General features: G+C 71.9%; 114 protein-coding genes and 1 pseudogene (2 of these 115 running past the window's edge). 46 read left to right on the plus strand and 69 right to left on the minus strand.

Annotated elements, in window-relative coordinates; translation table 11 throughout:
• On the plus strand, positions 1–193 hold the 3' portion of the coding sequence (locus IO40_RS0101205) for an Lrp/AsnC family transcriptional regulator (protein WP_030406628.1). It extends 317 nt beyond the left edge of the window; the window shows 193 of its 510 coding nt (coding positions 318–510); its start codon lies beyond the left edge, outside the window; it ends in the stop codon at positions 191–193.
• 115 nt (positions 194–308) lie between these two features.
• On the opposite strand, the gene IO40_RS0101210 is transcribed toward IO40_RS0101205, so the two are convergent.
• Positions 309–914: a TetR/AcrR family transcriptional regulator gene (locus IO40_RS0101210; RefSeq protein ID WP_016472001.1), complete on the minus strand. Its 606-nt coding sequence runs from the start codon at positions 912–914 to the stop codon at positions 309–311.
• 159 nt (positions 915–1,073) lie between these two features.
• Between IO40_RS0101210 and paaN the strand changes: the two genes are divergently transcribed.
• A complete protein-coding gene (paaN, locus tag IO40_RS0101215; RefSeq protein WP_016472000.1) occupies positions 1,074–2,777 on the plus strand; it encodes a phenylacetic acid degradation protein PaaN in 1,704 nt (567 codons plus the stop codon).
• A gap of 149 nt (positions 2,778–2,926) precedes the next feature.
• Here paaN and IO40_RS0101220 read toward each other — a convergent pair whose 3' ends face one another.
• Positions 2,927–4,672: a Stk1 family PASTA domain-containing Ser/Thr kinase gene (locus tag IO40_RS0101220; protein WP_016471999.1), complete on the minus strand. Its 1,746-nt coding sequence runs from the start codon at positions 4,670–4,672 to the stop codon at positions 2,927–2,929.
• 1,216 nt (positions 4,673–5,888) lie between these two features.
• Here IO40_RS0101220 and IO40_RS0101225 point away from each other — a divergent pair.
• Positions 5,889–7,523, plus strand: a complete 1,635-nt coding sequence (locus tag IO40_RS0101225) for a protein kinase domain-containing protein (RefSeq protein ID WP_016471997.1) — start codon at positions 5,889–5,891, stop codon at positions 7,521–7,523.
• 319 nt (positions 7,524–7,842) lie between these two features.
• The gene (locus IO40_RS0101230) at positions 7,843–8,874 is read left to right on the plus strand and encodes a phosphotransferase (RefSeq protein ID WP_016471996.1); all 1,032 of its coding nucleotides are present in this window, start codon (positions 7,843–7,845) and stop codon (positions 8,872–8,874) included.
• 376 nt (positions 8,875–9,250) lie between these two features.
• Here IO40_RS0101230 and IO40_RS0101235 read toward each other — a convergent pair whose 3' ends face one another.
• Entirely contained in the window at positions 9,251–9,931 is a 681-nt protein-coding gene (locus IO40_RS0101235) for a response regulator (RefSeq protein ID WP_031026925.1), read from the minus strand.
• Between the two features lie 395 nt (positions 9,932–10,326).
• Between IO40_RS0101235 and pdhA the strand changes: the two genes are divergently transcribed.
• The 5 genes from pdhA to IO40_RS0101260 all read left to right on the plus strand — a co-directional run bounded on the left by pdhA (position 10,327) and on the right by IO40_RS0101260 (position 16,639).
• Positions 10,327–11,826: a pyruvate dehydrogenase (acetyl-transferring) E1 component subunit alpha gene (gene pdhA / locus IO40_RS0101240; RefSeq protein WP_031026923.1), complete on the plus strand. Its 1,500-nt coding sequence runs from the start codon at positions 10,327–10,329 to the stop codon at positions 11,824–11,826.
• A gap of 2 nt (positions 11,827–11,828) precedes the next feature.
• Complete coding sequence (locus IO40_RS0101245) at positions 11,829–12,809, plus strand: alpha-ketoacid dehydrogenase subunit beta (RefSeq protein WP_016471993.1); 981 nt, start codon at positions 11,829–11,831, stop codon at positions 12,807–12,809.
• Positions 12,810–12,823: 14 nt separating this feature from the next.
• Positions 12,824–14,344: a dihydrolipoamide acetyltransferase family protein gene (locus IO40_RS0101250; protein WP_030406622.1), complete on the plus strand. Its 1,521-nt coding sequence runs from the start codon at positions 12,824–12,826 to the stop codon at positions 14,342–14,344.
• Between the two features lie 247 nt (positions 14,345–14,591).
• Positions 14,592–15,326, plus strand: a complete 735-nt coding sequence (locus tag IO40_RS0101255) for a GntR family transcriptional regulator (RefSeq protein WP_041968375.1) — start codon at positions 14,592–14,594, stop codon at positions 15,324–15,326.
• Positions 15,327–15,385: 59 nt separating this feature from the next.
• Positions 15,386–16,639: an MFS transporter gene (locus tag IO40_RS0101260; RefSeq protein WP_041968388.1), complete on the plus strand. Its 1,254-nt coding sequence runs from the start codon at positions 15,386–15,388 to the stop codon at positions 16,637–16,639.
• Positions 16,640–16,723: 84 nt separating this feature from the next.
• On the opposite strand, the gene IO40_RS0101265 is transcribed toward IO40_RS0101260, so the two are convergent.
• Positions 16,724–17,557 carry a maleylpyruvate isomerase family mycothiol-dependent enzyme gene (locus IO40_RS0101265; RefSeq protein WP_030406620.1) on the minus strand — a complete coding sequence of 278 codons (834 nt, stop codon included), beginning with the start codon at positions 17,555–17,557 and terminating at the stop codon, positions 16,724–16,726.
• 154 nt (positions 17,558–17,711) lie between these two features.
• Between IO40_RS0101265 and IO40_RS0101270 the strand changes: the two genes are divergently transcribed.
• Together IO40_RS0101270 and IO40_RS0101275 are read left to right on the plus strand one after the other, a co-directional pair.
• Complete coding sequence (locus IO40_RS0101270) at positions 17,712–18,500, plus strand: carbon-nitrogen family hydrolase (RefSeq protein WP_030406619.1); 789 nt, start codon at positions 17,712–17,714, stop codon at positions 18,498–18,500.
• 98 nt (positions 18,501–18,598) lie between these two features.
• A complete protein-coding gene (locus tag IO40_RS0101275; RefSeq protein ID WP_016471987.1) occupies positions 18,599–20,464 on the plus strand; it encodes a thioredoxin-like domain-containing protein in 1,866 nt (621 codons plus the stop codon).
• 75 nt (positions 20,465–20,539) lie between these two features.
• On the opposite strand, the gene IO40_RS0101280 is transcribed toward IO40_RS0101275, so the two are convergent.
• From IO40_RS0101280 to IO40_RS0101290, 3 genes are all read right to left on the minus strand, one after another.
• Positions 20,540–20,767, minus strand: coding sequence for a DUF6458 family protein (locus tag IO40_RS0101280; RefSeq protein ID WP_016471986.1), 228 nt, complete (start codon positions 20,765–20,767; stop codon positions 20,540–20,542).
• Between the two features lie 135 nt (positions 20,768–20,902).
• Complete coding sequence (locus IO40_RS0101285) at positions 20,903–22,195, minus strand: M18 family aminopeptidase (protein WP_016471985.1); 1,293 nt, start codon at positions 22,193–22,195, stop codon at positions 20,903–20,905.
• Between the two features lie 185 nt (positions 22,196–22,380).
• Positions 22,381–24,207: an acyl-CoA dehydrogenase gene (locus tag IO40_RS0101290; protein WP_031174673.1), complete on the minus strand. Its 1,827-nt coding sequence runs from the start codon at positions 24,205–24,207 to the stop codon at positions 22,381–22,383.
• Positions 24,208–24,324: 117 nt separating this feature from the next.
• Between IO40_RS0101290 and IO40_RS0101295 the strand changes: the two genes are divergently transcribed.
• The gene (locus tag IO40_RS0101295; RefSeq protein WP_016471983.1) at positions 24,325–24,876 is read left to right on the plus strand and encodes an SseB family protein; all 552 of its coding nucleotides are present in this window, start codon (positions 24,325–24,327) and stop codon (positions 24,874–24,876) included.
• A 106-nt stretch (positions 24,877–24,982) separates the two neighbouring features.
• Here IO40_RS0101295 and IO40_RS0101300 read toward each other — a convergent pair whose 3' ends face one another.
• Positions 24,983–27,529, minus strand: coding sequence for an ATP-binding SpoIIE family protein phosphatase (locus IO40_RS0101300; protein ID WP_031174674.1), 2,547 nt, complete (start codon positions 27,527–27,529; stop codon positions 24,983–24,985).
• Positions 27,530–27,647: 118 nt separating this feature from the next.
• Between IO40_RS0101300 and aspS the strand changes: the two genes are divergently transcribed.
• The 4 genes from aspS (at position 27,648) to IO40_RS0101320 (ending at position 30,761) form a co-directional block, all read left to right on the plus strand.
• Complete coding sequence (gene aspS, locus IO40_RS0101305; protein WP_031174675.1) at positions 27,648–29,426, plus strand: aspartate--tRNA ligase; 1,779 nt, start codon at positions 27,648–27,650, stop codon at positions 29,424–29,426.
• Between the two features lie 124 nt (positions 29,427–29,550).
• A complete protein-coding gene (locus IO40_RS0101310; RefSeq protein ID WP_016471980.1) occupies positions 29,551–30,138 on the plus strand; it encodes a Uma2 family endonuclease in 588 nt (195 codons plus the stop codon).
• A 120-nt stretch (positions 30,139–30,258) separates the two neighbouring features.
• A complete protein-coding gene (locus tag IO40_RS0101315) occupies positions 30,259–30,507 on the plus strand; it encodes a type II toxin-antitoxin system Phd/YefM family antitoxin (RefSeq protein ID WP_030406616.1) in 249 nt (82 codons plus the stop codon).
• A complete protein-coding gene (locus tag IO40_RS0101320) occupies positions 30,507–30,761 on the plus strand; it encodes a type II toxin-antitoxin system RelE family toxin (protein ID WP_016471978.1) in 255 nt (84 codons plus the stop codon). The genes IO40_RS0101315 and IO40_RS0101320 overlap by 1 nt, the downstream gene beginning before the upstream one ends.
• Before the next feature lie 152 nt (positions 30,762–30,913).
• Here the strand turns inward: IO40_RS0101320 and metG are convergent, their stop codons facing one another.
• Entirely contained in the window at positions 30,914–32,524 is a 1,611-nt protein-coding gene (gene metG, locus IO40_RS0101325) for a methionine--tRNA ligase (protein WP_016471977.1), read from the minus strand.
• Between the two features lie 384 nt (positions 32,525–32,908).
• Here metG and IO40_RS0101330 point away from each other — a divergent pair, with 384 nt between their 5' ends.
• The 3 genes from IO40_RS0101330 to IO40_RS0101340 all read left to right on the plus strand — a co-directional run bounded on the left by IO40_RS0101330 (position 32,909) and on the right by IO40_RS0101340 (position 37,105).
• Positions 32,909–33,181: a hypothetical protein gene (locus tag IO40_RS0101330; protein ID WP_016471976.1), complete on the plus strand. Its 273-nt coding sequence runs from the start codon at positions 32,909–32,911 to the stop codon at positions 33,179–33,181.
• 227 nt (positions 33,182–33,408) lie between these two features.
• Positions 33,409–35,538, plus strand: a complete 2,130-nt coding sequence (locus tag IO40_RS0101335) for a PhoX family protein (RefSeq protein ID WP_031174676.1) — start codon at positions 33,409–33,411, stop codon at positions 35,536–35,538.
• Between the two features lie 226 nt (positions 35,539–35,764).
• On the plus strand, positions 35,765–37,105 hold the full coding sequence (locus tag IO40_RS0101340; protein ID WP_016471974.1) for an NAD(P)/FAD-dependent oxidoreductase: 1,341 nt from the start codon (positions 35,765–35,767) through the stop codon (positions 37,103–37,105).
• 408 nt (positions 37,106–37,513) lie between these two features.
• Here the strand turns inward: IO40_RS0101340 and IO40_RS0101345 are convergent, their stop codons facing one another.
• From IO40_RS0101345 to IO40_RS0101355, 3 genes are all read right to left on the minus strand, one after another.
• Entirely contained in the window at positions 37,514–37,726 is a 213-nt protein-coding gene (locus tag IO40_RS0101345; protein ID WP_031174677.1) for a DUF397 domain-containing protein, read from the minus strand.
• Positions 37,727–37,829: 103 nt separating this feature from the next.
• On the minus strand, positions 37,830–38,003 hold the full coding sequence (locus IO40_RS37440) for a hypothetical protein (protein WP_016471971.1): 174 nt from the start codon (positions 38,001–38,003) through the stop codon (positions 37,830–37,832).
• On the minus strand, positions 38,003–38,242 hold the full coding sequence (locus tag IO40_RS0101355; RefSeq protein WP_030409184.1) for a DUF7848 domain-containing protein: 240 nt from the start codon (positions 38,240–38,242) through the stop codon (positions 38,003–38,005). The genes IO40_RS37440 and IO40_RS0101355 overlap by 1 nt, the downstream gene beginning before the upstream one ends.
• A 667-nt stretch (positions 38,243–38,909) precedes the next feature.
• On the opposite strand from IO40_RS0101355, the gene IO40_RS0101365 reads away from it, so the two are divergent.
• Positions 38,910–40,202, plus strand: coding sequence for an NsdA family TPR-like regulatory protein (locus tag IO40_RS0101365; protein WP_031174678.1), 1,293 nt, complete (start codon positions 38,910–38,912; stop codon positions 40,200–40,202).
• Between the two features lie 5 nt (positions 40,203–40,207).
• Here IO40_RS0101365 and IO40_RS35430 read toward each other — a convergent pair whose 3' ends face one another.
• Complete coding sequence (locus tag IO40_RS35430) at positions 40,208–40,918, minus strand: HAD family hydrolase (RefSeq protein ID WP_078659674.1); 711 nt, start codon at positions 40,916–40,918, stop codon at positions 40,208–40,210.
• Positions 40,919–41,163: 245 nt separating this feature from the next.
• On the opposite strand from IO40_RS35430, the gene IO40_RS0101375 reads away from it, so the two are divergent.
• The 7 genes from IO40_RS0101375 (at position 41,164) to IO40_RS0101405 (ending at position 47,922) form a co-directional block, all read left to right on the plus strand.
• The gene (locus tag IO40_RS0101375) at positions 41,164–41,529 is read left to right on the plus strand and encodes a VOC family protein (protein ID WP_031174679.1); all 366 of its coding nucleotides are present in this window, start codon (positions 41,164–41,166) and stop codon (positions 41,527–41,529) included.
• Between the two features lie 107 nt (positions 41,530–41,636).
• Positions 41,637–42,785 (plus strand): magnesium and cobalt transport protein CorA, encoded by a 1,149-nt coding sequence (locus tag IO40_RS0101380; protein ID WP_016471966.1) that lies wholly within the window; start codon positions 41,637–41,639, stop codon positions 42,783–42,785.
• Positions 42,782–43,462, plus strand: coding sequence for an HAD family hydrolase (locus IO40_RS0101385; protein ID WP_016471965.1), 681 nt, complete (start codon positions 42,782–42,784; stop codon positions 43,460–43,462). The genes IO40_RS0101380 and IO40_RS0101385 overlap by 4 nt, the downstream gene beginning before the upstream one ends.
• 86 nt (positions 43,463–43,548) lie before the next feature.
• The gene (locus IO40_RS32965) at positions 43,549–44,460 is read left to right on the plus strand and encodes an ABC transporter ATP-binding protein (RefSeq protein ID WP_078566013.1); all 912 of its coding nucleotides are present in this window, start codon (positions 43,549–43,551) and stop codon (positions 44,458–44,460) included.
• On the plus strand, positions 44,457–45,776 hold the full coding sequence (locus IO40_RS38440) for an FtsX-like permease family protein (RefSeq protein WP_016471963.1): 1,320 nt from the start codon (positions 44,457–44,459) through the stop codon (positions 45,774–45,776). Before IO40_RS32965 ends, IO40_RS38440 begins: the two co-directional genes overlap by 4 nt.
• 62 nt (positions 45,777–45,838) lie before the next feature.
• A complete protein-coding gene (locus tag IO40_RS0101400; protein WP_051173649.1) occupies positions 45,839–47,152 on the plus strand; it encodes a sensor histidine kinase in 1,314 nt (437 codons plus the stop codon).
• A gap of 125 nt (positions 47,153–47,277) precedes the next feature.
• Positions 47,278–47,922: a response regulator transcription factor gene (locus tag IO40_RS0101405; protein WP_031174682.1), complete on the plus strand. Its 645-nt coding sequence runs from the start codon at positions 47,278–47,280 to the stop codon at positions 47,920–47,922.
• Between the two features lie 46 nt (positions 47,923–47,968).
• Here IO40_RS0101405 and IO40_RS0101410 read toward each other — a convergent pair whose 3' ends face one another.
• Positions 47,969–49,372, minus strand: a complete 1,404-nt coding sequence (locus tag IO40_RS0101410; RefSeq protein ID WP_016471960.1) for a GntP family permease — start codon at positions 49,370–49,372, stop codon at positions 47,969–47,971.
• Between the two features lie 49 nt (positions 49,373–49,421).
• Positions 49,422–49,979, minus strand: coding sequence for a gluconokinase (locus IO40_RS0101415; protein ID WP_016471959.1), 558 nt, complete (start codon positions 49,977–49,979; stop codon positions 49,422–49,424).
• Positions 49,980–50,181: 202 nt separating this feature from the next.
• Between IO40_RS0101415 and IO40_RS0101420 the strand changes: the two genes are divergently transcribed.
• The 7 genes from IO40_RS0101420 (at position 50,182) to IO40_RS0101450 (ending at position 56,228) form a co-directional block, all read left to right on the plus strand.
• On the plus strand, positions 50,182–50,913 hold the full coding sequence (locus tag IO40_RS0101420) for a FadR/GntR family transcriptional regulator (protein WP_016471958.1): 732 nt from the start codon (positions 50,182–50,184) through the stop codon (positions 50,911–50,913).
• A 191-nt stretch (positions 50,914–51,104) separates the two neighbouring features.
• Positions 51,105–51,560 (plus strand): hypothetical protein, encoded by a 456-nt coding sequence (locus tag IO40_RS0101425; RefSeq protein WP_016471957.1) that lies wholly within the window; start codon positions 51,105–51,107, stop codon positions 51,558–51,560.
• A 78-nt stretch (positions 51,561–51,638) separates the two neighbouring features.
• The gene (locus IO40_RS0101430; RefSeq protein ID WP_016471956.1) at positions 51,639–51,806 is read left to right on the plus strand and encodes a DUF5670 family protein; all 168 of its coding nucleotides are present in this window, start codon (positions 51,639–51,641) and stop codon (positions 51,804–51,806) included.
• Between the two features lie 126 nt (positions 51,807–51,932).
• Positions 51,933–52,445, plus strand: coding sequence for a mycothiol transferase (locus IO40_RS0101435; RefSeq protein ID WP_016471955.1), 513 nt, complete (start codon positions 51,933–51,935; stop codon positions 52,443–52,445).
• A gap of 55 nt (positions 52,446–52,500) precedes the next feature.
• Positions 52,501–53,103, plus strand: coding sequence for a 2Fe-2S iron-sulfur cluster-binding protein (locus IO40_RS0101440; protein WP_016471954.1), 603 nt, complete (start codon positions 52,501–52,503; stop codon positions 53,101–53,103).
• Positions 53,100–54,134, plus strand: coding sequence for an FAD binding domain-containing protein (locus tag IO40_RS0101445; protein ID WP_016471953.1), 1,035 nt, complete (start codon positions 53,100–53,102; stop codon positions 54,132–54,134). Before IO40_RS0101440 ends, IO40_RS0101445 begins: the two co-directional genes overlap by 4 nt.
• Before the next feature lie 6 nt (positions 54,135–54,140).
• Positions 54,141–56,228, plus strand: a complete 2,088-nt coding sequence (locus IO40_RS0101450) for a xanthine dehydrogenase family protein molybdopterin-binding subunit (protein ID WP_016471952.1) — start codon at positions 54,141–54,143, stop codon at positions 56,226–56,228.
• Positions 56,229–56,283: 55 nt separating this feature from the next.
• Here IO40_RS0101450 and IO40_RS0101455 read toward each other — a convergent pair whose 3' ends face one another.
• The 4 genes from IO40_RS0101455 to IO40_RS0101470 all read right to left on the minus strand — a co-directional run bounded on the left by IO40_RS0101455 (position 56,284) and on the right by IO40_RS0101470 (position 61,322).
• Positions 56,284–56,913: a hypothetical protein gene (locus IO40_RS0101455; RefSeq protein WP_016471951.1), complete on the minus strand. Its 630-nt coding sequence runs from the start codon at positions 56,911–56,913 to the stop codon at positions 56,284–56,286.
• Positions 56,913–59,249, minus strand: coding sequence for a WXG100 family type VII secretion target (locus IO40_RS0101460; protein ID WP_016471950.1), 2,337 nt, complete (start codon positions 59,247–59,249; stop codon positions 56,913–56,915). The genes IO40_RS0101455 and IO40_RS0101460 overlap by 1 nt, the downstream gene beginning before the upstream one ends.
• Before the next feature lie 11 nt (positions 59,250–59,260).
• Entirely contained in the window at positions 59,261–59,953 is a 693-nt protein-coding gene (locus tag IO40_RS38180; RefSeq protein WP_016471949.1) for a WXG100 family type VII secretion target, read from the minus strand.
• Positions 59,954–60,134: 181 nt separating this feature from the next.
• The gene (locus IO40_RS0101470) at positions 60,135–61,322 is read right to left on the minus strand and encodes an NAD(P)-binding protein (protein ID WP_031174683.1); all 1,188 of its coding nucleotides are present in this window, start codon (positions 61,320–61,322) and stop codon (positions 60,135–60,137) included.
• A 383-nt stretch (positions 61,323–61,705) separates the two neighbouring features.
• Between IO40_RS0101470 and IO40_RS0101475 the strand changes: the two genes are divergently transcribed.
• From IO40_RS0101475 to IO40_RS0101510, 6 genes are all read left to right on the plus strand, one after another.
• Positions 61,706–62,494, plus strand: a complete 789-nt coding sequence (locus IO40_RS0101475; RefSeq protein ID WP_016471947.1) for an Fpg/Nei family DNA glycosylase — start codon at positions 61,706–61,708, stop codon at positions 62,492–62,494.
• Between the two features lie 467 nt (positions 62,495–62,961).
• Complete coding sequence (locus tag IO40_RS0101485; RefSeq protein WP_031174685.1) at positions 62,962–64,173, plus strand: helix-turn-helix domain-containing protein; 1,212 nt, start codon at positions 62,962–62,964, stop codon at positions 64,171–64,173.
• Between the two features lie 95 nt (positions 64,174–64,268).
• Complete coding sequence (locus tag IO40_RS0101490; RefSeq protein WP_031174686.1) at positions 64,269–64,745, plus strand: recombinase family protein; 477 nt, start codon at positions 64,269–64,271, stop codon at positions 64,743–64,745.
• An 11-nt stretch (positions 64,746–64,756) separates the two neighbouring features.
• Positions 64,757–65,122, plus strand: coding sequence for a hypothetical protein (locus IO40_RS0101495; RefSeq protein WP_234336508.1), 366 nt, complete (start codon positions 64,757–64,759; stop codon positions 65,120–65,122).
• A 398-nt stretch (positions 65,123–65,520) separates the two neighbouring features.
• Positions 65,521–65,661 (plus strand): hypothetical protein, encoded by a 141-nt coding sequence (locus tag IO40_RS37445; RefSeq protein WP_157846425.1) that lies wholly within the window; start codon positions 65,521–65,523, stop codon positions 65,659–65,661.
• Positions 65,662–66,840, plus strand: a complete 1,179-nt coding sequence (locus IO40_RS0101510; RefSeq protein ID WP_031174689.1) for a methyltransferase domain-containing protein — start codon at positions 65,662–65,664, stop codon at positions 66,838–66,840.
• 137 nt (positions 66,841–66,977) lie between these two features.
• Here IO40_RS0101510 and IO40_RS0101515 read toward each other — a convergent pair whose 3' ends face one another.
• From IO40_RS0101515 to IO40_RS0101610, 20 genes are all read right to left on the minus strand, one after another.
• Entirely contained in the window at positions 66,978–67,280 is a 303-nt protein-coding gene (locus IO40_RS0101515; RefSeq protein ID WP_031174690.1) for a hypothetical protein, read from the minus strand.
• Positions 67,277–67,516 (minus strand): hypothetical protein, encoded by a 240-nt coding sequence (locus IO40_RS0101520; RefSeq protein WP_031174691.1) that lies wholly within the window; start codon positions 67,514–67,516, stop codon positions 67,277–67,279. Before IO40_RS0101520 ends, IO40_RS0101515 begins: the two co-directional genes overlap by 4 nt.
• 43 nt (positions 67,517–67,559) lie before the next feature.
• Positions 67,560–68,444, minus strand: a complete 885-nt coding sequence (locus tag IO40_RS0101525; protein WP_031174692.1) for a glycoside hydrolase family 25 protein — start codon at positions 68,442–68,444, stop codon at positions 67,560–67,562.
• A 70-nt stretch (positions 68,445–68,514) separates the two neighbouring features.
• On the minus strand, positions 68,515–70,548 hold the full coding sequence (locus tag IO40_RS34635) for a glycosyl hydrolase family 28-related protein (protein WP_051719219.1): 2,034 nt from the start codon (positions 70,546–70,548) through the stop codon (positions 68,515–68,517).
• A 12-nt stretch (positions 70,549–70,560) separates the two neighbouring features.
• On the minus strand, positions 70,561–71,331 hold the full coding sequence (locus tag IO40_RS34640; protein ID WP_051719218.1) for a hypothetical protein: 771 nt from the start codon (positions 71,329–71,331) through the stop codon (positions 70,561–70,563).
• Positions 71,331–72,437 (minus strand): hypothetical protein, encoded by a 1,107-nt coding sequence (locus IO40_RS0101540; RefSeq protein WP_031174695.1) that lies wholly within the window; start codon positions 72,435–72,437, stop codon positions 71,331–71,333. Before IO40_RS0101540 ends, IO40_RS34640 begins: the two co-directional genes overlap by 1 nt.
• Before the next feature lie 17 nt (positions 72,438–72,454).
• Positions 72,455–73,432 (minus strand): hypothetical protein, encoded by a 978-nt coding sequence (locus tag IO40_RS0101545; protein ID WP_031174696.1) that lies wholly within the window; start codon positions 73,430–73,432, stop codon positions 72,455–72,457.
• A 13-nt stretch (positions 73,433–73,445) separates the two neighbouring features.
• Complete coding sequence (locus IO40_RS0101550) at positions 73,446–74,321, minus strand: phage distal tail protein (RefSeq protein WP_234336507.1); 876 nt, start codon at positions 74,319–74,321, stop codon at positions 73,446–73,448.
• Positions 74,318–76,789, minus strand: coding sequence for a phage tail tape measure protein (locus IO40_RS0101555; protein ID WP_037653448.1), 2,472 nt, complete (start codon positions 76,787–76,789; stop codon positions 74,318–74,320). The genes IO40_RS0101550 and IO40_RS0101555 overlap by 4 nt, the downstream gene beginning before the upstream one ends.
• 237 nt (positions 76,790–77,026) lie before the next feature.
• The gene (locus IO40_RS0101565; RefSeq protein WP_031174699.1) at positions 77,027–77,473 is read right to left on the minus strand and encodes a hypothetical protein; all 447 of its coding nucleotides are present in this window, start codon (positions 77,471–77,473) and stop codon (positions 77,027–77,029) included.
• Positions 77,470–77,928, minus strand: coding sequence for a phage tail tube protein (locus tag IO40_RS0101570; RefSeq protein ID WP_031174700.1), 459 nt, complete (start codon positions 77,926–77,928; stop codon positions 77,470–77,472). The genes IO40_RS0101565 and IO40_RS0101570 overlap by 4 nt, the downstream gene beginning before the upstream one ends.
• 69 nt (positions 77,929–77,997) lie before the next feature.
• A complete protein-coding gene (locus IO40_RS34645) occupies positions 77,998–78,411 on the minus strand; it encodes a minor capsid protein (RefSeq protein WP_041968376.1) in 414 nt (137 codons plus the stop codon).
• The gene (locus tag IO40_RS0101580) at positions 78,408–78,758 is read right to left on the minus strand and encodes a hypothetical protein (protein WP_031174702.1); all 351 of its coding nucleotides are present in this window, start codon (positions 78,756–78,758) and stop codon (positions 78,408–78,410) included. The genes IO40_RS34645 and IO40_RS0101580 overlap by 4 nt, the downstream gene beginning before the upstream one ends.
• Positions 78,755–79,072: a hypothetical protein gene (locus IO40_RS0101585; RefSeq protein ID WP_031174703.1), complete on the minus strand. Its 318-nt coding sequence runs from the start codon at positions 79,070–79,072 to the stop codon at positions 78,755–78,757. Before IO40_RS0101585 ends, IO40_RS0101580 begins: the two co-directional genes overlap by 4 nt.
• The gene (locus IO40_RS0101590; RefSeq protein WP_031174704.1) at positions 79,069–79,458 is read right to left on the minus strand and encodes a hypothetical protein; all 390 of its coding nucleotides are present in this window, start codon (positions 79,456–79,458) and stop codon (positions 79,069–79,071) included. The genes IO40_RS0101585 and IO40_RS0101590 overlap by 4 nt, the downstream gene beginning before the upstream one ends.
• 3 nt (positions 79,459–79,461) lie before the next feature.
• Positions 79,462–79,707: a hypothetical protein gene (locus IO40_RS32975; RefSeq protein ID WP_033228191.1), complete on the minus strand. Its 246-nt coding sequence runs from the start codon at positions 79,705–79,707 to the stop codon at positions 79,462–79,464.
• A 141-nt stretch (positions 79,708–79,848) separates the two neighbouring features.
• Positions 79,849–80,703, minus strand: coding sequence for a N4-gp56 family major capsid protein (locus tag IO40_RS0101600; protein WP_031174705.1), 855 nt, complete (start codon positions 80,701–80,703; stop codon positions 79,849–79,851).
• 66 nt (positions 80,704–80,769) lie between these two features.
• A complete protein-coding gene (locus IO40_RS0101605) occupies positions 80,770–81,459 on the minus strand; it encodes a hypothetical protein (protein ID WP_051719217.1) in 690 nt (229 codons plus the stop codon).
• A 313-nt stretch (positions 81,460–81,772) separates the two neighbouring features.
• The gene (locus IO40_RS39590; protein WP_304954420.1) at positions 81,773–81,943 is read right to left on the minus strand and encodes an Rmf/CrpP fold protein; all 171 of its coding nucleotides are present in this window, start codon (positions 81,941–81,943) and stop codon (positions 81,773–81,775) included.
• A 3-nt stretch (positions 81,944–81,946) separates the two neighbouring features.
• Positions 81,947–84,163 carry a phage minor capsid protein gene (locus IO40_RS0101610; protein ID WP_031174707.1) on the minus strand — a complete coding sequence of 739 codons (2,217 nt, stop codon included), beginning with the start codon at positions 84,161–84,163 and terminating at the stop codon, positions 81,947–81,949.
• 108 nt (positions 84,164–84,271) lie between these two features.
• Between IO40_RS0101610 and IO40_RS37450 the strand changes: the two genes are divergently transcribed.
• Positions 84,272–84,418 carry a hypothetical protein gene (locus IO40_RS37450; RefSeq protein ID WP_157846426.1) on the plus strand — a complete coding sequence of 49 codons (147 nt, stop codon included), beginning with the start codon at positions 84,272–84,274 and terminating at the stop codon, positions 84,416–84,418.
• A 4-nt stretch (positions 84,419–84,422) separates the two neighbouring features.
• On the opposite strand, the gene IO40_RS0101620 is transcribed toward IO40_RS37450, so the two are convergent.
• From IO40_RS0101620 to IO40_RS0101730, 25 genes and pseudogenes are all read right to left on the minus strand, one after another.
• Positions 84,423–85,895 carry a phage portal protein gene (locus IO40_RS0101620; protein WP_031174708.1) on the minus strand — a complete coding sequence of 491 codons (1,473 nt, stop codon included), beginning with the start codon at positions 85,893–85,895 and terminating at the stop codon, positions 84,423–84,425.
• Positions 85,882–86,076, minus strand: coding sequence for a hypothetical protein (locus IO40_RS0101625; RefSeq protein ID WP_031174709.1), 195 nt, complete (start codon positions 86,074–86,076; stop codon positions 85,882–85,884). The genes IO40_RS0101620 and IO40_RS0101625 overlap by 14 nt, the downstream gene beginning before the upstream one ends.
• The gene (locus IO40_RS0101630; protein WP_031174710.1) at positions 86,076–87,332 is read right to left on the minus strand and encodes a PBSX family phage terminase large subunit; all 1,257 of its coding nucleotides are present in this window, start codon (positions 87,330–87,332) and stop codon (positions 86,076–86,078) included. The genes IO40_RS0101625 and IO40_RS0101630 overlap by 1 nt, the downstream gene beginning before the upstream one ends.
• A gap of 13 nt (positions 87,333–87,345) precedes the next feature.
• Complete coding sequence (locus IO40_RS0101635) at positions 87,346–87,858, minus strand: helix-turn-helix domain-containing protein (protein ID WP_031174711.1); 513 nt, start codon at positions 87,856–87,858, stop codon at positions 87,346–87,348.
• 144 nt (positions 87,859–88,002) lie between these two features.
• Positions 88,003–88,479, minus strand: a complete 477-nt coding sequence (locus IO40_RS0101640; RefSeq protein ID WP_051719215.1) for a DUF732 domain-containing protein — start codon at positions 88,477–88,479, stop codon at positions 88,003–88,005.
• 89 nt (positions 88,480–88,568) lie between these two features.
• On the minus strand, positions 88,569–88,904 hold the full coding sequence (locus IO40_RS0101645; RefSeq protein ID WP_051719214.1) for a hypothetical protein: 336 nt from the start codon (positions 88,902–88,904) through the stop codon (positions 88,569–88,571).
• 81 nt (positions 88,905–88,985) lie between these two features.
• On the minus strand, positions 88,986–89,579 hold the full coding sequence (locus IO40_RS32980) for a hypothetical protein (protein ID WP_033228189.1): 594 nt from the start codon (positions 89,577–89,579) through the stop codon (positions 88,986–88,988).
• 61 nt (positions 89,580–89,640) lie between these two features.
• Complete coding sequence (locus IO40_RS32985; protein ID WP_033228187.1) at positions 89,641–91,011, minus strand: hypothetical protein; 1,371 nt, start codon at positions 91,009–91,011, stop codon at positions 89,641–89,643.
• A 183-nt stretch (positions 91,012–91,194) separates the two neighbouring features.
• The gene (locus IO40_RS0101660) at positions 91,195–91,980 is read right to left on the minus strand and encodes a hypothetical protein (RefSeq protein ID WP_031174715.1); all 786 of its coding nucleotides are present in this window, start codon (positions 91,978–91,980) and stop codon (positions 91,195–91,197) included.
• The gene (locus tag IO40_RS32990) at positions 91,977–92,585 is read right to left on the minus strand and encodes a hypothetical protein (protein WP_033228181.1); all 609 of its coding nucleotides are present in this window, start codon (positions 92,583–92,585) and stop codon (positions 91,977–91,979) included. Before IO40_RS32990 ends, IO40_RS0101660 begins: the two co-directional genes overlap by 4 nt.
• A gap of 90 nt (positions 92,586–92,675) precedes the next feature.
• On the minus strand, positions 92,676–92,891 hold the full coding sequence (locus tag IO40_RS0101670) for a helix-turn-helix domain-containing protein (protein WP_031174716.1): 216 nt from the start codon (positions 92,889–92,891) through the stop codon (positions 92,676–92,678).
• 23 nt (positions 92,892–92,914) lie between these two features.
• Complete coding sequence (locus tag IO40_RS0101675; protein WP_031174717.1) at positions 92,915–93,379, minus strand: single-stranded DNA-binding protein; 465 nt, start codon at positions 93,377–93,379, stop codon at positions 92,915–92,917.
• Positions 93,379–93,894, minus strand: a complete 516-nt coding sequence (locus IO40_RS0101680; protein ID WP_031174718.1) for an HNH endonuclease signature motif containing protein — start codon at positions 93,892–93,894, stop codon at positions 93,379–93,381. Before IO40_RS0101680 ends, IO40_RS0101675 begins: the two co-directional genes overlap by 1 nt.
• A gap of 99 nt (positions 93,895–93,993) precedes the next feature.
• Entirely contained in the window at positions 93,994–94,155 is a 162-nt protein-coding gene (locus tag IO40_RS37455; protein WP_157846427.1) for a hypothetical protein, read from the minus strand.
• Entirely contained in the window at positions 94,152–94,637 is a 486-nt protein-coding gene (locus tag IO40_RS0101690; protein ID WP_031174719.1) for a hypothetical protein, read from the minus strand. Before IO40_RS0101690 ends, IO40_RS37455 begins: the two co-directional genes overlap by 4 nt.
• Positions 94,634–95,311 (minus strand): zinc finger domain-containing protein, encoded by a 678-nt coding sequence (locus IO40_RS34650; protein ID WP_051719213.1) that lies wholly within the window; start codon positions 95,309–95,311, stop codon positions 94,634–94,636. Before IO40_RS34650 ends, IO40_RS0101690 begins: the two co-directional genes overlap by 4 nt.
• Entirely contained in the window at positions 95,308–96,255 is a 948-nt protein-coding gene (locus IO40_RS34655; RefSeq protein ID WP_157846428.1) for a mucin-2, read from the minus strand. The genes IO40_RS34650 and IO40_RS34655 overlap by 4 nt, the downstream gene beginning before the upstream one ends.
• 217 nt (positions 96,256–96,472) lie before the next feature.
• Positions 96,473–96,637: a hypothetical protein gene (locus IO40_RS39595; protein WP_324604483.1), complete on the minus strand. Its 165-nt coding sequence runs from the start codon at positions 96,635–96,637 to the stop codon at positions 96,473–96,475.
• On the minus strand, positions 96,634–97,161 hold the full coding sequence (locus tag IO40_RS39600; protein WP_051719212.1) for a hypothetical protein: 528 nt from the start codon (positions 97,159–97,161) through the stop codon (positions 96,634–96,636). Before IO40_RS39600 ends, IO40_RS39595 begins: the two co-directional genes overlap by 4 nt.
• A gap of 187 nt (positions 97,162–97,348) precedes the next feature.
• A pseudogene (locus tag IO40_RS39605) lies at positions 97,349–97,804 on the minus strand (DNA cytosine methyltransferase); the annotation flags it as partial.
• A 137-nt stretch (positions 97,805–97,941) separates the two neighbouring features.
• A complete protein-coding gene (locus IO40_RS38445; protein ID WP_031174723.1) occupies positions 97,942–98,520 on the minus strand; it encodes a hypothetical protein in 579 nt (192 codons plus the stop codon).
• Positions 98,517–99,527: an ERF family protein gene (locus IO40_RS34665; RefSeq protein WP_051719211.1), complete on the minus strand. Its 1,011-nt coding sequence runs from the start codon at positions 99,525–99,527 to the stop codon at positions 98,517–98,519. The genes IO40_RS38445 and IO40_RS34665 overlap by 4 nt, the downstream gene beginning before the upstream one ends.
• A complete protein-coding gene (locus IO40_RS0101720) occupies positions 99,524–99,892 on the minus strand; it encodes a hypothetical protein (protein ID WP_031174725.1) in 369 nt (122 codons plus the stop codon). The genes IO40_RS34665 and IO40_RS0101720 overlap by 4 nt, the downstream gene beginning before the upstream one ends.
• Positions 99,889–100,266 (minus strand): hypothetical protein, encoded by a 378-nt coding sequence (locus IO40_RS33010; protein WP_031174726.1) that lies wholly within the window; start codon positions 100,264–100,266, stop codon positions 99,889–99,891. The genes IO40_RS0101720 and IO40_RS33010 overlap by 4 nt, the downstream gene beginning before the upstream one ends.
• A 142-nt stretch (positions 100,267–100,408) precedes the next feature.
• Positions 100,409–100,600 (minus strand): hypothetical protein, encoded by a 192-nt coding sequence (locus IO40_RS0101730; RefSeq protein WP_031174727.1) that lies wholly within the window; start codon positions 100,598–100,600, stop codon positions 100,409–100,411.
• Between the two features lie 455 nt (positions 100,601–101,055).
• Between IO40_RS0101730 and IO40_RS35450 the strand changes: the two genes are divergently transcribed.
• Genes IO40_RS35450 through IO40_RS39340 form a run of 4 tightly spaced genes read left to right on the plus strand, consistent with a single transcriptional unit; the run spans position 101,056 to position 105,671 of the window.
• The gene (locus tag IO40_RS35450; RefSeq protein ID WP_041968377.1) at positions 101,056–101,496 is read left to right on the plus strand and encodes a helix-turn-helix domain-containing protein; all 441 of its coding nucleotides are present in this window, start codon (positions 101,056–101,058) and stop codon (positions 101,494–101,496) included.
• 19 nt (positions 101,497–101,515) lie between these two features.
• On the plus strand, positions 101,516–101,881 hold the full coding sequence (locus IO40_RS0101740) for a hypothetical protein (protein ID WP_031174729.1): 366 nt from the start codon (positions 101,516–101,518) through the stop codon (positions 101,879–101,881).
• Positions 101,878–103,563: a recombinase family protein gene (locus tag IO40_RS0101745; protein WP_041968378.1), complete on the plus strand. Its 1,686-nt coding sequence runs from the start codon at positions 101,878–101,880 to the stop codon at positions 103,561–103,563. Before IO40_RS0101740 ends, IO40_RS0101745 begins: the two co-directional genes overlap by 4 nt.
• 20 nt (positions 103,564–103,583) lie before the next feature.
• A complete protein-coding gene (locus tag IO40_RS39340) occupies positions 103,584–105,671 on the plus strand; it encodes an FUSC family protein (protein ID WP_031174731.1) in 2,088 nt (695 codons plus the stop codon).
• A gap of 142 nt (positions 105,672–105,813) precedes the next feature.
• On the opposite strand, the gene IO40_RS0101755 is transcribed toward IO40_RS39340, so the two are convergent.
• From IO40_RS0101755 to IO40_RS0101775, 5 genes are all read right to left on the minus strand, one after another.
• On the minus strand, positions 105,814–106,533 hold the full coding sequence (locus IO40_RS0101755; RefSeq protein ID WP_016471945.1) for a hypothetical protein: 720 nt from the start codon (positions 106,531–106,533) through the stop codon (positions 105,814–105,816).
• A gap of 62 nt (positions 106,534–106,595) precedes the next feature.
• The gene (locus tag IO40_RS0101760) at positions 106,596–107,522 is read right to left on the minus strand and encodes an ATP-grasp domain-containing protein (RefSeq protein ID WP_031174732.1); all 927 of its coding nucleotides are present in this window, start codon (positions 107,520–107,522) and stop codon (positions 106,596–106,598) included.
• Positions 107,519–108,640, minus strand: coding sequence for an ATP-grasp domain-containing protein (locus tag IO40_RS0101765; RefSeq protein ID WP_031174733.1), 1,122 nt, complete (start codon positions 108,638–108,640; stop codon positions 107,519–107,521). The genes IO40_RS0101760 and IO40_RS0101765 overlap by 4 nt, the downstream gene beginning before the upstream one ends.
• Before the next feature lie 502 nt (positions 108,641–109,142).
• Complete coding sequence (locus IO40_RS0101770) at positions 109,143–109,991, minus strand: DUF72 domain-containing protein (protein WP_031174734.1); 849 nt, start codon at positions 109,989–109,991, stop codon at positions 109,143–109,145.
• Between the two features lie 78 nt (positions 109,992–110,069).
• Entirely contained in the window at positions 110,070–110,882 is an 813-nt protein-coding gene (locus IO40_RS0101775; protein ID WP_031174735.1) for a hypothetical protein, read from the minus strand.
• Positions 110,883–111,034: 152 nt separating this feature from the next.
• On the opposite strand from IO40_RS0101775, the gene IO40_RS0101780 reads away from it, so the two are divergent.
• Positions 111,035–111,936 carry the 5' portion of a type II toxin-antitoxin system prevent-host-death family antitoxin gene (locus tag IO40_RS0101780; RefSeq protein WP_031174736.1) on the plus strand. Its footprint extends 151 nt past the window's final position, so the window shows 902 of its 1,053 coding nt (coding positions 1–902); its start codon is at positions 111,035–111,037; its stop codon lies off the right edge, out of view.

Genomic DNA, 111,936 nt, shown 5'->3' on the forward strand with positions numbered 1-111,936 from the left:
GCTGCGGGAGTTGCCGGGCGCCGCCCACATGGCGCTGGTCAGCGGCGACTTCGACGTCCTGCTGCTCGTGCACACCCCGGACAACCGTGCCCTGCGGGATCTGGTCCTCACCCGCATCCAGTCGATGCCCGAAGTGCTCAGCACACGCACGCTCCTGGTCTTCGAGGAGACCGACCTGGAGCCGGACCCGTGACCGGTGGCAGCCGCCGGGACGAGCGCGGGGGCACCGCGCCGACGGGGGAGCCTCGCCGACGGGGGAGCCGCCCGGCCGACCGTGCCGGATCGGGGACGGAGGTGCGCCGGGGCCTTCAGTGGGTGCGCAGGCCGGCGAAGGCGGTGCGGACGACCGCTTCGGCGACCTCGGCGCTGGTGCCGCCGCCGGCACCGTTCCCGGGTGCGCGGTCCGGGCGGTACCACTCGGCAATCGAGTTGATCATCCCGAACAGCAGCCGGGTGGCCAGCCGGGCATCCACGTCGGAACGGAGATCGCCGTCGGCCGCGGCCTGCTTGACCAGCGCGGCGACCCGCTGGTCGAATTCGCGGCGACGGGACATCGCCCACACCTCGGTGTCCGTGTTGCCCCTCACCCGCAGCAGGAGCGTCACATACGGCAGCTCGGCGATCAGGACCTCGACCGTACGGCGCGCGACGTGCTCAAGCCGCTCCACCGCACGCCCCTCGCGCGCCGGCTGTTCCTCCAGTACGGCGAAGAGGCTGTCGAGGGCGCGGCTTATCGCCCGGCGCAGCAGCTCCTCCTTGCCCTTCACATGGTGGTAGATGGAGGACTTGGAGATCCCGGCCGCCTTGGACAGGTGCTCCATGGAGGTGCCGTCGTAGCCCCGCTCGTTGAACACCCGCACGGCGACGGAGAGCAGCGAGTCGGGCGTGTAGGTGTCGCGCTTGACCGTGGGCATGCGGCCGATGCTAGCCGGGGCCGATTCCGAGTTATCCACAGGTTCACGGACCCCCTTGCCCCGACCGATCGTTCGGTAGCAGTATCTACCAGGTGAGCGGCCCCGGCAACGCCGTGGCCCCGCGCCTTCCGTCCCAGCTCAGCGAGGAGTTGGTCCCGAGTGACCACCGGTATCGGCACCACCACAGCCCAGATCGTCGACAAGCACCGAGCGACCCTGGACCGCGCGCTGGAAGCGATCCGCAGCCGGGAGTTCTGGACCCCGCACCCCGAGCACCCCAAGGCGTACGGGGAAGAAGCGGCCAAGGAGGGCAAGGCGGCCTTCGACGCGCTGCGCGGCAGCCGGTTCGAGATCCCGGACCAGCCCGTGTCCGGCGAATGGGTGGCCACCGAGGTGTCGCCGTACGGCATCGAGATGGACATCTCCTATCCGCGCGCGGACGAGGGCGCGCTGGACGCCCTGCTGCCGGTGATGCGCGCGGGTCTGCCGGCCTGGCGGAAGGCGGGCCCCGAGGTGCGGGCCGCGGTGTGCCTGGAGATCCTGGCGCGGATCAGCGAGCGGACCCACGAGTTCGCCCACGCCGTGATGCACACCAGCGGGCAGGCGTTCCTGATGGCCTTCCAGGCGGGCGGTCCGCACGCCCAGGACCGGGGCCTGGAGGCGGTGGCCTACGCCTATGAGGAGCAGACCCGCACCCCCGGCCGCGCCCACTGGGAGAAACCGCAGGGCAAGCGCGAACCGCTGCGCATGGAGAAGGAGTTCACCCCCGTCGGGCGCGGTATCGCGCTGCTGATCGGCTGCAACACCTTCCCCACCTGGAACGGCTTCCCCGGTTTCTTCGCCTCGCTGGCCACCGGCAACGCGGTGCTGGTCAAACCGCATCCCCGGGCGGTGCTCCCGCTCGCCCTGACGGTGCGGATCGCCCGTGAGGTCCTCGCGGAGGCGGGCTTCGCCGCCGACCTGGTCGCGCTCGCCGCCGAGGCGGAGGGCGACGGCATCGCCAAGAACCTGGCCACCCGCTCCGACATCCGGGTGATCGACTACACGGGCGGCTCCGCGTTCGGCGAGTGGCTGGAGGCCAACGCCCGCCAGGCCCGGGTCCACACGGAGAAGGCGGGCGTCAACACGGTCGTCATCGACTCCACCGGCGACTACAAGGGCATGCTCTCCAACCTTGCCTTCTCCCTCTCCCTCTACAGCGGCCAGATGTGCACCACCCCGCAGAACCTGCTGATCCCGGCCGCAGGTATCGACACCGAGACGGGCCACAAGTCCTACGACGAGGTGGTGGCCGACCTCGGCGCGGCCGTCGGCAAGCTGCTCGGCGACGACGCACGGGCCGCCGCCCTGCTGGGCGCGCTGGTGAACGAGCAGGTCCGACAGCGGCTTGAGGCCGCACCCAAGCTCGGCGAGGTCGCCCTGGCCTCCCGCACCGTGCACAACCCGGAGTTCCCCGACGCCACCGTCCGCACCCCCGTGATCGTGAAGGTGGACGGCACCAAGCAGGACGAGGAGGCGGTCCATCTGGAGGAGTGCTTCGGCCCGGTCTCCTTCGCCGTGGCCGTGGGCTCCACCGAGGAGGCACTGGAGCTGTTGCGGCACACGCTCCTGACCAAGGGCGCCATGACGGTCTCCGCCTACACCACTTCCCCCGAGGTGGCGAGCCGCATCGAGGAGGTCTGCTTCGACGAGCCCGCCCAGCTGTCGCTCAACCTCACCGGTGGCGTCTACGTCAACCAGACGGCCGCCTTCAGCGACTACCACGGCTCCGGCGGCAACCCCGCCGCCAACTGCGCGCTGTGCGACGGGGACTTCGTCTCGGGCCGGTTCCGGGTGGTGGAGGTGAGGCGGATGGCCGGCTGAGCGCCGGACGGCCCACCGAGGGCGGACGGCAGGCACCCGGCACCGCGACGGCCGGACAGCACGGTGCCCCCGGGCGGAAGCCCGGGGGCACGTGAGGGACGGGCCGACGGCTCGCTCAGCCGGAGGGCCGGCTCAGCCCGCGGCTCGGCTCAGCCGGCCGGGCGGCCGGTGGAGACGGTCAGGTCGACCTCGTCCTTCTTCGGGTTGAAGTCGTCGAGGGAGCCCGGGTTCTGGTCCAGGACGGTGTTCTTGCCCCAGACGTTCTCGTCCTCCATGGTCACCTCGCCCACCTTCCAGCCGGCCGCCCGCAGGCACGCCTTGACGGAGGTGAGGTCCTTGTAGGTGAGGTCCGGGATCATGACGTTGCCGTTGTGCTCGTACGTCTCGGTGGCGTCGGTGCACTTTTCCTTGTCGATGGTCCGGGTCTTGTCCGGTCCCTTGAAGCCGCCGGCACCGCCGCCGCTGTCGTCGCCGGTGTCGCTCCCGCCGGCCGTGGTCGTGCCGGGTTCCGCGGTGGCGGTGGGCTCGGGCTTGGCGGTGGGCTCCGGGTCGGGGTCCTCGTCGTCCTTCGTCACGCTGACGATCACGAACACCAGGGCGACGACGACGGCGACCGCCGCGAGCCCGTATCCGGCGAGGGCACCGGCCGACCGCTTCTTCCCGGGACCGCCGCTGCCCTGGCCGGCACCGCCGCTCGCGTTGATCGTGTACGGCGGAGGGGTGGCGGGCCCGCCGGAACCGTAGGACGACTGGGGGTAGCCGTAACCGGCGGCGGGCTGGCCGCCTTGGGCAGGGGGCGGCGGGGTGGACGGCCCGAAGCCACCGCTGTTGTACGGGCCCGGCCCGGGCGGCCCCGCCTGGCCCTGCGGCTGGTACGGCGTCTGCACCCCGGCGCCGCCCTGCTGCGGCTGGGCGTTGGCGTCCACGGGCGGGAAGACGGCCTGGCCGACACCGGCGCCGCTGGCCGGCGGTCCCCCGCTGATGATGATGGGCGCCGCGCCCGAGGCGACCCCGGAGCCGCCGATGCGGTTGATCTCGTCGTGCATCGCGGCGGCCGACGGGAAGCGCTCGTTGGGGTTCTTCTTGAGCGTCCGGGCGACCAGCGCGTCCACGGCCGGGGGGATGGACTGGTTGATGGAGGAGGGCGCGACCGGCTCCTCCTGGACGTGCGCGTAGGCGATGGCCAGCGGGGAGTCCGCGTCGAAGGGCAGCCGGCCGGTCAGCAGCTCGAAGAGCATGATGCCGACCGAGTAGAGGTCGGAGCGGGCGTCCACACCGCGTCCGAGGGCCTGCTCCGGGGAGAGGTACTGCGGGGTGCCGACGACCATGCCGGTCTGCGTCATGGAGGTCACGCCGGACTGCATGGCGCGCGCGATGCCGAAGTCCATGACCTTGACGACGCCACGCTTGGTGACCATGACGTTGCCGGGCTTGATGTCCCGGTGCACGAGGCCCTCGTCGTGGCTGACCTCCAGGGCCGCCAGCACATCGCCGGTGATCTTGAGGGCCTTGTCGGCGGGCATGGCGCCGTGCTGGGCGATGTCCTCGTCCAGCACGGTGCGCAGCGGCTTGCCCTCGACGTACTCCATGACGATGTAGGGCACCAGCGCGCCGTCGATCTCGTCCTCGCCGGAGTCGAAGACGGAAACGATGTTGGTGTGGGTCAGCTTGGCGACGGACTGGGCCTCGCGGCGGAAGCGTTCGCGGAAGGACTGTTCGCGGCCCAGTTCGGTGTGGAGCGTCTTGACCGCGACCTGCCGGTCCAGAACCGAGTCGTAGGCGAGATAGACGGATGCCATCCCGCCGGCGCCGAGCAGGGAACGGAGCTGGAACCGTCCTCCGCCGACCATGCGGCCCAAGTAGTTGCCGGCCGCCTGTGCGCCGTCGTCGCTCATCTGACTGCTTCCCCCTCGGCGGCGCTGCCCCCGTGCAGGTACGTTGAGTGATCCTTTGATTGAGATCCTGGCCCAGGTTTGCCCGGGGTCGGGGTCACGTCAAGCTCGTTGCCCGTTCCGTGACCGAATGCGCATACACCCTCCGCGAGCGTCGCCCCGGCCCGTCGTCCGGGCGTAGAGCGAGCGTAAATGGTGCTCCCGGCCGGACGCCCCCGGGGTTGCCGGCCCACACGCTGCGACCTGCGCCGAGGCGCAGGGGAACCCTTGTGTGACCTGCGGCCTTGTGTGACTTGTGGCCTGGTGCGGGCTGGGTTGTCGGGTGGGCTGTGGTCCGGTGGGGGCGGGGTCGTCGGGTGGGCTGTGGTCCGGTGGTCATGCGGGTTGCGGTCTGGTGCGGGCCGCGCTGGCCCTGCGGTCTGGTACGGGCTGCGCGGTCGTGCGGGCTGCGGTCGCTGCGGGCTGGGCCTTGGTACGGCCTGCACCTTGGTGCCGTCCGGCTCCTCGCGGTGACCACCCTGCGCGGAGCGCGTTCATCGTGGGGCCTGCTACCTCCCGGGGCCGCTCCCCGCCGTGGAGTCGCTCCACCTCCTGGGGCCGCTCCCCGTCGTGAGGCCGCTCCCTCGTCGTAGGGCCTGCTCCCTCCCGGGGCCCGCCCCCTTGCGCGGCTCGGTCCCTCCCGGGGTCCGGCCCTCTCGTGCAGGCCGGTGCCCTCGCGAGGGACATGGCCTCCTCGTGCGTCGTGGCCTCACCCGGCGTGACCTCGTGCGGTGGGCGTCCCCGTGCGACGCGCGTTCGGTTGCTCGGGTGCCGCTCCCTCCCGGAGGACAGGCGATTGCGCCGGGGCGCTGCGGGGCCGTTCGCGCTGGTCGTCGGCGGGGTGTGCCGGGGGCGTACGTGATGGGTGGGGCGGATGTGCGGGTTGTGCCGGCCTGCCGGGTTCCTGCCGGATGGTGTCACCGGGTGGGTGCGCAACGTCACGCCGCCCCTCCCGGGGCCCGTACGCCACGGGGGGCGCGAGGGCGCCGTACCCGGTGTGTGCTGGGACGCCGGGCTCCAACTTGCGGCCCTGGTGGGTCAGCTTGTTGGATGCCACTCCGTAGCTCACTCCGTAGCTCGATGTTCCGTCCCACCCACCCACCCCCCGCGTGCCTGTAGCCTCCTTGGGGGGAGTATCCACCGCGCGAAGCCCGCGGATTCGATTCGACGGCGAGGACTGATGGCACAGACGCAATCCGCCGGGGGCCCTTCGGACCCCGACGCGACGGGCGGCGGCTCCCTGCCCGATTCGCCGGAATTGTGGGGCAACAACGGCCTGGTCGGCGACGGCAGGTACCGCCTCACACACCGCCTGGGCCGCGGTGGCATGGCCGAGGTCTTCGGTGCCGAGGATCTGCGTCTGGGGCGGACGGTCGCGGTCAAGCTGCTGCGTGCCGACCTTGCCGAGGACCCGGTCTCCAAGGCGCGGTTCACCCGCGAGGCACAGTCCGTCGCGGGTCTCAACCACCACTCCGTGGTCGCGGTCTACGACTCCGGCGAGGAGATGATCGGCGGGAACGTCACGCCGTACATCGTGATGGAGCTCGTCGAGGGCAGCACGATCCGCGATCTGTTGATGACCTCCGACGCTCCTCCGCCGGACCAGGCGCTGATCATCGTCTCGGGTGTGCTGGAGGCGCTGGCCTACAGCCACCAGCACGGCATCGTGCACCGGGACATCAAGCCCGCGAACGTGATCATCACGCGGGGCGGGGCGGTGAAGGTGATGGACTTCGGCATCGCCCGCGCCCTGCACGGTGCGTCCAACACCATGACGCAGACCGGCATGGTGATGGGTACCCCGCAGTACCTCTCCCCCGAGCAGGCGCTCGGCAAGGCCGTGGACGCCCGCTCCGACCTGTACGCGACGGGCTGTCTGCTGTACGAACTGCTGACCCGGCGCCCGCCGTTCACCGGTGAGACCCCGCTGTCGGTGGTCTACCAGCACGTCCAGGACGACCCGGTGCTGCCGTCCCAGGTGTCGGACGCCGTGCCGCCGGAGCTGGACGGCCTGGTGATGCGTGCCCTGGCCAAGGAGCCGGACGACCGGTTCCAGACGGCCGAGGAGATGCGCGGACTGACCCAGTACGCGCTCCAGATGCTGCACGAGCAGGGCGGGCACACCGGGGGCCTGTGGGACACCGGTCCCGTCGCGCACTCGGCTGCCGCGACCCGTGCCATGGGCGTCGCCGACACCGGCGCGCGGCCCCACCCCTCGCACTCCGACACCTCCCAGATGGGTGCTCCCCTGCTGGGTGCCGCCCGCGAGGACGACGGCGGTTTCGAGGGCGGTCCGCGGCGTGGTGGCGGCGGTGGCGGCAACAAGACCGTCAAGTACGCACTGGTCGCACTGCTCGCGGTCATCGCCATCGCCGGCGGCATCTTCTTCGCGATGGGGCAGGAGGACAACGGCAAGGACAACAAGCCGTCGCCGGAGAAGAGCACCACGGAGCCGAAGGACAAGGACAAGAAGCCGTCCAAGGAACCGGACGCGACGCCGACGGAGACGGAGGACGACCAGCTGGGCACCAGTGACGGCAGCACCGGCGAGTGGAACCCGCCGCCGTCGCAGACGCAGCCCAGCCAGACCCAGCCGTCGCAGACGCAGCCCCCGTCCTCGGGCGGCGACCAGTCGCAGAACGGCAACGGCTCCCACAACGGTGGCTCGAACCCGTCCGACGGCGGCAACAACGGCGGCAAGCCCACCGGGGACCAGTCGCCGCCCCCCAACGGCGGCAACGACAACGGCGGCAACCCCGGCGGCGACCAGTCCGGCTCCGACAACAGCGGTCAGGACGGCGACGGCGAGGAGTGACCCCCGGCCGGGGGACGACCCGCGGCCGGGAACGACCCGCGGCCGGGGAATGACCTGAGGCCGGGGAACGACCTGCAGCCGAGATCGACCGCCGTCGAGGGACGGCCCGCCTCCGGGAAGTGAGCTCTGTGCGCCCGGCCCGCCTCGGCGCGAGCCGGGCGCACGTGTGTCCGCGGCCACCGGCAGGCGCTGTCGGGGAAGCGCACCAGGCGGCACCGCGAGGAGTCGCCGGCGGTGGGGTCAGCACCGTGTTGACCCGGCGTCCACAGGCTGTTGACGGTGCGGAGAACCCGTCCTGCGGGCGTCTTACGATGCGGCCGTGCAGCCGTCCACCCGCGCTCTGACCGTGAGCACACTCAGTGCTGTGCTGCGCCGGTACGACGGGGTGGGGGAGCCGCTGGAGTGCGAGCCGGTGTCGCACGGGCTGCTGAACCGCGGGTACCGGCTGACGACCACCCAGGGCCGCTACTTCCTCAAGCATCACCTGGACGGCGCATCGGCGCGGCCCCGTATCGAGCGGCAGCACAGGGCGACGGCGCGGCTGGGGACGCTGGGGCTGCCGGTGGTGCCCGTGGTGCCGGGAGCGGACGGCCGTACGGCGGTGGTGGCCGAGGGCCGCTGTTTCGCGCTGCACCCGTGGATCGAGGGCATCCACCGGCACGGGAGCGAGCTGACCGTCGAGCAGTCCGGTGCGCTGGGGACACTGCTGGGGCGGGTGCACACCCGGCTGGCCCGGGTCATACCCGAGCCGCCGCACACCGACCATCCCAGCGCCGATCCGGCGGCGACGTACGACACGATCGGCTCGCTGCTGGAGCGGATCAGGACGCGGCGGCGCCGCGACAGCTTCGACGAGCTGGCCGAGCACCGGCTCACCGAGCGGCGCGAGCTGCTGCGCCGCCATGCGGGGGCGCGGCCCGGCCCGGTGCCGGACCGGTTCAGCGGGTGGGTGCACGGAGATTTCCATCCGCTGAACCTGCTGTACGCACCGCACGGTGCCCGGCCGCGCCCGGTGGCGATCCTGGACTGGGACCGGCTGGGGGTGCAGCCGCGGGCCGAGGAGGCGGTGCGCGGCGCGGCGATCTTCTTCCTGCGGCCGGGCGGCCGGCTCGACCTGCGGAAGGTGCGGGCGTTCGCGCGAGCCTACCGGGGCGGCGCGCGCGCCCCGCGCGAGGAGCTGGCCGCAGCCGTGCACCGGGTGTGGTGGGAGCGGCTCAACGACTTCTGGATGCTGCGCTGGCGCTATCAGCTGCGGGATGCGCGGACGGATCCGCAGTTCCCCGCCGCCGCGGCGCTCGTGGTGTGGTGGACGGCGCATTACGAGGCCGTACGCGCCGCTTTCTGCGACTGATACAGCGCCGCTTTCCGCCGACTGGTGCAGGGCTGCTTTCCGCCGACTGGTGCAGGGCCGCTTTCTGCGACTGGTACGCGCCGCCATCTGCGACCGGACACACGTCTCCCTCGGCGACGCGTCTCCCTCTGCGATGCGTCCCCCTCTGCGATGCGGCCCCTCTGCGACGCGTCCCCCCCTGCGATGCGGCCCCTTCCCCTATGCGCCCCCTCTCCGGCTGACACGCGTCACCATCCGCAGCCGAGGAGCCGGGCGGGGGCCGGGCGGGGGCCGGTCGCGGTGGCGGCCCCAGGGGAAACCCGGCCCCGCGGGCCGGGCCCCCGGGCGAGGGCCCCGGGCCGGCCCCCGGGGCGAGGCCCCAGAGGACCCCCGCGGTTCAGTGGTGGTGGTCGGCGGGGCCGTCGGACGCCTGGAGGCGGGCGATGTAGGCGGCGGCCTGGGAGCGGCGTTCCATGCCGAGTTTGGCCAGCAGCCCGGAGACGTAGTTCTTGACGGTCTTCTCGGCCAGGTGCAGCCGTTCGCCGATGGCCCGGTTGGTGAGCCCCTCGCCGATCAGGCCGAGGATGGTGCGTTCCTGGGCGGTGAGCGTGGCCAGTCTGTCGTCCTGCCGGGCATGGGAGCCGCGCCCGCGCAGCCGGTCCAGCAGCCGCTGGGTGTCGGCCGGGTCGAGCAGTGAGGTGCCGTCGGCGACCTGGTGCACGGCGCGCAGCAGTTCCTGGCGGCTCAGTTCCTTCAGGACGTAGCCGGAGGCGCCGGCCATGACGGAGGCCAGCAGGGCTTCGTCATCAGCGTAGGAGGTGAGCATCAGGCAGTGGACGGACTCGTCGCGGGAGCGCACCTCGCGGCAGACCTCGATGCCGCTGCCGTCGGGGAGCCGGACGTCCAGGACGGCGACGTGGGGCCTGGTGGCGGCGATGCCGCGGAGGGCGTCGGCGGCCGTGCCGGCCTCTCCGGCGATCTCGATGCCGGGGTCGGTGTCGAGCATGTCCCGTACCCCTCTGCGGACGACCTCGTGGTCATCCACCAGGAATACCCGGGTTTGTCCGTCTCTGGGCACATTCTCAGTCTCACATACTGATCGGCTCTTCACTCTTCCCGGGCTCCCGCACCCCGGGTTACCGTGCGGGTGTCCGCGGCTCGCGAGGCCGTGACCAGTGATGTCCCGACTCTTCGCACAGATGCTTGGGTGTTCAGGTTCTTACTTGGATATCCGAGCAAAGTTGCAGGTCAGGGCCGCCTCGTGCGTCTATGGAGATGCCAGCCATGGCTGGGGCGCCCCGACTGGGGTCGGTACAGCGGGCCGCGACCGGGACAAGCAGTCACCACCCGGTGCCGACCGCGACGCTCCCACCCCGTGCGCCGCACGGGACCGGGCGAGCCTCCCCCCGCACATGGGCGGGGGAGCCCCAGGTCACCGGCAACCCCGGGGGCCGGACAGACGGAGGAGCACACGTGACCGTGGAGAGCACTGCCGCGCGGAGCAGTACGCGACGCAGCGGTACGGCGGAGGCCGACACCTCTGCCACCGGCAAGCCCCGCAAGACCGCGGCGAAGGCCCCGGCCAAGTCCGCCGCGAAGGCCCCGGCCAAGTCCGAGGGCGCAGTGAAGAGCCCGTCGTCCGGCAGCCGGGCAAAGAGCGCCGCCAAGGGGTCGGACAAGGCCGCACCGAAGAGCACGGCCAGGAGCACGGCCAAGAGCGCGCCGAAGAGCACGGCGGGCCGGTCGGCGAAGTCCCGCGCCAAGAGCACGGCCGCATCCGGTGCGGGCCGCAAGGCCGGCTCGTCCCGCGCCACCCGTCCGGCCCGGTCCGGGGCGGCGTCCGCCGCCGGTGGAGCCGCGAACGGCGTCGTGGGCGCCGAGCCGGAGCTGATCCAGCTCCTGACGCCCGAGGGCGAGCGGGTCACCCACCCGGAGTACGACGTCGAGCTGAGTGCGGAGGAGCTCCAGGGGCTCTACCGCGACATGGTGCTCACCCGCAGGTTCGACGCGGAGGCCACCTCCCTCCAGCGGCAGGGGGAGCTGGGGCTGTGGGCGTCCCTGCTGGGCCAGGAGGCCGCCCAGATCGGTTCGGGGCGGGCCCTGCGTCCGGACGACTACGTCTTCCCCACCTATCGCGAGCACGGCGTCGCCTGGTGCCGTGATGTGGACCCGACGATGCTGCTGGGCATGTTCCGGGGTGTGAACAACGGCGGCTGGGACCCGAACAGCAACAACTTCCACCTGTACACGATCGTCATCGGTTCCCAGACCCTGCACGCGGCGGGGTACGCCATGGGTCTGGCCAAGGACGGCGCCGACTCGGCCGTCATCGCCTACTTCGGCGACGGTGCCTCCAGCCAGGGCGACGTGGCGGAGGCGTTCACCTTCTCGGCCGTCTACAACGCGCCGATCGTCTTCTTCTGCCAGAACAACCAGTGGGCCATCTCCGAGCCCACCGAGCGCCAGTCCCGGGTGCCGATCTACCAGCGCGCCCAGGGCTACGGCTTCCCGGGCGTACGGGTGGACGGCAACGACGTGCTGGCCTGTCTCGCGGTGACGAAGGCCGCCGTCGAACGGGCCAGGACGGGCGAGGGCCCCATGCTCATCGAGGCGTTCACCTACCGGATGGGCGCCCACACCACCTCGGACGACCCCACGCGCTACCGCAGCGACGAGGAGCGCGCCGAGTGGGAGGCGAAGGACCCGATCAAGCGGCTGAAGGCGTATCTGGAGAACGAGAAGCTCGCCGACGCGGACTTCTTCGCCCGGATCGAGGAGGAGAGCGAGGCGATGGGACGGCACGTGCGCGACGCCATCCGCACGATGCCCGACCCCGACTCCATGGCGATCTTCGAGAACGTCTACGCGGACGGGCACGCGCTCGTGGACGAGGAGCGCGCCCAGTTCGCCGAGTACCAGGCGTCGTTCGCGACCGAGTCCGAGAGCGGCTCCGCCGCGGTGGAAGGTAAGTGATCATGGCCGTCCAGAAGTTGCCCCTCGCCAAGGCCATCAACGCCTCGCTGCGCACCGCGATGGAGAACGACTCCAAGGTCCTGATCATGGGGGAGGACGTCGGCAAGCTCGGCGGCGTCTTCCGGGTCACCGACGGTCTCCAGAAGGACTTCGGGGAGGAGCGGGTCATCGACACGCCGCTCGCCGAGTCCGGCATCGTGGGCACCGCCATCGGGCTCGCGCTGCGCGGCTACCGGCCGGTCGTGGAGATCCAGTTCGACGGTTTCGTCTTCCCCGCCTACGACCAGATCGTCACGCAGCTCGCCAAGATGCACGCCCGTGCGCTGGGCAAGGTCAAGCTGCCCGTCGTCATCCGGATCCCCTACGGCGGCGGCATCGGCGCCGTCGAGCACCACAGTGAGTCGCCGGAGGCGCTGTTCGCGCACGTCGCCGGGCTCAAGTGCGTCTCCCCGTCGAACGCCTCGGACGCCTACTGGATGATGCAGCAGGCCATCGAGAGCGACGACCCAGTCATCTTCTTCGAGCCCAAGCGGCGCTACTGGGACAAGGGCGAGGTGGACCCCTCCGCCATCCCGGCGCCGCTGCACTCCGCGAAGATCGCCCGCCAGGGCACCGCGGCCACCCTCGCCGCGTACGGCCCGATGGTGAAGGTCTGCCTGGAGGCAGCCGCGGCGGCCGAGGAGGAGGGCAACTCCCTGGAGGTCGTGGACCTGCGATCCATGTCCCCGATCGATTTCGACACCCTTCAGCGCTCCGTGGAGAAGACGGGCCGCCTGGTGGTCGTCCACGAGGCCCCGGTCTTCCTCGGCAGCGGGGCGGAGATCGCCGCCCGCATCACCGAGCGGTGCTTCTACCATCTTGAAGCACCGGTGCTGCGCGTCGGCGGGTTCCACGCGCCGTACCCACCGGCGCGGCTGGAGGACGAGTACCTGCCGAACCTGGACCGGGTGCTCGATGCCGTCGACCGCGCGCTGGCGTACTGAGGAGAGCCGTGACGATGACCAACAGCGCACAGGCCGGGCAGTCGGCCGCCGGCGTCCGTGAGTTCAAGATGCCCGACGTGGGCGAGGGGCTGACGGAGGCGGAGATCCTCAAGTGGTACGTCCAGCCGGGCGACACCGTCACCGACGGGCAGGTCGTCTGCGAGGTGGAGACGGCCAAGGCCGCCGTGGAACTGCCCATCCCCTTCGACGGTGTGGTGCACGAGGTGCGCTTCGAGGAGGGCACCACGGTCGATGTCGGCACCCCGATCATCACCGTGGACACCGGGGGCCCCGCGGCCGGTTCGGGCGGCGGTGAGTCGTCCGCCGCGCAGGCCGCGATGGAGACCGGAGCCGGCGCCGCCGCGCAGGTGACGGCCGAGACGGCGCAGGAGCAGGAGGCCGAGCCGGAGGGCCGGCAGCCGGTGCTGGTCGGGTACGGCGTCTCCACCGCCTCCACCAAGCGGCGCCCGCGCAAGGCCGCCTCCGCCCAGGCCGGGCAGCCCGCGCAGCCGGAGCCCGCGGCCCCGGCGCCCGAGCCCGCCGCCGACGGGTACGGCACCGCCACCCCGGCCACCGGGACCCGCCCGCTGGCCAAGCCCCCGGTGCGCAAGCTGGCCAAGGACCTTGGTGTCGATCTGAACACCGTGACGCCGACCGGACCGGACGGGATCGTCACCCGCGAGGACGTCCACGCTGCCGCGGCACCGCCGCAGCCGGAGCCCGCCGAGGCACCGGAGGCCCCCGCCGAGCCGGCGCAGCCCGCCCAGCCCGCACGGCCCGCGGAGGAGGCCGCCGCGCCCGCCGGGGGCGCCGCCTCCTGGGCCGCAGCCGGCGCCCGGGAGACCCGCGTCCCCATCAGGGGGGTGCGGAAGGCGACGGCGCAGGCCATGGTGGGCAGCGCGTTCACGGCGCCGCATGTCACCGAGTTCGTGACGGTGGACGTCACCCGGACGATGAAGCTGGTGGCGGACCTCAAGAAGGACCCCGACATGGCGGGGGTCCGGGTCAACCCGCTGCTGTTCGTCGCCAAGGCGTTCCTGCTGGCGATCCGCCGCAACCCGGAGATCAACTCCTCCTGGGACGAGGACCGCCAGGAGATCGTCCGCAAGCACTACGTCAACCTCGGTATCGCCGCGGCGACCCCGCGCGGGCTGATCGTCCCCAACATAAAGGACGCGCACGACAAGACGCTGCCCGAACTGGCGTCCGCGCTGAGCGAGTTGGTCACCACCGCCCGCGAGGGCAAGACCAGCCCGGCGGCGATGAGTGGTGGCACGGTGACCATCACCAACGTCGGCGTCTTCGGCGTGGACACCGGTACGCCGATCCTCAACCCGGGAGAGTCCGCGATCCTCGCCTTCGGCCAGATCCGTGAGCAGCCGTGGGTCCACAAGGGCAAGGTCAAGCCGCGCCACGTCACCACGCTGGCGCTCTCCTTCGACCACCGGCTGGTCGACGGCGAACTCGGCTCGAAGGTGCTGGCCGACACCGCCGCGATCCTGGAACGCCCCAAGAGGCTGATGATCTGGGGCTGATCCCCCGGCCCGTGGGGGCTTGAGCTCCTGCCCCCTCGGCCGCTCGCTGTGGCGCCGCCGGCCCTTCCCCGGGCCGGCGGCGCCTTGCTGTGTGCCGGAAGCGCCGGTGCGGCCGGACGTCGCTGTGCCGCGTGGCCGGACGCGCTGTGCCGCGTGGCCGGACGCAGTTGTGCCGCGTGGCCGGACGTCGCTGTCCACATCGCGGAAACGGGAACACCAATTCATGTGATGTATCTATGATGCGCACATGTCTCATGCCGCTGCCCCCACAGCCCGGACCGAGCCCGTGAGGGCGGACCGGCAGCCACCCGCGGCCCAGCGGGTGTACGCACACGTCAAACAGGCCGTCCTCGAACGCCGTTACGAGGGCGGTGTGCTCCTGACCGAGGGCGAACTGGCCGAGGCCGTCGGCGTCTCCCGCACCCCCGTCCGCGAAGGGCTGCTCCGGCTGGAGGTGGAGGGGCTCATCCGGCTCTACCCCAAGAAGGGCGCACTCGTGCTGCCCGTCTCCGCACAGGAGATCGAGGACGTCGTCGAGACCCGGCTGCTGGTCGAACAGCACGCCGTCCGCCGCGCACACCCCGTCTCCGACAACCTGGTGGCCCGCCTGGAGGAACTGCTGGCCGAACAGCGCACCCACGCGGCCTCCGGCGACCTGCCCGCCTTCTCCGTCGCCGACCGCGCCTTCCACGCCACCATCGTCGAGGCCACCGGCAACCAGATCCTCACCCGCCTCTACGACCAACTCCGCGACCGCCAGCTGCGCATGGGCGTCGCCGTGATGCACGCACACCCCGACCGGGTCGCCAAGAACATCACCGAGCACGCCGACATCCTGCGCACCCTGCGCGAGGGCGACACGGACGCCGCCGCCCACGCCGTGCACCAGCACGTCAGCCGCGTCCGCCAGCTGGTGCGCGGCGACGACCGCGCGGACCCGGCGGCACCGGCCCTCGACGGCACCCGGGGTGAGGCCCGGTGAGCACCGCCGACTCCCCCCACGTCCGGTTGCCCGGCGATCCCCCCGGCGGCCCCCGCGCCATGTGGGTGTGGGGCATCGGCGTCGCCGTCTACTTCGTCGCCGTCACCTTCCGCACCAGCCTGGGCGTGGCCGGCATCGACGCCGCGCACCGCTTCGACATCAACGCCTCGGCCCTCTCCAGCTTCTCCATCCTGCAACTGCTGGTGTACGCGGGCATGCAGATACCCGTCGGCCTGCTCGTCGACAAATGGGGCACCCGCCGCATCCTGCTGCTCGGCGTCCTGCTGTTCACCGCCGGCCAGTTCGGCTTCGCCCTGTCCGCCTCGTACGGCACCGCACTGGCCTCCCGGGCCCTGCTCGGCTGCGGCGACGCGATGACCTTCATCGCCGTGCTGCGGCTGGGCGCCCGCTGGTTCCCCGCCCGGCGCGGCCCGGTCATCGCCCAGGTCGCCGCCCTGATCGGCATGGCGGGCAACCTGGTCACCACCCTCGTGCTCGCCCGCATCCTGGACGTCTTCGGCTGGACACCCACCTTCGCGGGCAGCGCCGCCGGCGGACTGCTCATCCTGCTGCTGGTGATCTTCTTCCTCCGCGACCACCCGAAGGGCTACGAACCGCCCTCCCCGCCCCCCGGCGAGACGAGCGGGTCGGGCTTCATCCGCCGGCAGATCACCGCCGCCTGGCGGGAGCCGGGCACCCGCGTCGGCATGTGGGTGCACTTCACCTGCCAGTTCCCCGGCATGGTCTTCCTGCTGCTGTGGGGCATGCCCTACCTGGTGGAGGCGCAGGGCCTCGACAAGGGCACGGCGGGCGCGCTGCTCACCCTCGTCGTCGTCTCCAACATGTGCTGCGGCCTGGTGTACGGCCAGGTCATCGCCCGGCACCACGCGGCCCGCACGCCGCTGGTGCTCGGTACGGTCCTGGCCACGGCCGCCCTGTGGGCGGCGACGATCGCCTGGCCCGGACGGGCGCCGATGTGGCTGCTGGTCGTCCTGTGCACCGTCCTCGGCGCCTGCGGACCCGGCTCGATGATCGGCTTCGACTTCTCCCGGCCCGCGAACCCGCCCGAGCGGCAGGGCACCGCCTCCGGCATCGTCAACATGGGCGGCTTCACGGCGTCCATGACGACGCTGTTCGCCGTGGGCGTCCTGCTCGACCTGACCGGCGACAACTACCGGATCGCCTTCGTCAGCGTCTTCGTCCTCCAGGCGCTGGGACTGGTGCAGTTCGCCCGGCTGCGGGGCCGCGCGGTTCGCAGGGAACGCGAACGCGTGGTGGCCAGCCGTGTGGAGGCGGTGCACGTCCCGGTGTGAGGGGAGCGGACCGCGTCGCGTGGACCACGGCGGCTCCGGCGACCAGGCCGACGGCGACTGCGGCGACTGCGGTGACCAGGCCGACTACGGCGTGACGGAGAAGTGGCGCAGGATCTCGGCCGCCAGCTCGGCGTCACCGTCGATCTTGACGCGGTCCGCGACGGCCTCCGGCCGTACGCGGCCCGCGGCCAGCCGCGAGTAGGTCTCCCAGTCCATCGCGAGCGTCGCCGTCGGGCCCAGCGAGACGCTGCCGTCCACCGTGCCGTTGCCGTCCTTGTCCACGCGCACCGTCCGCATGAACTCCACGGGGCCGCTCACATCGAAGACGATCGCCGAGTTCGGCGGGGCACCGACGTCCTTGGCGACGACCTTCGGCAGCGCCGCGAGCATCACATCCCGGGCCACATAGGCACCCGGCGAGTCGAGGTCGCCCGGAGCGTCCAGCGCCCGCCGCAGATCCTGCTCGTGCACCCACACGTCGAAGGCCCGCATCATCAACTGCCGCTCCAGCGTGAGCTTCCGCGGCCCGAACGGCAGCACATTGGTGACCTCCGCCTCCGGGCCGCGCTTCTCGTTGCGCAGATGCCGCGACCGGCGGATGAAGACGTACTCGAACTCGCTGGTCATCTCCGGCCCCGTGTGATGCCGCCGCACATCCACCTGGACCTCCATGTGGCGGCTCTTCTCGTCCCGCACGTGCAGGATGTCGCGGGGCAGGGAGTGGATCGGCCGCGGATCCCCCATCACTTCGCATTCGAGACCGATGATGTGGGACACCACGTCGCGGACCGACCAGCCCGGGCACTCGGTCCGCCGGTTCCACTCCCCTTCGACGAGCGGAGTGACCAGCTCGGATATCGCTTCCATGGACTGCGTCCATGCGTCAACGTAGGGCTGAAGGCTTGGGTGGTCGGTCACGGGACCCCTCGGCTTGGCGGTTCGCTGGCTGCTGGACAGGGCAGGGTGCTCATGCTGGCCGCTCTCAAGTTACGCTGCGCACGGGCACCCCGGCAGTGCTTTTGGGACGATGCTAGGCCCAATCGCCCCCCTCGATCGCATGGACGGTGATACGGTGCGCGCTTCGCTTCTCCAGATGCAGGTGGACCCGGACGAGTCGGTCGCCTCCCGCCGCGAGCGGGCCGCTGCGCTCGTCCGCGGACAAGCCGGTGCCGACCTGGTGGTCCTGCCCGAACTGTGGCCCGTCGGCGCCTTCGCGCACGACCGGTTCGCCGCCGAGGCCGAGGACGCCGACCCGGCGACCGGCCCCACCGCACTGGCCATGTCCGCCGCCGCCCGCGACGCCGGGGTCTGGCTGCACGCCGGTTCGATCGTGGAGAAGGGCGAGGAGGGCGGCGCCCTCTACAACACCTCGTTGGTCTTCTCCCCCACCGGTGAACTCGCCGCCGCCTACCGCAAGATCCACCGCTTCGGCTTCGACCGCGGCGAGGCCGCGCTGATGACGGCGGGCACCACCCCCGTCACCGTCCCGCACCCGCAGGCCACCCTCGGCCTGGCCACCTGCTACGACCTGCGCTTCCCCGAACTCTTCCGCGCCCTTGTCGACGCGGGGGCCGGTGTCCTGGTCGTGCCCGCCGGCTGGCCCGCGAAGCGTGCCGCGCACTGGTCCCTGTTCACCCGCGCCCGCGCCGTGGAGAACCAGTGCTTCGTACTGGCCTGCGGTAGCGCCGGCACCCACGCGGGCGTCGCCCAGGCCGGGCACAGCGCCGTCATCGACCCCTGGGGCGAGACGGTCGCGGAGGCCGCCACCACGGACGAGACGGTCCTCACCGTCGATCTCGACCTCACCCAGATCGAGAAGGTCCGCGAGGTCTTCCCCGTCCTCAAGGACCGGGTGCTCTGAGCCGCCGGGCCCTCGCCGGCCCGCGCACCGCGCCCGGCCGCGCTCCGCGGTGGCCGGGCGCCCGGCACCTTCCGGCCGGGGAGTGGCACGCTTGAACCATGAACGACCCGGCCACCTCCGCCCCCGCCTCCGCACCCGCCCGCCGTCCCCGCGTCCGCGCCCCGGAGCTGACCGGGGCCGGGGGCTGGCTGAACACGGGCGGTGAACAGCTGAGCCTCGCCGCGCTGCGGGGAAAGATCACGATTGTCGATTTCTGGACGTTCTGCTGCATCAACTGTCTGCACGTCCTCGACGAGCTGCGGGAGCTGGAGGAGCGGCACAGCGACACCGTCGTGGTGGTCGGGGTGCACTCGCCCAAGTTCGTGCACGAGGCCGAGCACGCCGCCGTGGTGGACGCCGTCGAGCGGTACGGGGTCGAGCACCCGGTGCTGGACGACCCCGAGCTGGCCACCTGGAAGCAGTACGCGGTGCGGGCCTGGCCGACGCTGGTCGTGATCGACCCGGAGGGCTACGTCGTGGCGCAGCACGCCGGGGAGGGGCACGTCCACGCGATCGAGCGGCTCGTGGAGCAGCTGGAGGCCGAGCACGGTGCCAAGGGGACGCTGCGCCGCGGGGACGGGCCGTACGTGCCGCCCGAGCCCGTCGCGACCGATCTGCGTTTTCCCGGCAAGGTGCTGGCCCTGCCCGACGGCGGGTACCTCGTCTCCGACACGACCCGGCACCAGCTCGTGGAGCTGGCGGCGGACGGCGAGACCGTGCGGCGGCGGATCGGGGCCGGGGAGCGGGGGCTGGCCGACGGCGGCCCCGAGGCGGCACGCTTCAACGAGCCGCAGGGGCTGGCGCTGCTGCCCGACGGGCAGGTGCTCGTCGCGGACACCGTCAACCACGCGCTGCGGCGTGTGGATCCGTCCACCGGCGAGACGCTGACCGTCGCCGGCACCGGGCAGCAGTGGTTCCAGGGTGCCCCCGCCCAGGGTCCGGCGCGGGAGACGGCGCTGTCGTCGCCGTGGGACGTGGCGTACTTCGCGGACCGCGTGTGGATCGCGATGGCCGGGGTGCACCAGTTGTGGACGTACGACCCGGCGAGCGGCACGGTGCGGGCCGAGGCCGGGACGACCAACGAGGGGCTGGTGGACGGTCCCGCCGGTGAGGCGTGGTTCGCGCAGCCGTCCGGGCTGGCCGTCTCCTCCGACGGTACGCGGCTGTGGGTGGCCGACTCCGAGACCAGCGCGCTGCGGTGGGTCGAGCGGGACGGTGAGGGGTTCGCCGTGCGGACCGCTGTGGGCACCGGCCTCTTCGACTTCGGCCATCGCGACGGGCCGGCCGGGCAGGCGCTCTTCCAGCATCCGCTCGGTGTGACGGCGCTGCCGGACGGTTCGGTGGCGGTCTGCGACACCTACAACCACGCGCTGCGCCGCTACGATCCGGCCACCGGTGAGGTCAGCACGCTGGCCACCGATCTGCGTGAGCCGTCGGATGCCGTGCTGGCGCCGGAGGCGGGCGGGGAGATCGTCGTCGTCGAGTCGGCCCGTCACCGGCTCACCCGGCTGCGGCTGCCCGAGGACGCCGTACGCGTCGAGGCCGTCGCGCACCGTACGCAGCGGGCGGCGACCGAGGTGGCGCCGGGTGTGCTCCGTCTCGATGTGGTCTTCCAGCCGCCGCCGGGTCAGAAGCTCGACACCCGTTACGGGCCTTCGACGCGGCTGATCGTCAGTGCCACCCCGCCGGAACTCCTCGCGGAGGGCGAGGGCGCCGGTACGGAGCTGCGCCGTGAGGTGCGGCTGGCGGGTGCGGAGGGTGCCGAGGGTGTGCTGCACGTCTCGGCGATGGCCGCCTCCTGCGACGAGGAGGGGGAGTACCCGGCCTGCCACGTCCACCAGCAGGACTGGGGCGTGCCCGTGCGGCTCAGCGGCCGGGGTGCCGACCGGCTGCCGCTGGTGCTGGCCGGTCTGGACGAGGGCTGACCGCCGGTCCGGTGAACGGGGCGGCCACGCGAGGCCGTCCCGTCGCGGGGGTGAGCCGCCGGGATGCCGGCCGGCTCACTCCCAGTGGTGCTTGTTGACCTCTTCGATCACCGGGGCGCCGGGGGACGGCGGTTCGACACGACGGCGCTTGAGGATGCTGATGTAGGTGCACAGCCCGATGACGCCGACGATCAGCAGCAGGGCGCCCACCAAGTGGACGTTGACGCCGCTGATGTCGATGTCGACGGCCAGGGCCAGTATCGCCCCCACCGCCATCATGCCGATGCAGATGACGATGCCCATGAGTGATGCCTCCAAGCTCAGTCGAGGCCGCGCTTACCGCGCTTACCGGCGGCGGGTACCCGGCTCACCCGGAGGCATTCCGGGGGAGCCGGGCGGAGGCGGTGGGGCGTGGCGGGGAGGCGGGGGCCGGTCCGGTCACTCCCCCAGGAACGCCGTGAGGCAGTTCGCCAGCAGGAACGGGTCGTCCGCGCCGCACAGTTCGCGTGCGGAGTGCATGGAGAGGATGGCGACGCCGATGTCCACGGTGGTGATGCCGTGCCGGGCGGCGGTGAGGGGGCCGATGGTGGTGCCGCAGGGCATGTCGTTGTGGGAGACGAAGCTCTGCCAGGGCACCCCGGCGCGTTCGCAGGCGGCGGCGAACAGGGCCCGGCCTGAACCGTCGGTGGCGTAGCGCTGGTTGACGTTGACCTTGAGGATGGGTCCGCCGTTGGGCATCGGGTGGTGGCCCGGCTCGTGCCGCTCGGGGTAGTTGGGGTGCACGGCGTGTCCGGTGTCGGAGGAGAAGCACACGGTTCCCGCGAGGGCCCGGGCCCGGTCCTCGAACGTGCCGCCGCGTGCGGCGACGGACCGCTCCAGCACCGTGCCGAGCAGGGGGCCCTGGGCGCCGGTGTCGGACTGGCTGCCGTTCTCCTCGTGGTCGAAGGCGGCGAGTACGGGGATGGCGGCGGGGGCGGTGCCGGCCTCGGCGACGGCGGCGAGCGCGGCCACGCCGGCGTGCACGGACAGCAGGTTGTCCATGCGCGGCCCGGCGACCAGTTCGCGGTCCCGTCCCAGGTAGGCGGGGGGTTCCACGCTGTGCGCCATGAGGTCCCAGCCGGCGACGGCGTCGGCGTCCAGTCCGCTCTCCTCGGCGAGGAAGCGCACCAGGTCGCCTTCGCCGGGGCGGCCCAGTCCCCAGATCGGGGTCATGTGGCGCTGGCGCTCCAGCTTGAGCCCGTCGTTGACCTGGCGGTCGAGGTGGATGGCCAGTTGCGGGACGCGCAGCAGGGGGCGGTCGACGTGCACCAGGCGGGTGGAGCCGTCCCGGAGGGTGAGCCGGCCGCTGAGGCCCAGGTCCCGGTCGAGCCAGGTGTTGAGGAGGGTGCCGCCGTAGATCTCGACGGCGATCTGCCGCCAGCCCTGGGCGCCGGTGTCGGGCACGGGCTTGACGCGCAGGTTGGGCGAGTCGGTGTGGGCGCCGACGATCCGGAAGGGGGTGGCGGGTGTCGCGCCTTCGGGGACGTACCAGGCGATCAGGGCGCCGCCGCGCAGTACGTACTTGCCGCCGGGGGTGCCGTCCCACGCGTCGGTCTCGTGGACCTGCTGGAAGCCGGCTTCGGCCAGCCGTGCGGCTGCGTTCGCCACCGCGTGGTAGGGCGAGGGACTGGCGGCGAGGAAGGACAGCAGGCCGTCGGTGTGGCCGCGGTCGAACGGCATGGCATCGCTCATGCCCCCACCTTACGGCCGCCCCGGGCGGGCCCCGCCGCCCCGGCCCACCTGCGCGAACGTCCCGGCCGGGGACGCTCGACGCTGTGGGGGACGCCCGCCCGGCAGCAGCCCAGCAAGGCGAGCGCCCCGCTCCCGTGGGGGAGGAGCGGGGCGCGGCTGACAGCCGGGGTGCCGTCGGGCGGGGCTCAGAAGGCGGACTCGTCCAGTTCCATGACGGACAGGTCGACCTCGGCGGCCAGCTGCCGCTGGACGGAGACCTGCGGCAGCACGTTCGCCGCGAAGAACTTCGCCGCGGCGATCTTGCCCTGGTAGAAGGGCGCGTCCTTGGCGGAGGCACCGGCCAGCTTCTCGGCGGCGACGGCGGCGCCGCGCAGCAGCAGGTAGCCGATCACGACGTCACCGGCGGCCATCAGGAACCGGGTGGTGTTCAGGCCGACCTTGTAGATCGACCGGACGTCCTTCTCGGTGGCGGCCAGGTCGGTGAGCATCGTGCCGACGATGCCTTCGAGGTCGCCGGCGGCCTTGGCGAGCTGGTCGCGGGCGGCGGCCAGTTCCTCGCCGCCGCGGGCCTCGGCGAGGAACTTCTTGACCTCTTCGGAGAGGGCGGTGAGCGCCTGGCCCTGGTCGCGGACGACCTTGCGGAAGAAGAAGTCCTGGCCCTGGATGGCGGTGGTGCCCTCGTAGAGGGTGTCGATCTTGGAGTCCCGGATGTACTGCTCGATCGGGTACTCCTGGAGGTAGCCGGAGCCGCCCAGGGTCTGGAGGGACTGCGCGAGCTGCTCGTAGGACTTCTCGGAGCCGTAGCCCTTGACGATGGGCAGCAGCAGGTCGTTGAGGCGGCGCGCGGCGGAGGCGTCCTCGCCGTTGTGCTCCTTGAGCATGATCTCGTCCTGCACCGTGGCGGTGTACAGGACGAGGGCGCGCATGCCCTCGGCGTACGCCTTCTGCGTGAGCAGCGAGCGGCGGACGTCGGGGTGGTGGGTGATGGTGACGCGCGGCGCGGTCTTGTCGGTGAACTGCGCCAGGTCGGCGCCCTGGACGCGCTCCTTGGCGTACTCCAGCGCGTTGAGGTAGCCGGTGGACAGGGTGGCGATGGCCTTCGTGCCGACCATCATCCGGGCGAACTCGATGATCTTGAACATCTGGCGGATGCCGTCGTGCTTCTCGCCCAGCAGCCAGCCCTTGGCGGGCCGGTTGGCGCCGAAGGTCATCTCGCAGGTGTTGGAGACCTTCAGGCCCATCTTGTGCTCGACGTTGGTGGCGTAGACGCCGTTGCGCTCGCCCAGTTCGCCGGTCTCCCAGTCGAAGTCGTACTTCGGCACGATGAACAGGGACAGGCCCTTGGTGCCCGGGCCGTGGCCCTCGGGGCGGGCGAGGACGAAGTGCACGATGTTCTCGGACATGTCGTGCTCGCCCGAGGTGATGAAGCGCTTGACGCCCTCGATGTGCCAGGAGCCGTCGTCCTGCTGGACGGCCTTGGTGCGGCCGGCGCCCACGTCGGAGCCGGCGTCCGGCTCGGTGAGCACCATGGTGGAGCCCCACTGCTTGTCGGCCATCAGCTTGGCGATCTTGCGCTGCTCCTCGGTGCCCTCGTCGTAGAGGACGCCGGCGAAGGCGGGGCCGGAGGCGTACATCCACACCGCGGGGTTGGCCCCCAGGATGGTCTCGGCGAAGCCCCACAGCAGCGAGCGCGGGGCGACGGTGCCGCCGATCTCCTCCGGGATGCCCAGGCGCCACCATTCGGCGTCCATGTACGCCTGGTAGCTCTTCTTGAAGGATTCCGGGACGGGTGCGGTGTTGGTCTCCGGGTCGAAGACGGGCGGAGTGCGGTCGGCGTCCTCGAAGGAGGCGGCCAGCTCGTTCTCGGCGAGCCGGGCGATCTCACTGAGGATGTTCTTCGCGGTCTCGACGTCCATCTCCGCGAACGGTCCGGTGCCGTACACCGCATCGCGCCCGAGCACCTCGAACAGGTTGAACTCGATGTCGCGGAGATTCGACTTGTAATGCCCCATGGCGACGGCTCCGTAATGACTCGCTCGTACTTGTCAGTAGCTCCTTAGATGATGCTACCCGTCGGTAATAAGAAGCAACCCCCCGCCACCCATCTGTGACTGGTTACTCTTTTCGGCATGTACGGCTACGACCAGACCGGTGCCCCGCCCGGGCAGGGACACGGGGGGCACGGCTATCAGGACGTCGGGCACCCCGGTGGGCACCAGCAGGGGCACCACCAGGCGCCGCCGCCTCCGTACGGGGCGCCGCAGGGTGCGCCGTACGGGCAGCCGGGGCCGCAACAGCAGCAGCCGTTCTACCCCGAGCCCTCGCCGCCCTCCCTCAAGGAGGCCATCCGCGCGTTCACGACGGGTTCGATGAGCGCGGAGGACTTCCAGGGAATCTTCTCCACCTCGAAGGTGTACTGCCCGCGCGGTGACACCCCCGGCTTTCTCGCCCTGCACAACACCCAGCAGCCGGTGATCCCGATGTTCAGCACGCTCAAGGAACTGCGTGCCTACGCGGGCAGGGAGTCGAAGTACTTCGTCATCACCGGCGCCGAGGTGCTGGACCTGCTGCCGACCGGGTACGGCTTCGTCCTCGACATGGAGGGCGAGCACCGGGTGGTGTTCGACGCGAAGGCCGTCGAGGAGATGGTCGACTTCGCGATGCGGCGCATGTACGGCTGACAGCCCGCCTCCCGGGGCCGCGGCGGACCACCGTGCCCCGGGGCGGATCACGCCGCGAACGTGCCCGAGGACGGGATCGGCAGGTGGACCACCGTCCCGGGACGGATCACGTCCCGTCGGCGGCCGACAGGTCCCAGGCGTCCCACTGGTCGAGGGACGGCTCGGCGCCCTCCTCCTCGGCGCCCTGCTCCCGCGCCGACGGATCCGCCTCGTGCATCTCGAACCAGATGCACTTCCCCTCGCCCTGGGGCTCCACGCCCCAGCGGTCGGCGAGCATGCCCAGCAGCATCAGACCGCGCCCGGACGAGGCCAGCTCCCCCGGGCTGCGGCGGTGCGGCAGCTCGTCGCTGGAGTCGGCGACATCGACCCGCAGGGTGCGCTGCCCGCCGTGCCGGGGCGTGCTGATCCGGGCGACGAGGACCGCGTCCCCGTCGGTGTGGACCAGCACGTTCGTCAGCATCTCGGAGAGCATCAGCACCGCGCCGTCCACCTGCTCGGGGTCGGCCCAGTCGTGCAGCAGGTCGCGCAGCTGGTGGCGGGCCGCGGCGATCCGGTCCGGCTGGGCCTGGGCGACCGTCATCACCGTGCGCCGGGCCGGGACGGGCCCGCCCTCGGCCGGGCCGCCGTCGGCGGTGGCCGTACGGGAGAGCAGGAGCAGCGCGACATCGTCCTCCCGCCGGTCGGTGAGCGGGCCGCCGCCGTGCCGGCCGCCCGCCCGCGCGTCGCCGTGCACGGCCGCGACGAGTGCGTCGGCCACCTCCTCCAGCCCCGGCTGTCCGGCGGACGGGGCACCGGCCGGGACCGCACCGGCCCGGACCCGCAGTCCCTCGATCACCTCGTTGATCCGCGCCCAGCCCGTGTCCTGGTCGTGGCCGCCGGCCTCGATCAGCCCGTCGGTGCACATCAGCAGCCGCTCGCCGGGCTCCAGCACGAGACGGGTGACGGGGTAGTCGGAGTCCGCCTCGACGCCCAGCGGCAGACCGCCGGCCGTGGGGCGGACCATCATCGGGCCGTCGGGCAGCTGCACCGCCGGGTCCGGGTGGCCGGCGCGGGCCACGTCGAGGACGCCGGTGGCGGGGTCCACCTCGACGTAGAGGCAGGTGGCGAAGCGCGGATCGGCGTACTCCGGCTCGTCGGCGGGGCCGCCCTCCGGTCCGGACCCGGGCGGGAAGGCGGCAGCCTCCTCGGCGGGGGCCGAGGGCGGCGGCGCGTGGAGGCGGTGGCCCGCGCTCATCCCGTGCAGGAAGCGGGAGGCGCGGGAGAGCACCGCGTCGGGGTGGTGCCCTTCGGAGGCGTAGGCGCGGACGGCGACCCGCAGCTGCCCCATGATCCCGGCGGCGCGCACGTCGTGGCCCTGCACGTCCCCGATGACCAGGGCGGTGCGGCCCGAGGGCAGCGGGATGACGTCGTACCAGTCGCCGCCGATCTGGAGGCCGCCGCCGCTGGGCACGTAGCGGGCGGCCAGGTCCATCCCGGGGACGGCGGGACTGCGCCCGGGGCCCATCGCGCGCTGGAGCCGGGCGGAGAGCTCCCGCTCGGACTCGCCCAGCATGGCCCGCGACAGCGACTGGGCCAGCATGCGGGCCACCGTGGTGAGGACCGCGCGCTCGTCGGGGGTGAAGGCGACCGGCCGGTCGAAGGCCGTCATCCAGGCGCCGATGGTGCGGCCCGCGACGGTCAGCGGCAGGAAGGCCCAGGCGGCGCGGCCCGGCTGGGTCTCGGCGGGGCGGGCGTCGGGGTAGCGGGCGCGGTACTCGTCGGCGCCCAGCAGATAGACGGGGCGGCCGGTGCGGACGGCCTCGGCCGCCGGGTCGTCGTCGGACAGCCGCAGCCGTGCGCCGCCGGTGGCGGGTCCGGCGCCGGGGGCGTGCGGGTGGCCGGGCGCCGCCGGGGCGCCGGGGGAGGCGCCGTAGACGGTCAGCTGGTCGCCGCTGACGCAGAAGACGGCGAGCGCGTCGGGGGAGAAGCCGGGCATGGCCAAGGAGGCGGCGACCCGCAGGACGTCGGCGGTGGTGTACGCCTCTGCCAGCGCCCGGCCGGCGTCCAGCAGGAACGCCTCCCGGTTGCGCCGCCAGTCCCATTCATCCGTGGTGGACCGGTTCTGCTGGGCCGCGGGCTGCCGGCCGGGGGCGGGGGCGCCGTGCGTGCCGGGGGACCGGCCGGTGCCGGTGGTGGTCCGGCCGCCGTTCGCGCCGTTGTCGTCCTGGGTGCCCGGCGCGTCCGGTGCCGGCACCTCGTAGACGAGCCCCGTCAGCCCGCAGGCGGCCTCCTGCTGTGCGGGGGCGGCGGGCCGGTGCGCGGGGCGGACGGCGACCCGTACCGTCCTGAGCACCGCCCCGGCGGCGTCCACGACCCGCAGCAGCGCCTCGGCGGTGGTCTCCTCGGCGAGGGCGAGGGTGACGATGCCCTGGAAGCCGACGTAGTCGACGGCGTGCAGATGGGAGCGGACGGCGCTGGCGGGCAGAGTGATGCGGGTGTCGGACGGGGCCCCCGCGGTGCCGGAGGCGTCCGGTGCGCCGGGCCTCTCGCCGGGCGGCGGAACGGCGGCTCCCAGCAGCTCGGCGGTGCGGCTGTCGAGCGTCACCAGGCCCGTGGTGGTGTCCCAGCTCCACAGACCGGCGCCCAGGGTCGCCAGGGCGTCTTCGGTGCGCATTGCACCACTTTATGCGGAGTGCGTCGGCTTCCGGAAACGGGGGCGAGGGAGGGTGGGGCAGGACGGTAGTCTGAGGGGGATTCCACTGTGACCCTTGAGCCGAAGACTTGGATGAATGATGCATCGGTACCGGTCCCACACCTGCGGCGAGCTTCGCGCCACGGACGTCGGCACTGACGTCCGGCTGAGCGGCTGGCTGCACAATCGCCGGAACCTTGGCGGCATCCTCTTCATCGATCTGCGCGACCACTACGGCATCGTCCAGCTCGTCGTCCGCGACGAGTCCAGCGAGATCAGCCGGAAGCTCGGCTCGCTGCCGAAGGAGACCGTGCTCCGCGTGGACGGCAAGGTCACCGCGCGCGGCGACGAGAACGTCAACCCGGAGCTGCCCACCGGCGAGATCGAGGTCGAGGTCTCGCAGGTGGAGGTGCTGGGCACCGCCGAGCAGATCCCCTTCACGATCAACGCCGAGGACGGGGTCAACGAGGAGCGCCGGCTGGAGTACCGCTTCCTCGACCTGCGCCGCGAGCGCATGCACCGCAACGTCATGCTGCGCTCGCAGGTGATCGCGAAGATCCGCGAGAAGATGGTGGCCCAGGGGTTCAACGAGCTGGCCACCCCGATCCTGTCGGCCACCTCGCCCGAGGGCGCCCGCGACTTCCTGGTGCCCTCCCGCCTGCACCCGGGCAGGTTCTACGCGCTGCCGCAGGCGCCGCAGCAGTTCAAGCAGCTGCTGATGATCGCCGGCTTCGACCGCTACTTCCAGATCGCGCCCTGCTTCCGCGACGAGGACGCCCGCGCCGACCGCTCGCCGGGCGAGTTCTACCAGCTCGACATGGAGATGAGCTTCGTCGAGCAGGAGGATGTCTTCTCCGTCATCGAGACGGTGATGACGGAGCTGTTCCAGGAGCTGGGCGAGGGCCGCGAGGTCACCTCCCCGTTCCCGCGGATCCCGTTCCGCGAGGCGATGGTCAAGTACGGCTCGGACAAGCCGGACCTGCGGGCCCGGCTGGAGCTGGTGGACGTCTCCGACATCTTCGCCGGCTCCGCCTTCAAGGCGTTCGCCGACAAGCACGTCCGGGCCCTCCCGGTGCCGGACACCGCCGCCCAGCCGCGGAAGTTCTTCGACTCGCTGGGCGACTACGCCGTCGAGCAGGGCGCCAAGGGCCTGGCGTGGGTGCGGGTCGGCGAGGACGGCTCGCTGAGCGGCCCCATCGCCAAGTTCCTCACGGACGACAACGTCAAGGCGCTGACCGACGCGCTCGGCCTCGCGCCCGGTCACGCGGTGTTCTTCGGCGCCGGCGAGTTCGACGAGGTCTCCAAGATCATGGGTGCGGTCCGGGTGGAGGCCGCCAAGCGGGCCGGACACTTCGAAGAGGGCGTCTTCCGCTTCTGCTGGATCGTCGACTTCCCGATGTTCGAGAAGGACGAGGAGACCGGCAGGATCGAGTTCTCGCACAACCCGTTCTCCATGCCGCAGGGCGGTCTGGAGGCGCTGCGCACCAAGGACCCGCTGGACATTCTGGCCTGGCAGTACGACATCGTCTGCAACGGCGTCGAGCTGTCCTCCGGCGCCATCCGGAACCACGAGCCGGAGATCATGTTCGAGGCGTTCGGCGTCGCGGGCTACTCGCGTGAGGACGTCGAGCGGGACTTCGGCGGCATGCTGCGGGCCTTCCGCTTCGGCGCCCCGCCGCACGGCGGTATCGCACCGGGCATCGACCGCATCGTGATGCTGCTGGCGGACGAGCCGAACATCCGCGAGACGATCGCCTTCCCGCTCAACAACAACGCCCTCGACCTGATGATGGGCGCCCCGAGCGAGGTCGACGAGGCCCGCCTGCGCGAGCTGCACCTCTCGGTGCGCAAGCCCCCGCAGGTCAAGCCCGCGCAGTAGCGCGCGGCACGCGCTGACACCCCACGGGCCCGGGCCCTCGCGAAGAGGGCCCGGGCCCGTGGGGTGCCCGCTACTGTGGACCCGTACCCGGCGCTGCCCCGCAGCCGAGTGGAGGCCAAAGATCATGTCCGTGCCCGCCCTGAGTCCCCGTCCCGGAAACCTGCGCGAGGTCGCGGAGGAGATCGAGAGGGCGACCGGCCTGCGCGTGGAGATCCTGGGAGGGAAGCTCGTGATGTCCCCGACCCCGCGCGGCAAGCACGCGGGAACGATCAGGCGGCTGCGGCATCAGCTCACGCCACAGCTACCGGACGGGACCGATCTGTACGAGGTCTCTTCCATCGCCATGCCAGGTGACCCGGAGGACTACTGCACCCCGGACCTCGTCGTTCTGCCCACCGAGTGGGACGAGGACGACGAATGGCTCGTCGACCCCGGTGATGTCGAGCTGGCCGTCGAGGTGATCTCCAAGTCGGAGAAGGCGAAGGCGGTCAGCGCGAAGAACGGCTGGTACGCGGCGGCGGGCGTGCGTGCGCTGCTCGTCCTCGACCCGCGCGGCGGGGACTGGGCGCTCTACACCCGTCCCCGGGACGGGGAATACCAGGGGACGCTTCGCGGTGAGTACGGCGACGAGCTGCCGCTTCCCGCGCCGTTCACCTGCCCCGTCGACACGGCGTGCCTGCCGGTGTACGGGGACGGTGCCCGGCCCGCGTAACGCGTGAGCCCCGCCCTCGCGGGCGGGGCTCGACCGCTCGACAGCCGCCGGGCGCGGTGAACGTTGCGCTGAGATGCGCAGGATTGACCACTAGATGCATGTTGAGACATCATGTGGCACATGACGGAGATCGCCATCAGTGCTGCTCGGTCCCAGCTCGGTGACCTCGTGCGACGCGCGGCGCACGGACGCGAGACCATTGCCCTCACCGATCACGGACACGTTGCCGCGTTGCTCGTGTCACCGCAGGTGATAGAGGACTTCGAAGACGCGCTGGCGCTGGCCGAATACGAGCGCCGAAAGGCTGAGGGGAAGCCGGAGAGTGGCACCTCTCATGAGGAAGTGGGAAGGATGCTGGGGCTCCGGTAGTGGCGTACGAAATCATCTGGCAGCCCCGGGCCACGAACGCGGCCGTCCGTTTTCTCCAGGAGGATCCCCAGGGCCTGGCCGCGGTGTACGAAGCGGTGGACGCACTCGGCGAGGATCCCCGCCCCCGGGGATCCTTCGCTTTCGGATCGACGGACATTCGCCGCCTGCACGTCGGCGATTACCGGGTTCTCTACGTGATCGAGGAGGCCGTCATCCGCATCATCGTCACCAGCCTCGGCCGGGTGCCCGGCTGAGTCGGTCGTGCCCCGTCCAGGACAAGGGTGGAGCTCCCCCGGGGAGGGGGAGCTCCACTCGGTCGGGTACGGGTGCCTCCTGCTGTCCCTTCCGCACGCGCACCCGGGCCTTTTTCCAGGTCCCGGGTCCGCGTTCTCGGGCGGCGCCCCGCCTACTTGTTCTCCTCCAGGCGGGGGAAGAGCGCCGCGCCCTTGGTGACCGTGGTGCCGGCGGGGAGCCTGCCCCACTCGCCGGCGTCCGCGATGCGCTGGTCCGCGAGGGCGCCCAGGGCCGGCTCGGCGCCGAGCATCTCCCACAGCTTGGCGCTGGACTCCGGCATCACCGCGTTCAGCAGGACCGCGCAGGCGCGCAGCGACTCGGCGGCCGTGTAGAGGATGGTGGCGAGACGGGCCTGCGCCTCGGCGCTGTCGTCCTTGGCCACCTTCCACGGCGCCTGCTCGGTCAGATAGCCGTTGACCTGCTTGATGAAGTCGAAGATCGCGGCGATGCCGCCCGCGAAGTCGAGCTGCTCACCGATCTTCTCGTCGGCGGAGCGGACGGCCGCGGCGAGCCCGTCGGCGATTGCCTGCTCGGCCTCACCGTGCGCGGTGGCCTCGGGCAGGGCGCCGTCGAAGTACTTGCCGACCATGGCGGCCACGCGGGAGGCGAGGTTGCCGTAGTCGTTGGCCAGCTCGCTGGTGTAGCGGGCGGAGAAGTCCTCCCAGGAGAAGGAGCCGTCCTGGCCGAAGGCGATGGCCCGCAGGAAGTACCAGCGGTAGGCGTCCACGCCGAAGTGGTCGGTCAGCTCGTGCGGGGAGATGCCCGTCAGATTGGACTTGGACATCTTCTCGCCGCCGACCATCAGCCAGCCGTTGGCGGCGATCCGCTTGGGCAGCGGCAGCCCGTTGGCCATCAGCATGGCGGGCCAGATCACCGCGTGGAAGCGGAGGATGTCCTTGCCGACCAGGTGCACGTCGGCGGGGAAGGTCTCCTCGAACTTCTGCTGGTCGGAGCCGTAGCCCACGGCGGTGGCGTAGTTGAGGAGGGCGTCCACCCACACGTAGATGACGTGCTTGTCGTCCCAGGGGATCTTGACGCCCCAGTCGAAGGTGGAGCGGGAGATCGACAGGTCCTCCAGGCCCTGGCGCACGAACTGCATGACCTCGTTGCGCGCGGACTCGGGCTGGATGAACTCCGGGTGCGCCTCGTAGTGCGCGAGCAGCTTCTCGCCGTAGGCGGAGAGCTTGAAGAAGTAGTTCTCCTCCTTGAGCATCTCCACGGGCTTCTTGTGGATGGGGCAGAGCTTGAGCCCTTCCCATTCGCCCTCGCCGTCGAGCAGCTCGCCGTAGGTCTTGTACTCCTCGCAGGGCACGCAGTACGGGCCCTCGTACCCGCCCTGGTAGATCTCGCCCCGGTCGTAGAGGTCCTGGACGAATTCCCGCACGCGGTCGGTGTGCCGCTTCTCGGTGGTGCGGATGAAGTCGTCGTTCGCGATCTGCAGGTGCTGCCAGAGGGGCTTCCAGGACTCCTCGACGAGCTTGTCGCACCACTCCTGCGGGCTGACCCCGTTGGCCTCCGCGGTGCGCATGATCTTCTGACCGTGCTCGTCCGTGCCGGTGAGGTACCACACCTTCTCGCCGCGCTGCCGGTGCCAGCGCGTGAGCACGTCGCCCGCGACGGTCGTATAGGCGTGGCCCAGGTGGGGAGCGTCGTTCACGTAGTAAATGGGGGTCGAGACGTAGTACGCCTTCGTCCCCTCCTGCTCTGATCCAGTGGCCGCCATACCCGAATCCTATCGGCCGCCGGCCACCCGTTTTCCCGGCGCGGGCATCCCCCGGGACGCCGTCCGCGTCCCAGGGGACGTCGAAGGGTGCACCAGTGGGAACGTCAAAGAGGGAACAATCTCTGTCACTCGCTGTGGGGGGTCGTTGCGGGGGAAGAACAACGGTCATCAAACGGCTACGCGTGTGCACGGGGACGGCGACAACGGCCAAATCCGTGCGTGACCCGGGCACGATGCGGCGTGCGGGGAGCGTTGGGCCGGTAACGGGGAGGCCGGTCGCGCCGGGTGTCGCCGCGCCGTCGCCTCACGCACCGTGAGTCGCCGGGTGCGATGTGTGCAATGTGACGAGAGTGCGACGCCAGTGACGGTGAAGGAGGTGGCGGTGTGGAGCCCGAAGGGCCCAACCCCGGCACGTGTTGCCGCTGCGATCTGCCGGTGATGCACCGGGCGCTGATCGCGATCATCGAGACGGGTTCCGGACCCGGCGGCAGCGCCTACGCGTGTCTGCCCTGCGCCCGCGACTACGCGAAGACCTCACTGGCCCCCGAGTGGATCGGCGAGACCATCGCGCACGCGGAGGCGATGCGGGTGGCCTGGGACGAGCAGGAGGAGCGGGGCGGGGAGGGCGCCGGCCCGGGGCGGCCCCTCCGGCTGTAGCACCGCAGCGCCCGGCGGGCCGGGCCCCGGGGGGGCGGAGGCCGGTGGGGACTGGGGGTGTCCGGTGCGAGGTGTGAAGTGGTGCGGGGGAGGCAGAGGTGTGCGGCGGGTGCCGCACGGGGTGGGTGTTCACCCGTGGTTCATTCCGGTGTCGCTCGACGGCGTACCCGTGGCCCTAGCGTCACGGCGGTGTACGGCGTACGAGTGCACAGACCGGAGGATGGACGATGCGCAAACCGCTGCCGCTGCTGACCACGCACCCGGGCGGCAGGTCCGCGATGACCTGCCGTTACCGCTGCGGCGACGCCTGTTTCCACGAGGTGCCCAACACCAGTGGGAACGAGTACGCCGGCGAGGTGATCGCCCGGGCACTGGCACGCCGCTCGGTCCTGCGGGCCGGCGCCGTGGTGGGGGCCGCGGCGGCCGGCGCCGCGCTGGCGTCCGGCCCGGGTGCGGCACCCGCCGCGGCGGCCGGGCGGGGCGGCGGACACGGCAAGCCGGACGGGCCCGGCAAGCACGGCAAGCCGGCCAAGGGCCTGCGGTTCACGCCGGTGGCGCCGAACACCGCCGACAAGGTGACCGTGCCCGAGGGGTACGGACAGAACGTCGTCATCCGCTGGGGAGAACCGATTCTGCGGGGCGCTCCCGACTTCGACCCCGAGCGGCAGAGCGCCAAGGCGCAGGCCGGCCAGTTCGGCTACAACAACGACTTCCTCACCCTCCTGCCGATCCGCCCCGGGCACCACGGGCGCGGCGGCCACCGCGAGCACGGCGCGGACCAACTGCTCGTCGCCAACCACGAGTACACCAACGAGGAGCTGATGTTCGCCGGGTACGACCCGGAGAACCCCACCCGCGAACAGGCCGAGATCGCCTGGGCGGCGCACGGCCTGTCCGTGGTGGCCGTCAGCGGGGAGCGCCGCACCGGTGCGCTGCGCGCCGTACCCCGGCACCCCCTCAACCGCCGGATAACCGCCACCACCCCGTTCGAGGTGACCGGCCCCGCCGCGGGCAGCGCACTGCTGCGCACCTCGGCGGACCCGCGCGGGCGCCGGGTGCTGGGCACCCTCAACAACTGCTCCGGCGGCACCACCCCGTGGGGGACGGTGCTGTCCGGCGAGGAGAACTTCAACCAGTACTTCGCCAACGCCGAGAAGGTGACCGACCCCGAGCGGGCCGCGACCCTCAAGCGGTACGGCGTCGGCGGCGGCGCCACCCAGCGGCGCTGGGAGCGGTTCGATTCCCGCTTCGACCTGACGAAGGAGCCCAACGAGGTCCACCGCTTCGGCTGGGTCATAGAGATCGACCCGTACGACCCCGACTCCACGCCGCGCAAGCACACCGCGCTGGGCCGCTTCAAGCACGAGGCGGCACAGCCCAGGCTCACCAGGGACGGCCGCGCCGTCGTCTACATGGGCGACGACGAGCGGTTCGACTACTTCTACAAGTTCGTCTCCGCCAAGCGGATGCGCCGCGGCACCAGCGCCGCCGACCGGCGCCACAACATGTCGCTGCTGGACGAGGGCACCCTCTACGTCGCCAAGCTGACCGGCGACAGCCCGGCCGGCGCGATCGACGGCACCGGCACGCTGCCCGAGGACGGCGAGCCCGAGGACGGCGAGTTCGACGGCACCGGCCGCTGGATACCGCTGGCCAGCGGCGACAGGTCGTTCGTCGAGGGGATGAGCGCCGAGGAGGTGTACGTCTTCACCCGGCTGGCCGCCGACAAGGCGGGCGCCACCAAGATGGACCGGCCCGAGGACATCGAGCCCTCCCCGCGCACCGGCCGGGTGTACGTGGCCCTCACCAACAACACCGACCGCGGCAAGCCCGGAAAGGCGGGGCCGGACGAGGCCAACCCGCGCCGGAACAACAAGCACGGGCAAGTGCTGGAGTTCGCCGAGCGCGGCGACGACCCCTCCTCGCTCCGCTTCGACTGGCGGCTGTTCCTGGTGTGCGGCGACCCCGAGGACCCCGGCACCTACTTCGGCGGCTTCCCCAAGGAGCAGGTCAGCCCGATCTCCTGCCCCGACAACGTCACCTTCGACTCCTACGGCAACCTGTGGCTGTCCACCGACGGCAACGCGCTGGGCACCCACGACGGACTGTTCGGGGTGGCCACCGCCGGGCCGCGCCGGGGCGAGGTGCGGCAGTTCCTGACCGTGCCGACCGGTGCGGAGACCTGCGGGCCGCTGGTGCAGGACCGCCGGGTGCTCGTCGCCGTCCAGCACCCGGGCGAGGTGGACGGCGCCTCCGTGGAGCGGCCCGCCTCCAGCTGGCCGGACGGGCCGGGCAGGTATGTGCGGCCGTCCGTGGTGGCCGTGTGGCCGAAGGACGGTTCCGACATCGGCAGGTGACCCGCCCCGGGCCTGGCCCCTGGTCCGCCCCGGGCCGGGCCCCTGGTCCGGTCCGGGTGACGCGGGGCCGTCCCGGCGTGGTGCCGGGGCGGCCCGGACGGTGCTGTGCCCCTCCGGCCGTGCGGTGGCGCAGGGCACGGGCCCGTGCGAGGGTGACCAGTGGGACGAAAGTGCGGAATCGGGCGTCCCGCCCTGCCAGGTCACGCCAACCACTGCGGGTGCAGCCATGGAGCGAACCAGAATTCTGATCGTCGGCGGCGGATTCGCCGGAGTCGAGTGCGCACGCGGACTGGAGCGCGGTCTGCGCCCCGAAGAGGCGGAGATCGCCCTCGTCACCCCCGCCAGCTACCAGCTCTACCTGCCGCTCCTCCCCCAGGTCGCCGCCGGCGTGCTCACCCCGCAGTCCGTGGCGCCCCCGCTGCGCCGGCTGCTGCACCGCACCTCGATCATCCCCGGCATGGTCATCGGCGTCGACATCCGCGACCGGCGCTGCGTCGTCCGCCTCATCAGCGGGGAGACCGAGACCTACGCCTACGACCACCTGGTCCTCACCCCCGGCAGCGTCACCCGCAGCTTCGACATCCCCGGCCTCGACCAGCAGGCCCGCGGCATGAAGACGCTCGCCGAGGCCGCCTACGTGCGCGACCACGTCATCGCCCAGCTCGACCTGGCCGCGGCCTGCACCAACGAGCAGGAGAAGGCCGAACGGCTCCAGTTCGTCGTCGTCGGCGGCGGCTACGCGGGCACCGAGACCGTCGCCTGCCTCCAGCGGCTCACCAACGCCGCCGCCAAGCGCTACCCGCGGCTCGACCCCGACCTCATCAAATGGCATCTGCTCGACATCGCGCCCAAACTCATGCCGGAACTCGGCGCCCGGCTGGGGCGGCGCGCCCAGCAGATCCTGCGCGAACGCGGCACCGACGTGTCGCTCGGCGTCTCCGTCGCCAAGGCCGAGGAGCGGCGGATCACCCTCACCGACAACCGCGTCCTGCCCTCCCGCACCCTCATCTGGACGGCCGGTGTGGCCGCCAGCCCGCTCATCGGCACCCTCGACGCCGAGACGATGAAGGGCCGGCTCGTCGTCAACGCAGACTTCACCGTCCCCGGCCGGCCCGGCCTGTACGCGCTGGGCGACGCCGCGGCCGTACCGGACCTCACCAAGGTCGGCGGCGCCGTCTGCCCGCCCACGGCCCAGCACGCCAGCCGCCAGGGCAAGCACATGGCGCGCAACCTCGTCGCCACCCTGCGCGGCGCGCCCATGACGCCCTACCGGCACAAGGACCTCGGCCTCGTCGTGGACCTGGGCGGCACGGACGCCGTCGCCCGCCCCTTCGGGTACGAGTTCTCCGGGCTCCCCGCCCAGATCATCGCCCGCGGCTACCACCTGATGGCGCTGCCCACCTTCACCGCCAAGGCCCGCACCGTCACCAACTGGAACCTCAACGCGCTGACCGGCGACGACTTCCTGCGCACCGGCTTCCTCTCCCGCCGCCCCGCCACCCTCCAGGACATGGAGGCCACGGACGCCTACCTCACCCAGGAACGCGCCCGCGAACTGACGGCCTGACCGGATGGGGATGGGGGCAGGCATGGGGCATGCCTGCCAGAGCGAGCGCCGGTACGAGCCGGGACGCCCGGCAAGCGGCGCAGCAGCAGGACGACGTCCGGGCGGCTGTACGGGCGAATGCTCCCGAATGGCCGCTCGTCGGTAGCGACAGGTGGGCGGGCATGACACTGCCCCGCCCGCACGCCACAGGCATGGCGCACGGACGGAGCCGGGTGCGGTGGTCCCGCTCAGTGCTTGCGCAGCCGGACCGGCCTGCGGGTGGCAGCGTTGCGCCACCACCACAGGCCGCGGCAGGCGGGCAGCGAGACCCCGAAGAACTCACCGCACCGCGCGCACCACGGCAACCCGTTCTCGGGATCAGTGGGGCACTCGGCGTCACAGCGGGGGCACTTCGGCATGGGACTGTTCTCAGGCGCTCAGGTCGTACTCGCCGGCCTTCACGGCATCGGTGAGGGCGACCCACTCGGCAGCCGTCATGGTGACGATGGTCCCCGGACGGTTGCTGTCACGCAACGCGACAACACCAGGGACTCTGGTCGCCACTTCGGGGCAGTTGCCCACCCTCGCGTCACGACACGCGGCAGTCTTGACGAACTCGAACTCAGGCAGTGCAGCGGACATGGACACTCCTCTCGGAGAAGGTGGCGGGGAAGCGGTCCCCGCGCCGTCGTGCACCCGTCCCGGCAGGGCGTTGGCGGTCGTCCGCCGAGGCGGGAACCAGGGATTACTCGCCGGCCCGGCAGGCGGGACAGGTGACGCGTCGCTGCCACTCGTCCACGTTGCCGACAGCGCCGCACACGGCCTCGCCGTCCCGGATCTTGTGCACGGTCATCACGTCGTCTCCGACCGTGCCGGGAGTCCAGTCGGGCAGTGCGCGCTCGCGCTCCAAGGTGCTCATCACTGCCACGCTCCCGCTTCGAATCGGTACGGGCGCCTGATGTGCTCCCGGTACTCCAGGTGGTCAGGGTTGGCCTTGAGGTGCCCCACCGCCCATGCTGAGCCGTCTGCGGGCTCTTCGGCCGTTCCGCCGGTCAGGCCGCATGCCTTGCACTGCATCGCTGTCGTGATCGGTTCGGCTGCCGGCTGGAGGTCAGGGCCGAACTTGTACTCACGAAAACGGTGGACAGCGCGCGTCACGACGGCGACGCTCCTGCCTCGCTCCGTGCCGCTTCCAGCCGTCGCGCTATGTCGCACGACTGATCCGGAGTGCACGTCCCGCACTCCTGCCTGTGCAAGACGTAGGCGGCCTCCAGCTGGCGGACGTCAGCTGGGCGAGGGGTGCTGTGGACTTCGGCGGTCACGCGCTCACTTCCACTCCGTGGCGCGGCCGGGGGCCGAAATCCAGGCCGTGTACGGCCAGCCACAGGGACCGCCGGTGGACGCGCTGCCGGCGCGCTTCCCCGCGCCGCTCGTGAGCGATCACGTACGGGCGGACAAGTGCGATGTCCTCACCCCGCAGCACGAGTGTGGTCAGATCGGGTGAGTGCGGAGGCGAGACACTCGGGCAGCATCCGGATGCCCGGTGGCGTCCCCCGGCAGGCAGAAACAGCCGCAGTGGCAGCGTGAGAAGCCTGGTTCCATGGGTCATGTCGGCAACCTCCTGGCGGTCGATGGCCACGCCCCGGACGTTCGCCGCGTCACGGGGGTCCTTCGCTGTGAGCGCGGACGCGCGTCACCCCATGAGCTTCAGGTCCACGGCAACCCTCGGGGAACAGCGAACGGGGAACCCCGCAGGCTCATTTGGGGAACCCCGTTCGCGGCTACGCTTGGGGAGCCCGTCACATCGGCCCTGTAGGCGGTGCTCATGCACGACCGCGAGACCAGGCGCAGCGGCTACCCGCTGACCATCCCCGACACGCTGCTACGAAGCGAGGCCATGCGACGGGCCTGCGCAGCGCGGGACTTCCAGGAGATCTTCCGCTTGGTCAACAGACGCACGGGCTCCAGCTACGCGGCGATGGCCGCCGCAGTCGGCAGGATGACAACCTCACGCGTGAGCGACATCATCCGTGGAGTCCGTGGTATCCGAGGCCAGCAAGTAATGGAGCGGGTGGCCGATGGATTCGGAATTCCCGGACACATGCTTGGGCTGCCGGAAAGGCCGTGGGAGAGCCGGAAAAACACAGACGATGGGCAGGTCGCCGCGTGGGCTGCAGCGGCGTCCGACTTGTCGATGCCAGGCGTTTCGGCATTCGAAGGAATGACGCTTCAACAGAGCGGTGAGCACCTGCTCAAGATGTTTCTTCATCTCGATGACGAACTCGGCGGCGACAGTCTTTTTCTCCCGTTGACGCGATACGTCGCACGAATGGCTGAGAGTGTCCGCAGGAACCCCGGTGACGGGCTGTCGGTGTTCGGTCAGCTCAATCAGATGGCGGGGTGGCTGGCCCTCGACGCCAACAGTCATCCAACCGCCAGGAAGCATTTCATGGAGGCTGTGCGGGTCGGGAAGGAGGAAGACGATCCTGGTCTTATGGCGAGTGCTCTTGCCTACATGAGTTTGCAAGAAATGTATCGAGGCAGACTGTCGCCTGCGCTCTCCCTTGCTCTCGAAGCCAATGAAGCGGAATACAGCAATCTCACGCCGCTTACTCGCACAATGCTGAAGACGAGGCTGGCCCGAGCATATGCCGCCATGGGGGAAGAAGGTCCGTGCCTGGAAGCGCTGGAAGCGGCACGAGAGGAGTTCGATCGGGGCGGCAGCCTGAAAGAGCCCTGCTACGTCTCTTACGTGGACGCGGTTGAAGTTTCCGCCCAGGAAGGTGCTTGTTTTCTCGAACTCGGATTGACGAGAAGGGCGGTCGCCGCCCTCACCAGTGCTCTCGGAATGCTGAGTGTCCACGCACCCGATCGACTCCGCGACCGAGTTCACTACCTTTCCCGTCTCGCCAAATGCTATCTCCTGGACGGGGAAGTCGAGGAATCCTGTCGGACGGCCGGCCGTGCATTGGATCTCAGTCGGGCCATCGGCTCGGCGCGAGTCGCCGAACGTCTTGGAGAGTTCGAAGCGCTGCTCAGGCCTTACGGCAACATTCCCAGTGCTGCTGACTTCAGAGAAAAATATCGCATGTCCATGCAAGGCGTGGCGGCGGGCTGAATCGTCTAACTTCCTCGGGAATCCAGTACCGCCCTGAACAGAGGCTCGCTGTCTGTCAGGTCTGCGAGAACCAGGTCGGCCCCGGCTGCCCGAAGAGCTTCCGCGGGGCTGGGGCCAGTCGCCACCCCGACAGCCAGTGCTCCGGCATCGTGAGCGCCTTTGATGTCGTGCGGTGTGTCTCCGATGACGAACGTTCGTTTCCCGGTGAAGTGAATGCTGTATTTTTCCTCGACTCGTTCGCGGGCGAGTCGGACGAGATCAGCGCGATCACTTCCGTCATCGCCGTAGCCGCCTACCTCCAGATCAAGCCCGTCAACGAGTCCGAATGCGCTCAGCTTCGTCCTGGCGATGGGCCGGATGTTCCCCGTGACGACTGATTGCACGGCGTTCTTGCTGTCAAATGCGGCTATCGCTTCACGGGCTCCCGGCAGGGAGTGGCCCGCGTTCCGCATTTCGCCTTCCAATTCTTGTGCTGCCACACCAAGAGCGGAGTAGAAGTCCGAAACGAGTGCCGGCGACGCCTCGATACCGTTCAGTTGCAAGGTTTCGGTGATGATGGCGCGCTCAGTTCTTCCGGCCATGGAGGCCAAGTCACGGAGAGGGCGCCCGGTAGTGGCGTTGAAGGCATGTTCGTAGATGGAGCGGCTTACGCCACCGACGCTCAGCAGAGTATGGTCCACGTCCCACAAGACAAGTACTGAATCATTTCGGGTCATCGGCACGGTGGCATCGTCTCACGTCGGCTCGGCCCCGGGAAGCCCGCTGCCGGAAACCCCTCTCCCTGTGCGCGGGATGAATCCCGGCATCCGTCGCCCGCATGGGAAGACGCGTGCGGGGGGCTCGTGCACTTTCCGCGGCGAACCGTGTTTCCCTTGGAATATCGGGCTCGGTGAATTCCGGCCTCTGGGGAGACATTCCCGATGACGGCCTGACCCGGTGGGGATGGGGGCAGGCATGGGGCATGTCTTTCGCCCTCGCCACCGTCGTCCTCGACTGTCCCGACGCCGATGCTCTCGCCGCCTTCTACGGCAGCCTCCTCGACTGGCCGGTGACCGCGCGTGAGGAGGGGTGGGTGCTGATGCGCGATCCGCGTTCGGGTGTGGGGCTCGCCTTCCAGAGCGAGCGCTGGTACGAGCCGCCGGTCTGGCCGGAGGAGCCGGGACGCCCGCACAAGATGCTGCACCTGGACCTGCGGGTGCCCGATCTGGCGGAGGCGGTACGGCAGGCGGTGGCGGCCGGTGCCCGGGAGGCGGCGCAACAGCCGCAGGAGGACGTCCGGGTGCTGTTCGACCCGGCCGGGCACCCGTTCTGTGTGTTCCGGGAGTGAAGGGCGAGCGGGGTTGCGGTGGAGCGGGGAGGCGCGCGCATTCGGGGACGGAATGCGGGCACAGTTGGGGAAGACCGAAAGAACGACGAGGAACCCCAGGAGTTCCCATGCCCACGGGTCCGGTGGTGCGCAGCCTGCGCAGGGTGGTGCGGCCACGGCAGCCGCGTCCCGGAGTGGATCTGTCCCACCCCGCTCGCTCCCCCCTCGGCACCTCGGTGGTCAGCTGCGTGGCCTACGACGGGGAGGGCACGCGGCTGCTGGCCGAGTGCGGCGTCGAGGAGGCACTGGCGTGCGTCCGCAAACCGGGCGGGGGCCGGGACGGCGGCGGCTTCGTGTGGATCGGGCTGCACGAGCCGACGGAGGCCGAGTTCGAGGGCATCACCGAACTGTTCGGGCTGCACCCGCTGGCCGTGGAGAACGCCGTCGAGCCGCACCAGCGGCCGAGGGCCGAGTGGTTCGGCGGCGACATGATGTTCGCCGTCCTCAAGACCGTCCGGTACGTGGAGCACGAGCGGCTGACCACCACCAGCGAGGTGGTGGACACCGGCGAGATCGTGGTCTTCACCGGCGTGGACTTCGTGATCACGGTGCGGCACGGCAAGCACGGCTCGCTCGGCCCGGTGCGGGAGGCGCTGGAGGCCGACCCGGAGCGGCTGGCGCAGGGCCCGGCCGCGGTGCTGCACGCGATCGCCGACCAGGTGGTGGACGACTACCTGCTGGTCGCCGACGAGGTGCAGACCGACATCGACGAGCTGGAGAGCGACGTGTTCGCCTCCACCGCGCCGTCCATGCGGGGCGACGAGCGGAACGCCGCCGCGGACACCGGGCGCATCCACCAGCTCAAACGGGAGCTGCTGGAGCTCAAGCGCGCCACCCAGCCGCTGGCCCGCCCGCTGGAGCTGCTCTCCACGCGCCCCAACCGGCTGATCGACCCGGAGATACGCAAGTACTTCCGGGACGTGGCCGACCACCTGGCGCGCGTCACCGAGCAGATCGCCTCCTTCGACGCGCTGCTCGACTCCATCCTCCAGGCCCATCTGGCCCAGGTGTCCGCGGCGCAGAACGAGGGCATGCGCAAGATCAGCGCGTGGGTGGCGATCGTCGCGGTGCCGACGATGGTGTGCGGCATCTACGGCATGAACTTCACCCACATGCCGGAGCTGCGCTCGCCGTTCGGTTACCCCCTGGTCCTCGTCGCCATCGTCGTCATCTGCGTGGTCATGCACCGCGCTTTCCGCAGGAACGGGTGGCTGTGACCGTGACCGGACCGACCGCGTCCGCCGCTCTCGGGGCGGTCACCACCGTCGTGTTCGACGTGGGCGAGACGCTGGTGCGCGACGACCGCTACTGGGGCTCGTGGGCGGACTGGCTGGGCGTCCCCCGGCACACCCTCTCCGCGCTGGTCGGTGCCGTCGTCGCGCAGGGGCGGGACAACCAGGAGGCGCTGCGGCTCGCCCGCCCGGGGATCGACGTGGCGGCCGAGCGGGCCCGCCGCGAGGCCGCCGGACGCGGCGAGCACCTGGACGAGTCCGATCTGTACGAGGACGTCCGCCCGGCCCTCGCGGCACTGCGCGACGCCGGGTTCGCGGTGCACGTCGCCGGCAACCAGACGGCCCGCGCCGGCGCCCTGCTGCGGGCCATGGAGCTGCCCGCCGAGACCGTCTCGACCTCCGAGGAGTGGGGCTGCGCCAAACCGGAGGCCGCGTTCTTCGCCCGCGTTCTGGAGACCACGGGCAGCGCCCCGGCCGCCACCTTGTACGTCGGCGACCACCCCGCCCGCGATGTGGGCCCCGCCAGCGACGCCGGGCTGCGCACCTGTCATCTGGTGCGCGGGCCGTGGGGCCATCTGTGGGCGGGCTGGGACGATCCACCGCCGGATCTGCGGGTCACCGGGCTGCGGGAGCTGGCAAAGGTGCTGACCGAAGGGCGGTGAGCGCACCGGGGTTCGGTGTTTCCGAACCCCGGACCGGGGAGGTGGCTCCCTCGTGGTGCGGCGCGCGCGTCCGTAGCGTCACCGGCATGGTGAACGTGGACAGTTCGGACAGGTCCCGCCGTGCCGAGGACGCCGCCGGGCCCGGCGTACGGGCGCCCGACGCCCTGGTGATGCGGGGCGTCACCCGGCGCTACGGGCGGCGGCGCGGCACGGCGGTGCAGGCGCTGCGCGGTGTCGATGTGACGCTGCCCCGAGGGACCCTCACGGCCGTGATGGGGCCCTCGGGCTCCGGCAAGAGCACCCTGCTCCAGTGCGCCGCGGGCCTCGACCGGCCCACCTCGGGCAGTGTGCGGCTCGCCGGGGAGGAGCTGACCCGGATGGGCCGCCGCGCCCTCACCCGGCTGCGCCGCGAGCGGATCGGTTTCGTCTTCCAGTCCTTCAACCTGCTGCCGGCCCTCACAGCGGAGGAGAACGTACGGCTCCCGCTGCGGCTGGCCGGCGGGGGCACCGGCCGGGCTGCGCGGGCCCGTGCCGTGGAGGCGCTGGCCCGCGTGGGGCTGGCGGACCGCGCCGGCAGCCGCCCGGCGGAACTGTCGGGCGGCCAGCAGCAGCGGGTCGCCCTGGCCCGCGCCCTGGTGACCGTCCCCGAGCTGCTGGTGGCCGACGAGCCGACCGGCGCCCTGGACCCGGGCACGGCCGAGGAGGTCCTGGCCCTGCTGCGGCACTCGGTGGACGAGCTGGGGGCGACGGTGCTGATGGTCACGCACGATCCCGCGGCGGCCGTGTGGGCGGACAGGGTGCTCTTCCTGGCGGACGGCGCGGTGGTCGATGCCCTGGCGGCGCCGGGCGGGGGCGCGGTCGCCGGGGAGGGGTTCGCCGCGCACGTCGGGCGGCGGATGCGGGAGCTGGCCCGGCCCGCCGCCGGGGCGGCGCACCCGGCCGGCAGTGGCGGCAGTGGCGGCCCGGTGCGACAGTTGAGCACGGGGGCGGTCGTATGACGACGGGGCTCGCCCGCGCTTCGGTGCGCGCCCGGCCCGCGTCCTTCGCGGGGGTCTTCTCGGTGCTGGTGCTGTCCGCGACCGTGGTGGTGGCGTCCGTGGCGATGCTGCGGACCGCCTCGGGGGTGCGGCAGCCCGCGCTGCGGGAGGAACTGGCCACGATGGGGGCCGGGTTCACGGTGGTGACCTGCTATCTGTCGGTGTTCGTCATCGCGCAGGTGATGGCCCTCGCGGTGGCCCAGCGGGCGCGGGAGCACGCGGTGCTGCGGGCCGTCGGCGCCTCGCCCTGGCAGATCCGGCGCGCGGTGGCGGCCGAGGCGCTGCTGACCGCGGTGCCCGCGCTGCCCGTCGGCTACGTACTCGGCCGGCTGCTGGCGGCCGGATGGCGGGACGGGATGGCCGCACACGGGCTGCTGCCCGATCAGGTGCCGCTGGTCGTCGGCCTGCCGCCGCTGCTGGCGGCGGGCGGCGTACTGGTGGTCACCTCGCAGCTCGGCGGGCTGCTGGCCGCCCACCGGGCCGCCCGCGCCCGTCCCGCCGACGCGCTCGGCGACGCGGCCGGGGCCCGCCGGGGGCTGTCCGTCGTGGACGTGCTGCGCGGCGTCGTCGCTCTCCTCGCGCTGGGCGGCGGTGCGGCACTGACGGCGCTGACGGCGGCCGGGCCGCGCGCCGAGGTGGGGGAGCGGCTGCCGCTGGTGCTGCTGGCCCACCTGGTCGCCGTCGGATGCGCCGGGCCGCTCCTGGCACGGGTCACGGCCCGGCTGTCGGTGCGGCCGGTGCGGCTGGTGACGGCGCCGCGCGCGCTGGGCGGCGGGGCCGCGACGGAACTGGCCGGCGCCCAGATCCGGGCGCGGGCCCGGCGGCTCTCCTCGGCCGTGACACCGGTGGCGCTGGTCGTCGCCTTCTCGCTGGTGAAGCTGGCGGCGCTGGCGGAGGCGGCCGAGCCCTCGTGGATCGACCTGTTCGCGACGGCGCTGTACGCGGTGTTCGCCGCGCTGGCCGCCGCCAACACGCTGGTGATGCTGAGCGCCGAACGCGGCGCGGAGGTCGCCCTGCTGCGGGCGGTCGGCGCCGGGGCGGGCCAGGTCGTGCGCACCCGGCTGGCGGAGGCGGCGATCGTCACCGCCGCGGGGTTCGGTGCGGGTGCGGCCGTGGCGGTGGCGGTGACCCTCCCGCTGGGGGACGCCGCCGGGGCCTCGCCGGGCGCGCTGCCGGCCACCACGTGGGCCGGTACCGGCGCGGCGGTGCTGGCCCTCGCGCTGGCCGCGACGCTGGCCCCGCTGCCCCGGCAACTGCGAAGGGCGGCCACCCCGTGACGGCGACGCCGTACCGTGCTCCACGACGGCCAGCCGTCGCCACACCCCCCGAACCCGGACCGGTGACCGTGACCGCGACCCTCGACGCCCTCGGCCTGCCCGCCTCCCGCCGGACGCTGCGCGCCCTCGCGTACGCGGTCGCCGGTCTCGTCCCCGCGCTGCTGGGCGCCCCCGCCCTGGTGCTGCTGGCGGCGGGTGCCGTGCTGTGCGTGACCCGCGCCGGGATGCCCGTCCTCTCCCTCGCCCTGACCGCCGTGCGCGGGCTGACCGGGCTGGAGCGGGCCCTGGTGCGCGCGCTGCTCGGCGAGGACGTGCCCGCGCCGCCGCGCCCCCGTCCGCTGCGCGCCGCCCACGACGGTGCCGCCTGGCGGTGCGCGGCGTACGCGGTGCTCGACCTGCCGCTCGGGGTGCTGCTGTTCGTGGTGCACCTGCCCGTGCGGCTGTACGGGCTGCTGCTGCTGTCGTACCCGCTGTGGTTCCGTGCCGTGCGGGAGAACGGCCACCGCGGGCTGGAGCTCACCGGCGACCTCCCGCTCGACACCTGGCCCCGCGCCCTCGCGGTGGCCGCCGCCGGGCTGGCGCTGCTGGCAGTGGCCGGCTGGGCGGGCCGCCGGCTGACCGCGCTCGCCGTCCTGCTGGCCCGCACCCTGCTCGCCCCGCCGCCGCTCGCCGACCGCGTCCACGACCTGGAGGAGACCCGCGCCCTGGCCGTACGGGACTCGGCCGCCACCCTCCGCCGGATCGAACGCGACCTGCACGACGGCGCGCAGGCCCGGCTGATCGCGCTGGCCATGGGGCTGACCCGCGCGAAGGAGGCCCTCCGCGCACCGGAGCCGTCACCGGAGGGCGTGGCCAGGGCGCGGGACCTGGTCGAGCAGGCGCTCGGCAACGCCCGTACCGCCCTGGGGGAGCTGCGGGACCTGGTGCGGGGTATCCATCCGCCGGTGCTGGACAACGGGCTGGCGCCGGCGTTGGCCTCGCTCCGCTCCGACATCGAGAGCCCCGCCCTCCGCGTCGAGCTGCACACCGAACTGCTGGGCGGGCCCCGGCCGCCGGAGGCCGTGGAGACCATCGCCTACTTCTGCGCGGCCGAGCTGCTGACGAACGCGGCCCGCCACGCGGGCGCGCACCGGATCGTGGTCGGTGCGCGTCTCGCGGAGGGCGGCCGGGCGCTGGTGGTGGAGGTCGAGGACGACGGCCGGGGCGGCGCCGCCCCGCGCCCGGCCGCACCGGGTGCGCCGTCGGGGCTGCGGGGCCTGGCCGAGCGGGTGCGCACCGTGGACGGCACACTGACGCTCGACAGTCCGCCCGGCGGGCCGACCAGGGCCACGGTCCGCCTGCCGCTCACCACTTCGTCGCGGGAGCCGACACGTTGACCGACACACCGCCAGGACCGCCGTCCGGCGCGCCGCTGGGACCGCCGCCGTCGTCCGGATCACCGTCGTCGTCCGGACCGCCGTCGTCGTCCGGACCACCGTCCGACTCGCCGTCCGGGCCGCCGCTGCGGCTGGTGCTGGCCGAGGACGCCGCCGTCGTACGGGAGGGGCTGGCCGGGCTGCTGACCGACCGGGGGATGGAGGTGGCCGCCGCCGTCGGCGACGCCGAGGCGCTGCTGGCCGCGGTGGAGCGCACCCGGCCCGACGCCGTCGTCGCCGACATCCGGATGCCGCCCACGCACCGGGACGAGGGGCTGCGCGCGGCGGCCGAGCTGCGCCGCCGCCACCCGGGGCTGGGCATCCTGCTGTTCTCCCAGTACATCGAGACCGGCTACGCGCACTCGCTGCTCGCGGACGGGCCGGCCGGCATCGGCTATCTGCTCAAGGACCGGGTGCTGGACGTGGACGACTTCATCGACGCGCTGCACCGGGTGGTGGCCGGCGGCACGGCCCTCGACCCGGACGTCATCGCGCGGCTGCTGCGCGCCGGTCCGTCCCTGGCCGTGCTCACCCCGCGGGAGCACGAGGCCCTCGGCCTGATGGCCGAGGGCCTCACGAACGCCGCCATCGCCCGGCGCATGGGCATCTCGCAGCGGGCGGTGGAGAAGCACACGGCCGCGCTCTTCGACAAGCTGGAGATCCCCCGGACGACGGCCACGCACCGCCGGGTCCAGGCGGTCCTCCACTACCTGGGCGAGGGCCGCGGCTGAGGCGGTCCGGTGGGCCGCCCAGGTGGGCCGGGGCCGTCCGGTGCGGCTAGACCACGAGGGACAGCAGGAGCAGGAGCAGCAGGGCGACGACCGAGATGATCGTCTCCATGATCGACCAGGACTTGACCGTCTGGCCGACGTTCATCCCGAAGTACTCCTTGACCAGCCAGAACCCGGCGTCGTTGACGTGGCTGAAGAACAGCGAACCGGCGCCGACGGCGAGGACGACCAGGGCGGCCTGGGCGGTGGACATGTCGGCGGCCAGCGGCGCGACGAGTCCCGCGGCCGAGACGGTCGCGACGGTGGCGGAGCCGGTTGCCAGCCGGATGCCGACGGCGATGAGCCAGCCCAGCAGCAGCGCGGGCACGGACCAGTTCTCGGAGACGTCCAGGATCATCCGGCCGATGCCGACGTCCACGAGAGTCTGCTTGAAGCCGCCGCCCGCGCCGACGATCAGCAGGATGCCGGCGATGGGGCCGAGGGAGCTGCCGACGGTCTCGGACAGCTTGTCCTTGCCGAAGCCCGCGGACCGGCCGAGGGTGAACAGGGCGACGAGCACGGCGACCAGCAGGGCGATCATCGGGTCGCCGACGACGTCCATGACGCGCTGCACGGTGTTCTCGGCGTCGTCGACGATGATGTCGGTCAGCGCCTTGGCGAGCATCAGCACGACGGGCAGCAGCACGGTGGCCAGGGTGATGCCGAAGCCGGGCCGCCTGGCCGCATCGGCGGTGGCGCGCTCGGGGACGACGCCCTCGGGCGGGGTGGTGTCCACCCAGCGGGCGGCGACCCGGCCGAAGAGGGGACCGGCGACGACCAGCGTGGGGATGCCGACGACGAGGCCGAGGGCGAGGGTGACGCCGAGGTTGGCGTGGATGGCGTCGATGGCCACCAGCGGGCCGGGGTGCGGGGGGATGAGCCCGTGCATGACGGACAGGCCCGCGAGGGCCGGGATGCCGACGCGCATCACCGAGTAGTTGCCGCGCTTGGCCACCAGCAGCACCACGGGGATCAGCAGCACGAGGCCGACCTCGAAGAACATCGGCAGCCCGACGATGCCGGCGATCAGCGCCATGGCCCAGGGAATGCTGCGCCGGCCGGCCTTCGCCAGGATCGTGTCGACGATCTGGTCGGCGCCTCCGGAGTCGGCCAGCAGTTTGCCCAGGATCGCGCCGAGCGCGATGAGCACGCCGACGCCGGAGACCGTGTCGCCCAGCCCGGTGGTGAAGCTGTCGATCGCCTTGTCCAGCGGGGCCGCGGCCACGGCCCCCAGCACCAGGGAGCCGACGGTCAGGGCGAGGAAGGCGTGCAGCTTGAACCGGGTGATCAACAGGACGATGACGGCGATGCCGACCAGGGCGGCGATGCCCAGCTGGGCGTTGCCGGCGGACGTGATGGGGTCCGGTTGCTGCGACCCCGCGGCCAGTATCTCGACGCTGAGATGGCGCACGGCTCTTTCCTTCTTCGTTCAAAGGGGTGGGGGAGAAATCCCGGAGGGCTCAGTGCCCCCGGGCGGCCTGCGCCGGTGCGGCCGGCCGGTCCTGGGAGGTGGCCGCCCGCAACGCGGCCAGCGCGTTCCCGGTGACGGCCTGGGGGCCCGGCGCCACGGAGACGGTGACGCCCGGCTCGTCGGGCTGGAGGGGTTCGAGGGTCGCGAACTGGGAGTCCAGCAGGGCGACGGGCATGAAGTGGCCGGCGCGTTCCGCCATGCGCCGGGCGATCAGTTCACGGTCGCCGGTGAGGTGGACGAAGACGATGCCGGGTGCGGCGGCCCGCAGCCGGTCGCGGTAGGAGCGCTTGAGCGCGGAGCAGCTGACGACCCCGCCCTGTCCCTCACGGCTGTGCGCCCAGGCGCCGATCGCGTCGAGCCAGGGGGCGCGGTCGGTGTCGTCCAGCGGGGTGCCGGCCGACATCTTGGCCACGTTCGCGGGCGGGTGGAAGGCATCGGCTTCGGCGTAGGGGACCTCCAGCGCGTCGGCGAGCAGCCGCCCGACGGTGGTCTTGCCGGTTCCGGCGACGCCCATGACGACCACGACGTTCCGGTTCGTCAGCTTCATACCTGTCCTCACCTGTCCTCACCGACGTCCTCCTCGACATCGATGCCGAGCACACCTAACCCCATAGGTCACATGTATTCAATAGTCGTTCCTAAATTAGTCATACTTAATTGGGGTGATGATGAGCACGTAGGCTGAACGTCCCGAACCGCTCGCCGAGCGTGTCCGGGACAGGGGCGGAACAACGAGGAGACCCACGACCATGAGCAGCCCGCAGGCCGGTCCCCCCGAGCAGCCCGCACGCGACCGGGGGCTGCACGCCCGGCTGCTCGCCGCCCTCGGGCCGGCCATCACCGCGGGCGAGTACCCGCCGGGCACCGTCCTGCGCACCGAGGAGCTCGCCGCCCGCTACGAGGTCTCCCGCACGGTCGCCCGGGAGGCCGTCCGGGTGCTGGAGTCCATGCACCTGGTCGTCTCCCGCCGCCGGGTCGGGGTCACCGTCCTGCCGCCCGAGCAGTGGAACGTCTACGACCCGCAAGTGATCACCTGGCGGCTCGCCGGCGCCGACCGGGGCCGCCAGCTGCGCTCCCTCACCGTGCTGCGCTCCGCGGTCGAACCGGTCGCCGCCCGCCTCGCCGCCGAGCTGGCCACCCCCCGGGAGTGCGCCGAGCTGACCGAGCACGCGCTCGGCATGGTCGCCACCTCACGCGGCCACCAGCTGGAGAACTACCTGGTGCACGACATCGCCTTCCACCGCACCGTGCTGCGCGCCTCCCGCAACGAGATGTTCGCGCGCCTGGGCGACGTCGTCGCCGCCGTCCTGGCCGGCCGCACCCACCACGACGTCATGTTCAGCGACCCCCGCCAGGAGGCCGTCACCCTCCACGTGAGGGTGGCCGAGGCCGTGCGTGAGAAGGACGGGGCGCGGGCCGAGAGCATCATGCGCACCATCACCGAGGACGCCATGGCGGAGCTCGACGTCCTGGCCCCCTAGCCACCCGGGCCCGCGGTGACCGCGTGCCCGGCTCCCGGAACACCGCGGAGGCCCGGCGCGACACACGGACAGGCCCGGCGGCGCGTGCGAAGATGCCGGGTGGCCGTGCGAGCGGATCGCGAACGGGCGGACGGCCCACCTCGCCCCCGGTCGGACCCGTCGGAGACCCCGAGACGCCGGAGACACCGCCGATGACGATGCGCACCGTCACCCTCACCGGAAGCCGGACGACGGGACACCAGTCGCCCGTCCACTACCAGCGGCTGTTCGCCGCCTACCTGGCCCCCTTCGCCCCCGACGGCCACTTCTACCTGGGCGGCTCACGCGGCATCGACAGCCTCGCCCTCGAATGGCTGGCCGAGCACACGCGGGCGTGGCTGACCGTCGCCGTCCCCGGCACCCTCGACCAGCAGCCGCCCGAGGCGCGGAGCGCCGTCAACCGGGTCTGGGACCGCATCGCCGAGATCGTCGAACTCGGCGCCGAACCCCTGGACGACGCCGCCCATCTGGCCCGCAGCCGCTGGATGGTGGACCGGTCCGGCCTCGTCATCGGCTTCCCGGTGGGCACCAGCACCGGCTCCGGCACCTGGCAGACCCTCGACTACGCCGCCGCCCAGGGCAAGGCCCGCCTCATCGTCCCCACCTAGCGCGCCGCTCCCGGGTGGCGGAACACAAGTGCATGGCACCGGCCGGGCGGGGCACCCGGGCCGCGGAGGTGGATAGCAATGGTCCCGTTGCTGCTCGTTCTGCTGCTCGCGCTGATCCTGTTCGGTGCGGGCTTCGCACTGAAGGCACTGTGGTGGATCGCCGTGATCGTCCTGGTGGTCTGGCTGCTGGGGTTCATCGTGCGGCCGACGACCGGCGGGCGGCGTGGCCGCTGGTACCGGTGGTAGGTGCGCTTTCCGCCACGGGCCGGGCGGCCCGGTGGCGGGTCCGGAGGGGGCCGCACGGCCCCGTCCGGCCCTTCGCCGGGCCGCTTCGGCGCGCCCCGTCAGCTGACAGGTCGTAAGGTCACGGACATGGACACCACCGCCCTGCTCACCGACGCCTTCACCCGCGTGAACCAGGAGGTGCACGCGACGCTGGACGGCATCGCGAAGAAACATCTCAACCAGCGGCTGGACCCGGCCGCCAACACCGTCGCGTGGCTGGTGTGGCACCTGACGCGGGTGCAGGACGACCACCTCGCGGACGCCGCCGGCCAGGACCAGGTCTGGCACGCCGAGGGCTTCGAGGAGAGCTTCGGCCTGGACCTGCCGTCCGACGACACCGGCTTCGGCCACTCCCCGCAGGACGTGGCCGCCGTCCGGGTGGACTCGCCGCAGCCGCTGGTGGCCTACCACGACGCGGTGCACGCCCAGACCCTCAACTATCTGGGCACCCTCAGTTCCCAGTCGCTCAACCGGATCGTCGACGAGGCGTGGGACCCGCCGGTCTCCCTCGGGGTACGTCTGGTGAGCGTCATCGGCGACACGATGCAGCACGTGGGGCAGGCGGCGTTCCTGCGCGGCGTGCTGGAGAGGCAAGGCTGACAGCGGCTGCCCCCGGCAGGTCCGGAGGCGGCGAAGCAGAAGAGAGGCGCGCCCCGTGATCCCCCAGCGCACCGCCACCAGCTCCACCCTGACCCTGTACGTCAACGACACCGCGCACACGGTCACGGCCGACCACCGGACCACCCTGCTGGACGTCCTGCGCGAACACCTGGACCTCACCGGCACCAAGAAGGGCTGCGACCACGGCCAGTGCGGGGCCTGCACGGTGCTGGTGGAGGGGCGCCGCGCCAACAGCTGTCTGCTGCTGGCGGTGGCCCACGACGGCGCCCATCTGACCACCGTCGAGGGGCTGGGCGACGAGGGGAGGCCCCATCCGCTCCAGGAGGCGTTCCACGAACGGGACGCCTTCCAGTGCGGTTACTGCACTCCCGGCCAGATCGTCTCGGGGGTCGGCATGCTGTGCGAGGCCGCCGAGGGCCACCCCTCCCACGTGACGCCGCGCGAGGTGCTGGAGCGGGCGACGGGGGCACCGGCCGAACTGGACCGGGACGAGATCCGCGAACGCATGAGCGGCAACATCTGCCGCTGCGGCGCCTACCCGTACATCGTGCGGGCCCTGGAGGACGTGCGGCACGAGGTGACCCGCGCGGACGGGCCCGCCCGCGCCTCCGGAGGCGGACGCGAGGTGCCGGCGTGAGGCCCTTCACCTTCGAGCGCGCCACCAGCCCCGAGCAGGCCGTCTCCGCGTACGCCGCCCAGCCGCACGCCCGCTATCTGGCCGGCGGCACCAATCTGGTGGACCTGATGAAGCTCGGCGTCGAGACGCCCGAGCACCTCATCGACGTGTCGCGGCTGCCGCTCACCGACATCGAGCCGGCCCAGGACGGCGGGCTGCGGGTGGGGGCGAACGTCCGCAACAGCGATCTGGCCGCGCACCCCGCCGTCTGCCGCGGCTACCCCGCGCTCTCCCAGGCCCTGCTGGCCGGCGCCTCGGGGCAGCTGCGCAATGTGGCCACCACCGGCGGCAACCTCCTCCAGCGCACCCGCTGCCCCTACTTCCAGGACGTCTCGGCGCCGTGCAACAAGCGGGAGCCGGGCACCGGCTGCTCCGCCCGGGACGGCGTCAACCGTGACATGGCCGTCCTCGGCCACTCCCCGCAGTGCGTGGCCACCCACCCCTCCGACATGGCGGTGGCCCTGTCCGCGTACGACGCCGAGGTCGAACTGCTGGGCCCGGAGGGTGTCCGCACCGTTCCGGCCGCCGAGTTCCACCGGCTGCCCGGGGACACCCCGCAGCAGGACACGGTGCTGCGCCCCGGGGAGCTGATCTCCCACGTGACGCTGCCCGCCCCGCCCCCGGGGGCCCGCGCCGCCTACCGCAAGGCACGCGACCGCGCCTCCTACGCCTTCGCCCTCGCCTCCGTCGCGGCCGTGCTGGTGGTGGACGACGACGGCACGGTGGGGCACGCCGCGCTCGCCTTCGGCGGGCTCGCGCACCGGCCGTGGCGGGCCCGTACCGCCGAGGAGGCGCTGCGCGGCGCCCCGGCCGGCGCCGCCGCCTTCCGCAGCGCCGTGGACGCCGAACTGGAGGCGGCCCGGCCCCTGTCCGACAACGGCTTCAAGGTGCCGCTGGCCCGGAACCTGGCCGTGCACCTGCTGACCCTCCTCGCCGACAGCTCCACCGCAACCGCCGGCCCGGCCGGCCCGCACAGCCCCGCTGGGACGTGAGAGACGATGGCCGCACCGAAGACCACCGAAGGCGTGCTGGGCACGGCGGCGCCGCGCCGCGAGGGCCGTGCCAAGGTCACCGGAACCGCACGGTACGCCGCCGAGCACACCCCGCCCGCCTGCGCCTACGCCTGGCCGGTGGCCGCCTCCGTGGCCCGCGGCCGGGTGAGCGCCGTCGACGACAGTGCGGCGCTGGCCCTGCCCGGCGCGCTGGCCGTCCTCACCCACGAGAACGCGCCCCGGCTGGGCGAGCCCGAGGACGCCACCCTCCACCTGCTCCAGAGCCCGCGGGTGCCGCATCGCGGCTGGTACGTGGCGCTGGCCGTCGCCGAGACGCTGGAGACGGCACGCGAGATGGCCCGTACCGTGCGCGTCACCTACGACGAGGAGCCGCACGACGTGGTCCTCGAACCCGGCCACCCGCGGCTGTACCACCCCGAGTGGGCCAACGGCGGCAACCCGGGCGACCGCGAGACCGGCGACTTCGACCGGGCGTGGGAGGCCGCCCCGCACCGGATCGACGTCACCTACACCCTCAGCCCGCTGCACAACCATCCGATGGAGCCGCACTCGGCCACCGCCGTGTGGGAGGGCGGGCATCTGACGGCCTACGACTCCAGCCAGGGCGCGACCCCTGTGGCCGAACTCCTCGCCCATATGTACGGACTCGACCAGCGGCAGGTCACCGTCGTCGCCGAGCACGTCGGCGGCGGCTTCGGCTCCAAGGGCACCCCGCGCGCCCCCGTCGTGCTGGCCTCGATGGCGGCCCGGCACACCGGCAGGCCCGTCAAGGTGGCGCTGCCGCGCCGGCACCTGCCCTTCGTGGTGGGCCACCGGGCCCCCACCATCCAGCGGATGCGGCTGGGCGCCCGCGACGACGGCACCCTGACCGCCCTCCACCACGACGTGGTGACCCACACCTCCACCGTCACCGAGTTCGTGGAGCAGGCGGCCGTGCCCTCCCGCGTCATGTACGGCGCCGAGGGGCTGCGCACCGGGCACCGGGTCGCCGCGCTCGACGTGCCCTCACCGTCGTGGATGCGGGCACCCGGCGAGGCACCCGGCATGTACGCGCTGGAGTGCGCCATGGACGAGCTGGCCTGCACCCTGGAGATGGACCCGGTCGAGTTGCGGCTGCGCAACATCCCCGACCGCGAGCCGGACAGTGGCAAACCGTTCAGCAGCCACGGCCTGGCCGCCTGTCTGCGCGAGGGAGCACGCCGCTTCGGCTGGGAGCGGCGCGACCCCCGCCCGGCCACCCGGCGCGAGGGCGATCTGCTGCTGGGCACCGGCATGGCGTCCGCGACCTACCCGGTGCTCGTGGCGCCCTCCACCGCCTCGGCGCAGGCCCAGGGCGACGGCACCTACCACGTGCGGATCAACGCCACCGACATCGGCACCGGCGCCCGTACCGTCCTGGCGCAGGTCGCCGCCGACGCGCTGGGCGTGGGGCTGGACGCCGTCCGTATCGACGTGGGCAGCAGCGATCTGCCGCACGCGCCGCTGGCCGGCGGCTCCTCCGGCACCGCCTCCTGGGGCTGGGCCGTGCACAAGGCGTGCCGGGAGCTGCGCGAGTCCGGCGGCACCGTCGTCACCGTGGACACCACCCCGGACGTGGAGGCGCAGCAGGAGTACGCGCGGCACGCCTTCGGCGCCGTGTTCGTGGAGGTCGGGGTGGACGTGGTCACCGGCGAGGTGCGGGTCCGCCGCATGCTCGGCGTGTACGCCACCGGCCGCATCCTCAACGCCCGCACCGCCCGCTCCCAGTTCGTGGGGGGCATGACGATGGGGCTGGGCATGGCCCTGACGGAGCACAGCTCGATGGACGCCGCGCTCGGCGGCTTCGTCGAGAAGGACCTGGCCGGCTACCACGTGCCCGCCAACCTGGACGTGCCCGACATCGACGTGCACTGGATCGAGGAGCACGACCCGCACCTCAACCCGGTCGGCGGCAAGGGCATCGGCGAGATCGGCATCGTCGGCACCCCGGCGGCCATCGCCAACGCCGTCCACCACGCCACGGGGCGCCGCCTGCGGGAACTGCCGCTCACCCCCGACCGGGTGGGGCAGGACCTGGCCGGCGCCGCGGGATGAGACGCGGCCGGGTCCCGCCCGGAGCGGTTGCGGCCCGAGCGCGGGCCGGGCCCGTTCAGTCGTACGCCGAGCCGTCCTCCATCGGTGCGGCGTAGCAGGCCAGCGTGTGGTTGGTGCTGACGGCCTTCTTCAGCACCGCCACCACGTCCTCGCGCACGTCCTGGCCCTGCTTGGCCAGAGCGCGCACCTGTACGTGCAGCGCTGTGTTCCCGTCGTCCCCGCCCTTGCCGTCCTTCTTCCCCTTGGTGCAGGGCACGGCGACGGCGGCGGAGTCGTCCGAGGACCAGCCGTTCTCGAAACCGGGGACCTTCCGGGTGTCCCCGTGCCCCTCGCCCGAGCCCAGCTTGCTGAGGGGTGCGGACTCGTCGCGCTGCTGCACCTGCACCAGCAGCGCCTGCTTCCCGTCGGCGCCCAGGGCGCACATGGAGCTGTAGGCACCCTTCTTGCGGGTCACCTTCTGCCAGGCGTTGACGTAGTGGGTGCGCGGCACCAGCCGGTCCACCACGTTGCCCGGCACGTCCAGCAGCACCGTGTGGCAGTCGTCGGAGGAGACCTGGGAGAACTTCTTGGGCTCCGGCGCGTGGCGGGCCAGGTACCCGCCGGCCGCCCCCGCCGCGACGAGAACCACGGCGAGGACGGCGAACAGTGCGACGCGGAGCCGGCGTGCGGATCGTGCCGAGGACATCAGTCGGGCCGGTCCGCCGGGAGAGACTTCACCTGGTCGATGGAGGTCAGGTAGGGGGCGGTGCTCTCCACGCTGTCCTTGGCCAGGCCGAATCCCTCGTAGGTGAAGGTGTTGGCCCACGCGCTGGACGTGTCCACGTTGTGCTTCTTCTCGATCGCTTCGAGGATCTTCTCGTTGGTGGTGATGTCCTGCTCCCGCATCTTGCTGTAGAGACGGCCAGCGTAATCGGCCTTCTCGGCTCCCGTGTTGTGGGAGACGCTCGCGTCCCAGTCGTTGGCCAGGGCACCCTCGGCACCCGAGGTGAGGGCACCGACCGTCGCGGCGATGACCGGGTTGGGGAACCACTTGGCGTAGGCCGTCGCCGCGGCCACGGCGCCGCCGAAGCCGGTGTTGCCCCACAGCCGGGCGTGCAGCGTCTGCTGCTCGAACTTGGCGTCCGACTCGATGGCCTTGCTGATGATGGCCTCCTGCCGGCCGATGGCCAGCGTGCCGGACGTCTCACCGGAGGTACGCAGGATCTGCTGGACCGTGTCCCGCGTGGAGGCGTCGTACTTCTGGTCCGCGGGCAGGTCACCGGCCAGTGCGTGCTCCAGCGACTGTGCCGTGTAGACCTTCTGCGCGTGCGTGAGCGCGGCGTTCGCCTCGGGGTCCTGGCCCAGGGTGACCAGGAACCGGGTGGCGTCCACATGGTCGAACTCGGCCTGGGTGCCCTTCATCGGGAAGAGCTTCTCGTCGCCGGAGCCCTCCCGCAGCGCCCGGAAGAGGTCGGGGGTGTACTCGGCCGCCGCCCTGCCGACCCCCTCGTGCATACCGGGCGCCAGCTTGATGTGGTCGTCCTTGGACGCGACGCCCTTGATCAGCTCCTCCATGATGTGCGCCTGGTCCTTGGTGTGGGAGGCGTTCATCGGCAGCGGGGCGTCCCAGTCGTGACCGGTGGTCGCGGAGTTCAGGGCGTGGCCCAGGGCGATGCGGGGGCCGGTCTCACCTTTGTGCTCGCCCTCGGAGGGCGGGTCGCCGTCGGGCAGCCAGGTGCGCTCCCGCAACAGGTAGTCGAACTTGTCCTTGTCCTTGAAGAAGTCCGTCGAGGCGTCGGAATTGTGACCCAGCGCCTCCAGATAGCCGGTGAAGGGGTCCTCGCCCTTGTCGTACTTGGGGCCGAAGTTGAGAAAGTCGTTGGGCATGCGGCCGTAGCTCAGCCACTTGCGGTGCCCCTCCTCCTCCCGGCCACCGGGGTTGATGAACGGCTCCTTGTCGAACTTCACCAGCTTGTCGCCGTAGTCGTGCAGGAAGCCGGTGTCCCACTTCCCGGTGCGCATCAGGTTGCTCATCACCTGGAAGCCGTACGGCGGCTGGGAGTTGTAGGCGCCCTGGAAGCCGGCCATCCGCTTGTCGCCCAGCTCGATGACGTCCTTCTTCCACTGCGCCATCTCGGGCGAGTCGGAACGGCTGGCCAGGGCCAGGGTGTTGCCGAGGTTGTCCTGGAGCGCCGCGAGCTGCTTGGTGACGCCGGCGGGCCGGTCCTTCGGCTCCATGAACGGTCCGTCGCCGTACTCCGGCTGTGCCGTCTTGTACCAGAAGTCGAGAATTCCCTTGGCACCCTTGCGGGTGGCGAACTGCTCGGCGAAATCCGCGTTCTGTGCGTTCTTCGCCAGAATGCCGTTGAACTGCGACAGCAGCTTCGCATTCTTCTTGAAGTCGTCGTGCTCCGCCAGTTTCATCAAGGCGTCGACGTCCCGCTTCGTCTCCGCGTCGACGTCCTTGAGGTTCGCCGGTATGTCGTCGTTGAATCCCTTGCCCGGCGGGTTGAGCTGCAGTGCCGTCTTCAGGTCGTGGTCGGCCTCGCCGGCCGCCTTGAGCGCGTCCGTCGTGCGCTTCTTGTAGTGCACCAGCGTGTCGTGGAACGCCTTCTGGATGCCCGCGCTGTTGCCCTTCTCGGAGTCGGGCGGATCGACGTACACCTCACCGGTCTGCTTGTTGAGCTTCAGATAGTTGGGGCCGCCGCCCGTCGGCGGGTTCTCGACCTCCTGCTCGATCTTCTTCAGCTCTTCCTTGGCGTCCTCGAAGACCTTCAGCGCCTGCGACATCACGGTGCCGATCCGCTTGGCCTCGCCGGACGCCTCCGCCATCTGGCGCCGCACACCGGTGAACTTCTTGAAGGCCGCCTGCGCCGTCTCGCCGTACCAGCCGGACTGCTCCAGCGGTGTGGCGACGGTACGGCCGAACGTGGTGGCCACACCGTCGATCTTCCCGGGCAGCTTCTGCCACTTCTCCACGGCCTCGCGCAGCTGTGTCAGATCGACGTGGCGCACCGCCGTGTACTCCAGCATCTCGTCCATGCGCGCGCTCCCTAGGACGTCGGGTCATCGGTGGCCGGCGCGGTGGGCGCCTGCGGGTTCTGCTGGAGCAGCGGCGGGATCTGGGAGCCCGGCTGGACCCCGTCGCCCTGCGGCTGGAGCAGCGGACCCTGGCCGCCCGGCTGGAGCAGACCGTTGCCCTGGGTGTTCGGCTGGAGCAGCGGCGGCGGAGTGACGTAGGGGCCGAAGAGCGGCTTGTCCGTACCGCGCGCGTAAGGGCCGTACAGCGGGCCCTTGAGGGGGGTGTCGCCGTAGGGCGCCACCTTGTCGATGTCCGCCTTGCGGCGCACGTCCTCCGCCTTGAAGCTGGTCGCCGCGGCCCGCAGTGCCTTGGCGACGCCCGTGTAGAGGCCGTCCAGATACTTCATCTGTTCGCGCCACATCTTCTGGAACTCCTTGAAGGCCTCGTCGCTGGCGAAACCCTTCATGGAGCCGGGGACCTGTTCGGTCTCCCGCATCGCTTCGTTGTCCGTCTTCTGGAACTCGTCACTCACCTTTTCCGCCTTGCCCGCGTAGGTCCGCAGGACGTCAGGCGTCACGTTGAGTGTCTTGCCGTCGCCGCCCTTGCCGCCGTCCCCGCCGCCGGTGGCGTGGTCGGGTGAGGGTGCGTGGTTGAGCTGCATGGAAGTGGACTGTTTCGACTGGGCGTTGGCGACCAGTCCTGCCCATTCCTGTCCGAAAGACATGAATCCCCGCTTTCGTCGGTGAACATCTCCGACCTTCTGAGGACGCTACAAGAGAAGTGGAGCCGACGTCTCCCACGTACACGTGGCCTTGCACCCGCTTGGTTCCAGCCACCCGAAATACCGGCCGCCGTGCGCCCGTTGGGTGCTCGGCGGCGGCGGTGAGCGCCCGGCGGCAGCACGCTCAGCTCCTCGCCGCCACCCCCGCCGCCGCCAGTGCCGCGCGGACCGCCCGTACCGCGCTGGTGAAGGAGACCTCCGACAGCACACCCGGCGCCGCCACCTGGTCGCCGACCAGATACAGCCCGTCCCCGCGGTCGATCGCCGGCCGGTCCCGCCACGTCGTACCGCACGGGTCCACGGCACCGGTGCGGCCGTCCGCCGTGGCCTCCGCACGGTGGACGACACGGCCGCGCCACCCCGCGAACCCCACGTCGAGCAGGCGCTCACCCCGCTCCAGCGCCCGTGCCCGTGGCTCGCCCGGAGCGAGCGGGAACTGTGCCTGGAGCAGCGACCGGCCCGCCGGGGCCAGCGACGGATCGGGCGCGGTGAACCGCTCGATCCAGCCGGGCGCGTCCAGATCGGAGAGGACGAACGGGTCGCCGGGCCGCGCCTCCAGCACCAGGTCGAGCAGTGCCGTGCGGCCCGTGGGCCAGCTCAGCGCCGGGTCGTCCAGCAGCCCGCGCGCCGCGGCCAGCGACGTGGCGACCACCACGGGTCCGTGCCGTACCGCCTCGGCCAGCGAGGCGGCGTCCATGCGCGCCCCCGTCTCGACGCGTACGCCCGACTCCCGGGCCCGTGCCGCCATTCGCGCGATCAGTGTCCCCCAGCCGCCGCGCGGGTAGTGCGCCTCGGGCGGCAGCGCGGAGGCACGCCGAATCCGCTCGTGCGTGAACGCGGCCGACAGCCGGCCGGGGGCGTGGTGGAAGGTGGCGACGGCGGCGAAGTGCGCGGCGGCCCGCGCCATCGGCTCGCCCGCCCGCTCGGCGGCCCACTCCAGGTACGGCACCCCCACCGGCGCCTCCCGCCCGCGCCGCAGCCGCAGCAGCGCGGCCGGCGGCGTGCGGCGCAGCGCCCCGCCGTGCTGGTAGCGCAACCGCAGCCCCTCCCGTACGGGCACCCGCGCCATCGGCGGCAGCAGTCCGCGCCGGCGCAGCCACCGCCAGTGGGGGCCGCCGTTGTAGAGGGCGTGGGGTCCCTCGTTGGTGCGGTAGGGGCCGACGGCGGTGCGTGCCCGGCCGCCCAGCTCCTCGTGCGCCTCGTACAGCGTCACCTCGGCGCCGGCCTCCGCCGCGCACAGTGCGGCGGTCAGCCCGCCGAAGCCGCCGCCGACGACGGTCAGCCGGATGCGGCGCGTCCTGTCCTGCTGCATGGGGCCTCCAGCCTCCTTGCGGGGCCGCGCGCTCGTCGCCGGCCCGCTCCCTGTGGTCCCGACGCCCGGGGCGGCCCCGGACGTGACATCCCCCGTCGTCCCGGGGCTCCGCTGGTGCGGTGGTCCGGCTGCCCGGTGGCGTGGCGGCGGGGGGGACGGGGGGGACCTGGTGTGGCGGTGGCCCGGTGGCCGGGCGGCCCTGTGGCCCGTGCACCGGAGCGGCGGCTCGGTGGCCCGGGTGGCCCCGTGGTCCGCCCGCCGGGGCGGCGGACCTGGTGGCCCCGTGGTCCGCGCGCGGGGCGGCTCCGTTCCTCCTACGCTGGTCGCACGGAACGGGGCAGCACAGCCCCCGGCCCCCGGCTCCCGAGCGAGGTGCGGCAGCCATGCCCGAACTCCCCGACGTGGAAGGCTTCCGGCGCGTCCTCGCCGAGTGCGCACAGGGCCGCACGATCCGGCAGGTGGACGTACGGGACACCGGCGTCCTGCACGGGGTCGGCGCCCGGCGGTTCGCCGACGATCTGCGGGGCCGGCGGTTCACCGCACCCGAGCGGCACGGCAAATGGCTGCTCGCGCACACCGGCGGCCCGACCGTGGCGGTGCACTTCGGGATGACCGGCCGCCTGGTGTGCGCCCGCGCCGACGAGGCACCGCACCCGCACGACAGGGTGCTGTTCACCCTCGGCGGCACCCGCCAGCTGCGCTACCGCGACCAGCGCAAACTCAAGGGCCTGTGGTTCGCCGACGACCCCGAGGCCGCCCGGATGCTCGACGGCCAGGGGCCCGACGCGCTGGCCGTCTCCCGGGACGGGTTCGGGGCCGTGCTCACCGGCCGCCGCGGCGGTCTCAAGGCCGCCCTGACCGACCAGTCCCTGCTGGCCGGCCTCGGCAATCTGCTGGCGGACGAGATCCTGTGGCAGGCCCGGCTGCACCCCTCCCGCGCGACCTCGTCCCTCACCGACGAGGAGGGCGACGTGCTGTACGGGGCCATGCGCGACGTCCTGCGCACGTCCGTACGGGCCGCACACGTGCCGCCGCGCGACGACTGGCTCACCGGCCACCGGGACGCCCCCGGCCGCGCCCCCTGCCCCCGGTGCGGTACCCGGCTGAGCTCCGGCCGCATCGCCGGGCGCACCACCGTGTGGTGCCCGCACTGCCAGCCCGCGCCGGGGTGAGCGCGGCCCGGCGGCGGGGGCGGAGCCGGCCGGACCGGGCAAGGGATCACGGAGCGTACACGGAGTTTAGGTGTGGAATACATGTATATTGACCGCGCAGCACGGAGGGTGTGACCCGGTTTTGGCCTGGACGGCATCGCTCGCACACACCGTACGCAAGGGCTTCCGCACGGAACGGGCCTTCGCCGACCCCTGGGCCATCGCCCGCGCCGTGCTCGCCGTCGCCGTCGGCGCCGCCATCGGCTGGATGCGCGACGACCTCCTGGCCACCACGATGATGAGCGTCGGCGCCTTCATCTGCGGCAGTGCATCTAAAGGGGCCTCACCGCCCGGGTTCGCAACGCGGCACGTAAACGCCCCCGACGGCCCGCCCAGTCGGGGGCGTTCTACGTTCGCCGGACGGCTCGCATGGGCACGTGCCTACCATCGAAAGTGGAGGGCCAGACCCGAACCGCAGAGGTGGACTTGTGACCAACTGGGCAGACCTGACGACCGGCAAGCGCATCAAGCACCTACGAGGGTCCGACCTCACGCAGCAGGGTCTAGCGGAAGCTGCGGGCGTCTCGTACGCGCTCATCCAGAAGGCCGAGCAGGATCGGGGCGAACTGTCCGTCGGTTCCCTGCTCAAGCTCGCCGCCGCGCTCCGTACCGACGTGGCCGTGATCCTCGGACAGCAGGCACCGCGCCGCGGCATGGACCGCGACAGCCGGACCGCGCTCCGACAGCTGTCCGACGCTGTGCACGAGAGCGCGCTCGGCGAGTGGGGAGACCTTGACGAACCGAGCAGTGTCGACGACCTCGCCCGCGCGCGCGACCTCGCGTGGGCCGCGTACTGGGACAGCAACACGCCCCGCGTGGCGACCCTCGCCTCGCAGGTGCTCATGGAAGGGCAGATGCGGTACTCGGCGGCGACCGGCGACGAACGCGACCGCCTGGCGCCGATCCTCGCCAGCACGTACCGCGTCGCAGCCTCGACCGCGAACGGCTTCGGACACCGGGACCTTGCCCTGTCCGCGCTCACGTCCGCGAAGCTACTCGCGAAGCGGGCCGGCGACCCCGTCATGGGCGCGCTGCTGGAGTCCACCCTGTCGTGGATCTACCTCCGCGGCGCGAAGATGCCGCGGGCTGTCTCTGTCGCGGAGCGCGCCGCCCTCGCGATCGAGCCGTCGTTCAGCCGGCCGTCCCAGCCGGAACTACTCGCGTACGGTCGGCTGATGATCTCGGCTGCCGTGGCGGCGTCGAGGCGTGAGGACAAGAGCGCGGCCGACGACTACATTTCGCAGGCGCACGCCGCCGCGGCGAGACTCGGCACCGACGTGAAGCTGTACGGAACGTCGTTCGGGCCGACGGCGGCGAAGACGGAAGCGGTCGGGATTCACGTCGCGCTGAAGAACTACGGGCGGGCGCTCCAACTCGCCGGGCAGCCGGACATGCAGCGTCTACCGGCGAGCATGTCGAAGGTGGCGCGGAACCGGTACAAGCTCGATGTTGCCCTCGCGCAGTGCTCGGCTGGCCTGTACGACAAGGCGGCTGACACGCTGGTCGAGGTCGGCCTCGATGCGCCGGAGTGGGTGAGGCATCAGGCGTTGCCAGGGGTGATCGGGCAGCGGATCGCGAAGGTGTCGACGGCGAGGGTGCGGAACATCAGCGAGTTGATCGGCGTCCCGTTGATCGCATGACGCCTACGGAGCGTAGGAGTTCACCGCACACCGAGTGAGTCCACTCCTACGCTCTGTCTCTTCACCATGAGTGATCGCGGCACCACTATTGGCGCATGGTCAGCACTGAGAGCGGATCAAAGCAGGGGTCAACTCCGGTTCGCAGGACAGAAGGCGAGCGGAAGCGGCGGCAGGCGCTCGCCGACGGCGCCACCGGCATCATGCCGGGCGAGGCCAACGCGCCGAAGGGCGTCGACCGCTTCCGTGTCGTGATCTACCTGTGTGCCGCCGCGAACACCAGCCTCACCGCACCGCGCCGGGAGTGCACCGAGTACGCCGCCGCGTTCGGCTGGGAAGTCGCCGACGTGATCGAGGACCGGTTCGGCCTGCTCCCGCCTGACGGGCGCGACGGCCTCGCGCGAGCCCTCGACATGATCGAGGCGAAGGAAGCCGGCGCCGTCCTCACCCCGTGGCGGTCGATGATCTCGACGGTGCCGCAGGAGTACGACGAGGTCGCCCGCGACGTAGAGAAGCGCGGCGGGTTCCTTCACGTGATGGACTCCGACCGGCCCCGCCGTCGCCTGCCATGCTGAGCGCGGCGGCCATGCTGGAAAACGTCACCGCGGGTTTCTGGTGCGAGTGGTGGTACTACGACTCGACCGCGCCGGACCCGCGCCACGTACAAGCCTTGCCCGTTGCCGCGCCGCAGAACGCGTTGCGGTGGGCCCGGGTCGGACTCGGCGTCATCGCGTCGGCCCTCGACGAACCGGCGTCGTCGTACGCGTTCGACTGGCTGGGCTCGGACCCGCGGCAGGCCGAGCAGCAGCTCGCCCGCGGGGAGCCGTTCACATTCACCGTGACGTGCCGCGAGACGCGGTTCGAGTGGACGGCCCGCCCGGCCACGTTCCTGCCACTGATCGGCGGCATACCTCGCCCGCACGGCGCCCGCGGGGGTGCGCCGTGGGAGTGAAGCCAATGGAGCTGTGGGCCCGCTTCACGTTCGAGCGTGGATCGTGCCACCGGTGCGAGCGTACGGGGCTGCCTGTGGCGGAGCTGGGCACGATGGAGGCCCGGGGCCTGACAGTGCCGTTCCGGGCCTGTCACTGGTGCATCTTCCGTATCGAGCAACTGCATTGGGTCGAGGCCGAGCGGGCTCGACTGCGTGCCGGTGGGCCCCTGCCGGAGCAGCAGGCGCGCCCCCATCCTAAGCGGCGGGCGTTGTGCGTGCCCGGAATCCCGCTGCGCATCGGGCGTCTGCTCAAGGCGTCCGCCTAGTCTCCGCCTCTGCCGGGCTCGACGTAGGGTCGCCCGGTCGAGGCGGGTTGCAAGAAGCACCACCAGGAGCACGACCTACAGGGAGGTAGGAACGTGGAAGCTCAGCCGTGGATCATCAGTGCCGACGAGGGGAACCCGCAGGACGACAGCGACAGCGGCAACAAGCACGGCGGCGGCGGTTCGGACGAGGGCGGCAACACCTCGGACGGCTCCGGCCCGGCGGACGGCAACTGAGTGAGCACCCAGGAAGTGAAGGAGGCCGGCCCCGCAGGGCTGGCCTCCGGCCTGATCGAAAAGGGCGCCCTCGTCTCTGACTGGCTGCCCGCGTTCAAGGCTGTGCCGCGTGATCTGTTCGTACCCGACCGGCTGTGGCCGGGTACGGCCGGAGGGAACCGGCAAGGCGACCTCGTCGACCGGAACACAGACCCGGCGCGGTGGTGGGGGCTGGTCTACAGCGACCGGCCGCTCACGACGCAATGGGACGACGGCGCGCACAGCGGCGACGGCAAGGGCCGGTCGCCGACCTCGAGTAACAGCATGCCCACGATGGTGTTCTCGATGCTGCGCGAGCTCAGTGTCGAGCGTGGGTGCCGCGTGCTCGAAATCGGCACCGGCACGGGCTGGAACGCGGCGCTGCTTGCGTACCGGCTCGGGCCCGACAACGTCGTGACGGTCGAGGTCGATCCGGTCGTCGCGGAGGAGGCACGGCATCGGCTCGACGCGGTCGACCTGCTGCCCGTGTCCGTCGTCGGCGACGGTGCGCAGGGCTACCCGGACGGGGCGCCGTACGACCGGATCATCGCGACGTGTGGCCTGTCGCGGGTGCCATACGCATGGGTCCAGCAGGCGAGGCCCGGCTCGGTGATCGTCGCCCCGTGGGGCCCGCCGTATGGCGGGCAGGGCGTCGTACGGCTGACAGTGGACGAGGACGGTACGGCATCCGGTCCGCTGGTGATGTCGTCGGCGTTTATGCGGCTACGCGACCAGCGCGACCGGTTCCCGCCGACGGCGTCGTTCCCGGGCGCCGAGCAGTGGCCGGCCGACGGCGAACGGCGCACGTCGACACTGTCGCCCGACGACATGGGGGCGTGGTTCCACATGTTCACGCTCGGTGTGCAGCTGCCGGACGTGTTCTGTCGCGTCGAGTGGGGCGAGGGCAGCGCGTACCGGCTGTGGCTGCTGGAGATGTCCGGCCGCTCGTGGGCGACGGCGGACTACGCGGACGGCCGGAGCGAGTACGAGGTCGTCGAGTACGGGCCGCGGCGGTTGTGGGCTGAGGCTGAGGCCGTCATGTCTTGGTGGCGCGAGCAGGGCGAGCCGCGGTTCGAGCGGTACGGCCTGACAGTGACGCCGCAGGGCCAACACGTGTGGCTCGACCGGCCCGACAACTTGGTACCCGTGCGGGTGCCGTAGAGCTTCGCCGCGTCCCGTTCCCCCGTGCGGGACGGGCGAAGAGCAGGGCCCCCGGTGGGCGCAAGCTGGGGGCCCTGCGTGAACGCAGAAAGCGCCCCCACCGGCCGCTGTAGGCCGCGTGGGGGCGCTTTCTGGCGTCACTTGACGAGCTGCCACATGGAGAGGATGAGGCCGCACAGGGCGACCAGCGCGGCCACGGACGGCAGGGGCCACCGGCCGCGTTCGAGGGCGTCGAGACGCTGCTCGGTGCGCCTCTGGCGGTCGGTCTCGCCACGCTCAACCGCGTCGAGACGCTGCTCCTGGTCAGCTAGCCGTTGCTCGGTCTGGTCGCTGCGCTGCACGAGCAGGGCGAGGGACCCGTCGACGCGAGCGAGCCCGACCTCGACAGCGGCGCGCAGCCTCTCAAGCTCGACCGCTACTTCGGTCGGGGAATCGGTCACGGTCGGTCGGCTCCCTCGCCGACCGGGCCGAGGCCGAGTCCGATGCGGTCGAGCAGGGCCTCAACGGACGGGAGCGCCATCACGCGGGCGAGGCCGCCCGCGACGGCGAGGGCGCCCGCGACCCACGGCAGGGACTCGGGTATGCCGGCCGCGTCGATGATGGCGGGCAGGGCGACGGCGAACGCCACCACCCCTTGCAGGATCGTGCGCACGGTGCGCTTCGCGGCGTCACTCATGGTGGTGCCTCTCTTCGTGAAGTGGGGGACGAGCCACCGGTTCTCAGGCGTCGTCGCGGTCGGGGACTAGCCGGACCGTCACGGACTCGATGGCGGCCTCGATGCGGGCAACCAGCGCGTCAACGTCGACCGCCGCGTCGCGGGAGGCGAGGGCCTTCGCGAGTTCGGTCACGGCGGCGGCCTGGGCGTCGAGCTTCGCGAGGATCTTCGTCGAGTTGTCGGCGGCGAGGTGGGCGTACGCGTAGCCGGACCCGAGCGCGGTGCGGACGCTGATCTCGCCGTCCTGCAACCCCTTCTGCTTCGGGAACGTCTTCGGAACCCATGCGCCGAGCTTCACGGCGTCGTCGAGCTTCATCTCGTCTTCCTCCTGGTGCTGGGCGCCGCCGGCCCACGCGCGCAGCGCGGCGCGGTCGGCGAACTGGCCGATGTTGGTGTCGATGGGGCGGTCGGTGTACTGGTGGAACAGCCACTTGGCCTGTACGCCGGGTTGGCCCGCGCTCACTCCGTAGTGCGCGATCCACAGCGCGTCGCCCGCCTGCGAGGTGGTGTCCCGGCGGCGCCAGTAGTCGACGTTGCAGTACAGGCCGACGCGGTGCGTCTCCCCCCGGAGCTTCTTGACCTCGGCGATGAACTGGTCCTTGTCCGCGCAGCTCACGCGCGGGTCTTCCCAGTCGGCCCACAGCGGGTCGCCCTCGACGCTGGCGGCCTGCTCGACGAAGTACGCGGCTTGGGCCTTCATGTCGCCGGGGCGTAGGAAGTGGTAGAAGCCGGTGACCAGCCCGGCGGCGCGGGCCCGCTGCGCCTGGGCGCGCATCTTGGGGTTCGTGTAGCTGGTGCCCTCGGTGGCCTTCACGAACACGAAGTCGAGGCCCTTCGTGCTGTAGGTGGTCGGCTGGTACGACGACACGTCGATGCCGCGCACGGTCATGGTGCTGCTCCTTGGGCATGAAGAAACGCCCTCGGCGCGGTGCCGGGGCGTGCGGTCGGAACGTGCGGGGCTACGCGGGCGGCGTGATCGTCGGGTCGTTGCCGTAGCTGACGGTGCCCTTGGGGACCGAGGCGCCGCGCCCGCCCGTGATCCGGTTCAGCGTCACGTTGGCGTGCGAGGTGCCGCCGCTCGTGACGTTGATGCCGAACGTCGCGCCGGCGTTCGCCGCCCGGATGAAGTTCCCGTTGATTTGCGTTGCGTCGCCGTCGGACCGGATGCCGTCGCCGCTGTAACCGCTGATTATGTTGTTCGAAATGATCACGCCGCCGGCCTGTTTCGCGCCGGATGAGGTCTGAACCTCGATGGCGCCGTACCCGCTGCCGCCTACGTTGTTGAGCACGTTGCCAGTGATCAGTACGCCGTCGGACTTGGTCTTGCCGGACGTGACCATGATCCCGGACCGGTAGCCGGAGCGGTTGGTGCCGCCGATGGTGTTGTCGGCGATGATCGAGTCGTACCAGTCGTACGCGTGCACGCCGTAGACAAGCGTGTCAGCGATCGTGTTGCCGTGCACGGTGATGCGCCGGTAGACGTTGCTGGTGTTGCTGGCGTGCGAGCCGACCAGCGCGCCCCACGGGCCGCACACGTCCGAGGGGCCCGTGTAGCAGCCGGTGATGATGATGTCCCGCGAATGGGTGCCGTCGTACGGCAACCCGCCTTCCAGCCCAGCGGCGCCGAGTGCGGCGTCGATCTGGATTGCCTCGGTGGTCTGCGGGCTGTCGGGCTTGGGGACGCTGCCCTCGAACCGGCAGTGCGCCACCGTCGCGTTGCTGATCGCGTTGAGCTCGATGGCGTGGTTGTTGGGCTGGTTGATCACGCGCACGTGGTCGAGGGTGATCCGTTCGGCGTGGGCGAAGGCGAACATGTTCCCGCTGCCGGTCTTGGCCGGGGCGTTGCCGTCCCAGGTGCCGCCCGAGACCCGGATGGTGCCGTGCCCGGAGTAGCCGGCGTGTTCCTCGGTGCCGTCGAAGTTCTGCACCAGCCGCGCCGAGAGGTTGAGTCCGCGGCGGATCACGGCCCCCTCGTCGGCGGCGATCGTGACGCCGTCTTGCACGTACAGGCACGGCGCCGGCCACTCGCCGCGGGCCGAGTCCATCAGGTACACACCGGCCGGTACCCGGACGGTGCCGCCGCCGGCCGCGGCGGCGGCGTCGAGCGCGGCCCGGAACGCTGGGGCGTCATCGGTGGCGCCGTCCCCGGCCGCGCCGAACGCGCGCACGTCGAAGTGCGTGCTGCCGCTGCTGATCGGCGGAATCTGCGTGGAAGGGACCTTGCCGGAGGCGTCGAGGGAGGCCACGCCGCCGGGTGTGCCCTGCGCTGTGGTGGGGATGGCGCCCACGTCAGCCGCGGTGTAGGTGGGCCGCTGTGCGGCGGCGAGGGTGCCCGTGTCGTCGAGCTGGGCGACGCCGCCCGGTGACCCCGGGGCGGTGTCCGGCACGGCGCCTACGTCGGCTGCGTTGAGGATGATGTCGGGGCCCAAGTCGCCGTTCACGCTGTTCACGCTGCCGTCACCTGGGTCGCCCTTCGGCCCTTGCGGGCCCTCGGGCCCCTGGGGCCCCTGGGGACCTTCCGGTCCCTGGGGGCCTGCGGGCCCGGGCGGGCCGACGAGCGAGTCGAGCCACTGCACGGGCGTACCGACGAAACCCTCGGCGACCGCGATCTCGTAGGCGCTCGCGCCGCGTACGTAGTTCGGCTTGCTCGGGTCGGTCGGGGCCACGTCCGCGAGGTCGACCTCCGGGTCGTCCTGCGGGAGCAGGAGAGAGTACGAGCGGTTCGACGCCACCCCTTCGAGGGCTTCCGTCACGGTGTACGTCCAGTCGACCGGGTCCATGCCCGGGGCGTCGGTCGCCGGCAGGACCACGGAGACAGCGCCCGAGGCGTCGAGCGGTGCCTCGACGGGGCCGGCGAGCATCACGTCGGCCCCGCCGAAGGTGAGCAGCGCGGGGGCCCTGAACGTCACCTTTCCCTTGAGCGGGTCGCCGTTCGGTCGCAGGTAGCGGGCGGTGACGGTCACGGACGGGATGGACTCAGGCAGCGATGCCAAGAGCGGGTCTCCTTACGGGGCGGCGGAGGTGGGCGGTGCGGGGGCGAGGGCGGACGGCGCCTCGTCAGCGGCGAAGGTGTTCCGCGTGTAGGCCGACAACACGGTCGTCTCGACGGTGCCGGCGCCCCTGGTGCGGTGGTCGATGCGCCAGGTCACGTAGTCGAGGTATTCGAGACCGACCAGCGGATAGGTCACCTCGCGCAGTGTCGAGGTGTCCGCGGCGGCGTCGTACTCGGCGAGGATGCGCTCGACGCCGTCGGGCGGGGTCATCACGACGCGCACCTGTCCGCCGCCTGCGCCCGCGTAGGTGACCAGCCGCAGGTATGCGACCGCATTGTGCACGGGCCCGGCGCCCCGCCAGCCGATCAGATAGCCGGTGGAGCTGGTGACTTGGGCGCTGGTCGGGTACAGCGGGACGGGCATCCACGGGCGGCCCAGGAACCCGGGCGCGTGCGCGTCGTCCATCAGGATGATGTGTCCGTCGCGGCTCCATATGCGGATCATCTGAGCGTCGGTGCCGCTCTCGTCTCCCACGGTCAGCGCGCGGGTCCCGTCGTCGCGGCCTATGCCGACGCCCCAGTCACCGTCGGGCGTCTCCCCGACGATGAACGTCCGGTACCCGTCGGGGGTCTCGGCTTTGAGCTGTCCGCCTCGGCCGATCACCACGTCACCAGCGGTTACGGAGTCGAGAGCGGGCCGGATCTGCGACCGGCCCCGGATGGTGCGCACTTCCCGCTCCAGCTTCGCGATGCGGTCGAGCAGGTCACGCGGGACGGCGGCCATCAAGGCACCTCCAGATACAGCTTTGCCGTCTCGGGCCGGCCCCGTTCGGGCGGGCTGACGGACATGCCGACGACGCGATACCGGGCGCTGAGCGTGTCCGGGTGCCACAAGTCGCGGATACGGACGCGGACGGTCGCCCCGACGAGCGCAGGGCTGACCACTCCCCCGAGCAGCACCTCGATTTCGGGTATCTGACCGGGACGGCGGGATGCGGCGAGATCGGCCCGCGCGTGGCCGTCGAGGATGCTCTGATCCTCAACAGTGGTGTAGTCGCTGGTGCCATCGAGCCGCGGCCACCCGGTTGCGATGTCCTGCTCGGCGACCAGCAGGGGGGAGGTGAGCGGGACGCTGTCCTCGGTCTGGTTGCGGTTGATGCTCGCGCCCCGTGTCTGCCACGTGGTAGCCATCTCGGTGGCGTCCATGGGCCAGGCGTAGGACAGGACCGGTCCCGGATGGTCGAGCACCACGTCGGCCGCGCCGGTGTGTAGCACCGGGTAGCCGAGCTGGAGCCGCCGGGCGCGGGTGCGGTCGTCGGCCCGGTAGCTCGCGATGCGCCACTCGAAACCGTCTTCCGCGGCGGCGAGTTCGTCGAGCAGGTCGCCGATGGTGTGGAGGTCGTAGCGGCTGTACGCGCGGTCCCGCAGCACTCCAGACAGCCCGGGGTCGGCCACGATGCCCAGGTCACCGCCGGGGGCGGACTGGGCATAGGCGAGCAGGTCGCGCGCTATGTCGAGCTGGTCGCGGCCGGTCACGGCGTAGTCGTCGTGCAGCAGCCGGCGGTAGAGGTAGGACTCCCAGCCGCCGGCCTGGATCTCCGCGCCAAGGAAGCCGCGGGCGTCGGACGAGAGGTTGAGGGTCCACAGGATGCCGCCCCACCAGATGTCGGGCCCGCGCTCGACCCATACGCCAGTGCGGCCCGGGGTGAGCGCCTGCCGCGCCCGCGCGGCGAGCCGGGCGTTCGGGATCGGCACGGTGCCACGCATGCTGCCGGTCTTGCCGATGTAGTCGTCGAGACTGAGACCCTGCACGGGCAGGGAGTCGACGAGCCGGTCGGTCATCAGGTCGCACAGCAACAGCCGGTAGGCGGTTGAGGGGGTCGGGATCACGTAGGCCCCCTCTCGGGTCACTGCACGTAGGTCGCTGAGACGCGCATGTTGTGGCCCTTGGCGAGCACGATGTTCGGCGACCACGTGCGGAGGTAGATCTGTCCGTCGGACTCGACGCGGGCGCTGCCGTCGCCGTAGCCGTCCGTCGCGATGGCCTCGACGCTGAACGGCGGACGCCACCCGCCCGGAAGCGAACCGATGAACGTGTCGGGCAAGTTGGTCTTGTCGACGAGATCGCCGCCCGTGCGCTCCAAGTACACGGAGAACGTCACGACACCGCTCCTGCGGCGGGCGGCGAACGTGTTGATCTTCCATCCCGTGCCGACGGCGAAACCCGAGGTGGTGCTCTCGGCGGGGATCTCCGGCGGCCGGTAGGTGCGCCAGGCCGTACCGTCCCACCGTTCCAGCACGCCGGCGCGGTCCCTGTACTGGCCGTCGTAGGTGCCGGCGCCCTCACTGCGCGGGTGCGGGGTGATCCCGCCGACGGCGACCGTGTACCGGCGCCGGTCGGTCAGGGCCGACGCCCAGTCGATGCCGCCCGTCGAGGATGACGCGCCGGCCCGTACACGCACGTCCCACAGCGGGAGCGAGGCGGGCGGCAGCGGCGGCGCCGTCGGGGCGCCGGACGCCTCACCCTGCACGATCTCGACCACGGCAAGGGTCTTGCCCTCGGTGTCGTACATGCCGTCGTAGATGCGCAGGATGACGGTGTCGATCCGGTCGAGCGCGTCACCCGGGGCGAGGGTGACCAGCTCGGGCGCGTCCAGCGCGACGGGGTACGGGCCCTGGGCGGTGGTGCCCTGGACCACGGCCCGGCCGATACCGATGCGCACGGACATGGCGCCGGCCGGTGTGGCGACCAGCGGGGAGCCGCCCGGGATCACGCCGCTGCGGCTGGTGAGCTCTGCGGCGGGGGTCACCGTGCCGACGGGCGCGAGGCGAGTCTCCTCTCGGGTCTGCCCGGTGGGCAGCAGCCATGCGGCGCGCACGGTCATGAGAAAGGGCTCCTTACCAGTAGGCGGACCGGTAGCGGACGGTCACGGACGCGGCAGGGGTGCCGGTGCCGCGCAGTACGAGGGCCGTCTCGCCCGGGGGAAAGGTGAACGTGGCCTCGGGCACGCTGCGGGCGGTCGCCGCATAGAGCCTGCTTGCGGTGCCGTTGAGCGTGGCCGTGCCGGCGAGGGTGTCGACGACGAGCAGGTCGTCGGAGTCGAGCGGGAGGTCGTATTCGAGGGCGTCACCGCTGTTGATGTTGGTGAGCGAGGGGCGCGCCATCGGCCCCCGGAACTCGATCACGGGGTGCGTGCTGGCGGTCCCCCCGTTGGTGACGGTGAGGGCGCCGGACTCCCCGGGCGCCCCCCAATCGAGCGGCCAGGCCAGCGGCCAGGCGAGGCCCGGCTCGGGCGAGGGCAGCCCGGCGCTCGCGGTCTGCTCGTCGAGCGCGTACCGGCGCGGGTCCGTCGCCTCCCACTCGACCGCGCCGTCGACCACGGTGCCGGTGTTGTAGCCCTTGCCGACGGGCAGGTCGCGGCGCGTGCAGCGGGCCCAGCACAGCAGCGGCCCCCGCTCATCCAGCCAGATCACGAGCGGCAGCTCGTCGACCACGGGAACCGTGCCCGATTCGAGCGCGCCGACGACGGCGCCCAGCTCGGCCGCGCGCCCGCGCACGACCAGCCCGTCAAGGCCGATCGTGCGCGACTGCGCCAGCAGCGTGCCAGGGAGCGCGCCGTGCGCGTCCGGGCGCTGAACCGTGCCCGAATCAAGCGCGGGGAGTTCGCCCCAGCCGGTCAGCTTGGCCCACCGGTAGGGTGTGCCGCGGCCGAGCAGCAGGCCGCCGTACTGAACCTGTCCGCGTCGGGTGACAAGGTCCCCGAGCACTGTCACCCCCTCGCCTTCGCGGCCCACGCGAGTGCTCTTGCGTTGTCCTCCGGGCTCCCGTTCTCTGCGGCGTGCCAGTGCTCGACGTGCACCATCGGGCCGGCCTGCCCGCCCGCGGGGCCGGGGCCCCACGCTTGCGCGGCAGGCGTCCCGGCGAGCTGCATGCGCGGGACCGGCGGAGGAGTCACCAGCGACCGCATTGCGGAGTCCAGCGGCCCCCGGCCGGACTCGATGCCCCGGACGATGCCCGCAGGAATCCACCGGCCCACCGATTGCGCCATCACGCGCGAGGGCGAGTGAATACCGAGCGCTTTCGCGATCGGCCCAGGGATCATGTTCTTCGCGAACGAAATCAATTTACTCTTGAGCCAAGATCCCATGGACTTGATTCCGGACAGCAGGCCCCGGATCACGTCCTTGCCCTTCCCGATAAGCAGGTTCTTCGTGTCGCCGACGGCGCGCACGAGACGGTCAGGAAGTCCGCGAGCCCAGTCGACCGCCTCGCGGAATTTGCGCACCAGCCAGTCTTTGAAAGCCTTACCGGCGCGCGCTGCCACATCGGACAGCTTCTTTGCCAGCGGTCCGACTTTCTCGGCCAACCACGAAGGAATATTCGTAAACCAGTCGATCAGGCCGCGCCACTTCGATTTCGTCTTGTCCACGGCCCACTGCCACCCATCGGCGATGAGCTGGCCCACGAACTTGAGAGCCATTTTCAGCGTGGCTTTGAGCAGTTGGAGGGCGCCTTTGACGACGGCGATCAGCATGCCCCACATGCCGCCCGTCACGTCCTTGATGCCCTGCCACACCTTGCCCCAGTCGCCAGATATCAGACCGGTGACAATCTCGATGATGCCTTTAATGTACTGCATCGCAGCGGACACATATTCGCCGATGGCGCCCCAGACGACACGGGCGATTTCCATGATGCTGTCACCGTGCTTAGTCCACGTCTCGTCAATGAGAGTGACGACATCTTGGATTATCTGTGCGACCTGTCCGAGTGCTTCGCCGACCTTTTCGCCGAGGCCGCCTTTGGAGCCTTCGCCCGAGAAAGCTGCGCTGATCTTCCCGAAGACGCCTTGCAGCTTCTCAAGGTGGGGGGCGATCTCCTCCCAGAATTCCCCCAGCTTCTTGCCGATGCCTGAGAAAGCGCCGCCGAAGTTCTGCCGGAATTTTTCAAGAGCGGGCAGGACTTTGCCGCCCAGGAATTCCACGAATCCCTGTTGAAGGGTCCGTTTGAACTTCTCGACCTTCGTGCCCGCGTTGTCCCGCAGCGAGTTACCCATCTTGTCGGCAGCGCCGCCGACTTTCCCGAGCGCGTCAGCAGCCGACGACGGGTCAAGCGCCATAAGCGCTTTCTGTGTGTCCTCCGACTTGGTGCCGAAGAGCGTCAGGGCGAGCGTTGACCGCTCGGTCGGGTCTTTGATTTTCCGGAGGCCGTCGAAGACCTTATCGAGCGCTTCTTTCGCCTTCGGGCCACCCTTGGAAAAAACCCGCTGCATTTCTTCGCCGGACAGGCCGATCGCGGCAAACGCCTTGTTCGCCTCGTCGCCACCGCCCTGCGCGATCAGGACGAACTCTTTCAGCGAGTCGGCGACAACATCGGTATCGCGCGCACCGGCTTTGAGGCCCTGCGACATGAGCCCGGTCGCGGTCTTGGCGTCGATACCGAGCTGACGGAACTGAGTGGAATACTCGTTGAACGTGTCCATCAGGTCGTCAGCGCGCGGCCCCATTTTCTGCATGCCGCGCGTCATCACGTCCAACGCCTCGTCTGCGTTGGGCGCGAGTTTCGTTTTCATGATCTGACCGACAGCATTAGCGGTCTGCCCGAGATCCAGATCGAACGTCGACGCCAAATCCGAGACCTTAGTCGAAATGGATTCGATCTGAGCGTTCGTCGCGCCAGGCGGGAGCAGACCCGAGCGCATCGTCGCGGAAATCGCGTCCGCAGCGCCCTGGAAGTCCTCCGTGACGGCGTTCGCGTACATGGAACCGGCGATCTCGCCGTACTTCTTCGCCTCGGCGGGGGTGGCGCCGAGCTGGGCGCCCAGACGGCCCACGATGCGGGACTGGTCCAGCGCCTCACCCATGGCCATGACCAGTGCGGCGCCGGCCGCCGCGCCCAGCGCAGCAGCACCCCCGGCCACAGCGGCCTTCATGCCCTGGAGCCGGCCGCCGATCTTCTCGCCGGCGCCCGCAGTGCCATCGGCGGCACCGTCGCCGAGCGCGGCGCCCCCCTCATGGCCGGCCGCGGCGAACTGCCCGTCGAGGCCGGACAGGGCACTGTCGGCGCCGCGCGACACACCGTCGCCGAGCTGCTGCCCCGCCGCGCGGCCCGCGCGCGCGGCCTCCTCGCCCATCTGTTGGCCGGCCGTGCGTACGCGGCCCTCGGCTCGGGTGAGACCGGACGACATGCCCTCGTCGTCGACGGTCACAAGCGCGGTGAGCTCTCCCACAGTCAGCGCCACGGGCACGCACCCCCTATGCAGTTGTGGTTGTGCGGCTCGCCTACGCGGTGAGCCGGGCGATCTCGTTCGGGTCGGTCACGTGCCGCGGCGTCGAGCGCCACGCGCGCGCGAACCGGGACTCGGGCGGCAGGGAGCCGAGCAGCACCAGGAACCGGCGCAGGCTGAGGGCCGCGAGCTGGTCGGCGCTGAGGTGGTGGACGGCGGACAGGTCACCCTCAACCGCAGCCCAGTGACGGACTACCGCCGACCAGAACTCTTCCGCTTCCTGTTCCTGTTGCCGCTCCGCGGCCGTGGGGCTTTTCCCGGGCCGTCCTGCTCGTCGTATAGGCGGCGGGCGCGCTCCAACGACATCGAGCCGGGCACGGACGTGTTGGCGATCGCCCAGGCGAGGACGATGCCCATATGCCGGTCATCGACGTTCCGACGGATCAGCTCATCGACCAGCCCGGACGGCAGCAGCGCGCCAAGCAGGCTCTGAATGTCTTCGGGGTCGGCGGACTCGCGCACGCGGTGCATCTGCACCTGAATGAGGGCCGGGAGCCGCGACGGGAGCCGCCATTCGCGGCCGAACATGCGGAACGGCATACCGTCGTGTCTCGGTTCGATCCGTTCCTCGGCCCAGAAGGCATCCCAGTCGGCCGTATCCGGCCGCTCGTCGTGCTCCTGGTCGTGCAGCTCGCTCACTGCGCCACCACCGCGACCTTCGACGGGGCGCCGCACCGGGTGATCGTGACACCCCAGGACGTTTTCGCGTTGTGCTCGCCGCCGACCTCGCCAGGGGTGGCCGTCGCCTCCCACACCGTCCACTCGGTCTGGTCCTTGTGCCGGTAGCGGAAGCGGTTCCGGCTCGCTTCGCCGACACCGGTGGTCCACACGGTGTCGACGTACTGCTGTGCCGGGTCCTGCGCTCCCGTGGTCGCCGAGTACAGCCCGGTGAGCTCGATCGTGGCGCCGCGCTGCATGATGTCTTGCTCGTACTGGCCGTCGCTGTCGTTCGTGGTGGTGTCGGCGACCTCTTCGTTCTCACCGCGGTTGAGCGTCCAACTGTTGACCTTGGTGAGCGTCAGCCACGTCTCGGTGGCAGCGTCCTCGTCCTCGACCTCGAAAATCCAGTCGCGGGCGCTGATGGGGCGTCCCATGGGTGTCCTCCTGTGGGCATGCGTGGGCGCCCCACAGGCGGGGCGCTGCGGGGTGTTGCGGGTGGTGTCCTACGCGCGGTGCGTGGCGAGCACGTCGTACTCGACGGAGACGCGTACGACGTGCTCGTGCCGGCCGGTGCCGTCCGGGCCCATTGGCGAGGGCGTCGTCGCAGTGCAGATGATCACGGGCGTGCCGTCCGGTAGGACGGTGTCCGACAGCCCGTTCACCGCGTCGTACATGTCGTACGCGCGGGCGTAGGACACGCGCGGGTCTGTCGTACCGCGCACGCGCACCTGCACGAGGATGGCGTCGTACGCGATTGCGGCGTTCTGCGGGCCCGCGTCGTACGCGGTGAGCGACACGGCCTGGTCGGGCGTCGGGGGCATGGTGCCGACGAACGTGTCACCGGCCGTGCCGGTCTCGTCGTACGACAGCAGGCCGAGCGATTCGAGCAGCAGCGCGAGGCCGTGTACGACGCTCACCGCAGGGCCCGCCGAACTTGGGCAGCGATGATCTGCTGCATGGTCGCGGCCTCCTCGTTCAACGGCTGTTCGAGGTACTTGGGGCCTCGGCCGGCGTCGTGCCGAAGCGTCATGTCCTCGTGCTGCCGCACGGCGTACGGGGTGTCGTACGCCACGGCGCCCGTGAGCTGCTGCTCGTCGACCGTCGCCGTGCCGGACCGTTCGAGGGTGCCCTCCTCGATGGGGACGCGGGCCCGCGAGACCTGTAGCAGGTGCTCGACCGCGAGGCGCACGCCCCGGGCCGCGCCCGCGTGCGCGCGGCCCTCCACAGCCTGTGTGTTCCACCGGATACGGGCATGCTGTGTCACTCGCACATCACCTCGACGGATTCGGGCACGGGCAGTCCGGGCGCGGAGTGATGGGCGACGGTGAGCGCGCGCGTGATCCGGCCGGACGGCAGGGTGAGGCGGGACTCGGCTGGGCAGTCGAGATCCGGCTCGGCGATGATCTGCGCTGTAGAGGTGACCTCGCGGCCCTCACGGTCGCGGACGGTGCGCACCGTCTCGGCGACCAGGGCGCGCACCGTGACCGGGGGCCCGTACGTCGGCCCGTACGCGGAATCGCCGAGATACGGCTCGACAGCCACCGTGTGCCGCAGCAGCCACCCGGGGACGCCGGTCACCAGATCACCCCCGGCAGCAGACCGGCCCGCCGAAGCGCACGGTGCGCGCGGGGGGCGAGGTCCACATCGCCCGCGGCCGTCGGCCCGTCCTTACGGCCGGACAGGGACACGGGCCCAATGGAGACGCTGTCCCACCGGCCGGCCGCCCCGGTGCCGTCGTCGCCCGTGGCGAGCTGGTACTCGACCTGCGCGCACGTGGCGTTGGCGAGGGCCTGCACGACGGCCGGGTCGGTGGGCATGCCCGTCTCGTCGGTGCGGTAGACGGCTGACAGGAGCGCGTCGTCCACGTCCTCACTGGCGCGGGCGAGCAGCCGCTCGGCGCCGGGCGGGGCCGGCTGCCCGGTCCACGCCGCGAGCTGTTCGGGGGTGGCGTAGACACGGGGCACCGGTCATCCCTCCTTGGGCCTGCTCCGGGCACGCCCGGCCGTCTTGGCGTCGTCGGCCGTCTTGGCGTGCTGCTCCGGTGACGGCCGGGTCGGCGTGGCGTCGCCAGCGACGGGCTCGACGGTGTAGCCCTTCCGCAGGAAGTACGCGACGGCGTTCTCGTCGTCGGTCTCAGCTGTGCCACCAGCGAAACGGACGCCGGCGACCACACCTGAGAAGTCCGTGACCGGGGACGTGATCGTGTGCAACATGGTCGCCCCCTCAGCCCTTGGCCTTGCCCTGCGGACGCCTGCCGGCCTTCCCGCCCGACGGGCCAGCCGTCGGCCCGGAGGACGCCGCGGGGGACGCAGCCGGGCCGGTCGGCGTCTCCTGGTGATAGCGGCGCAGCATCATCACGCCCCTCCCTCGGTGGCGAGGGTGCCAACGCACACGCCCTCGTCGTCCAGCCGCTTCACCGCGTAGTGCACGTTCGTGGTGATCACGGTCGTGCGCTTGAGGATGTCGCGGTCGGTCTCCACGATCGGTCGACGCTTGTAGAGCAGGCCGAGCGAGTTGGTCTTGAGCATGAGGAACGTGCCCGCGGCGAGACGGTCGGTGACTACGACCGGAATCCCGGCCATGGCACCGATGGTGCCCGTGGTGACGGGGATCGAGGTCCCGAGCTTGGCCGCGTCGGTGAACTGGTTGTCGTCCCACACCTGCGTGCGCTGCGCGCTGTTGATGAAGATGCCCGCGAAGTCGGACGGATCGAACTCGTCGCCGAACATGGCGGCGGCGTGGTTGATCACCTTCCACGACAGGGCGGTCTCGGTGGCGGTGTACCGGTAGGGGGTGCCGCCGCCCTGTGCGGTCTCGTCGGCCTGTGCCTGGGCGATCAGGTCGGCGTCGACCTTGCGGGCGGCGAGGATGCCGAACTGCCGCTGCGCCTCGCCGCGCGGGTCGCCGAGCGCGGTCAACAGGGCCTTGTCGGTGATCTCGACAGCCTTGCCGGCTTCCTTGATGGTGGCCGAGCTGCTGCTCTGCCCCATCACGGACGTGCCCATGGGCACGGCCTCGGTCAGCTCGTCGAGGTCGCCGAGGCGCCCCCACTTCGGGAAGTTGATTGTGTCGCCGGGCTGTCCTTCGAGAGTGCTGTCGGTGAGGACGGCGGACGAGCCGCCCACGCGCACGGCCCCCTTGAACTTTGCCTGTGCCATGTCGGCCCACACCTCGGGGACGATCAGGTTCGCGGCCTTCGTCTCGGCCATGACGGTTACTCCTCACTGAGTGCCGGCGCGTTGCCGGGCGGTCGGGGTGCCCGGCGGGCGGCCGGGTCAGGAACCGGCGGCGAGGCGCCGGTACGTGTCGGGGTCGGACTGGTACAGCTCGGCCCGCGCCGCATAGTCCATGGCGGCGAACTGCGCGGGCGTGACGCCCTCGGACGGGGGCCCGGAGAACTCCGCCCCGCCGCGTGCCGGTCCGGCCGGCTGCCGCTGGGCGGCGAGTCGGGGGTTCGCCTCGACGGCGGCGGTAATCGCCGCGGCGATGGCGTCGGTGTCGGCCGGCTCGAGGTCGGCGACGGCGGCGGCGAACTGGCGGGAGTCGAGCAGCGCGTCGGGGTCGCCGCCTGCCTCCCGAGCGGTCCGGTAGACGGCGAGCTCGACGGCCGTCTGTCGGGCCCTGGCCTGCTCGGCGGCGAGCTGCTGCGCGAGCTGGTCGGGGTCCGGCGGGGTGTCGTCGTCGACGATGCCGAGCGCCTTGCCGATCTGCTGCGCGAGCTCAGCGCGGGCCTCGTCGGCGGCACGCTGCTTGGCGGTGACGCGTGACTTGCCCGCTTCCTTGCGAGCGTTGGCGAGCTCGGCCTCAAGGCGGGCGATCTGTGCGGCGGTGTCCTCGCTCTGCTGCTGCCGCTCACTGGACGGCTGCGCGGCGGGCGGGGCGGATATCGGCGCGGTGGTCGGGTCCTGCCCGCCCTCGCTGGCCGGGGCGCCCTGCTGGCCGGAGGTGCCGTTGTCGTCGCTCATGGTGCCCTCCTGGGGCTGGTCGGCCCGCTCCTGGCGGGCGTGTGGGCATAGCAGAAAGGGCCCGCACCTGGCGGGCCCGGCGTACATTGCTGATATGAGCCAATATGCGAGGCAGGTTGCCGGGCGGTGTCGCAGGTGTTCCGCCGGGCTGGTCCAAGAGATCAGAGAGTTTCGTACGTGGGGCCCGGATGTGATCAAAAAGCCGATCGGTGACCCGCACTGTCCCTCGTGCACGGTGGCCGAGTTGGAGGAGTTCGACAGGCAGAACCAGCCTGAATAGAGGCGGAGCGTCCGCCGGGGCCTTGCGGCCTGGCTATTCGGTGGGCTTCTGCCGGGCGAGTGGTCGAGTCTCTGCGTAGCCGCGAACCCACGCGCGGCGCAGGATCGAGCCGGACGGGTGCGGGCAGGTGGTCGGGCGGTCGCCGCGGCGGCCTGCCTCGCGGCCGGCGGTCACGGCCCGGACGATGTCCTCACGCGTCCCCACGGGCTACCTCCGGTTCTGGTGCTCGGCCTCATTCTGCCGGGCCCGCTCGGCGGCTGCCGACCGTATGCCGGTCGCCTTCTCGATGAACTCGGCTTGCGTCATACGTCCGTTGCGGGCCCACCACTCTTTGAGCTCGTCGGACGCGCGGGTGTAGGCGATCCTCGCCGGCCCCGAGAACAGGGTCGCCGGGTCGACGCCGTCGGCCTCGGCCCGCTTGTTGAGCAGGTAGCCGCGGCACGCCTCCTCGGCCTTGAGGTACTGGTCGTACACGTACTCGTCGTACAGGGCGCGGGCCTCGCGGCGCGTAATACGCCGCTCCTCGGGCTCCTGGTCGGAGGCGTCGGACGTGTGCGACAGGGCGTCGGACACGTCCGACCACGCGTCGTCGTCGGCGAGCCGTCCCCACTCCTCCGGGTCCGGCGCCGGGCGCACCGCTGCATCGAGCGCGTCACGGTCGGCCAGCAGGTCGACCACGGCATCGCCCGTGTCCGACGCGGCCGGCATAGGCACCGCGTCGCGGTGATCCATCTCGGCAGCGATCCGGGCGAGCTCGCCCTCGTCGGCGTACTGCATGCACCACGCGAGATCGTCGTCGGACACGTCCGACAGATCGTCGGCCAGCCGTCCGCCCGGGAAGTGCCGGGCGAGCATGTCGCGCCGGCGGGCCTCGGCCGCGAGATCCGCCAGCGTGCCAGGGTCGGCAGCGCGGGCCCGCGTGGCGAGGTCGGCATCGGACAGACGCGCCAGCTCGGGCCGCACACCGGGCAGGCGCGCGGCTAGGTCGCGCCGGTCCATCTCCGCCATGACGGCCAGGAGATCCCGCTCGTTGTCGAGCAGGGGCACGGCACGGGCGAGCTCGTCGTCGCCGTACGCGGTGAGGTCACCGCGGCGCACGTCGCCCTGTACCCGGTCGCGTAGCTGCTCGCGGTCGCGCCGGTCGGCCTCGGCCTCGATCCGGGAGCGGGCCCGGTCGTCGAGTGTGCCGCTGCGCATGGCGGCGGCGAGCTGGTCGTCGCTCATCTCCCGCACGCTCGCGTCGTCGCCCGACCAGACACGGGCGGCGTCAACCTGCTCGGGCGTCGTCTCGCGGCGCGGCTTCGGCAAGTTCGAGGCTCCGGGCTGTTCGCGCGCCCGCAGGCGTCGTAGGTCGGGGTGCGCGGCGAGGTGGTCGCGCTGCGCCTTCTGCCACTGCCGCACCTTCGCGCGGGCGGCGCGCTGCGCCTCCGGGGAGACGGCGGCGGCCTCCCGACGCTTCCATTTGCGGATGTTCCGCTCGATGGCGCGCTGCCGCTGCCCGGCCTCGTACCCGGCAGGGTCGCTCTCGGCCTGCTCGACGACTGTCAGACCCGGGGTGTATGCGGACACGCTGTGCCGGCAGTTCGGGTGCTGGAGCCCTGCGTGGCGCGCCTCGTCGAGGCTGCCCGCTACCCGCACCGGCACCATGCGGCCGTCCTCGGTGGCGTGCTCGGCCTCGACGGTGCGCTCACCGGTCGGCCCGTCCAGCGCGAGTACGCGGCCCTCCCACGGGCGGCACAGCGGGCACTCGCGCGGCGCGTTCGACACGATGACCAGCCCTACACCGGCCTCGGTCAGCGTGCGCGTGTGCGCCTCGGTCGCGGCCCTGGCGGTCGCCGTGCGTACGGCCATCTCGGCGTATGACGTGAGCTGCCAGCGTCGGCCCGCACGGTCAGTGAAACCGGAGATGCCTCGGTCCGCGAAGCGCTGCATGGCGTTCTGCGTGGCCTGGCGGCGGGTGGCGATGCCGAGTGACACGTCGCCGACGACGGTCGACACGATGTCGCGGAAGCCATCGAGTACGGCGCGCAGAATGCTGCGGTGCGTCGCCGTGAGGCGGTCGACCGTCTCTTGTGCGATGCGGTCGACGGCCTGCGCCTGCGGGGTGACCTCGTCGACCAGCCGTCGGGCGTCGTCGTCGAGGGCGCCCAGCTCAGCCATGCCCGCGCGGTGCCCGACGTTGTAGGCGTCGGCGACCGCGTCGAACACGTCAAGCGTGACGGCGCGGCCGAGCTCGTCGACAACGGCTTGAGACGACCGGCGCAACGCCTGTACGGCGGCGAGCTTCCGCTCGGCCCACCCGGGCGCGTCGAGACCGGCCGCGAGCTGGCGGGCGATGATGCCGAGTAGCCGCTCCTCGGCGCCCGCGTACAGATCGCGCGTCCGCTCCGCGAGGGGTTCGACCATGCCCGGGTGAATCGGCATCGACGTACCTCCTTCGTGTGAAGTACGTCGCGCAACCCCCGCGCTGACCTGCGGTGATAATCCCGTGTCACGTAGCACGCCAACGCGCGGTTGAGCGATGGTGCCCGCATGAAACTGGATCTCGCGGTGCCGGTCGCCGTCGGTGTGCTGTGCCTGGTCGTTGTCGGTTTGGTCGCGGTCGTGATGCTGGGACGGAACGGGGAGAGACGGGAACGTGCCGAGCGTGTGCTCCGCATCCTTTTCCGTGCCGAGTAGTCCGTCACATGGGGAAGGCGTCAACGGGTGCGCCCGCGCCGGTCTCGGCGAGGATCGCGTCGACCTCGGCCTGTACGTCGCCGTCGTCCCACTCCGGGTGAAGGATCTTCACCTTGGTCTTGGTGGAGATGGCGCCGGCGCGGCTGAGCAGGTCGAGCGTCGTCGCGGTCTGCTGCTCGGACTCGGCGACACCGGCCCCGAACTCGACAGCGGGGCGCTCGGGCGTGATGCGCTGCCCGAACTGAACGGCGTCGAGCTGCAACAGGACGTGCAGCATGTCGGCGAGCGGGTGCCGGAAGTGGCCGGCTTTCTTCTTCCGGGTCGTCATGCTCCGGGAGTCGCGGGAGTCCGACTCGGTTGCGGTGATGGGCTGTCCGCCGCCGTCGAGGCCGAAGGACTGGGCGGAGTAGCCGGCGGACTGGGCGGCCTGCCGCATCGTGGCTTCCGCGGTGCGCTGGTGCTCGTCGACGCGGATGGCGAACTGAGCGAGCGTAATGCCGTTGCCCTCGGTCGGGGGCATCCGGAGTGAGGTCCATACCTCGCGGTCCTCGTCGAAGCTGGCGCCCCGGCCGGGCCCGTCGTCGCGGAGGTAGCCGTCCGGCACGATCAGCCGGGCGCGGGCGAGGCGGATGTCTCGGAGCCAGCTCGTCCAGGTCTCGTCGAGGCCGTCGAACAGGTCGTAGAGCGGGGCCGCGTAGTCGCTGCGCCCGAGGGGGGCGCCGCGGTGCCGCCTGTTCGGGAGCATGTTCGGCACGTATGCGGCTGTCAGGTCCCGGATACCGGTGCTGATCGTCTGCCCGTCGCCGTCGGTGTCGAGGGAGGTGGACAGTTCGGCCGTGTCCGGGTGCTCCGTGAGGGGCACGGGGCGGCCGACGTTGTCGGCGGTGCCCTGGTACAGGGCGTGCGTGATGCGGCCGGGCTCGTGCCGTTCGAAGTGGCGCAGCACGGTGTGGGCGTCGCCGGTCGCCAGCTCGCGCCAGAAGGTGACGGCGCGCAGCATGCCGAACCGGAACTCGGGGATCGCGGCGTCGGGCTGCACCACGTCGAGGATGGGCCGGTCGACAAGGTCGCGGTCCCAGGTGGCGCGCAGGTAGACGCTGCCGAGTGCGGCGGCCTGCTCGGCGCCTGAGATGAGGGTCTGCTGTACGCGGCCCTCGTCGAGCAGCACGTCGAGGCGGGCCTGTGTGGCGGTGTCGGTGACGGTGATCGCTGGCATGTCCGCGAACAGCAAGTCGGCCGACGTGCTGGCGATGTCGCCGGGCAGGGGCACGTGCAGCCGGGTGTCTCGCCGCGGGTGGTGGTCGAGGGACGTGCGGCCCCACAGACGGCGCCGCTCCGTCGGACGCGGGTGGTGCTCGTAGAGGCGGGCCAGGCGGCGCCGGTCGCCGGCGTACCACGTGTCGTCGACGGCGATCTCGCGGTACACCTCGGCCCACTGCGGCGGCGGCCACGGGGCGCCGGTCTCAGGGAGCGGCATCCGGGGTCACCTCCTGGGCGGTGCGGTCGAGCGCGTCGGCGGCGGCCCGGAACAGGTCGGCGAGGGCGGGCGTGAACGGCTTGCCCGGTGCGATGGTCAGCTCGCCGATTTCGCTCGTGTGGTCGCCGATGGTGAGCCGTACGGGCAGGGTGACTGTTGGGGCAGTCGGGGTGTCGGCCATCAGGCGGCAGCCTCCTCGGGGCGGTGCGTGGTGAGTAGGTGGCGCCACTCGTGGGCCGTGGAGTGGATGACGTAGCGCAGCGCATCGACGCTGTGGTCGTCGACCTTCAAGGGCTTGTCCTCGCCGACCTCGGTCGCCTTCGGGTCCCAGGAGTATCCGGGTAGCTCGTCGAGCAGTCCCTCGCATGAGCGGTGGACGAGTAGGCGGCCGGCGGCGAGCAGCGCGGCCACGGACCGGATGCCGTCTGACACGTCGTTGACGGCCCGGGCGATGCCCGGGTGTCCGTCGGCCCACAGCTGCGTGATGAACGACGCGGCCGACGGGTCGATGAACGTCCACTCGGGCGCTGCGCCGAGCTCGCCGAGCCAGTCGCGGACGGCGGTGCTGTACTGGGCGTCGGTCATGCTGCGGTGCGTGGCGCGGGAGTCGTGCCGCCACTCCGCGCACACGTACAGGCGGTCGTCGACACCCTCGCCGAGCAGCAGCGCGGCGAACGGGTTCGTCGTGCCGTAGTCCAGCCCGACCCAATGGCGGCGCATGGACGGCAGCTCGTCGACGACGTGCCGGTCTTCGTCCCACATGTCGTAGATGGCGCCCTCGGCGACGACCCACGCACCGTCGATCATGCGGCGGCGCCAGAGGCCGACGTACTCGGCGGCGAGCGCGTCGACGTAAGCGGCCGACAAGCTCGGGTTGTCGCGCAGCTTGAAGTGCCACGCGCGCATGTCCAGCTCGGTCGACCGGTCGAGGTAGCCCTTCTTGAGCCAGTGCCGGGGCGAGTCCGGGTTCGTGGTGGCGAACAGCCGCGCGCCGGGGGCGGAGAGGCGGGCGAGGAGCTGCGTCCAGAAACCCTCTGGCATGAGGGTCGCCTCGTCGACGTACGCGAGCTGTGCCGTCAGTCCGCGGAGTCGGCCCTCGGCGCGGGCGTCGGCGGCGCCGATCAGGTGGACGGTGCGGCCCAGGATGGTCGCTGTGGTGGCGCCGCGGGTGTGCACGACGTGCCGGGCGAGGGGCCCGAACAGTGCGGCGTCTTGCAGGGGGTCGAGGCAGTTGCGTTCGATCGTCTGGAGCGACCGGCCGCAGATGATGATGAGCCCGGAGGGGCCGGCGGTGGCGACGGCGATCACGAACGCCAACAGTGAGGCGATCGTCTTGCCGCTGCGCACCGACCCGTGCCACAAGTTGATGCGGGCGCGCGCCTGCCCGATGCTGCGGAGCTGCTTGCGGGACAGGGGCAGTGAGTCGAGGTTGAGCACTGCGGCTCACCTCCTACTCGGCGCCCCCGTCGTCCGCGTCGTCGTCGGCTGCGCGGGTCAGTGCCTCGCCGAGTGCGCCGAGCATGCTGCGCACCTGGTCGGCTCCCTCGCCTCCCTCGGCGGGGGCCAACTTGAGTGACTGCTGAATGGCGGTGCCGGTCGCGGCGATGATCTGCCGTTGGTCGGGAAATCGCGGCTTGTCGAGGTGCACCTCGTGCCATTCGCCGTCCCGGCCGGCGAACTCGCCGTAGGTCGTGGGGGCCCAGAGCTGGGCGCGCAGGCGCTCGGCGTCCTGGTGCAGCGTCTCGGCGAGCCGGACCCGGCGGGCGGCGAGGTCGATACGGCGCGCCTCGGTGGCGGCGACCACTTCGGGCCCGCGCTCGAAGGTGAGGCCCAGGTCGCGGGCGATCTTTGACACGGTGCTCGGTGAGCGGCGGATCTCGCGGGCGATCTCGTTGCGTGCCTTGCCCTGCGCGTGGAGGCGGCGCACCTGCTCGCGGTCGGTGTCGGTGAGTGGGCGCGGCATGGGTGGTCACCTCCTCGCGTGGGCATGCGAAACGCCCCGCCGCGGTGGAGTTGCGGCGGGGCGTTGGGTGGCTGCTTCCGGGCATGCCGGAGACGCGGCCCACTTTAGGTCACGTTTTGATCACGGCGCAACCCTGGACTGTGGTTACTCCTTGGGGCACAGGGTCTTGCGCAGCGCGGCGTTCAGCTCGGCGCCTTGTGCGTCGGTGAGCGGGTGGGCGTCGTTGCCGAACCGCTGTGCGGCGAGGTAGTCGAGGCGCTGTGCCCCGCCGTCGAGGGCGCTGCACTGGTTGCGGCCGGCGTCGATGGCCTTGTCCGGCTCGGCGGTCAGGGTCGGGTCTACCGCCGCGATGGCGTCGAGGTAGGCCGTGCGGTCGGCGCCGGTCGGCTCCGGGGGGATGCCGTGTGATCTCTCAGTGTCGGCCTGGCTGTCCTTGTCGGCCGTCGCGCTCGCGCTGGGTCTGGGCTTGCTGTCGCTGGTCGCGCTCGTGTCGTCGTCGGTGCCGACGATGACGGCAGCGATGAGGAAGGCAGGGATACCGACGAAGAGCAGAGGCTTGGGGATGCGCTTCTTGCGGGGCGGCCGGTGGCGGTGGGGTTGGGGCTGGTACTGGGGGTGCATGCGCGTGCGCTCCAGAGTCGAACGGGCCGGGGGTGGCGTGTGGTTCGACTACCGGAGCGCACGCGCGGTTGTATGACGGGCGCTGTCCGCTACTCGGCGTCGGCGGTGGACACGTCGCGCACGTGCGGGTACGCGGTGTGTGCCGGGTTGGGCATCTGCTCGGGCGTGCCGTCCGGGAGCGCGTAGCGGATGGCGATGATGTGCGGCGCGGTGCCGTCGGGTACCTCGCGGTAGCACCAGGCGCGCCGGTAGGCGCGGGCGAGCAGGCGCACGGCCAGGCGCAGCGGCTCGGCTGCGGTGCCGTGTGCGCGCATGAGTACGGCGAGGTCGTCGCGCATGTCCTCGTCGAGTACGCGGACGGAGACGGGTCGGCCGACGGCCGGCGGGGTCGGGGTGCTGCGGCGGGTAGGGTTGCTGTCAGCCATGGCGGGGGTTGCTCCCGTTCGTGGTGAGTCGGGCCCGTCCGGTGGTGGAGTCACCGCGGCGGGCCCGCGCTGGTGGTGGGCTTACTGGTCGCGCTGCTCGCGCAAGATTTGGTAGATGCGCGACTCGGTGAGGCCGATTTCGTCGGCGATTCGTGGCACCTTCTTGCCGCGGTCCGCCTCGGCCTTGACCACACGCGGTGTGACGGCTTGGGCGGCTTCCCCGGCAAGGCGCAGCGCCCGCACGTCGTCGAGGGTCAGCTTGTCGGCGAGGCGGTCGAGGTAGTCGTCAAGGGCGTCGGCGGCGTCGGCGCTGTATGCGGCGGCGATGTCCTTGACGTATTCGAGGGGGTCGGCGTCTGTGGGGTTGGGGTCGCCCGCGAGGGCGCGCGCGGCGATGGTTTTCCGCTCGTACTCCTCCATGATCGCGAGCATTTGTCGGCGCAGCTTCTCGGCGGGGGGTTCGGCGCTGAGGTGCTGGGCGGCGCGGCGCCGGTTGTGGTCGGCGGTGGCGGGCCGGTCGGCGGGGAGGTATCCACCAGCGGTGAGCATGCCCTCGACGGCGGCCTGTTGCCCAGCGGGGTGGGCGGGCTCCTTGCTCGGGTCGGCGCGCTCGTAGTGCAGTGTGGTCGGCTCCTCATCGGGGCCGGTCGGCTGCTGGTCATCGCTGGTGTTCATGCGGTGCTGCTCCTGTCGATGGTCGGGGCCCGCCCCCGGGCGGGGGCGGGCCGGATGGTGGCTACTGGACGGGCCGGTGGGCGAACACGCACTGCGAGCTGCGGAGCATCTTTTCGACGCTCCAGCCGCGGCGGCGCAGGCGGTCGGCGAGGCAGTCGAGAGCCGGGCCGTGCCATTCGTCATCGCGACGGATGATCCGGCCGCCTTCAAGCCAGTAGACGGCGACGCGGTCGCCTTCGCGGGGGTCGATCAGGTACCCGCGCACGTGCTGTTCGTCCTCGGTCGGGTCGGTCACGTCGTGGTGGTCGGTCATGGTCGCGGCGGCGAGGCCGTCGAGGGCAGCCCGTGCGGCGATCACGTTCGGGTGGTCGGCGTCGGCCGGGGTGCTGCCGGTGGCGGCGCCGGCGTGCTGGACGACGACGCCCTCGACGACGCGGCGCGCGGGGGCCTGCTCGGCGGTGCGGGCGGCGATCCGGGCGGCGACGGTGCGCGGGGCCGGTACGCCGTGGGCGGCGCACTCGGCGGCGATCTCGTTGTCGGTGGCGGCCCGGTGGGCGGCGCGGTCGGCGTCGGCCTTGGCGCGGATGCGGGCGAGGGCGGCGCGCTGCTGCTCGCGGACGGTCGGCGCGGGCGCGGTGGCGCGGTCGTCGAACAGGGCGCCCTGATCGGCCGGCCGCTCGACGGCGAACAGGGCGTCGTCGGGCTGCTCGCCGATCCACTGGCCGCGCCAAGTGCCGTCGGTGGCCTCGGCCTCGGTCACCAGCGCGGCGGCGTACATGGCCTCTGCGGCAGCCTCGTCGTGGGTGGGCTGCTCGGCGGCCGGGCGCTGGATGAGGGTGGGCGCTTCGGCGGGCGCCGGGTCGCAGGTGTCCCACGGGGTGTCGGTCGCAAGGGTGACGACCGGCTCGTCGTGGTCGCGGTAGAGGCCGCATGCGGTGCAGCCGCACGACGGGTCGTAGGGCGTGGGCTCGGCGGTGTAGGGCGCGGCGTGGTAGATCGCGTGCTTCTCGGTGGCCGTGTCGATGGTGAGGTCGTCGGGGAAGGTCGCGAGGACGGTGTCGCCTGGGCGTACCTGATCGGCGCGGACGACGACCGGCTCGGGGACAGCGGCGTCCCGTGCGGTGTCGGGCTGCGTCTCGGAGGAGAGAAGGCGGGGCCGGGCGTGTCCGGCCCGCTCGATCCACAGGCGGGCGGCGCGGCGCTCGGCGCGGGTGGCCTCGGGGCCGAAGGCGAGCAGGGTCTCGGCGAACTCGCTGATCACGTTGAGCACTTCGAGGGTGGGAGTGATGACGATGGTTCGGCCGCGGCCTGCCCGCCCGGCCTCGAAGGCTTCGCGGGTGGCCTTGCTGGCGGGGTCGTGGTCGTCGGCGCCGGTGGCGAGGTTGCTGTCGGCGATGAAGTCGGCGAGAGCGCCGGGGATCGTGATGTCCATGGGGGTTGCTCCCTTGGTTGTGGTTGCCGGGTGGAGTCCGGCCCCGCCGGGTGGAGTCCGGTGGTGAGGGCAAGACTGTAGCGAATTGTGTAGGCACTACACAAGTTGTTACGCAAGCGGTTTCACTTGGCGGGCGGAAACAGGGGCGCCGGTTGTCCGACGCCTCCGGCGAGGTGCTGTCAGTTACCGGTGCGCGCCCGACAGGGCCGCCCACAGGTCGACCAGCTCAGCCCCGCGCCATACCCGCCCCCGACAGCTCATCGGCACGGGCGCCCCGCACGCCTCACCCGTCGCACACGTCACCTCCGGCTCCCCTCCCGCACGGGTCCGGCCGGTCAGCTCACCCCCGCACCACGGGCACGGCCGGTCAAGGGCGGTCGTGCGCCCGTCCCGTCCGAGCGCGCGCTCGACACGCTCGCGGCAGCGGCGGGCCACGGCGGCGGTCTCGTCGAGCAGGCGCAGCGGCATCGGGGCGAACAGGTCACCGCTCATCTCGTCGAGGGCGCGGCCCTCGATCCAGACGGCGGCCCAGTGCAGCCCGTACGCGCGACTGCCGGGGTCGATGGTGGGGGCGCTGGGGGCGGGGAAGCGCCAACGCGCGGGGTCGGTGGCGTCGTCCTGGTCGTGTGCTGGGCGCTGTACGGCAGCGGCGATGGTGTCGGCCAGCTCGAACAGCTCGCGTTCCACGGCGAGGGCGGTGTCGAGGGCGTCGAGGTTGAGCGGGGCGGGGTGCTCGCGGAGTACGAGGGGGGCCCGGCCGATCGTGGCGGAGGCCGACACCTGGTCGAGCTCGGCGTCGCGGGCGGCGAGCTGGTCGAGGAAGCCGCGGCACTCGCGGGGCGGCCACTCGGCGGCTGGCGGGGTGTCGATGGCGGCGAGCAGGCCGCCCCACTGCTCGCGGACGGCGGCTAGGTCAACGGCGGCGCGGCGGCCGGCCGGGGCGGCGGTGTCGAGGGCGGTCGGGTTCATCGGGGCTGCTCCGGGGCGGCGAGGGCGTGTTCGATCTCGTCGGCGGTGAGGGCCGGGCCGTGGCGTCGTGCGGTCTCGCGTACGCGCTCGACGGCGGCCTCGGCCTGCTCGGCGCGCTGCTCGGCGGCGCGAATCTGGGCACGCCGCTCCTGCAACTTGGCGAGTCGGTAGACGGCGCTGCGGTCGCGTCGGCGGGCGCGCTGGCGGGCGCTGCGCCATGCGTTGCGGTAGCGGTCGGCGGCGTCGAGCTCGGTCCCGACGTGGGCACGGAGTAGTCCGGCCTCGCTGGTCGTGAGGACGCCGCGCTGTGCGCGGGAGAGGAGCACGAGCAGACTGTCGCGGCGGGCCTGCTGCTCCTGCGTCGTGAGGGCTCGGGCGGTATCGCCGAGGGGCTTCTCGTAGCGCCGGTATGTCCGGTGGAAGACGGCGAGGGGACATGCACTGCCGCACCGTCCCGGCTTGTCGTCGCGCCACTCGTAGGCGACGGCGGTGTGTCCGTCGTCGGCGGTCCATACGCGGGTGACGGTGACGATGCGCCCGTGCTCGGGGGCAGTGCGCTTCACGTATCGGTCGCCGACGGTGGGCTCGACGGGCTGTTCGCTCATGGGCGGTGGTCCTGTCTCGGTGGAGTCGAGAGGGGGTCGCGCGCGCGGCGCGGGCCGCGACCGGACTCGGCGCCCGGTCGCGGCCGGGGGTCAGTGCTGGACTTCGGCGGCGTCGAGATAGGCGTCGAGGTCGCGGAGGCGGTAGCGGACGGTGCCGCTGCGGCCGGGGGTGAGCTTGAGGTAGCGGGGGCCGTGGCCCTGGGCGCGCCAGGCGGCGAGGCAGCCGGTCCCGACCTGGAGGTATGCGCCGGCCTGGCGGGGGGTGAGGACGGCGGGCGTGATGGTGGTGTTGGTGGTGTCGCTCATGGGTTCGTCTTTCTGTGGGTGGGTTAGAACGGGGGCTCGGTGGTCTGCTGGTTGCCCCAGGGGTCGGCGGGCTGCTGGTTCCAGCCGTTCGTCTGCGGGGCGCCCTGGGGGTTGCCTTGCTGGCCGGTGGTCTTGTTGACGGTGGCGGTTGCGCGCAGCAGGGAGGGGGCGACCTCGTCGGCCTGGATCTCGTACGAGGAACGGCGGTTGCCTTCCTTGTCGTCGTACTGGCGCTGCGTGAGCTTGCCGACGACGACCACGCGCATGCCCTTCTGCACGGACTCGGCGACGTGCTCGGCCTGTTGGCGCCACACGGCCACGCCGAGGAACAGCGGGTCGCCGTCCTCCCACTCGTTCGCCTGCTTGTTGAAGCGGCGCGGCGTCGAGGCGATGCGGAAATTGCAGACGGCGGCGCCGGCCGGGGTGAATCGCAATTCCGGCTCGTTCACAACGTTGCCGGTCATGGTGATGGTGGTCTCGCCGGACATCAGGCGGCCTGCCTCTCGGGGGTGGCGGTGCGGGTGCGGATGGGTGCTACGGGGGCGAGCTGCTGCTCGCGGGCCGCGGCGCGGGCGGCGCGGGTGGACGCGTTCTTGCACGCGCGGCACTTCCTCGTCCCGTTGCGCGCGCGGTAGGTGTTCGCGTCGTCGTAGGCGTGGCCGGCCGGGCACGCGCGGACGGCGGCGCGGCGGGCGACGTGGTTCGCGCTGGCGAGGATGTTCTCGCGGTGGGTGACGGCGCGGAGATGGGCCGGATTGACGCAGGCGCGGTTGCGGCAAATGTGGTCAACGTCGAGGCCGTCGGGTATGGGCCCGTTGGCCTGTTCGTAGGCGAAGCGGTGGGCCTTGACGGTGCGGCCGTCCCAGAAGGTGCCGTATCCGTGCTCGTTGGTGGCTCCGGTCCACAGGTGGCAGTGGCCGGCGGCGGCGCGGACGAGGGGGAGCGGTCCCGGTTCGATCTTGGCGGCGAACCGCTGGGCGGCGGGTATGCGCGAGGGTGCCATGAACCTACCTCCAGCGGGACGCACATCGGCTCGTATGTTTCTCTCGCGAGTGGAACGTTTCACTCGCGAGAGAAACATACAGGAGGCGGCTGGCCTTTGCTACGCGGCGGCCTCTACGTCGGCGGCGGTGATGCACCATCCGGCCGCGGCGAGCTCGGCGACGATGCGGCGGGCGGTCTGCTCGGGGGGTTCGTCGTCCTGCTCGGCGTCGGCCAGCGCGGCGCGCACCACGGCGAGGGCGGCCGGCACAGGGGCGGTCATCGCTGTGCCCCGGTGACGTGGCGGGCCCGCTGGCGGTGTTCGGGCCGGACGATCGCGGGCGGGCTCATGAGCTCGCGGGCGTGCGTGGTGGCCTCGGCGGCGAGGCGGCGGCGACGGCGGTCGGCGGCCTGCTGCTCGAGGCGGGCGGCGCGTTCCGCGGCGGCCTGCTCGGCGGCGCGTCGGCGCTCGGCGAGCTCGGCCTCGCGGCGCTCGGCGGCCATGGCGGGCCCGTCGTACTCGCGCAGGGTGCGCCACTGGTCGCGCCCCTTGTGCTCCTCGAGGATCACGTACGCGCCCTGCTCGGCGTACTCGCGGGCCATGCGGCGGGCCTTGGCCTTGTCCGGGGTCGAGCGGATCGCCGGCCGGTCGGGGCGGGCGTCCCATGACGCGGTGACGCGGTACCCGCGGGTGTTCGGCGTGTGGTCGCCCGGGACGGCGCGGCGGCGGTACGGGCGGTCGGGGTGCTTGGCGCTGCGGTTCACGATGCCTGCTCCTGTCGTGCGTGGTGGTGGGCGGTGGCGGCCTCGAGGCGGCACGGGTGCGGGGTGGCGCGGACGCGGGCGCGGTTCTTCCCCATGCGGCACGGCTTGCCGGGGGCGGCCTGGCACCACGTGCACGCCACGTCGAGCGGGTCGGGCAGATCGGCGGCGGCGAGGGCTTCGCGCTGGGCCCGCACGGGTCGGTACGGGCGCAGCTGCTCGGCGGCGTCGTCGGGGATGCGGCGGCCGATCGCGGCGAGGCGGGCGGCGACCTCCGGGGCGGGCCCGCCGGTGAGTGCCCGGGGCGCGGTCGAGGCGGCGAGGCCGACGCCCTGTGCGGCGGTCTGCGGCTCGAGGCGGCCGTCGGCGATCGCGGCGGTGAGTGCGCGGCGGCGGGCGAGGTACTGCTCGGGCGTCTCGTCGGGGCGGCCGTCGTCGAACACGTTCGCCCGGGTGAGTCGGTCGGCCCGGATCGCGGCGCGCTGCTTGAGCACGTGCGCGGGGGTGAGCCATCGGTCGGTTTCGGCGTAGTGGCGGGCGACGGCGGCGCGGGCGTCGTCGTCGAGGGGGATCGCGTGCAGCGCGGCGGCCCATGCGCGGGCGTCGGCCTCGCCGACGGTGCGGCGGTCGAACGCTGCGGCGAGGGTCAACAGTTCGGCGGCGTCGGCGGGGGTCACTGGGCGGCCTCCTGTGCGCGCAGGCGGGCGGCGAGGTCCATGCCGGCGGCGACGCGCTGATCGGTGGTCGAGGGGCGGGCGGCGCGGTCGAGGGGGATCACCTCGGCGCCCGGGCCCGGGGCGGCGGGGCGCTTGAGCTCGGCGAGGGCGAACTGAAGCGTTCCGCCCGTGATCGGCTTGGACAGGGCGCCGAGTCGGTCGAGGGCGGGCCACAGGGTGTCGACCTCGAGGCCGTTGCCGAGCGCGTCGGCGATCGCCCGGCCGACGGTCGTACGGCTCTGCGCGGTGGTGCGGCCGTAGGTCTCCCACCATCGGGCGAGCAGCTGCTCGGCGGGTCCGGGAGTGCCGGGCCGGTCCGCGGGGGGTTGGGGGGTAGTACCTCCGTAGGAGGTACTAGGGGTCGGGTCGGGTCGGGGGGACCGTGACGGGTGCGCGCCGTCACGGTGTGACGGGCCCCCGTGACCTGCGGACTCTCCCCAAAACGCGCCCTGTTCCGGGCCGTTTTCGAGATTTTCCGTCGACGATTCGCCGCCGTTTCGACCGCGATTCGCCGACGATTCCGCGTGCTTTCCGCGGCCGGCGCGCTGCTCGGCCGCGCGCTCGCGGGCCCGCTGCTGGCGCTCGGCGGCGGCGGCGCGCTTCGCCTCGGTCTTCTCGCGGGTCGGGTTGTAGGTCAGGAAGTCATGGATCTGGTAGTCACCCGCGGGCGGCTGCGGGCAACGGGTGCAGTCGTGCCCGTGCGGGTGCCACAGTCCGGCGGCGACCAGCTTTCGAGCCTGCGGCGCGGTGCCGTACAGCTGGGCGACGACGCCCGGCACAGTGCCTTCCGTGAGGTGCTGCGCGGCATAGGCGCCGCACCTCACCCACAGGCCGAGGGCGGCGTTACCGGCCTTGAGCAACTTCGGGTGCGCGTGAGCCGTATCGTCAACCTTGAACCAAGGCAAGGGGGGCTGCTCCTGTCTGGAGTCGCCAGGGGCGAGGGGCGCGGCGGCTCTCCCCCGCCCCCGGCGCGTTACGGGGCGGTGCGGTAGGGGTGGGTGCGGGCGGGCTGGTGCTGCTCGCACCGGTAGCCGCACGGGTACGGGCGGGCGGGGACGGCTCCGCACCGGGGGTTGCCGTGCCCACACACGGGGGGTCCGGCGGAGCCGGGACGGCCGGCGGTCACGCGGCCAGCCCGAAGCGCTCGGCGAGTCCTGCCCGGTGCAGCAGGTAGAGCACGGCGTGCGCGGCCTGCTGGGGTACGACACCGTTACCCAGGGCTTTGAGCTGCGCTGGTCGGGGCAGGCCCGGCACGGCCGTGACGTGGCCGGCGGGAAGCCCCATCATCCACTCGACGAACTCCGGGGTGAGACGGCCTCGATCGTCAGTTGGCCGGGGAGCGGAGAGCCCTGTGACGGCTTCCCACCGGGCGACTGCGGCTGCGTAGACCCCCCAATCGCGTATTTCCCCAACTCCGGCCGCAGTTGCACCGCCAGCCCAAGGGGCAGGCTCGTGTCTGCCTTCTTCCCGTCCTTCCGCCGCTTCTGGCGCCGGGCGAGCCACGCCTCGACTGCTTCCTCGCCCTCCTCGTGATGAGAGGCCCGCGGCGTCGGCAGCAGCGCTGACGCATCCGTCAGCGTCTTCCCGTAGGTCCCCCCGTACCTGCTGCCGTCCCTGCGCCGGTTCCGGGTGCCTCGCGAGTCCGCCACGGTGGGCGTCGGTAGCAGGTGCTCGACCTCGTCCGCGAGCGTCGGCCCGTGCCCGCCCTGCTTCCTCTTGTCGGGGTGCTGACTCCCGCCATTCGTCGCGAGGTTCGTCGTGGGCGTCTTGAGGAGCTGCACGACGGCCGGTAGTCCGTCCTCGAACCCCACTCCCTTGCCGTCCCTTGCCCTGGGCGTCGGCAGGTTCGCGATCCGGGCCCGCAGCGTGTCGTTTCGGTTCCCGTCCGGTGCGCCCGGTCCGTTCGCTTCGCTTGTCGTCGGCGTCGGCAGCAGGCCAGGCGAGCAGGAAGACCCGCTTTCGCTGGTGGGGGGCGCGTACGGCGGATGCTGGTACGACAACCCATTCCGCATCGAACCGGAGGTCGGCCAGGTCGCCGAGTACGGCGCCGAGAGCTCGAAGAGTCCCGGAGGTTCCGCCTTCATCCAGAGGCGTGCCGTCGGGTCCCACACCGCGAGCGGCAGGGGCTGAGAGCAGGCCGGGGACATTCTCGATCACAACCAATCGCGGGCGAAGTGCGGATATCGCGCGGGCGACGTGCGCCCACAGGCCGGAACGTGTGCCCTCGGCGATGCCCGCGCGCAGGCCGGCAAGGCTCACGTCCTGGCAGGGGAAACCGGCCGTGAGGATGTCGACGGGCTCGACGGCCGCCCAGTCAACGGCCGTGATGTCGCCGTGATTCGGCACGTCCGGCCAGTGGTGCGCGAGGATGCGCGCGGCGTACTGGTGCCGGTCGTCGGGGTCGTACTGGCAGTGCCACGCCACCGAGCCGCCGAGCACGTCGCATACCGCCATGTCGAGGCCGCCGTATCCGGAGCACAGAGAACCGATGCGCGGTCCGTCGTCCACGGCGAGCTGTCCGGGCACGGGCGCTGGGGGCGGGCCGTCGAGAAGGCGGCGTGTGCGGTCGAGGGCGATCGCGGTCGGGGTGCTCACGCGGCGCCCTCCTCGCCCGCGGTGATGGCGGCGAGCTGTCCGGCGAGGGCGCCCGTGCGCCACGCGGCGGCCGTCGCCTCCTTCCCACCCTTGCGCCACGTGATTCCGTGCGTGCGGGCACGGGTGGCCTTGATGACGACGCCGGGCACCTCGTGTATCTCGCCGGTCGCCTTGTCGGCGACCTTGGCCGCCCCGGCAGCCTCCATTTCGCCGAGGAGTTCGGCGAGCTTCCATGGCTTGACCGTGCGCACGATGCGGGTCTCGGTCCACTGCTCGTCGGGCCACGTGGCGCGCACCCATCGGGCGAGGGCTTCCTCGTCGACGACGACGGGCCCGGTCTCGCCCTTGCGCAGACCGATCGTGGCGACGGCCTCGCCGGTCGGAAGCTCGGCGGTGATCCGCTCGACTCCGTCGCGCTCGGCCGCGGCGTCGAGTGCGATCTGTATCCGCTTGCGCACGTCCTTCTGTGCGGCTGCGACCCGCTCGGCGAGCAGCTTCAAGACGGCGGCCTGTTGGGCGAGGTCGCGCAGTGACTCGATGGGCTGTTCGGCGGTGGTGGTGTCGGCGGCGGTCACGCGGCGCCCCCCTTGGCGGCGTCGAGCAGGTCGTCGCGCATCTCGCGGAGCTGGGCGACGGTCGCGGCGTACGGGTGCTTCTGGTACCGGGCCTCGAACGCTTCGTCGGCCTCCTGTCCGCTCAACCCGGCCGTCTTGGCGGCGTCGTACAGCTCGACGACAGCGGCGGCGTGCTCTTGCTGCGCGCGCTCGCCCTGCCAACTGGCTTCGCCCGCAGCGTCGGTCACCTCGTCGACGGCGGCCGACTGGTGGCCCTTCGTCCACTCCATCGCGCGGCGTGGCGTGTCGGCGACGGCGCCGCGCTGCTGCTGGCGCGGCTTGGCGCCGGGCTTGCTCGCGCCGATCTCGGCGAGCTGCGCGAGGTAGTCGGCCGGGGCGCCCTCGCCCTTGGCCGCGTCGTACAGGGCGCGGACTGCGGCCACGTCGGCGGCGGCGCGGGCTTCGGCGAGGTAGTTGCGCGAGGGCCCCTGCGGCTGCTGTGGGGGCGGGTCCTGCTCCCACGGGCCCGGCTCGGCGCGGCGGCTGCGGCGGGGCTGCTGTTCGGCCTGCTGCGGCGCCTCGTTCTCCGGGTGGTGCCGGTCGCCGTCCTCGATACTCCGGGCGTCGACCGGGATCATGAGCACCTGAAACAGCAGATACTTGAATGCGGCCGACAGTGCCTTGTTCGTCGCCTTGTCGGCGGTGTCGGACGCCTCACCGGGGACGACGGCTTCAACGTGGTCGCCGGCCGGGCCGTAGATCCGGTACCGGACGGTCACCACGACATTGACCATCTTGCCGCGCTGCTCGGCGGAGCGGCTGACGACCTCGGGAACGATGAACACACCGTGATTGCGGAACGGGCCCGCAACGGCGCTCATCACGTCGTCAATTCCCCGGAAGTTGTAGCGCTGGTGGTCGTTACGCTGGTCCTTCCTCACGGGGACGGTGTCGCGCATGGCGAGGGCGATCGCCTGGAAGACGGTCGGGGCCGCGGCGGGCGTCGGCGTGTCGGTGGCGGTCGTCATGCGGTGGTTCCGTTCTGTGCGAGGTGCGCGCGGGCGGCGCGGGCGGTGAGGGTGTCGGCGAGGGCGACGGCCTCGGCCGGGTCGATGACGTGGTCGAGCACGGCCGGGGGCGGCAGCTCGCCGGCCAGGGCGTCGCGGGTGGCGTCGGCCTCGGCGGCGCGCATCGCCCGGACGTGGTCGGCGCCGTCCGGGTCGCACTGGGCCACGTCGTAGGCGTCGACCGCGTCGGCGTGCGCCGCGAGCAGGGCGGCGACGGCCTCGGGGTCGCGGGCGTAGGCGGCGGCGAGCTCGTCGAGCAGCACGGCCGTCCGGTCGTCGGCCAGGCGCACGGCGAGGCCGTCGGCGGTGAGCTGCGGCCGGATCATGCGCGCAGCTCCTCGGGCATCGCCGGCGACGCGTCGTCGGTGAGCTCGCCCGTGATGGCGTCGTAGACGAGCGGGCGCGACCAGTCGGCGTCGGGGAGCATGCGGCGCAGCAGGCCACGGGCGGCGCGGTGCGCGGCGCGGTCGGCCCGGACCGGCAGGCCGAGGGCGTCGTCGAGGGACACCCACGTGACGCGGCGCCATTCGCCGTCGTGCTCGGTGGTGACGGGGACGGTGCGGACGCGGGTCACGCCAGGGGCGATCTGGTCGAGCTGCCGGGCGATCACGTTCCGGCGGGCGAGGTGCCGCCGGGCGGTGCGGGCGCCCTCGACAGCGAGGACGGCGCGGGGTGTACGGCGGCTAGTCTGCTGGTTCACGGCCATGCCTTTCGCTGGGGTGGTCGTGGTGGTCCGCCCCGGGTCGCATCCGGGGCGGCGTTCAGGGCGCCGCCCCGAGTCGCATTCGGGGCGGCGCTTCTGTTGTGGGTGGGCTGGTCCGGGTCGCATCCGGGCCAGCCGGTCAAGCGGCGGGGCGCTCCGCTACTGGGGCTTGCGCTGTGCGCTGCTCGCGCTCCAGCCGTCGGAGGGCCAGCTCGATGGCCGGGTCGAGGCGGCCGGCGGCGCGGTCGCGGTCGCGGCGGGCCCTGGCGCGGTCGAGCTCGCGGCGTGCGTTGGCGAACGCCTGTTCGCGGGGTATCACGGTGCTGGTCATGCGGCGGCTCGCTTGATGAGCTGACCAGCCGAAATGCCGTAGTGGGCCTCGACTGCGGCGGTCACCTTGGCACTTGGCGCGGTGCGTCCGTGCCACAGGCGCCATGCGGTGTTTCGTGCAACCCCGAGGCGTCTAGAGAGGTCAGACGGTGTGCGGTCCCCTGCGGCCTGAGCAGCGGAGATGAGCTGAGCACGGTCGTACATGACGTTCCTTTCGCGGAAGGTCGTTTCTTCCACGCAAGGAACGTTACGCCCGTGAAACGTGTGCCGCAACCCTCGAACTTCCCGGGCTGAGCAGGGCTTTCGGATTGACACTTGGATAACGCCCCTGCACACTGAGTCACAAGTTGCACACAAGTTCGATTCTGTGTGAGGGAGGTGTGTGCACATGGGTGATTTTTGGTCGTCATCCGGCCACGCGCACCTCGTTTGTTGCGCGCGCGATATGTTCCACCCATGGAACGACAACGACCTACACAGGGCGGTGCCGACGCCCCCGCCCGCTTCGCTGCCTGGCTACGCTCTCAGTGCGCCCAGCACGGCTACGACCTCGACGCCCGCGGCGGACAACGGCGTTTCGCCGAAGCCGCCGGCATCGGCGCCGCCACAGTTAGCCGCATCCTCCAAGGGCGCAGCACCGCAGACACGAGAACGTGCGCCCGCATCGCGGCCACCCTTGACCTGCCCCTACCCCGCGTCCTAGTCGCCGCTGGCGTCCTCGACGAGGACGAACTCCGCGCAGTCCAGAACCCGCACACACCGCGCCGGATCACCCCGGAGCAGGCCGCCGACGAACTCGGCATCGAAGACGAACAGGCGCGCCGCCTGTTCGTGAACATGACTCACACTCTGCAACGCACGCCACCCCCCAGCGAGGACCGCCTCGCCGATAACTGAGCACGTGCACGGAGGCACAGTGAACACCCGCCATCTAAGCACCATCGCGCCGTACATGTTCGCAATCGGTCTGACAGCGGGCATATACGGCCTGCTCGTCGACCTCGACGAAGCGGTGCAGGTCGGCGTGATCCTCAGCATCGCGGCTGTGCCCCTGCTCGTCATCCGCGCCATACGTGCGACCCACCACGCCACCGCCGACCAGCTCGCCCAGGCGGAGCGGGAGGGCTACCGGATGGCACTCGACCACGTGGCGCGCGGCCTGCTCGACCAACACACTCCGCCCAATCCGGGCCGCGGGCTCGCGGTCGAGCAAGTCGCGGGCGACGTGATCCACATTCGCCCAGTAGCCCCCAACACATGGGAGGAGAAGAAGGCGCAATGACCGTGCACGAGCTCCCCGCGACGTTCAGCAGTCGCGGCGAGGGTGAGCCGTACATCGGCTATATACGTGTCTCGACATGGCGAGAGGAGAAGATCTCACCAGAGCTACAGGAAACCGCGCTGCGCCAGTGGGCCGCGCGTACGGGCCGACGCCTGCTGGAACCGCTGACCTACGACCTCGACGTCACCGGTCGCAACTTCAACCGCAAGATCATGCGCGACATTGAACGCGTCGAACGCGGCGACGCCCGCGGCATCGTCGTATGGCGCTACAGCAGGTTCGGCCGCAACCGTACGGGGAACGCGGTCAACCTCGCCCGTCTTGAGGCCGCAGGCGGGCAGCTTGAGAGCGCGACAGAACCCGTCGACGCTTCGACTGCAATTGGCGAGTTCCAACGAGAAATGATTTTCGCGTTCGGCAACTTTGAGAGCAATAGAGCCGGCGAGCAGTGGCGCGAGGCTCACGAGTACCGCCTCGCTGCCAAACTGCCAGCCTCCGGCCGCGCACGATTCGGGTACATCTGGCACCCCCGTCGCGTTCCCGACCTCTCCCAGCCCGGAGGATGGCGCCTCCAGCAAGAACGCTACGAACTGCACCCCGACTACGCACCCATTGTCGAGGAGATGTACGAGCGCAAGATCGAGGATCACGATGGGTTCAACAACCTCGCGCACTGGCTAAACGAAGAGCTGAACATCACCACCACCCGCGGTCGGCCGTGGGGAGTCTCAAGCGTGTCGCGCTTCCTTGACTCAGGGTTCGCCGCCGGTCTGCTGCGCATCCATGACCGCGACTGCAAGTGCGGCTACGGCGCCAACCCCAAGATGCACCGATGCCCCAACGGGCGCATGATCTACCTCGCCGGCGCCCAACCCCCCATCATCACCCCCGAGCAGTGGGAGGCATACAGGGAACACCGCGCCGAGACCAAACGCACCCCGCCCCGGGCGCGAAGAGCGACCTACACCCTCACCGGCCTCATGAGACACGGATACTGCCGCTTCCACATGGCCGCTGCCTCGAACAGCAACAGACACGGCCCACCGGAACCCGGATTCTGGCTTGTGTGCAGCCGCCACAAGCACTCGAACAAACTCGAATGCCCACACGGGATCAACGCCAAGCGCGAACAGGTGGAGGGCGACGTGTTGCGGTGGCTCGCTGAAGAGGCTGCGGCCGGCGTCGACGCGGCACCGTCCGTTCCCCGGCAGCGTGCCGAGCCGGCCGAGGACCCGCAGGCCCGCGTGCAACGCGAGCGCGCCCGCTTGCAAGCCGAACTATCCAAGGTCGACGCAGCGATCGACCGGCTCGTGACCGACAACGCGATGCACCCGGACAAGTACCCGGTCGACTCGTTCGAGCGGGTACGTGACCAGTTGCTTGGGAAGAAGAGCACCATCGTTGGGCAACTTCGCGACCTCGGCGAGGCTGCGAAGCTGCCCACACGTGAGGAGTACAAGGAACTGGTGGTCGGCCTGCTCGCCGAGTGGAAGACAATTCAGCCGATTGAGCGCAACGCAATCCTGAAACAGCTTGTGCGGCGCGTCGTCTGCTACGACGAGCGTGACGATCGCGGGCGACTGCTGAACGTCCGCACTGAAATTCATCCTGTGTGGAAGCCGGACCCCTGGGCATCGCACCCTGATGAGGTCATTCACCGACGCGATGAACCAGTGCGCTGACTGAGCCCCCTTTAGAAGCGTTGTCCTGCGGCATCGGCACCCTGCTCGCCCCGCTGCGGCACCGCGCCGTCAACGCCCTCGCCATGGCCGCCGCCTTCACCGCCGCCACCACCCTCGGCGTCTTCCTCCAGCCCACCGGCTGGTACGTCCTGCCCGTCCTGGCCGTCGTCGCCTTCCTCGCAGGACTCTGGCGCGCCCTGGGCCCCGCCCCCGGCATCCGGGCCTGCCTCGTCGTCATCGGCATGCTGATCACCGCCGACGTCTCGCCCGGCATCGGCCCCGGCCTGGAGATGGTCCGGTGGATCGGGGCCGGCGCCGCCCTCGTCGTCCTCGTCCAGCTCCTCCCGCCGTACGGCAACCGCCACGCCGCGCAGCGCCGCAAGCTCGCCGAGGTGTACGCCTCCCTCGCGGCGTACGCCCGCACCGAGGAAGCCGCGGGGGCCGCCGCCGCCCGCCCCGGCGCCGCCGTCACCCGTTCCGGCGGTGCCGCCCGGATGTCCCCCGCGCCGTTCACCGCCGCACGGAACGCCCTGGGGCTGCTGCCGTCCTCCGCGCGGCCCGCCGCCGCACCGCTCTACGGCCTGCTGGGGGAGGCCGAACGCATCCGCCGCGCCCTGTACGCCGCCCCCGGCACCCCGCACGTGCCCTACCGCGCCCTCGCCGAGACCCTCGACGCGCTCGCCCGGGCGATCTCCACCGGCAAGCACCACGGCCCCGCCGAGCGCGCCCGTACGGAACTGGCCACCTGGCAGGGCTCCCTCGCCGCGGTCCTGCGCTCCCGGCTGGCGGAGGCGGAACGCCTGTGCGCCCTCGCCACGGCACCCCGCCGCGACAGCGCGTCCGCCCTCGCGGAGGACCCCCTCCGCGACGAGGAGATCCCCGCGCTGTGCACCCCCGAGGGGCTGGTCCGCGGTGGCCTTCGCCGACTGCGGGCCGGCCTCGACCCCAGCATGACCGGCACCCCACTGCTGCGGCACGCGCTGCGCGTCGGCATCGGGACCACCCTCGGCGAGGCGGCGGGCCGGGCCATCGGCGACTTCTGGGGCCACGGCCTGCCCTCCCACGGCTTCTGGGCGGCGCTGACGACGATGCTCGTCCTCTTCCCCGACTACGAACACACCTTCGCCCGCGGCTGGAGCCGCCCGGTCGGCTCGGCCGTGGGCGGTCTCCTGGCCTGGGGGCTGCTCCAGTTCTCCTGGTCGCACGGTGCGCTGGCGCTCGCCACCGTCGCGTTCTCCGCGGTGACGTTCGTCCTGCTGCGCACGGGACAGCACGTGCTCAACGTCGTCCTGACCGCATGGATCGTCTTCCTCCTCCACCAGATGGGCACCGCACAGGGCCTGGTGGCCTGGGGACGGCCGGCCGACACGGTGCTGGGCGCGGCCATCGCCCTGGCCGTCTTCCTGGTGCTGCCCACCTGGCACCACCACCGGGTCGGAGACCTGCTGGCGCGCTGGCTGCGCACACAGCAGCGGCTGCTGCCCGCCCTGCTGACCGGGTACGCCGACGTGGGCGCCGCCGACCGGGCCGCACTGGAGGACATGCGGGACGCCACCCGCCGCGCGCGGGAAGAGCTGGAGTCCGCCGTCGCCCATCTGCCGCACGAGCCGCGCGGCCACCGGGCGCGCTGGACGGCGGACGAACTGGCCTGGCTCACCGGCGCCGCCTTCGAACTGACGCGCTGCACCGCGCTGCTGACCGAGCACCTGCCGCGCCGGCCGGACGAGACCGTACCCGAACTGGCGGAGTACGCCGCCCCGTTGCGGGACCACCTCGGCCGGCTCGCCCAGCTCGCACGGTCACCCCACGGCGGCCCCGCCCTGCCTCCCGGGGAACTGCGCGACGACTTCGCCGCGCTCTGCGCACGTACGGGGCTGGCGTGGCTCGCGGACCCCGCCGAGCCCGACGCCGTCTCGCGGCCCCGGGCCCGCGCCCTGAACGCCTCCCTGCGCACGGTGCTGGCCCTGGAGACCCTCACGGCCCAGCTGGCGCCCCGGCCCGGTGAGGCGGCGGCCGGCGGCCCGGCGGACGGCCCGCACCGTCCGCACCGCACCCGTCACGGCCGCCACGCCCGTACCGTCCGGCACACCGCCCACGCGACGGCCTGACCGGAACCCGCGCCGCTGCGCCCGCCCGCCACTCCTCCGTCATTTGGGAGGACGCCATCCGGGAGGAGGCCATCCGGTCCGGGGAAGCATCCGGGCCGGGGAAGCATCCGGTCCGGGGAAGGCAGGCGGTCACGTCACCGGATCAGTAGTCCCACTGCCGGATCATCTCCGCCGACCACGGCTGCGGGAACGTCTGCTCGATCCGGAAGGCCATGCCGAGCCCCTTCGCCAGCTGCACCTTGCGGTCGAGCGTCTTCTGGTACGGGTGGTTGTTGTCGTCCCACCACATCTCGTGCTGCGTGATGCAGACGCGGTCCTTGAACCGCGCGTTCGAGCACGGCTGGGGCGGCGACCACACCTGCCGGTGCCGGAAGCGGATCTCGGGCCCGCCCTTCTCCTCCTGGATGGTGCCCTCGGCGTCCAGGCAGTAGCCCTCGGCGGGAATGTTCCAGCGCACATAGTGCTGCCGGCCGCCCTCCGAGGGGATCGGCGTCATCTGCCCGCAGCCGGCGTCACCGCTCTTCTCGGAGGTCACCCGCTGCTCGTAGTAGGTGTGCCCCTTCTTGCCCCACCCGTCGAGCAGCAGCCACTCACCGTCCGCCGACCGCCGGAACCGCTCCCGGTTCTCCGGCTCCTCCACCTCCCAGTTGATCGTGTACTCGCCGGACGGTTCCGTCCGCCACGACCACTGGCCCGCCACCGAGTCCCCCGTACCGAACTGGCCCGCGGAACGCTGGTCGAGCCGCGAGAACTCGTCGTAAGTCCCCACCGCGGCCGGTGCCCCCTGCGCCGGCGCCGTCCCCACGGCCCCGAACGCGGCCAGGGCCACAACGCCCAGCACGACCCGTGAACGCATCCCCATCGATGTCCCCCTCACCGACACCCGGGCCCACGCGGCCCGGCCGACAACCACACCGCCCGACCCTAACGAGTCACCCCCCGCCCCCACGGCCCCCCTCGCGACAACTCCCCAACCAGCAAGCCCGCTTCCGCCCCGGTGCGGAGGGTCAGGTCCGCCAGGGCACGGGGTGCCGTCGGCTGGCCGCGGAGGCCGGGGAAGGCGTTGACGTCCACGACCGTGGGGGAGCCGTCGTCGGCGACGACGAGGTCGATGCCGTACACGTCGAGGGAGAAGGCGGCGCCCGCCGCACGGGCCATCGCGGTCCAGCCGTCGGGCAGCGCCTCCGGCCGCAGACGGGTACCCGGGCTCTTGCCGCCGGCCGCCAGCTCGGAGCGGCGCCGGGCGGCGAAGACCTGGCCGTCGATCACCCACAGCTTGTGGTCCCAGCCGTCGTTCGGGGTGAACGGCTGCACCACCACCGGCTCGTCCGCCCAGGTGCCGCACAGGGCGCGGAGCGCGTCGGCGTCGTCGACGCGGGCCACCAGGTCACCGCGTCGGCTGTGGCGGCTCTTGACGACGCAGGGGAAGACCAGCCCGGGGCGGGCGGCCAGCTGCTGGAGCGTCGCGAAGGTGCGGGTCGGCGCGAACGGCAGACCCGCCGCGAGTGCCCGTTCCGCCATGGCGGTGCGGTCCTGGCAGAACGCGGTGGCGGCAGCCGAGTTGATCACGACAGCGCCGTGCTGCTCCAGCCGGCGGGCCAGGGCGAGGGCCCGCGGCGTGCGGGCCTTCAGCAGATAGACGTCCGCGAGCCGGTGGACGAGCCGGCCTTGGGCCGTTCCGTGGGACGAGGCCGGACCGTCGGACGGGACCGACCTGTTGGACGGGGCCGACCCGTCGAGCGGGGCCGTCTCGGGGTCGAGCGTCTCCACCTCGTGCCGCGGTGTCAGCAGCGCTGCCGTCCCGGCGAGGAGGGGGTGGCCGGGACGGGAGGTGATCAGTCCGACTCTCATCCGGCGTCCCCGGCGGCGGTGACGGGCACGGCCGTCACACCCGTCGCCCTCGATACGGTCGCCGCACCCGTCACAGCCGCCGCACCCGGCGCCACCACTGGGTCCACGCCAGCTGAGCCCGCCACAGCCGTGGGCACCGACGCGGGTACCGCGGCGGACGGCCGGGCCGCGTGGGGCGGGGCGGAAGCCAGGTGGGGGCCAGTGGTGGCGGCCGGCTGGGGCCGCGCGCCGTCGCCGCCCCCGGCCAGGGGGAGGAGCGGCACCGGACCGGACCCCGGGTGCGGGGCACTCCCGGCCCGGGCGAGGTCCAGCACGGCCCCCGCGACGCGCGCCACCGCGTCCGGCACCTGCCGGAAGCTGGGGAAGTCGTTGACGTCGACGACGACCGGCCCGTCGGGCCCCAGCACCAGGTCGACCCCGAACAGGTCGAGCCCGTACACACTGCCCGTCTCGGCGGCGATGGCGGCGACGTCGGCGCTCAGCGGCACCCGCCGTTCGGGCACCGAGCGGTCGGGGTGCAGCGGCGAACACCGCTGGGTGGCGAACAGCTCGCCCCCGACGCCGTACACCTTCATATCGACGCCGGAGTTGGGCACGTACGGCTGGGCGATGAGCATGCCGCCGCCCGCCAGGTCCGCGGCAAGCTGCGCCGGCAGCGGCCCGCTGTCCAGCAGGTCGGGTGAGGCCACCAGCCGTACGGCGCGGCCGGAGCTGCCGTCGGCGGGCTTGACGACGAGGGGGAACTCGGCCGCCGGTATCTCCCGGAGGGCTTCGGACCGTGCCACCGCGTACGTCATGGGAACCGGCAGCCCGCTGCTGCGGCCGATGGCAGCCGCCAGCGCCTTGTCCCGTACGCCGCGTATCGCGCGGGCGTCGTTGACGGTGGTGAGCCCTACCGCCGCCGCGGCCTCCAGCAGCGTCAGACCGGGCCCGCCGGACACCGTCTTGAGCACCCAGGCGTCGTGGCTGCCCGCGCGTATCTCCTCCGACACGCGCAGCAGCGCGCTGCCGGGCCGCAGGACGTCCACGCGATGCCCCCAGGCCCTGAGCCGGCGGATCACCTCCACGGGCATGCCGTCGTGGCGGTACTCCTCCTCCACCAGAAAGCAGAGCCTCATTGTTCTCCCCACGCATATGACCCGGCCACGGAGAACGCTATCCGCCGCGCTCGGCGCGACGACCGCGGCCCCAACCACCGCCCGGAGCAGGGCGTTCGGCGCGCCGGCCGGCCCTGACCGTACGGTGCCGGGGCGGTCGCGAACGGGGGCGCCCCGCCGGAAGCCCGCCCTCGGCAACCGCGTCCGGGAGGAGACGAAGGGGGCGGGCACCGATGCGGACGACGAAACCGGAATCCGACGCCGTTCCCGACGCAGACACCGTTCCCGACGCCCCCGACGCTGACGCCCCCGATGCCGACGCCGACACCGTTCCCGACGCCGACACCGTTCCGGACACCGACGCCGGCATCGAGCTCCGGGAGGGTGCACAGGGCCCCGACGCCGTCCCGGGCACCGCCCCGGGCGCCGTCCCGGGCCCCCAGGGTCCGGGCGGCGGTCGGTGGACAACCGGCCGCCGAGGCCGCCGAGGGGTGGAGGGAGGCGCTCAACAGATGCACCGCCGTCAGGTAGGCCCCAGCAGTCGCCGCATCGCCTCGGCGGCCCGCACGGCGGCGTCACCGCAGCAGTTGTTGAACAGCACGTGCACCTGTTCGGTACCCGCGGCGAGCGCCCGCAACCGGGGAAGCCAGGAGGCGAGTTCGTCGTCGCGGTACGCGTACCGGAACCGTTCCTCCTTGCTGCCGGTGCCCCACGCGGTGCTGCGTCCGTGGAACCGTACGACGGACAGCCGCGGCGAGGTGACGCACGTGACGGGCGGTACCGACGACGGCAGTCCCGACGCCATGTCGACGGCGACCGCCGCCATTCCGTAGCGGGCGAGCAGTGCGCGGGTCGCGTCCGCCCGCTCCTCGTGCCACCACGCGGGGTGCCGGAACTCGACGGCGACCTGCCACCCTTCCGTCCGCCGCGCGGTGCGGGCCAGCACCTCCTCGGCCCGCGCCCCCGGCCGGAACCACGGCGGGAACTGGAACAGCACGCTCCCCAGGCGCCCCGCCCGCCGCAACGGTGCCAGCCCCGCGGCGAACCGCGCCCACACCTCGTCCAGCACCCCGGGGTCACGGGCGTCGGCCGGTATTCCGTCCGGCAGCACCGCACTTCGCGTGGGGTGCCCGGTCAGCAGCGAGAACGCCTTCACGTCGAAGACGAACCCGTCCCCCGTCCGCTCCACCCACAGCGCGCTGTTCCGCTCGCGGGGCAGGGCGTAGTACGTGGCATCGACCTCCACGACGGGGAACCGCCCGGCGTAGTACCGCAGCCGCCCCTCGGCGTCCCGTCGCCCCGGCGGGTACCAACCGCTGCGCACCAGCATCGGATCGGCCCACGAGCACGTGCCCACGAGGATGTCACCCATGCCGCGCCGGTTACCCGCACGCGGCACACTCAGCCCGACGGACGGCAGCCGCCGGACAGCCCCGGGGGAAACGGGGGGTCAGCGGAGCTTGGCCTCCTGCGCCTCGATGACGGCGGCCGGCTGCCCGAACTTCTCACCCCGCGAAATCGCGGCGATGTTGAAGGAGGAGAAACCGGCGAGCGTGGCGCCCTGCCGGAAGACGACGACCTTGGTGTCGGCCGCACTGCCGCCCTGCTTCGTCCCGACCGTCCAGGCGACAGCCTCTTGCCCTGCGGACAGCTTCTCCTCCGTCACCTTGGTGACCTGCTGCTTCTCCTCGTCGGCGGTCATGGTGAAGCCTCCCGCGCACGCCTTGCCGGCCTTCCGCAGGGCGGCGAGCGCCCGTGCGGCGCCGTCACCGTCGTAGGACCACAGCGAAGTCATCGTCTTGGTGATGTCCAGCGAGTCGAGGGCGGCGTCCCCGGCCTCCTTCTCCGTCATGCCGGCCAGCTTGTCCGTCGAGGGCATGCCCTTCTCGGCCTCCGCCGGCTTGTGGACGACGAGCCGCTGCACGCGGGACACCGGCTTCCCCACCGGCAGGGACGACAGCACCTGCGCGACGGGCTCGCACGCCGCCTTCCCCGCAGAGACCGAACCCGGCGCGAATACGTCATCCTTGCCGGGCTTCTCCACCTGGTGCCCCTTCACGTCGCCCTGGGCGATCACGCGCTCGCCCAGCTCCGCGGCGCTGAGCGCCTTGACCGCCGCCTTGCCCGGCGCGGACCCGCCCTTGCCCTCCTTGCCCGCGTCGCCCCCGTCGCCCTGCGCGCCGGCACCGCACGCGGTGACCGACAGCGCGAGGGACACCGCGGAAGCGGTCAGGACGGTACGACGAATGACGGCGACTCGCACTGTGCGTCTCCCTGTGCTCCACGCCCCGCGCCCGGAAGCGGCGCGGGGTCGACGCAGACAAGACCCGCCTGCCTCGCACGGGGTTGCGCACCGGGCCGGCATCATCTTGATCACAGAAGGCATGTCAGAGGCACCGGCTATGGTCCGCCCCCATGGCAAACGTCGAACTCAACGCGTGCACCGAGGACTTCGAGGAACTGATCCGCCACATCGAGGACACCGGCGAGCGACTGACCGTCACGGACGACGGCGAGCCGGCGGGCGTTCTCCTCCCGGCGGCGGAACTCGCCGAACTGGAACACTTCGCACAACGGGCCGCCCAGCGCGGCCCGAGACCCTGGACGCCCACCACGCGCGAAAGCCCCCTCGGCCCAGTCCAGCAGGGCCCCTACACCCGTTACGCGCACCCCGACGGAGTGCGGATGACATTCACCCGGGACCGCGCGGTCGTGGCCGAACTGCGTTCCGTCGAGGAAATCGACTGGCTCCAGGACAAGGCGAGTTCCGTCCGCCAGGGCTACATGGATCCCAAACAGGCAGCCGCCTTCGAGGTGTTCCTCGCCTGGCAGCGCCCGATCGGCGACGGCATAGCGTGGATCGCCGACGACTGGAAGGAACAGCACCCCTTCCGCATCCTCGAATTCCTCAAGGGCCCGTCCCCCGAGGAAGCCGCCCTCGCCTACGGAGCCGACCCCCAGGACATCACCGACGGCCTCCGCCTCCACCAGGTATGGGGAAAAGACGAGAACGAGGACACCGACGACTTCTTCGACGTGATCGCCTTCGGCGAGGCGGACGGCTGGACATGGCTCGGCTACCACGAATTCGACTTCGCCTTCTTCCGCGCCTTCGACCCGCCTCCCTCCGAGCACATCACCCTGACCGGGACCATGGCGAAGGGCATCTACGACTTCTCCTACGAGAAGGACGGCGTGTACCAGAACCCCTTCCCGGCCGAGTACGGCGAACAACCGCGCCGGGACATGTACGAAATCCCCTGGTACACCCCGGGCGAGCCCCCCTTCCACCCGGAAGCACCCCTGTCCTTCCTCAA

This window comes from Streptomyces albus subsp. albus, assembly GCF_000725885.1.
Lineage (GTDB): Bacteria > Actinomycetota > Actinomycetes > Streptomycetales > Streptomycetaceae > Streptomyces > Streptomyces albus.

Excerpts from the sequence above, each read along its gene's own strand:
- IO40_RS0101675 (WP_031174717.1), bottom strand. The coding sequence starts at position 93,379 with ATGTCCGGCGAGACCACCATCACCATGACCGGCAACGTTGTGAACGAG.
- IO40_RS0101625 (WP_031174709.1), bottom strand. The coding sequence starts at position 86,076 with ATGGCCGACACCCCGACTGCCCCAACAGTCACCCTGCCCGTACGGCTC.
- IO40_RS0101495 (WP_234336508.1), top strand. The coding sequence starts at position 64,757 with ATGCTGGAAAACGTCACCGCGGGTTTCTGGTGCGAGTGGTGGTACTAC.
- IO40_RS0101610 (WP_031174707.1), bottom strand. The coding sequence starts at position 84,163 with ATGCCGATTCACCCGGGCATGGTCGAACCCCTCGCGGAGCGGACGCGC.
- IO40_RS0101765 (WP_031174733.1), bottom strand. The coding sequence starts at position 108,640 with ATGAGGCTCTGCTTTCTGGTGGAGGAGGAGTACCGCCACGACGGCATG.
- IO40_RS37440 (WP_016471971.1), bottom strand. The coding sequence starts at position 38,003 with ATGAGCACCTTGGAGCGCGAGCGCGCACTGCCCGACTGGACTCCCGGC.
- IO40_RS0101520 (WP_031174691.1), bottom strand. The coding sequence starts at position 67,516 with ATGAGTGACGCCGCGAAGCGCACCGTGCGCACGATCCTGCAAGGGGTG.
- IO40_RS0101435 (WP_016471955.1), top strand. The coding sequence starts at position 51,933 with ATGGACACCACCGCCCTGCTCACCGACGCCTTCACCCGCGTGAACCAG.
- IO40_RS38440 (WP_016471963.1), top strand. The coding sequence starts at position 44,457 with ATGACGACGGGGCTCGCCCGCGCTTCGGTGCGCGCCCGGCCCGCGTCC.
- IO40_RS0101245 (WP_016471993.1), top strand. The coding sequence starts at position 11,829 with ATGGCCGTCCAGAAGTTGCCCCTCGCCAAGGCCATCAACGCCTCGCTG.
- IO40_RS0101380 (WP_016471966.1), top strand. The coding sequence starts at position 41,637 with ATGCCCACGGGTCCGGTGGTGCGCAGCCTGCGCAGGGTGGTGCGGCCA.
- IO40_RS0101375 (WP_031174679.1), top strand. The coding sequence starts at position 41,164 with ATGTCTTTCGCCCTCGCCACCGTCGTCCTCGACTGTCCCGACGCCGAT.
- IO40_RS0101290 (WP_031174673.1), bottom strand. The coding sequence starts at position 24,207 with ATGGGGCATTACAAGTCGAATCTCCGCGACATCGAGTTCAACCTGTTC.
- IO40_RS0101425 (WP_016471957.1), top strand. The coding sequence starts at position 51,105 with ATGACGATGCGCACCGTCACCCTCACCGGAAGCCGGACGACGGGACAC.
- IO40_RS0101365 (WP_031174678.1), top strand. The coding sequence starts at position 38,910 with ATGCACGACCGCGAGACCAGGCGCAGCGGCTACCCGCTGACCATCCCC.
- IO40_RS0101770 (WP_031174734.1), bottom strand. The coding sequence starts at position 109,991 with ATGGGTGACATCCTCGTGGGCACGTGCTCGTGGGCCGATCCGATGCTG.
- aspS (WP_031174675.1), top strand. The coding sequence starts at position 27,648 with ATGCATCGGTACCGGTCCCACACCTGCGGCGAGCTTCGCGCCACGGAC.
- IO40_RS37455 (WP_157846427.1), bottom strand. The coding sequence starts at position 94,155 with ATGACCGCCCCTGTGCCGGCCGCCCTCGCCGTGGTGCGCGCCGCGCTG.
- IO40_RS0101430 (WP_016471956.1), top strand. The coding sequence starts at position 51,639 with ATGGTCCCGTTGCTGCTCGTTCTGCTGCTCGCGCTGATCCTGTTCGGT.
- IO40_RS0101670 (WP_031174716.1), bottom strand. The coding sequence starts at position 92,891 with ATGAGCGACACCACCAACACCACCATCACGCCCGCCGTCCTCACCCCC.
- IO40_RS0101605 (WP_051719217.1), bottom strand. The coding sequence starts at position 81,459 with ATGAGCGACGACAACGGCACCTCCGGCCAGCAGGGCGCCCCGGCCAGC.
- IO40_RS0101470 (WP_031174683.1), bottom strand. The coding sequence starts at position 61,322 with ATGCAGCAGGACAGGACGCGCCGCATCCGGCTGACCGTCGTCGGCGGC.
- IO40_RS35450 (WP_041968377.1), top strand. The coding sequence starts at position 101,056 with ATGGAACGACAACGACCTACACAGGGCGGTGCCGACGCCCCCGCCCGC.
- IO40_RS32975 (WP_033228191.1), bottom strand. The coding sequence starts at position 79,707 with ATGTTGCACACGATCACGTCCCCGGTCACGGACTTCTCAGGTGTGGTC.
- IO40_RS0101450 (WP_016471952.1), top strand. The coding sequence starts at position 54,141 with ATGGCCGCACCGAAGACCACCGAAGGCGTGCTGGGCACGGCGGCGCCG.
- IO40_RS0101420 (WP_016471958.1), top strand. The coding sequence starts at position 50,182 with ATGAGCAGCCCGCAGGCCGGTCCCCCCGAGCAGCCCGCACGCGACCGG.
- IO40_RS0101210 (WP_016472001.1), bottom strand. The coding sequence starts at position 914 with ATGCCCACGGTCAAGCGCGACACCTACACGCCCGACTCGCTGCTCTCC.
- IO40_RS39595 (WP_324604483.1), bottom strand. The coding sequence starts at position 96,637 with ATGATGGGGCTTCCCGCCGGCCACGTCACGGCCGTGCCGGGCCTGCCC.
- IO40_RS0101730 (WP_031174727.1), bottom strand. The coding sequence starts at position 100,600 with ATGACCAGCACCGTGATACCCCGCGAACAGGCGTTCGCCAACGCACGC.
- IO40_RS0101600 (WP_031174705.1), bottom strand. The coding sequence starts at position 80,703 with ATGGCCGAGACGAAGGCCGCGAACCTGATCGTCCCCGAGGTGTGGGCC.
- metG (WP_016471977.1), bottom strand. The coding sequence starts at position 32,524 with ATGGCGGCCACTGGATCAGAGCAGGAGGGGACGAAGGCGTACTACGTC.
- IO40_RS35430 (WP_078659674.1), bottom strand. The coding sequence starts at position 40,918 with ATGACCCGAAATGATTCAGTACTTGTCTTGTGGGACGTGGACCATACT.
- IO40_RS0101640 (WP_051719215.1), bottom strand. The coding sequence starts at position 88,479 with ATGCACCCCCAGTACCAGCCCCAACCCCACCGCCACCGGCCGCCCCGC.
- IO40_RS32965 (WP_078566013.1), top strand. The coding sequence starts at position 43,549 with ATGGTGAACGTGGACAGTTCGGACAGGTCCCGCCGTGCCGAGGACGCC.
- IO40_RS0101570 (WP_031174700.1), bottom strand. The coding sequence starts at position 77,928 with ATGGGACGCCCCATCAGCGCCCGCGACTGGATTTTCGAGGTCGAGGAC.
- IO40_RS0101255 (WP_041968375.1), top strand. The coding sequence starts at position 14,592 with ATGTCTCATGCCGCTGCCCCCACAGCCCGGACCGAGCCCGTGAGGGCG.
- IO40_RS34640 (WP_051719218.1), bottom strand. The coding sequence starts at position 71,331 with ATGGCCGCCGTCCCGCGTGACCTGCTCGACCGCATCGCGAAGCTGGAG.
- IO40_RS0101310 (WP_016471980.1), top strand. The coding sequence starts at position 29,551 with ATGTCCGTGCCCGCCCTGAGTCCCCGTCCCGGAAACCTGCGCGAGGTC.
- IO40_RS0101760 (WP_031174732.1), bottom strand. The coding sequence starts at position 107,522 with ATGAGAGTCGGACTGATCACCTCCCGTCCCGGCCACCCCCTCCTCGCC.
- IO40_RS0101340 (WP_016471974.1), top strand. The coding sequence starts at position 35,765 with ATGGAGCGAACCAGAATTCTGATCGTCGGCGGCGGATTCGCCGGAGTC.
- IO40_RS0101720 (WP_031174725.1), bottom strand. The coding sequence starts at position 99,892 with ATGATCCGGCCGCAGCTCACCGCCGACGGCCTCGCCGTGCGCCTGGCC.
- IO40_RS37450 (WP_157846426.1), top strand. The coding sequence starts at position 84,272 with ATGAAACTGGATCTCGCGGTGCCGGTCGCCGTCGGTGTGCTGTGCCTG.
- IO40_RS0101460 (WP_016471950.1), bottom strand. The coding sequence starts at position 59,249 with ATGGACGAGATGCTGGAGTACACGGCGGTGCGCCACGTCGATCTGACA.
- IO40_RS0101755 (WP_016471945.1), bottom strand. The coding sequence starts at position 106,533 with ATGGGGATGCGTTCACGGGTCGTGCTGGGCGTTGTGGCCCTGGCCGCG.
- IO40_RS0101285 (WP_016471985.1), bottom strand. The coding sequence starts at position 22,195 with ATGAGCGATGCCATGCCGTTCGACCGCGGCCACACCGACGGCCTGCTG.
- IO40_RS0101620 (WP_031174708.1), bottom strand. The coding sequence starts at position 85,895 with ATGCCGCTCCCTGAGACCGGCGCCCCGTGGCCGCCGCCGCAGTGGGCC.
- IO40_RS0101275 (WP_016471987.1), top strand. The coding sequence starts at position 18,599 with ATGAACGACCCGGCCACCTCCGCCCCCGCCTCCGCACCCGCCCGCCGT.
- IO40_RS0101415 (WP_016471959.1), bottom strand. The coding sequence starts at position 49,979 with ATGAAGCTGACGAACCGGAACGTCGTGGTCGTCATGGGCGTCGCCGGA.
- IO40_RS0101220 (WP_016471999.1), bottom strand. The coding sequence starts at position 4,672 with ATGAGCGACGACGGCGCACAGGCGGCCGGCAACTACTTGGGCCGCATG.
- IO40_RS38180 (WP_016471949.1), bottom strand. The coding sequence starts at position 59,953 with ATGTCTTTCGGACAGGAATGGGCAGGACTGGTCGCCAACGCCCAGTCG.
- IO40_RS0101280 (WP_016471986.1), bottom strand. The coding sequence starts at position 20,767 with ATGGGCATCGTCATCTGCATCGGCATGATGGCGGTGGGGGCGATACTG.
- IO40_RS0101660 (WP_031174715.1), bottom strand. The coding sequence starts at position 91,980 with ATGAACCCGACCGCCCTCGACACCGCCGCCCCGGCCGGCCGCCGCGCC.
- IO40_RS0101335 (WP_031174676.1), top strand. The coding sequence starts at position 33,409 with ATGCGCAAACCGCTGCCGCTGCTGACCACGCACCCGGGCGGCAGGTCC.
- IO40_RS0101490 (WP_031174686.1), top strand. The coding sequence starts at position 64,269 with ATGGTCAGCACTGAGAGCGGATCAAAGCAGGGGTCAACTCCGGTTCGC.
- IO40_RS0101475 (WP_016471947.1), top strand. The coding sequence starts at position 61,706 with ATGCCCGAACTCCCCGACGTGGAAGGCTTCCGGCGCGTCCTCGCCGAG.
- IO40_RS0101345 (WP_031174677.1), bottom strand. The coding sequence starts at position 37,726 with ATGTCCGCTGCACTGCCTGAGTTCGAGTTCGTCAAGACTGCCGCGTGT.
- IO40_RS0101225 (WP_016471997.1), top strand. The coding sequence starts at position 5,889 with ATGGCACAGACGCAATCCGCCGGGGGCCCTTCGGACCCCGACGCGACG.
- IO40_RS32985 (WP_033228187.1), bottom strand. The coding sequence starts at position 91,011 with ATGGACATCACGATCCCCGGCGCTCTCGCCGACTTCATCGCCGACAGC.
- IO40_RS0101680 (WP_031174718.1), bottom strand. The coding sequence starts at position 93,894 with ATGGCACCCTCGCGCATACCCGCCGCCCAGCGGTTCGCCGCCAAGATC.
- IO40_RS34665 (WP_051719211.1), bottom strand. The coding sequence starts at position 99,527 with ATGACGACCGCCACCGACACGCCGACGCCCGCCGCGGCCCCGACCGTC.
- IO40_RS0101260 (WP_041968388.1), top strand. The coding sequence starts at position 15,386 with ATGTGGGTGTGGGGCATCGGCGTCGCCGTCTACTTCGTCGCCGTCACC.
- IO40_RS0101545 (WP_031174696.1), bottom strand. The coding sequence starts at position 73,432 with ATGACCGTGCGCGCCGCATGGCTGCTGCCCACCGGGCAGACCCGAGAG.
- IO40_RS0101300 (WP_031174674.1), bottom strand. The coding sequence starts at position 27,529 with ATGCGCACCGAAGACGCCCTGGCGACCCTGGGCGCCGGTCTGTGGAGC.
- IO40_RS0101645 (WP_051719214.1), bottom strand. The coding sequence starts at position 88,904 with ATGGCTGACAGCAACCCTACCCGCCGCAGCACCCCGACCCCGCCGGCC.
- IO40_RS0101525 (WP_031174692.1), bottom strand. The coding sequence starts at position 68,444 with ATGACCGTGCGCGGCATCGACGTGTCGTCGTACCAGCCGACCACCTAC.
- IO40_RS0101250 (WP_030406622.1), top strand. The coding sequence starts at position 12,824 with ATGACCAACAGCGCACAGGCCGGGCAGTCGGCCGCCGGCGTCCGTGAG.
- IO40_RS0101295 (WP_016471983.1), top strand. The coding sequence starts at position 24,325 with ATGTACGGCTACGACCAGACCGGTGCCCCGCCCGGGCAGGGACACGGG.
- IO40_RS0101745 (WP_041968378.1), top strand. The coding sequence starts at position 101,878 with ATGACCGTGCACGAGCTCCCCGCGACGTTCAGCAGTCGCGGCGAGGGT.
- IO40_RS0101635 (WP_031174711.1), bottom strand. The coding sequence starts at position 87,858 with ATGCCGCGCCCACTCACCGACACCGACCGCGAGCAGGTGCGCCGCCTC.
- IO40_RS0101455 (WP_016471951.1), bottom strand. The coding sequence starts at position 56,913 with ATGTCCTCGGCACGATCCGCACGCCGGCTCCGCGTCGCACTGTTCGCC.
- IO40_RS0101315 (WP_030406616.1), top strand. The coding sequence starts at position 30,259 with ATGACGGAGATCGCCATCAGTGCTGCTCGGTCCCAGCTCGGTGACCTC.
- IO40_RS32990 (WP_033228181.1), bottom strand. The coding sequence starts at position 92,585 with ATGAGCGAACAGCCCGTCGAGCCCACCGTCGGCGACCGATACGTGAAG.
- IO40_RS32980 (WP_033228189.1), bottom strand. The coding sequence starts at position 89,579 with ATGAACACCAGCGATGACCAGCAGCCGACCGGCCCCGATGAGGAGCCG.